At 68.2% G+C, this 111,821-nt stretch carries 113 protein-coding genes and 2 tRNA genes (2 of these 115 running past the window's edge); 39 read left to right on the top strand and 76 right to left on the bottom strand.

Features of this window, described 5'->3' with window-relative positions; genetic code table 11:
- Positions 1-329, bottom strand: partial view of a glutamate 5-kinase gene (gene proB, locus PYV00_RS01610; protein WP_275226494.1) — the beginning only. It extends 802 nt beyond the left edge of the window; the window shows 329 of its 1,131 coding nt (coding positions 1-329); the start codon lies at positions 327-329; its stop codon lies off the left edge, out of view.
- Between the two features lie 249 nt (positions 330-578).
- On the opposite strand from proB, the gene PYV00_RS01605 reads away from it, so the two are divergent.
- Entirely contained in the window at positions 579-977 is a 399-nt protein-coding gene (locus PYV00_RS01605; protein ID WP_275226493.1) for a hypothetical protein, read from the top strand.
- Positions 978-1,010: 33 nt separating this feature from the next.
- On the opposite strand, the gene obgE is transcribed toward PYV00_RS01605, so the two are convergent.
- The 27 genes from obgE to PYV00_RS01470 form a co-directional block, all read right to left on the bottom strand.
- Complete coding sequence (gene obgE / locus PYV00_RS01600; protein WP_275226492.1) at positions 1,011-2,066, bottom strand: GTPase ObgE; 1,056 nt, start codon at positions 2,064-2,066, stop codon at positions 1,011-1,013.
- Between the two features lie 206 nt (positions 2,067-2,272).
- Positions 2,273-2,348: transfer RNA gene (locus PYV00_RS01595), tRNA-Ala, on the bottom strand.
- Between the two features lie 116 nt (positions 2,349-2,464).
- Entirely contained in the window at positions 2,465-3,172 is a 708-nt protein-coding gene (locus tag PYV00_RS01590) for a hypothetical protein (RefSeq protein WP_275226491.1), read from the bottom strand.
- A gap of 113 nt (positions 3,173-3,285) precedes the next feature.
- A complete protein-coding gene (locus PYV00_RS01585) occupies positions 3,286-4,023 on the bottom strand; it encodes a Bax inhibitor-1/YccA family protein (RefSeq protein ID WP_275226490.1) in 738 nt (245 codons plus the stop codon).
- Positions 4,024-4,138: 115 nt separating this feature from the next.
- Positions 4,139-4,945: a pyrroline-5-carboxylate reductase family protein gene (locus PYV00_RS01580; protein WP_275226488.1), complete on the bottom strand. Its 807-nt coding sequence runs from the start codon at positions 4,943-4,945 to the stop codon at positions 4,139-4,141.
- A 24-nt stretch (positions 4,946-4,969) separates the two neighbouring features.
- A complete protein-coding gene (locus tag PYV00_RS01575) occupies positions 4,970-5,476 on the bottom strand; it encodes a YbjN domain-containing protein (protein ID WP_275226487.1) in 507 nt (168 codons plus the stop codon).
- A 145-nt stretch (positions 5,477-5,621) separates the two neighbouring features.
- On the bottom strand, positions 5,622-7,622 hold the full coding sequence (locus PYV00_RS01570; protein ID WP_275226486.1) for a tetratricopeptide repeat protein: 2,001 nt from the start codon (positions 7,620-7,622) through the stop codon (positions 5,622-5,624).
- 157 nt (positions 7,623-7,779) lie between these two features.
- Positions 7,780-9,432, bottom strand: a complete 1,653-nt coding sequence (gene ftsZ / locus PYV00_RS01565) for a cell division protein FtsZ (protein WP_275226485.1) — start codon at positions 9,430-9,432, stop codon at positions 7,780-7,782.
- Positions 9,433-9,589: 157 nt separating this feature from the next.
- On the bottom strand, positions 9,590-10,870 hold the full coding sequence (ftsA, locus tag PYV00_RS01560) for a cell division protein FtsA (RefSeq protein WP_275226484.1): 1,281 nt from the start codon (positions 10,868-10,870) through the stop codon (positions 9,590-9,592).
- Positions 10,870-11,805, bottom strand: coding sequence for a cell division protein FtsQ/DivIB (locus PYV00_RS01555; RefSeq protein WP_275226483.1), 936 nt, complete (start codon positions 11,803-11,805; stop codon positions 10,870-10,872). The genes ftsA and PYV00_RS01555 overlap by 1 nt, the downstream gene beginning before the upstream one ends.
- A complete protein-coding gene (locus tag PYV00_RS01550) occupies positions 11,802-12,767 on the bottom strand; it encodes a D-alanine--D-alanine ligase (protein WP_275226482.1) in 966 nt (321 codons plus the stop codon). The genes PYV00_RS01555 and PYV00_RS01550 overlap by 4 nt, the downstream gene beginning before the upstream one ends.
- A 136-nt stretch (positions 12,768-12,903) precedes the next feature.
- Positions 12,904-13,794 (bottom strand): UDP-N-acetylmuramate dehydrogenase, encoded by an 891-nt coding sequence (gene murB / locus PYV00_RS01545; protein ID WP_275226481.1) that lies wholly within the window; start codon positions 13,792-13,794, stop codon positions 12,904-12,906.
- Positions 13,794-15,218, bottom strand: a complete 1,425-nt coding sequence (gene murC, locus PYV00_RS01540) for a UDP-N-acetylmuramate--L-alanine ligase (protein ID WP_275226480.1) — start codon at positions 15,216-15,218, stop codon at positions 13,794-13,796. The genes murB and murC overlap by 1 nt, the downstream gene beginning before the upstream one ends.
- Positions 15,215-16,396: an undecaprenyldiphospho-muramoylpentapeptide beta-N-acetylglucosaminyltransferase gene (gene murG / locus PYV00_RS01535; RefSeq protein ID WP_275226479.1), complete on the bottom strand. Its 1,182-nt coding sequence runs from the start codon at positions 16,394-16,396 to the stop codon at positions 15,215-15,217. Before murG ends, murC begins: the two co-directional genes overlap by 4 nt.
- Positions 16,393-17,610: an FtsW/RodA/SpoVE family cell cycle protein gene (locus tag PYV00_RS01530; protein WP_275226478.1), complete on the bottom strand. Its 1,218-nt coding sequence runs from the start codon at positions 17,608-17,610 to the stop codon at positions 16,393-16,395. Before PYV00_RS01530 ends, murG begins: the two co-directional genes overlap by 4 nt.
- Entirely contained in the window at positions 17,610-18,950 is a 1,341-nt protein-coding gene (gene murD / locus PYV00_RS01525) for a UDP-N-acetylmuramoyl-L-alanine--D-glutamate ligase (protein WP_275226477.1), read from the bottom strand. The genes PYV00_RS01530 and murD overlap by 1 nt, the downstream gene beginning before the upstream one ends.
- Positions 18,951-18,958: 8 nt before the next feature.
- Positions 18,959-20,029 (bottom strand): phospho-N-acetylmuramoyl-pentapeptide-transferase, encoded by a 1,071-nt coding sequence (gene mraY, locus PYV00_RS01520; RefSeq protein ID WP_275226476.1) that lies wholly within the window; start codon positions 20,027-20,029, stop codon positions 18,959-18,961.
- Positions 20,030-20,053: 24 nt separating this feature from the next.
- On the bottom strand, positions 20,054-21,502 hold the full coding sequence (locus PYV00_RS01515) for a UDP-N-acetylmuramoyl-tripeptide--D-alanyl-D-alanine ligase (protein ID WP_275226578.1): 1,449 nt from the start codon (positions 21,500-21,502) through the stop codon (positions 20,054-20,056).
- A 2-nt stretch (positions 21,503-21,504) separates the two neighbouring features.
- Positions 21,505-22,968: a UDP-N-acetylmuramoyl-L-alanyl-D-glutamate--2,6-diaminopimelate ligase gene (locus PYV00_RS01510; protein ID WP_275226475.1), complete on the bottom strand. Its 1,464-nt coding sequence runs from the start codon at positions 22,966-22,968 to the stop codon at positions 21,505-21,507.
- Positions 22,965-24,686, bottom strand: a complete 1,722-nt coding sequence (locus PYV00_RS01505) for a peptidoglycan D,D-transpeptidase FtsI family protein (protein WP_275226474.1) — start codon at positions 24,684-24,686, stop codon at positions 22,965-22,967. Before PYV00_RS01505 ends, PYV00_RS01510 begins: the two co-directional genes overlap by 4 nt.
- Positions 24,683-25,243, bottom strand: a complete 561-nt coding sequence (locus PYV00_RS01500) for a hypothetical protein (protein WP_275226473.1) — start codon at positions 25,241-25,243, stop codon at positions 24,683-24,685. Before PYV00_RS01500 ends, PYV00_RS01505 begins: the two co-directional genes overlap by 4 nt.
- A complete protein-coding gene (gene rsmH, locus PYV00_RS01495) occupies positions 25,240-26,199 on the bottom strand; it encodes a 16S rRNA (cytosine(1402)-N(4))-methyltransferase RsmH (RefSeq protein WP_275226472.1) in 960 nt (319 codons plus the stop codon). Before rsmH ends, PYV00_RS01500 begins: the two co-directional genes overlap by 4 nt.
- A complete protein-coding gene (locus PYV00_RS01490) occupies positions 26,196-26,693 on the bottom strand; it encodes a division/cell wall cluster transcriptional repressor MraZ (RefSeq protein ID WP_275226471.1) in 498 nt (165 codons plus the stop codon). Before PYV00_RS01490 ends, rsmH begins: the two co-directional genes overlap by 4 nt.
- Positions 26,694-27,022: 329 nt before the next feature.
- Entirely contained in the window at positions 27,023-27,802 is a 780-nt protein-coding gene (locus tag PYV00_RS01485; protein WP_275226470.1) for a DUF4350 domain-containing protein, read from the bottom strand.
- The gene (locus PYV00_RS01480) at positions 27,768-28,112 is read right to left on the bottom strand and encodes a hypothetical protein (RefSeq protein ID WP_275226469.1); all 345 of its coding nucleotides are present in this window, start codon (positions 28,110-28,112) and stop codon (positions 27,768-27,770) included. The genes PYV00_RS01485 and PYV00_RS01480 overlap by 35 nt, the downstream gene beginning before the upstream one ends.
- Positions 28,113-28,127: 15 nt before the next feature.
- The gene (locus tag PYV00_RS01475) at positions 28,128-29,126 is read right to left on the bottom strand and encodes a cysteine synthase A (protein ID WP_275226468.1); all 999 of its coding nucleotides are present in this window, start codon (positions 29,124-29,126) and stop codon (positions 28,128-28,130) included.
- A 118-nt stretch (positions 29,127-29,244) separates the two neighbouring features.
- Positions 29,245-29,562 (bottom strand): 2Fe-2S iron-sulfur cluster-binding protein, encoded by a 318-nt coding sequence (locus PYV00_RS01470; RefSeq protein ID WP_275226467.1) that lies wholly within the window; start codon positions 29,560-29,562, stop codon positions 29,245-29,247.
- Positions 29,563-29,652: 90 nt separating this feature from the next.
- On the opposite strand from PYV00_RS01470, the gene PYV00_RS01465 reads away from it, so the two are divergent.
- A complete protein-coding gene (locus PYV00_RS01465) occupies positions 29,653-30,270 on the top strand; it encodes a DNA-3-methyladenine glycosylase family protein (RefSeq protein WP_275226466.1) in 618 nt (205 codons plus the stop codon).
- A gap of 94 nt (positions 30,271-30,364) precedes the next feature.
- On the opposite strand, the gene tatC is transcribed toward PYV00_RS01465, so the two are convergent.
- The 8 genes from tatC to argS all read right to left on the bottom strand — a co-directional run bounded on the left by tatC (position 30,365) and on the right by argS (position 37,015).
- Entirely contained in the window at positions 30,365-31,174 is an 810-nt protein-coding gene (gene tatC, locus PYV00_RS01460) for a twin-arginine translocase subunit TatC (protein ID WP_275226465.1), read from the bottom strand.
- 32 nt (positions 31,175-31,206) lie between these two features.
- Entirely contained in the window at positions 31,207-31,560 is a 354-nt protein-coding gene (gene tatB, locus PYV00_RS01455) for a Sec-independent protein translocase protein TatB (RefSeq protein WP_275226464.1), read from the bottom strand.
- 20 nt (positions 31,561-31,580) lie between these two features.
- A complete protein-coding gene (locus tag PYV00_RS01450) occupies positions 31,581-31,826 on the bottom strand; it encodes a twin-arginine translocase TatA/TatE family subunit (RefSeq protein ID WP_275226463.1) in 246 nt (81 codons plus the stop codon).
- Positions 31,827-31,883: 57 nt separating this feature from the next.
- A complete protein-coding gene (gene scpB / locus PYV00_RS01445; RefSeq protein WP_275226462.1) occupies positions 31,884-32,552 on the bottom strand; it encodes an SMC-Scp complex subunit ScpB in 669 nt (222 codons plus the stop codon).
- Entirely contained in the window at positions 32,549-33,358 is an 810-nt protein-coding gene (locus tag PYV00_RS01440; RefSeq protein WP_275226461.1) for a segregation and condensation protein A, read from the bottom strand. The genes scpB and PYV00_RS01440 overlap by 4 nt, the downstream gene beginning before the upstream one ends.
- Positions 33,355-34,386, bottom strand: coding sequence for a beta-N-acetylhexosaminidase (nagZ, locus tag PYV00_RS01435; protein WP_275226460.1), 1,032 nt, complete (start codon positions 34,384-34,386; stop codon positions 33,355-33,357). Before nagZ ends, PYV00_RS01440 begins: the two co-directional genes overlap by 4 nt.
- Before the next feature lie 92 nt (positions 34,387-34,478).
- Positions 34,479-35,264: an SPOR domain-containing protein gene (locus tag PYV00_RS01430; RefSeq protein WP_275226459.1), complete on the bottom strand. Its 786-nt coding sequence runs from the start codon at positions 35,262-35,264 to the stop codon at positions 34,479-34,481.
- A gap of 2 nt (positions 35,265-35,266) precedes the next feature.
- Positions 35,267-37,015 carry an arginine--tRNA ligase gene (gene argS / locus PYV00_RS01425; protein WP_275226458.1) on the bottom strand — a complete coding sequence of 583 codons (1,749 nt, stop codon included), beginning with the start codon at positions 37,013-37,015 and terminating at the stop codon, positions 35,267-35,269.
- 161 nt (positions 37,016-37,176) lie between these two features.
- Here argS and miaB point away from each other — a divergent pair, with 161 nt between their 5' ends.
- From miaB to PYV00_RS01395, 6 genes are all read left to right on the top strand, one after another.
- Complete coding sequence (miaB, locus tag PYV00_RS01420; RefSeq protein WP_275226457.1) at positions 37,177-38,526, top strand: tRNA (N6-isopentenyl adenosine(37)-C2)-methylthiotransferase MiaB; 1,350 nt, start codon at positions 37,177-37,179, stop codon at positions 38,524-38,526.
- A 97-nt stretch (positions 38,527-38,623) separates the two neighbouring features.
- On the top strand, positions 38,624-39,643 hold the full coding sequence (locus tag PYV00_RS01415; RefSeq protein ID WP_275226456.1) for a PhoH family protein: 1,020 nt from the start codon (positions 38,624-38,626) through the stop codon (positions 39,641-39,643).
- A gap of 20 nt (positions 39,644-39,663) precedes the next feature.
- Positions 39,664-40,155 carry an rRNA maturation RNase YbeY gene (gene ybeY, locus PYV00_RS01410; RefSeq protein WP_275226455.1) on the top strand — a complete coding sequence of 164 codons (492 nt, stop codon included), beginning with the start codon at positions 39,664-39,666 and terminating at the stop codon, positions 40,153-40,155.
- Positions 40,156-40,177: 22 nt separating this feature from the next.
- On the top strand, positions 40,178-41,101 hold the full coding sequence (locus PYV00_RS01405) for a hemolysin family protein (protein ID WP_275226454.1): 924 nt from the start codon (positions 40,178-40,180) through the stop codon (positions 41,099-41,101).
- A 48-nt stretch (positions 41,102-41,149) separates the two neighbouring features.
- On the top strand, positions 41,150-42,034 hold the full coding sequence (locus PYV00_RS01400) for a LysR substrate-binding domain-containing protein (protein ID WP_275226453.1): 885 nt from the start codon (positions 41,150-41,152) through the stop codon (positions 42,032-42,034).
- 25 nt (positions 42,035-42,059) lie between these two features.
- A complete protein-coding gene (locus tag PYV00_RS01395) occupies positions 42,060-42,776 on the top strand; it encodes a DUF2059 domain-containing protein (protein ID WP_275226452.1) in 717 nt (238 codons plus the stop codon).
- Here PYV00_RS01395 and PYV00_RS01390 read toward each other — a convergent pair.
- Both PYV00_RS01390 and PYV00_RS01385 read right to left on the bottom strand, forming a co-directional pair.
- On the bottom strand, positions 42,773-43,729 hold the full coding sequence (locus PYV00_RS01390) for a hypothetical protein (RefSeq protein ID WP_275226451.1): 957 nt from the start codon (positions 43,727-43,729) through the stop codon (positions 42,773-42,775). The two genes, PYV00_RS01395 and PYV00_RS01390, sit on opposite strands and share 4 nt — an antisense overlap.
- 30 nt (positions 43,730-43,759) lie before the next feature.
- On the bottom strand, positions 43,760-44,227 hold the full coding sequence (locus PYV00_RS01385; protein WP_275226450.1) for a peptidylprolyl isomerase: 468 nt from the start codon (positions 44,225-44,227) through the stop codon (positions 43,760-43,762).
- A 109-nt stretch (positions 44,228-44,336) separates the two neighbouring features.
- On the opposite strand from PYV00_RS01385, the gene mgtE reads away from it, so the two are divergent.
- The 3 genes from mgtE to PYV00_RS01370 are packed head-to-tail and all read left to right on the top strand — an operon-like array spanning position 44,337 to position 46,673.
- Positions 44,337-45,767 carry a magnesium transporter gene (gene mgtE / locus PYV00_RS01380; RefSeq protein ID WP_275226449.1) on the top strand — a complete coding sequence of 477 codons (1,431 nt, stop codon included), beginning with the start codon at positions 44,337-44,339 and terminating at the stop codon, positions 45,765-45,767.
- 24 nt (positions 45,768-45,791) lie between these two features.
- Positions 45,792-46,202: a DUF1489 family protein gene (locus PYV00_RS01375; protein WP_275226448.1), complete on the top strand. Its 411-nt coding sequence runs from the start codon at positions 45,792-45,794 to the stop codon at positions 46,200-46,202.
- Between the two features lie 57 nt (positions 46,203-46,259).
- Positions 46,260-46,673 carry a GFA family protein gene (locus tag PYV00_RS01370; protein WP_275226447.1) on the top strand — a complete coding sequence of 138 codons (414 nt, stop codon included), beginning with the start codon at positions 46,260-46,262 and terminating at the stop codon, positions 46,671-46,673.
- 190 nt (positions 46,674-46,863) lie between these two features.
- Here PYV00_RS01370 and PYV00_RS01365 read toward each other — a convergent pair whose 3' ends face one another.
- Genes PYV00_RS01365 through PYV00_RS01350 form a run of 4 tightly spaced genes read right to left on the bottom strand, consistent with a single transcriptional unit; the run spans position 46,864 to position 50,814 of the window.
- Complete coding sequence (locus PYV00_RS01365) at positions 46,864-47,550, bottom strand: DsbA family oxidoreductase (protein WP_275226446.1); 687 nt, start codon at positions 47,548-47,550, stop codon at positions 46,864-46,866.
- On the bottom strand, positions 47,547-48,443 hold the full coding sequence (gene nudC, locus PYV00_RS01360; protein ID WP_275226445.1) for an NAD(+) diphosphatase: 897 nt from the start codon (positions 48,441-48,443) through the stop codon (positions 47,547-47,549). Before nudC ends, PYV00_RS01365 begins: the two co-directional genes overlap by 4 nt.
- Positions 48,444-48,445: 2 nt before the next feature.
- Entirely contained in the window at positions 48,446-49,759 is a 1,314-nt protein-coding gene (locus PYV00_RS01355) for a serine hydrolase domain-containing protein (protein ID WP_275226444.1), read from the bottom strand.
- On the bottom strand, positions 49,756-50,814 hold the full coding sequence (locus PYV00_RS01350) for an A/G-specific adenine glycosylase (protein WP_275226443.1): 1,059 nt from the start codon (positions 50,812-50,814) through the stop codon (positions 49,756-49,758). Before PYV00_RS01350 ends, PYV00_RS01355 begins: the two co-directional genes overlap by 4 nt.
- A gap of 29 nt (positions 50,815-50,843) precedes the next feature.
- Here PYV00_RS01350 and PYV00_RS01345 point away from each other — a divergent pair, with 29 nt between their 5' ends.
- From PYV00_RS01345 to smc, 4 genes are all read left to right on the top strand, one after another.
- Positions 50,844-51,383 carry a DUF721 domain-containing protein gene (locus PYV00_RS01345; protein ID WP_275226442.1) on the top strand — a complete coding sequence of 180 codons (540 nt, stop codon included), beginning with the start codon at positions 50,844-50,846 and terminating at the stop codon, positions 51,381-51,383.
- Positions 51,380-52,060, top strand: coding sequence for a DsbA family protein (locus tag PYV00_RS01340; protein WP_275226441.1), 681 nt, complete (start codon positions 51,380-51,382; stop codon positions 52,058-52,060). The genes PYV00_RS01345 and PYV00_RS01340 overlap by 4 nt, the downstream gene beginning before the upstream one ends.
- Before the next feature lie 116 nt (positions 52,061-52,176).
- On the top strand, positions 52,177-52,932 hold the full coding sequence (locus PYV00_RS01335; RefSeq protein WP_275226440.1) for a thioredoxin domain-containing protein: 756 nt from the start codon (positions 52,177-52,179) through the stop codon (positions 52,930-52,932).
- Between the two features lie 33 nt (positions 52,933-52,965).
- Positions 52,966-56,406 carry a chromosome segregation protein SMC gene (gene smc / locus PYV00_RS01330; protein ID WP_275226438.1) on the top strand — a complete coding sequence of 1,147 codons (3,441 nt, stop codon included), beginning with the start codon at positions 52,966-52,968 and terminating at the stop codon, positions 56,404-56,406.
- A gap of 2 nt (positions 56,407-56,408) precedes the next feature.
- Here the strand turns inward: smc and soxR are convergent, their stop codons facing one another.
- The 5 genes from soxR to argH form a co-directional block, all read right to left on the bottom strand.
- The gene (soxR, locus tag PYV00_RS01325) at positions 56,409-56,852 is read right to left on the bottom strand and encodes a redox-sensitive transcriptional activator SoxR (protein WP_275226437.1); all 444 of its coding nucleotides are present in this window, start codon (positions 56,850-56,852) and stop codon (positions 56,409-56,411) included.
- Between the two features lie 149 nt (positions 56,853-57,001).
- Positions 57,002-57,946, bottom strand: a complete 945-nt coding sequence (gene ubiA / locus PYV00_RS01320; RefSeq protein WP_275226436.1) for a 4-hydroxybenzoate octaprenyltransferase — start codon at positions 57,944-57,946, stop codon at positions 57,002-57,004.
- A complete protein-coding gene (gene lysA, locus PYV00_RS01315) occupies positions 57,924-59,183 on the bottom strand; it encodes a diaminopimelate decarboxylase (RefSeq protein ID WP_275226435.1) in 1,260 nt (419 codons plus the stop codon). Before lysA ends, ubiA begins: the two co-directional genes overlap by 23 nt.
- A gap of 16 nt (positions 59,184-59,199) precedes the next feature.
- A complete protein-coding gene (locus PYV00_RS01310) occupies positions 59,200-59,439 on the bottom strand; it encodes a hypothetical protein (RefSeq protein WP_275226434.1) in 240 nt (79 codons plus the stop codon).
- A 5-nt stretch (positions 59,440-59,444) separates the two neighbouring features.
- Positions 59,445-60,818 carry an argininosuccinate lyase gene (gene argH, locus PYV00_RS01305; RefSeq protein WP_275226577.1) on the bottom strand — a complete coding sequence of 458 codons (1,374 nt, stop codon included), beginning with the start codon at positions 60,816-60,818 and terminating at the stop codon, positions 59,445-59,447.
- Positions 60,819-60,837: 19 nt separating this feature from the next.
- Here argH and PYV00_RS01300 point away from each other — a divergent pair, with 19 nt between their 5' ends.
- Entirely contained in the window at positions 60,838-61,413 is a 576-nt protein-coding gene (locus PYV00_RS01300; protein ID WP_275226433.1) for a TlpA family protein disulfide reductase, read from the top strand.
- A gap of 92 nt (positions 61,414-61,505) precedes the next feature.
- Here PYV00_RS01300 and PYV00_RS01295 read toward each other — a convergent pair whose 3' ends face one another.
- Both PYV00_RS01295 and PYV00_RS01290 read right to left on the bottom strand, forming a co-directional pair.
- Positions 61,506-62,450, bottom strand: coding sequence for a glyoxalase (locus tag PYV00_RS01295; protein WP_275226432.1), 945 nt, complete (start codon positions 62,448-62,450; stop codon positions 61,506-61,508).
- Positions 62,451-62,507: 57 nt separating this feature from the next.
- The gene (locus PYV00_RS01290; protein ID WP_275226431.1) at positions 62,508-63,866 is read right to left on the bottom strand and encodes an aromatic ring-hydroxylating oxygenase subunit alpha; all 1,359 of its coding nucleotides are present in this window, start codon (positions 63,864-63,866) and stop codon (positions 62,508-62,510) included.
- Here PYV00_RS01290 and PYV00_RS01285 point away from each other — a divergent pair.
- Both PYV00_RS01285 and PYV00_RS01280 read left to right on the top strand, forming a co-directional pair.
- Complete coding sequence (locus tag PYV00_RS01285; RefSeq protein ID WP_275226430.1) at positions 63,865-64,062, top strand: hypothetical protein; 198 nt, start codon at positions 63,865-63,867, stop codon at positions 64,060-64,062. The genes PYV00_RS01290 and PYV00_RS01285 overlap by 2 nt on opposite strands.
- Positions 64,059-64,574 (top strand): nitroreductase/quinone reductase family protein, encoded by a 516-nt coding sequence (locus PYV00_RS01280; RefSeq protein WP_275226429.1) that lies wholly within the window; start codon positions 64,059-64,061, stop codon positions 64,572-64,574. The genes PYV00_RS01285 and PYV00_RS01280 overlap by 4 nt, the downstream gene beginning before the upstream one ends.
- Before the next feature lie 21 nt (positions 64,575-64,595).
- On the opposite strand, the gene PYV00_RS01275 is transcribed toward PYV00_RS01280, so the two are convergent.
- From PYV00_RS01275 to PYV00_RS01265, 3 genes are read right to left on the bottom strand one after another with little or no spacing between them, the layout of a single operon-like run.
- Positions 64,596-65,849: an MFS transporter gene (locus tag PYV00_RS01275; protein ID WP_275226428.1), complete on the bottom strand. Its 1,254-nt coding sequence runs from the start codon at positions 65,847-65,849 to the stop codon at positions 64,596-64,598.
- A gap of 25 nt (positions 65,850-65,874) precedes the next feature.
- On the bottom strand, positions 65,875-66,291 hold the full coding sequence (locus tag PYV00_RS01270) for an EthD domain-containing protein (protein ID WP_275226427.1): 417 nt from the start codon (positions 66,289-66,291) through the stop codon (positions 65,875-65,877).
- A gap of 14 nt (positions 66,292-66,305) precedes the next feature.
- On the bottom strand, positions 66,306-67,901 hold the full coding sequence (locus PYV00_RS01265) for a gluconolaconase (RefSeq protein ID WP_275226426.1): 1,596 nt from the start codon (positions 67,899-67,901) through the stop codon (positions 66,306-66,308).
- 248 nt (positions 67,902-68,149) lie between these two features.
- Here PYV00_RS01265 and PYV00_RS01260 point away from each other — a divergent pair, with 248 nt between their 5' ends.
- Together PYV00_RS01260 and PYV00_RS01255 are read left to right on the top strand one after the other, a co-directional pair.
- Complete coding sequence (locus PYV00_RS01260; RefSeq protein WP_275226425.1) at positions 68,150-69,076, top strand: SDR family NAD(P)-dependent oxidoreductase; 927 nt, start codon at positions 68,150-68,152, stop codon at positions 69,074-69,076.
- A gap of 98 nt (positions 69,077-69,174) precedes the next feature.
- Positions 69,175-71,007: a flavin-containing monooxygenase gene (locus PYV00_RS01255; RefSeq protein WP_275226424.1), complete on the top strand. Its 1,833-nt coding sequence runs from the start codon at positions 69,175-69,177 to the stop codon at positions 71,005-71,007.
- Positions 71,008-71,020: 13 nt separating this feature from the next.
- Here PYV00_RS01255 and PYV00_RS01250 read toward each other — a convergent pair whose 3' ends face one another.
- Positions 71,021-71,407, bottom strand: a complete 387-nt coding sequence (locus PYV00_RS01250; RefSeq protein ID WP_275226423.1) for a Fur family transcriptional regulator — start codon at positions 71,405-71,407, stop codon at positions 71,021-71,023.
- A gap of 69 nt (positions 71,408-71,476) precedes the next feature.
- Complete coding sequence (locus PYV00_RS01245; protein WP_275226422.1) at positions 71,477-73,630, bottom strand: TonB-dependent receptor; 2,154 nt, start codon at positions 73,628-73,630, stop codon at positions 71,477-71,479.
- A gap of 254 nt (positions 73,631-73,884) precedes the next feature.
- Here PYV00_RS01245 and PYV00_RS01240 point away from each other — a divergent pair, with 254 nt between their 5' ends.
- Positions 73,885-75,102, top strand: a complete 1,218-nt coding sequence (locus PYV00_RS01240) for a toxic anion resistance protein (protein WP_275226421.1) — start codon at positions 73,885-73,887, stop codon at positions 75,100-75,102.
- A 10-nt stretch (positions 75,103-75,112) separates the two neighbouring features.
- Positions 75,113-75,817 carry a hypothetical protein gene (locus tag PYV00_RS01235; protein WP_275226419.1) on the top strand — a complete coding sequence of 235 codons (705 nt, stop codon included), beginning with the start codon at positions 75,113-75,115 and terminating at the stop codon, positions 75,815-75,817.
- Here PYV00_RS01235 and trmD read toward each other — a convergent pair.
- From trmD to PYV00_RS01195, 8 genes are all read right to left on the bottom strand, one after another.
- Positions 75,814-76,518 carry a tRNA (guanosine(37)-N1)-methyltransferase TrmD gene (gene trmD / locus PYV00_RS01230; RefSeq protein WP_275226418.1) on the bottom strand — a complete coding sequence of 235 codons (705 nt, stop codon included), beginning with the start codon at positions 76,516-76,518 and terminating at the stop codon, positions 75,814-75,816. The two genes, PYV00_RS01235 and trmD, sit on opposite strands and share 4 nt — an antisense overlap.
- 45 nt (positions 76,519-76,563) lie before the next feature.
- On the bottom strand, positions 76,564-77,385 hold the full coding sequence (locus PYV00_RS01225) for a TIGR04222 domain-containing membrane protein (RefSeq protein WP_275226417.1): 822 nt from the start codon (positions 77,383-77,385) through the stop codon (positions 76,564-76,566).
- Positions 77,379-77,960, bottom strand: coding sequence for a glycine-rich domain-containing protein (locus PYV00_RS01220; RefSeq protein ID WP_275226416.1), 582 nt, complete (start codon positions 77,958-77,960; stop codon positions 77,379-77,381). Before PYV00_RS01220 ends, PYV00_RS01225 begins: the two co-directional genes overlap by 7 nt.
- A gap of 18 nt (positions 77,961-77,978) precedes the next feature.
- Entirely contained in the window at positions 77,979-78,482 is a 504-nt protein-coding gene (gene rimM, locus PYV00_RS01215) for a ribosome maturation factor RimM (RefSeq protein ID WP_275226415.1), read from the bottom strand.
- Positions 78,483-78,485: 3 nt separating this feature from the next.
- Entirely contained in the window at positions 78,486-78,932 is a 447-nt protein-coding gene (gene rpsP / locus PYV00_RS01210; RefSeq protein ID WP_275226414.1) for a 30S ribosomal protein S16, read from the bottom strand.
- A 31-nt stretch (positions 78,933-78,963) separates the two neighbouring features.
- Positions 78,964-80,403 carry a signal recognition particle protein gene (ffh, locus tag PYV00_RS01205; RefSeq protein ID WP_275226413.1) on the bottom strand — a complete coding sequence of 480 codons (1,440 nt, stop codon included), beginning with the start codon at positions 80,401-80,403 and terminating at the stop codon, positions 78,964-78,966.
- 167 nt (positions 80,404-80,570) lie between these two features.
- Positions 80,571-80,646: transfer RNA gene (locus tag PYV00_RS01200), tRNA-Ala, on the bottom strand.
- 263 nt (positions 80,647-80,909) lie between these two features.
- Entirely contained in the window at positions 80,910-81,230 is a 321-nt protein-coding gene (locus tag PYV00_RS01195; RefSeq protein WP_275226412.1) for a TIGR02300 family protein, read from the bottom strand.
- Between the two features lie 205 nt (positions 81,231-81,435).
- Between PYV00_RS01195 and aroA the strand changes: the two genes are divergently transcribed.
- From aroA to gloB, 4 genes are all read left to right on the top strand, one after another.
- A complete protein-coding gene (gene aroA / locus PYV00_RS01190; protein WP_275226576.1) occupies positions 81,436-82,752 on the top strand; it encodes a 3-phosphoshikimate 1-carboxyvinyltransferase in 1,317 nt (438 codons plus the stop codon).
- Entirely contained in the window at positions 82,749-83,369 is a 621-nt protein-coding gene (locus tag PYV00_RS01185) for a (d)CMP kinase (RefSeq protein ID WP_275226411.1), read from the top strand. Before aroA ends, PYV00_RS01185 begins: the two co-directional genes overlap by 4 nt.
- 424 nt (positions 83,370-83,793) lie before the next feature.
- Positions 83,794-85,512, top strand: coding sequence for a 30S ribosomal protein S1 (gene rpsA / locus PYV00_RS01180; protein ID WP_275226410.1), 1,719 nt, complete (start codon positions 83,794-83,796; stop codon positions 85,510-85,512).
- A gap of 126 nt (positions 85,513-85,638) precedes the next feature.
- The gene (gloB, locus tag PYV00_RS01175) at positions 85,639-86,397 is read left to right on the top strand and encodes a hydroxyacylglutathione hydrolase (protein ID WP_275226409.1); all 759 of its coding nucleotides are present in this window, start codon (positions 85,639-85,641) and stop codon (positions 86,395-86,397) included.
- Here the strand turns inward: gloB and PYV00_RS01170 are convergent, their stop codons facing one another.
- From PYV00_RS01170 to PYV00_RS01140, 7 genes are all read right to left on the bottom strand, one after another.
- Entirely contained in the window at positions 86,398-88,425 is a 2,028-nt protein-coding gene (locus tag PYV00_RS01170) for a tetratricopeptide repeat protein (RefSeq protein ID WP_275226408.1), read from the bottom strand.
- Between the two features lie 122 nt (positions 88,426-88,547).
- The gene (locus PYV00_RS01165) at positions 88,548-89,147 is read right to left on the bottom strand and encodes a hypothetical protein (protein ID WP_275226407.1); all 600 of its coding nucleotides are present in this window, start codon (positions 89,145-89,147) and stop codon (positions 88,548-88,550) included.
- Positions 89,140-89,634: an ATPase gene (locus PYV00_RS01160; protein WP_275226406.1), complete on the bottom strand. Its 495-nt coding sequence runs from the start codon at positions 89,632-89,634 to the stop codon at positions 89,140-89,142. The genes PYV00_RS01165 and PYV00_RS01160 overlap by 8 nt, the downstream gene beginning before the upstream one ends.
- A gap of 79 nt (positions 89,635-89,713) precedes the next feature.
- Entirely contained in the window at positions 89,714-89,941 is a 228-nt protein-coding gene (locus PYV00_RS01155) for a F0F1 ATP synthase subunit C (RefSeq protein ID WP_067538277.1), read from the bottom strand.
- Positions 89,942-89,987: 46 nt separating this feature from the next.
- Positions 89,988-90,779, bottom strand: coding sequence for a F0F1 ATP synthase subunit A (locus tag PYV00_RS01150; RefSeq protein ID WP_275226405.1), 792 nt, complete (start codon positions 90,777-90,779; stop codon positions 89,988-89,990).
- Positions 90,780-90,845: 66 nt separating this feature from the next.
- Complete coding sequence (locus PYV00_RS01145; RefSeq protein WP_275226404.1) at positions 90,846-91,166, bottom strand: AtpZ/AtpI family protein; 321 nt, start codon at positions 91,164-91,166, stop codon at positions 90,846-90,848.
- 291 nt (positions 91,167-91,457) lie between these two features.
- Positions 91,458-92,315: a PhzF family phenazine biosynthesis protein gene (locus tag PYV00_RS01140; RefSeq protein WP_275226403.1), complete on the bottom strand. Its 858-nt coding sequence runs from the start codon at positions 92,313-92,315 to the stop codon at positions 91,458-91,460.
- Between the two features lie 168 nt (positions 92,316-92,483).
- Between PYV00_RS01140 and PYV00_RS01135 the strand changes: the two genes are divergently transcribed.
- From PYV00_RS01135 to PYV00_RS01100, 8 genes are all read left to right on the top strand, one after another.
- Positions 92,484-92,852 carry a glycine zipper 2TM domain-containing protein gene (locus tag PYV00_RS01135; protein WP_275226402.1) on the top strand — a complete coding sequence of 123 codons (369 nt, stop codon included), beginning with the start codon at positions 92,484-92,486 and terminating at the stop codon, positions 92,850-92,852.
- A gap of 289 nt (positions 92,853-93,141) precedes the next feature.
- Positions 93,142-94,668 (top strand): methyl-accepting chemotaxis protein, encoded by a 1,527-nt coding sequence (locus tag PYV00_RS01130; protein ID WP_275226401.1) that lies wholly within the window; start codon positions 93,142-93,144, stop codon positions 94,666-94,668.
- A 136-nt stretch (positions 94,669-94,804) separates the two neighbouring features.
- The gene (locus PYV00_RS01125) at positions 94,805-95,560 is read left to right on the top strand and encodes an SDR family oxidoreductase (RefSeq protein WP_275226400.1); all 756 of its coding nucleotides are present in this window, start codon (positions 94,805-94,807) and stop codon (positions 95,558-95,560) included.
- Positions 95,560-96,129 carry a TMEM165/GDT1 family protein gene (locus PYV00_RS01120; protein WP_275226575.1) on the top strand — a complete coding sequence of 190 codons (570 nt, stop codon included), beginning with the start codon at positions 95,560-95,562 and terminating at the stop codon, positions 96,127-96,129. Before PYV00_RS01125 ends, PYV00_RS01120 begins: the two co-directional genes overlap by 1 nt.
- 214 nt (positions 96,130-96,343) lie before the next feature.
- Entirely contained in the window at positions 96,344-97,633 is a 1,290-nt protein-coding gene (locus PYV00_RS01115; RefSeq protein ID WP_275226399.1) for an SAM-dependent methyltransferase, read from the top strand.
- Between the two features lie 133 nt (positions 97,634-97,766).
- Positions 97,767-99,014 carry an SAM-dependent methyltransferase gene (locus PYV00_RS01110; protein WP_275226398.1) on the top strand — a complete coding sequence of 416 codons (1,248 nt, stop codon included), beginning with the start codon at positions 97,767-97,769 and terminating at the stop codon, positions 99,012-99,014.
- Between the two features lie 81 nt (positions 99,015-99,095).
- Positions 99,096-100,310 carry an argininosuccinate synthase gene (locus PYV00_RS01105; protein WP_275226397.1) on the top strand — a complete coding sequence of 405 codons (1,215 nt, stop codon included), beginning with the start codon at positions 99,096-99,098 and terminating at the stop codon, positions 100,308-100,310.
- Between the two features lie 242 nt (positions 100,311-100,552).
- Positions 100,553-101,152, top strand: coding sequence for a septal ring lytic transglycosylase RlpA family protein (locus PYV00_RS01100; protein ID WP_275226396.1), 600 nt, complete (start codon positions 100,553-100,555; stop codon positions 101,150-101,152).
- 69 nt (positions 101,153-101,221) lie between these two features.
- Here PYV00_RS01100 and PYV00_RS01095 read toward each other — a convergent pair whose 3' ends face one another.
- A complete protein-coding gene (locus PYV00_RS01095; RefSeq protein ID WP_275226395.1) occupies positions 101,222-101,653 on the bottom strand; it encodes a CHRD domain-containing protein in 432 nt (143 codons plus the stop codon).
- Between the two features lie 360 nt (positions 101,654-102,013).
- On the opposite strand from PYV00_RS01095, the gene PYV00_RS01090 reads away from it, so the two are divergent.
- Complete coding sequence (locus PYV00_RS01090; RefSeq protein ID WP_275226394.1) at positions 102,014-102,454, top strand: hemerythrin family protein; 441 nt, start codon at positions 102,014-102,016, stop codon at positions 102,452-102,454.
- Here the strand turns inward: PYV00_RS01090 and uvrA are convergent.
- Positions 102,432-105,344, bottom strand: coding sequence for an excinuclease ABC subunit UvrA (gene uvrA, locus PYV00_RS01085; RefSeq protein ID WP_275226393.1), 2,913 nt, complete (start codon positions 105,342-105,344; stop codon positions 102,432-102,434). The genes PYV00_RS01090 and uvrA overlap by 23 nt on opposite strands.
- A 515-nt stretch (positions 105,345-105,859) precedes the next feature.
- Here uvrA and PYV00_RS01080 point away from each other — a divergent pair.
- A complete protein-coding gene (locus tag PYV00_RS01080; protein WP_275226392.1) occupies positions 105,860-106,093 on the top strand; it encodes a hypothetical protein in 234 nt (77 codons plus the stop codon).
- A 90-nt stretch (positions 106,094-106,183) separates the two neighbouring features.
- Positions 106,184-106,336: a hypothetical protein gene (locus PYV00_RS01075; RefSeq protein ID WP_275226391.1), complete on the top strand. Its 153-nt coding sequence runs from the start codon at positions 106,184-106,186 to the stop codon at positions 106,334-106,336.
- Positions 106,337-106,347: 11 nt separating this feature from the next.
- Here PYV00_RS01075 and PYV00_RS01070 read toward each other — a convergent pair whose 3' ends face one another.
- The 3 genes from PYV00_RS01070 to PYV00_RS01060 all read right to left on the bottom strand — a co-directional run bounded on the left by PYV00_RS01070 (position 106,348) and on the right by PYV00_RS01060 (position 108,164).
- Positions 106,348-106,797 carry a cytidine deaminase gene (locus PYV00_RS01070; protein WP_275226390.1) on the bottom strand — a complete coding sequence of 150 codons (450 nt, stop codon included), beginning with the start codon at positions 106,795-106,797 and terminating at the stop codon, positions 106,348-106,350.
- Positions 106,794-107,492 carry a glycoside hydrolase family 25 protein gene (locus tag PYV00_RS01065; protein WP_275226389.1) on the bottom strand — a complete coding sequence of 233 codons (699 nt, stop codon included), beginning with the start codon at positions 107,490-107,492 and terminating at the stop codon, positions 106,794-106,796. The genes PYV00_RS01070 and PYV00_RS01065 overlap by 4 nt, the downstream gene beginning before the upstream one ends.
- A 189-nt stretch (positions 107,493-107,681) precedes the next feature.
- Positions 107,682-108,164: a UPF0262 family protein gene (locus PYV00_RS01060; protein WP_275226387.1), complete on the bottom strand. Its 483-nt coding sequence runs from the start codon at positions 108,162-108,164 to the stop codon at positions 107,682-107,684.
- Positions 108,165-108,294: 130 nt separating this feature from the next.
- On the opposite strand from PYV00_RS01060, the gene PYV00_RS01055 reads away from it, so the two are divergent.
- Together PYV00_RS01055 and PYV00_RS01050 are read left to right on the top strand one after the other, a co-directional pair.
- Positions 108,295-109,809: a replicative DNA helicase gene (locus PYV00_RS01055; RefSeq protein WP_275226386.1), complete on the top strand. Its 1,515-nt coding sequence runs from the start codon at positions 108,295-108,297 to the stop codon at positions 109,807-109,809.
- Entirely contained in the window at positions 109,802-110,542 is a 741-nt protein-coding gene (locus tag PYV00_RS01050; RefSeq protein WP_275226385.1) for an SDR family oxidoreductase, read from the top strand. Before PYV00_RS01055 ends, PYV00_RS01050 begins: the two co-directional genes overlap by 8 nt.
- A 42-nt stretch (positions 110,543-110,584) precedes the next feature.
- Here PYV00_RS01050 and PYV00_RS01045 read toward each other — a convergent pair whose 3' ends face one another.
- On the bottom strand, positions 110,585-111,595 hold the full coding sequence (locus PYV00_RS01045) for an aKG-HExxH-type peptide beta-hydroxylase (protein WP_275226384.1): 1,011 nt from the start codon (positions 111,593-111,595) through the stop codon (positions 110,585-110,587).
- A gap of 65 nt (positions 111,596-111,660) precedes the next feature.
- Positions 111,661-111,821, bottom strand: partial view of a hypothetical protein gene (locus PYV00_RS01040; RefSeq protein WP_275226383.1) — the 3' portion only. Its footprint extends 31 nt past the window's final position; only the last 161 of its 192 coding nucleotides appear in the window; its start codon lies off the right edge, out of view; it ends in the stop codon at positions 111,661-111,663.

The following is a 111,821-nucleotide window of genomic DNA, read 5'->3' as shown; positions in this document are numbered from 1 at the left end:
GCGGCGGGATAGCCCTGCGTGCCGAAGAATTCAGCCCAGAGGCTCGACAGCGCGATCTGCCCGACGGCGGCGGCGGCCTGCGCATCGGCCAGGCTGCCGCGCCCGCCCTTTTCCAGCCCGAGCCGCGCCGCGCCCAGCGCGATCGCGCCCGAGGACACCACGATCACATCCTGCCCGCGCGCGCGCGCGGCAGCCAGTTCCTCGACCAGTTCACCCAGCCAGCTTCGCCGCACCCCTTCGGGCCCGACCAGCAGCGACGAGCCGACCTTGACCACGAGACGCGGACAGGCAGCCTTGTCGGCCAGATCGGAAAGGCGGGTGATGGACATGGGCGGGAAACTGACGGTCCGTTTGAAAAGGCGCGGAAAGAGCGCATTTCGCCGCGGCGGCAGGCGCATTTCCAAACGCGCCCTTAGGCGAAGTTGCCCGGCAGGAAAACCGCATCGTGCGGATCGGCCTGTGGAGAGTACGCCCCGCCCCGTCCGTCCGCCTTGCGGGCTTCCGGGCAAATGCGGCTTCACGGCGCCGCCCGACGGGCGTATCCTGACTTGGTTCATCGGCAAACGGAGTCTGGCCCCATGCCTTCAACCTTGCGGAACATCGGCCGACTGGCGCTGACCGGCATAGCCTTGACGGTGTTTGCCGTCCCCGCCAGTGCCCAGATCGCGCCCCGGGCCCCGCCGGGGAGCGAAAGTTCGCCCGATATCTTCGATGTGGGGCCGCACGATGCGGCCATCCCGCTCGACCGCAAGCTCGACGATGCCCGCGACAGCATCCATCGGGGCCGCAAGAACGGGGAGCTTTCGAAGGCCGAAGCGCGGGCCTTGCGCAAGGACGCGCGGCTCACCGGCACGCTGGCCGACCGTTACGGGCAGGACGGCACCTCCGATGCCGAGCGGCGCGAACTCGATACGCGCGTCCAGGTGCTGCAAAGCATGACCAACGCCCAGCGCTTCCAGACCCGCCAGAAGCCCTGAAAGGCCGGTATCGCGCCGGGCCGGCTCAGCGGCTCACAGCGGCGACCACGGCGTCTCGTCGTCCTCTTCGCGCTCGCCATCGGGCCGTTCGGTCACGGTGGCGGCCGGCAGGTAGCTGATCACCGCATCGAGCAGCGCGTCCATGCCCTGCCCCGTCGCACCGGAGATGGGGAACACCGCGTCGGCGCCCGCATCCTTCAGTTCCTCGGCGAAATCGGCGGCAAGCTCGGCATCGGCCAGGTCGATCTTGTTGAGCGCGATCAGCCGGGGCTTGTCTTCCAGACCGGCGCCATAGGCTTCCAGCTCTTCCTCGATCACTTGCATCGCCTCGGCCGGATCGGTCCCGGCGATGTCGATCAGGTGGATCAGCACGCGGCAGCGCTCTATGTGCCCGAGGAAACGATCACCGATGCCCGCGCCGTCGGCGGCGCCGGCGATCAGGCCGGGAATGTCGGCCAGCACGAATTCGCGCGCCTTGTGCCGCACCACGCCAAGCTGGGGGTGGAGGGTGGTGAAAGGATAGTCGCCGACTTTGGCCTTGGTGTTGGTCAGCTTGTTGATGAAAGTGGACTTGCCGGCGTTGGGCAGGCCGACAAGGCCGACATCGGCCAGCAGCTTCAGCCGCAGCCACACCCACATTTCCTGCGCGGGCATCCCCGGCTGGTGCTGGCGCGGGGCGCGGTTGGTCGAGGTCTTGTAGCTGGCGTTGCCGCGCCCGCCCATCCCGCCTTCCAGCAGGACCACGCGCTGGCCGGCATCGACCAGATCGGCCAGCACCGTTTCGCGATCCTCGTCATCGATGATCTGGGTGCCGACCGGCACCTTGATGACCAGCGACTGGCCGGCCGCGCCATTGCGGTCCTTGCCCATGCCGTGGCCGCCGCGCGGCGCCTTGAAGTGCTGGGTATAGCGAAAGTCGATCAGGGTGTTGAGCCCGGCCACCGCCTCGAACACGATATCGCCGCCGCGCCCGCCGTTGCCGCCATCGGGGCCGCCATATTCGATGTATTTCTCGCGCCGGAAACTCACGGCCCCCGGCCCGCCCGCGCCGGAGCGGATATAGATCTTGGCCTGGTCGAGGAAGTGCATTGGCTTGTTATCCGGCGGTCTTGAGAACTTGTCGAGTCGAGCGAGCGCGCGGCGAGCGACTGCGGGCCCGCCCATGCGGCGGTGGCTCATGTCCTCATCCGGCCTCCCCTTCGGGGCACGCGGGCGGGAAGGTCGGGTGGGGGCGTGGGCCGGCTTGCCGCGCGAGGCCGCACGTCAGTGCGGCCGGTCAACGCAAAATCAATTACTGGTGGAGCCGAGGGGGATCGAACCCCTGACCTCGTCATTGCGAACGACGCGCTCTCCCAGCTGAGCTACGGCCCCGTTCCAGCAATCGCGCGAAGCGGCAGCCCCGCGTCGCGAGCGGCCCCCTTAGCGGAGACCTTCCGCGCTTGAAAGAGCAAAATTCTCTTGCCGGCGCTTTGTTTATCGCAAGCGGCTTACTGCGAAAGACCCTGCACGCCCAGCACTGCGGGGGCGACCCCGACCGGCTGCGCGCCATAGCGGGCTTCCCATGCGGCCAGATCGGCGCGGTACTGATCGAAGCTGTTGAAGAACTCACGGAACGGCGTGTCCACCCGCGACAGCCCGAGCATCGTATAGCCTTCAAGCTGGCCGGCCGGAATCGCCTGCACTTCGTTCGACATGGCCAGCGCCGCGTTGCAGAAGGCCGGCATCACCGGCGGCAGCGCGAAATAGTTGTACACCTGCGTCTGGTAGGTTTCCCGCTCGCGGATGTAGCTTTTCGCGCCGTAGTTCTGCTTGAAGGTCTTATCCAGTTCCTTGTTCACCGCCGTCAGCGTCTTGGCGTGGGTCTTGAGGAAATGGCTGTAGCCCGCCAGGATCGGCGCATATTGCGGATCGAGGCAATTGAGCGCCGCGACGTTATAGGCCGAACGCAGGTTCCACAGCGCCTGCGCCGCCGAAACGCCGCGATTGACCGTGATGCGGGTGCCATCGGGCGCCAGCGGCGGCACCGTCAGCCCGGCCGGAGCACCCAGCGGCGGGTTGGGCCGGGGCGGGATCACTACCACGACAGGCGCGGGCGGTGGCGGGGGCGCCGGCTTGGGCGCGCAGGCGGCCAGCGCGGCGATCGTCGCGACAATCGCGCTGCCGGCGAAAAATCGTTTGGATAGAACGTGCTTCACCGAAACCACTCCATGCATCATGGCGATGGTCTAGCGCCGCTTGCCGGCAAAGGAAATGCCCGGCGCGACGACAATCGCACCGGGCATGTAGATTAATGTGGATGTATGCGCGATTAGTTGCGGTTGCCCATGAAGTTCAGCAGGAACTGGAACATGTTGATGAAGTCCAGATAGAGGCTGAGCGCACCCATGACGACGGCCTTGCCCGCGAACGGCGTGCCCGCGACCATATAGTATTCCTGCTTCAGCCGCTGCGTATCCCAGGCGGTGAGACCGGCGAAAATCAGCACGCCCAGCACCGAGATGGCGAGTTGCAGAACGGTCGAATGCAGGAAGATGTTGATCAGCATCGCAATCAGGATGCCGAACAGCCCCATGACCATGAACGAGCCCATCGCCGACAGGTTCTTCTTCGTCGTGTAGCCCACCAGGCTGAGGCCCGCGAAGGCCGCGGCCGTCGCGAAGAAGGTGGTCGCGATCGACTGCGCGGTGAAGACGAGGAAGATCGTCGAGAGCGAGAGGCCCATGACAACGCAGAAGCCCCAGAACAGCGCCTGGAGCGTCGCGGTCTGCATACGGTTCGCGCCGAAGCTCATGCCGAACACGAAGCCGAGCGGCGCCAGCGCGACCAGCCACCACAGCGGCGTGCCGATGATCTGCGCGGCCATGCCCGAACGTGCGAACAATAGCGCGACAATACCCGAAAGCAGCACGCCCGAGGCCATGTAGTTATAGATGGACAGCATGTGCTTGCGCAGGCCGGCATCATAGACAGTGCCAGCCGCGCGCCCATCCAGGCTCGGAGACGCACCGAAGCCCGGACGGGGCTGGGGGTCGTTCCAATTGGCCATTTCAAACTCCCTTTACCCGGCAAATGCGCCCAACGCGCGCCGGATAGACGCAATATCGCGTTGCGACCTTAAGTTTTCAAGAAAAACACGGTCCGATGCCGTGTGTCAAAGTGTATCACTGCGCCCGCGCCGCTTGCGCCATCTCGGCGCTGCGGTCATGCGCGGCCCGCATCGCGGCGGCGACCAGGCCCGCCAGCGCCTCGTCCCGGTCCAGCACGTCAAGCCCGGCCTGGGTCGAACCGCCGGGGCTCGCGACGCGGCGCGCCAGTTCGCCCGGCGCGTGCTCCGACCGTGCGGCCAAGAGCGCGGCGCCTTCGACCATGGCCAGCGCCAGCCGCTGCGACTGGCCCGCCGACAGCCCGAGCGCGACCGCGCCTGCCGCCAGCGAATCGATGAAGCGATAGACGAAGGCAGGGCCGCAGCCGGCCAGCGCGGTCAGCGCATCGAACAGCGCTTCGCTCTCCAGCCATTCGGGCGTGCCGAGGGGCGCCATCAGCGCCACCACATCGGCGCGCGCGGCCGCGTCCAGCCCGCGCGCCGCCAGCGCGATCGGCGACTTGCCGATGGCGGCGGCCAGGTTGGGCATGATCCGCACGATGCCGGCCGCGGCCGGGAAGCGCGCGGCCAGGCTGTCCATCTCGCCCCCCGCCAGGATCGAGAGCAGCACGGTGGCGCCGCCCACCAGCGGGGCGAGCGAGGGCGCCACGGCGTCCAGCGCTTGCGGCTTGACCCCCAGCAGCACCGCATCGAACGGCCCGGCCGGCAATTCGCGCAGCAGCGTCACGCCGGACGGCGCCTCGGCCATGTAGGGATCGACCACGGTGAAACGCGCGGGCGAAAGGCCACCCGCCAGCCAGCCGGCCAGCATCGCGCCGCCCATGTTGCCGCAGCCGACGATCAGGATCTTGCCAAAACGGTCCAATTCCAACTCCTTGCGCGAACCGGGTTACGCTTCGCCGGCCGCATCCACCAGCGCCGCCGCCAGCGCCTCGGCCGGCGTCTTGTCGCCCCAGAGGATGAACTGGAACACCGGGTAGAACCGATCGCATTCCTCGATCGCGGCCTCGACGATCATCTGCGCCTGCGAGGGGCCGAGCAGCCCGTCGTCGCCCAGCATCAGGCCGTGCCGGTACAGGATCACGCCGCCGTTCGACCAGACATCGAAATGGCCCAGCCAGAGCTGTTCGTTGATCAGCGCCAGCGCTTCGTAAAGCGCGGTGCGCTTGGGCTCGGTCACGCGGATCTCGGGCAGGCACAGCAATTGCAGCACGCGATCCTCGGGCCGCCAGATCGCCTGGAACTGGTATGTCGTCCAGCTCCCTTTCACTTCGGCGGAGATCTCGTCCTCGCCGATATATTCGTAAGGCCAGTCGCGCGCCTCGAACAGCGATGCCAGCATCTCAACCGGAGCCGCATCGTCGTCCTGTCCGATATCGTCCTGCACAGTTCTCATCGTTCCCGACATCCGTCCTCCTGGGTCGCCGCTTGGATGCTTCGGCAAGGGGGCGATGCACAATGCGGCCGGCCATAAGGCCTGCGCAAAACTCGATAACCCTGTTTACAGGATGTGGATAAAACTTTTCACCATGTTCCCGCGCTCATTTGGCGGGCAGCGCATCGACGACTTGCCCGGCGGGGCTGGTCCAGATGTGAGACCCGTCGATCCCGGCCTTGTCCAGCTGGGCGATGAAGGCGGTGGCGGCCTTGTTGCTTTCGAACGGGCCGGCCAGGATGCGGTTGGTCCGCCCCATGTCGCTGACATAGGCGGACTTGCCCTTGAACAGCGTTGGCGCCTGCTTGCTCCATTTGCGCCAGTCATAGGCGATCGCCGCCTTGTCGCGCCCGACGCCAAGCTGCACCCAGATTCGGCTGGGGTGGCTGGGCGGCGCGGGCTTGGCCGGCTTCTTGGCCGCCGCCTTCTTGTCGGCGGCGGCGGCGGTCTTGTCGGCCGCTTTCTTGTCGGCGGTTTTCTTGTCTTCGGGCGGTGTGGCGTCGGCCGGCCTGGCTTCGGGTTTCGGCTCGGGCCTGGCGGGTTCGATCTTGCGAATGTCCACCGCGCCCGAAATCGGCGCGGCCTGGGCCGAAGGGGTGCCGAGATCGGCGAAAGCCTCGGCAAGCGAAAGCCGCTCCCGCTCGGCCCGCGCGGATTCGGCAAGACCGGGCGTCGGCAGACCGGCAGCCACGGCGGCGGCGCGCGAGGCGGTTCCGGCCGGCGTCGCCGCTTCGAGGATATCGGCGGGCGACCGCTCGGCGGGCGGGGCCGTGCCGCCTTGCGAACTCGGCAGTGCGGAAAGATCGAAGCCGGCGTTGGGTGCGGCCCCCGGCGTCGAGGATGCCGGCGCGGGCGTCGGCACCGACGCTGGCGTGCTGGACGCGGGGGCCGGCAGCGAGGTCGCCGGTGATGGCGCCGCCGGCCTGGGCGCGGCGTCGGCCACGGCGACTCGCTGGGCCGCGACCGACGGTGGCGGGGCCGGCGTGGGCGCCGCGGCCGGTGTGGGAGCCGAAATGGGCGTCGGCGTCGCGTTGGCGAGGACCGGCGGCAATTCGCCGTCGCTGTCGCGCTCGATCGCGGGCTTGGGATCGGGCGGAGCGACGCGGACGGTATCGGCCCTGGCCAGCCGGGTCGCCTTGGCGGCGGCCTCGCGCGTGCTCGCGCGCGCCGCGCTCGCCTTGGTGCCGGACGCGGCCGCACCGTCCTTGCCCAGCGGCTTGCCTTGCGGGATCAGCGCGGCATCGGCGGCGGCAACGGTCGGCCGCGCGCCGAGCCTGGGGGCATAGGCGGCGATGCGCGGGTCGTCGTGGCCGATCTCGGAGGCGCGCGGGAACTTGCCGAGATTGGCCGCCGCCGCCTGCTGGGCCGGCGTCAGCCGGGGCATGTAGCGCAAGTAGGGCGCGATGCTCTGGGCAAGCTGGCCGGGCAGGATGGTCTCGGCGATCTGCACCGCCTGCTTGGTGTCGCCCGCGATCGCCAGCGTGAAGGCGCGCGTGCGCCAGGCCGGCTTGTCCTGCTTGCGCAGCAGCGGCATCAGCGTCGCTTCAGAACCCTTGGCATCGCCGGCAATGGCCTGGCTCAGCGCCAGGCGCATACGCACTGCGTCATCGTCCTTGCGGCTCAAGGCATCGGTGTAGAATTTCTGCGCGGTCGCGTTGTCGCCCACCAGATCATAGGCCAGGCCCCGGTCCGCGCCGATATCGGTCGGCGTGGCGCCGGCTTTTTCCGCCTGCTCGAACAGCGGGATCGCATCGACCGGATTGCCGCTGAGCACCATCGCGCCGGCCAGCCCGGCCTTGACCTTGGGATTGCCGGCTGCGATCTGGTCGGCCCGCTTGAAGAAGCCGGCCGCCGCCTCGACATCGCCCATCGCGTTGGCCGCCTCGCCCGCCTCGATCAGCGCATCGACATCGCGCGGATCGCGGCCCAGCCGCGACAGCGCGGCATTGAGGCGCAGGGCATCGCGCCCCGGCAAGGGCTGGACCACCGCGCGCGACACGGTGGGCACCGCGCCCTGCGTCTGCGCGATGCCGCACGCGGGAAAGCCCAGCGCCGCCGCCACGGCGGCGTTCGCGAGATAGCCCGCAAGCCTTCGATCGAACCTCAAACCGGCAACCACCTTCCTTGCAAACGGCAAGAGGCGCCGTGCCCGAGCATCGCTGCCCGGACAAGCCCGTTGCGGCAGGCAAGCTGAACCCAGCGCGAACGGGCCGGCACGGGCGAAAGGCGCGGCCGGAACCGGCCCCGCCTCGCCCAGCCGGGGCTTACTGGTTGTTCTGGCGCCCGAGGAAACGCGGAATGCTGATCGAACCGCCATCATCGTCCGATTCGCCGCTGTCCTCGCCCGCCGCCTTCGAACTGCGCGACAGGTTGGCCATGCGTTCGAACAGCGTGCTGCCAGAAGCCGCCGCGGCCCGGCCGGGCGCGGCCGGCGCCGCCGGTTCCTCGGCGGCGGCAGCCCGGCGCTTGACCGAAAGCGGGGTGATCGGTTCGTCCTGCCCGGCCAGCCGGTCGGCATCGGCCAGCAGATCGTCCTGCCGCTGGGCCGGCGCTTCCTCCGGCTGGCTTTCGAGCTGGTCGAAGCCGAGATCGAGCGGTTCGCCGCGCGTCGGGCGCACCCCGGTCAGGCTGGCATAGGCGCTTGCCGGCTTGCCGGCATCGGCATCCTCGATCTCTTCGCTGGCGCCCAGTTCCAGTTCGCCGGGCATGTCGTCCGGCTCCTGGCCAGCGGCTTCCTCGCCAGCGAAAGCGTCAAGCTCCAGCGGCGCGGCCTCGGGTGCGGGCGGCGGCGCGAAGGCGGGCGCGGCAGGCGCTTGCGGAGCGGGAGCGGTGCCGCGAGGGCCGCGCTCGAACAAGGGCTGCGCCTCGCCTTGCGCCGGAACGGCGGGCCGCACCGGACCGCGCGACATGCCCAGGTTGAGCGGGCGCGAGGCCTCTTCGGCCTGCTGCGCGGTCTGCTCGATGCCGGTGGCCACCACCGAGACGCGGATCTTGCCTTGCAGGTCCGGGTTGAAGGCCGAGCCCCAGATGATGTTGGCGTCCTGATCGACCAGTTCGCGGATGTGGTTGGCCGCCTCGTCGACTTCGAGCAGCTTCATGTCGTCGCCGCCGATGATCGAGATGATCACGCCCTTGGCGCCCTGCATCGACACGCCATCCAGCAGCGGATTGGCGATGGCGCGTTCGGCCGCTTCCAGCGCGCGGTTCGGGCCTTCGCCCTCGCCAGTGCCCATCATCGCCTTGCCCATCTCGCCCATCACCGAGCGGACGTCGGCGAAATCGAGGTTGATGAGGCCGGGCATGACCATGAGGTCGGTGATCGAGCGCACGCCCTGCTGCAGCACTTCGTCGGCCAGCGAGAACGCTTCCTTGAAGGTGGTTTCCGCCTTGGCGACCAGGAACAGGTTCTGGTTGGGAATGACGATCAGCGTATCGACGTGCTTCTGCAGTTCCTCGATGCCCGATTCGGCCGCGCGCATCCGGCGCGTGCCTTCGAACAGGAACGGCTTGGTGACGACGCCCACGGTCAGCACGCCCTTTTCGCGCGCGGCCTTGGCGATGATCGGCGCGGCGCCGGTGCCGGTGCCGCCGCCCATGCCGGCGGCGATGAAGCACATGTGCACGCCATCCAGCACGCGGTCGATCTCCGCGATGGTCTCTTCGGCGGCGGCGCGGCCGACTTCGGGCCGCGATCCGGCGCCCAGGCCCTGCGTGATATCGGGGCCAAGCTGGATGCGGCTTTCGGCGACGGCGTTGTTCAGCGCCTGCGCGTCCGTATTGGCGACGACGAAGTCCACCCCTTCGATCTGCGCCTGGATCATGTTGGCAATGGCGTTGCCGCCCGCGCCGCCCACGCCGATCACGACGATCCGCGGGCGCAACTCTTCGATGGCCGGCGGTCCGATATTAATGCTCATCTTGCTCTCCTGGCAGACACGCTCGGATTAATCCCTTGACCTTGTTTGATGGCATACTTCGACTCACCGAAGCAAAGCATCGCAAATCTTTGTCCACAACCCGCATTGCGAATTCCGCCCGATTCGCATCCGTATCGGGCACTTTCGCCACGGGACATCAGAAATATTCCTTCAGCGCGCGATAGACCCGGCTGACCATGCCCATGCCGCCATAGCGGATCGCCATCTGGTGCCGCGATCCCAGCGAGCGGATGTCGATCGGATCTGCGGCGGCATACAGCACCAGCCCGGCCAGCGTCGCGAAACCGGGCTTGAGGTGGGTTTCGGCAAGCCCGGTCAGATGCGGCACGCGGCCGATGCGCACCGGCTTGCCCAGCGCCGCCTGCGCGTAATCGGCCAGGCCGACCAGTTCCGCGCCGCCGCCGGTGAAGACCACCTGCTTGCCGCGCTGCTCATTGAAATGCAGCGCTTTCAGCGCCTTGTTCACTTCATCGAGCAATATGCCAAGCTGCCCGGTGATGACCGCGACCAGTTCGGCGCGCGGAATGCGGTTCTTGTCGTCGGCGTGGCGCGCGACCGGGCCGATCTCGCCATCGCCCGGCGCGTTGACCGGGATCATCTCGCGGTGATCGGCGGGGCTGGCGATGGCCGAGCCGTTGACGCATTTGAGCCGCTCGGCCTGGAAACGGCGGATACCGAAGGCCGAGGCGATCGCATCGGTGATGTCGGCCGATCCCATCGCGATCGAAGCCAGCCCCTTGAGCAGCCCTTGCGAATAGACCGCGACATTGGTGACTTCGGCGCCGAATTCGACCAGCGCCACGCCCAGGTCGCGCTCTTCGGGCGAAAGACAGGCCTGGCCCGAGGCGATCGGCGAGCCCACCACCGCCTCGACATCGAGATGGGCGGACTGCACCGCTTCGGTCAGGTTGCGGATCGGCGCGCCATCGGCCAGCATGACATGGATGTTGACGCCCAGCCGCTCGGCATGGAGGCCGCAGGGGTTGCCCACGCCATGCGCGCCGTCGAGCCGGTATTGCGCGGGCTGCGCGTGCAGCACCATGCGGCCGTCGGGCCGGATCGCGTCGCGCGCGGAATAAAGCAGCTGGTCGATATCCTCCTGCTCGATCCGCCGCCCGCCCATGTCGGTATCGACTTCGACCACCTGGCTGGCGAGCCCGGCGCCCGAACAGCCGATCCACACGCTCTGCACGCTGGTGTCGGCCATCTTCTCGGCCCGGTCGATCGCGTCGCGGATCGCGTAAGTCGCGGCGGACATGTCGGTGACATAGCCGCGCTTGATCCCCTGCGAGGCGCGGTGCCCCGATCCGAGCACGACCAGATCGCCCATTTCCGAAATCCCCGCGACGATCGCCGAGATACGGAACGAGCCCATGTTGACCGCGCCGAACACGCGGGTGATGCGGGGACCGGCCATTATTCGATCTCCTCCGGGGGTTTGCGCACGGCGCCGGCGTTCACCACCGCTTCCTCGTCTTCCCGGCCGGGAATGCGCAAGTAGATGCGATCCCGCGCGCGCATGTCGAACGCGGCGACCTTGCCGCCCAGCAGGCGGTTGGTGCCGTCCAGCCGCGCGAACGAGACGAGCGCGCCTGCCGATTCGCGCGCGCCTTCGGGCAGCGCCAGCACTTGCCCGGTCTGGAACGTCAGGTTCCAGCGGCGATTGCCGATCCATTCGGCCTCGCGCACGCGCGGCTGCAGCGCCGGCGCGGCTTCGAGCAGGCTGGCGAGCCCCACCACCTGCTGGCCCGCGCCGGGGCCGGACACGATGAGTCGCCCTTCGGCCGCCTTGCGGCTGATCGGCTCAAGCTCGTGGCCGGTCTCGTCGATCAGCACGAAGCGGTCCGCCTTGCGCAGTACCGCGTGCGGCTCGCGCTCGACGATGTCGATCACCAGCGTATCGGGCAACTGGCGCGAGACGCGCGCGTCCTTGACCCACGAGAGTTCCAGCAGCTCGTTGCGCAGCGCTTGCAGATCGACCAGCGGCATCGCCCGGTTCCGCTCGGCCAGCGCACGTTCGTAGACTTTCAGCTCGTTGAGGTTCTTCACCCCGCGCACTTCGACATGGACCACCTGGAAGCCGGCGTCGCCCGCGATCAGCGCAAGCTGCTGCTGCGCCATCGCCGGCACGCCCGCCATCGAGGCGACCACCCAGGCCAGCACCGCCGCGCCGCCCAGCATCGCCGCCAGGAACACGCGTTGAAGCTGGTCTTCTGAGAACGGCAGCCAGGCCATCACCGCGTCGAGCACGCTGCCGGTCGTCGCCTTGGCCTGCTTGACCTTGCGTTTCTTGCCTTGCGCCGAAGCGACCTTGCGCGCGCTCGTCGCCTTGCGACGGATCGTCTGGCTCATGCCGCCCCCTCCCGCGTCTTCGCACCCGCTTTCGCGTCATCCAGCGCTTCGGCGATGATCGCCTCGACCAGATCGGGATAGTCCATGCCGCAGGCCCTGGCCTGCTCGGGCACCAGGCTGAGCGGGGTCATGCCCGGCTGGGTGTTGACTTCGAGCAGGAACAGCCCTGCCACGCCCTGGCTGTCGTCCCAGCGGAAGTCCGACCGGCTGGTGCCCCGGCAGCCGAGCAGGCGATGCGCGCGCAAGGCGATGTCCTTGCAGGCTTCGGTGATGGCCTCGGGAAGCTCGGCCGGGCAGACATGCTCGGTCATGCCGTCGGTATACTTGGCGTCGAAATCGTAGAAGCCGGACTTGGGCTTCAGCTCGGTGACGAGCAGCGCCCGATCACCGATCACGGCGGTGGTCAGCTCGCGGCCGCGAATGAACGGCTCGGCCAGCAAGTGGCCGAATTCCTGCCACGGGCCCTTGGCCTCGCGGCTGATCGGATTGCCGTAATTGCCCGTCTCGGTGACGATCGCGACGCCGACCGACGAGCCTTCGTTGACCGGCTTCAGGACATAGGGCCGGGGCAAGGGATCGCGCTCATAGATCTCCTCGCTGTCGACGATACGCCCGCCGGGCATCGGGATACCGTGCGGCACCAGTGCCTGCTTGGTCAGTTCCTTGTCGATGGCGATCACCGAAGTGACGAGGCCCGAATGCGTGTAGGTGAGGCCCATCAGGTCCATCATGCCCTGCACCGTCCCATCCTCGCCCGGCGCGCCGTGGAGCGCGTTGAACACGACGTCGGGCTTGGCTTCGGCCAGCTTCACGGCCACATCGCGGCCCATGTCGATGCGCGTGACCTGGTGCCCGCGCGATTCCAGCGCCTTGGCCACGCCTTCGCCGCTCATCAGCGAGACCGGCCGTTCGTTCGACCAGCCGCCCATCAGGACCGCGACGTGGAGGTGAGGCAAGGCCATGCTCAAATCCTCCCCTGCAAGGGGCGGTGGCGGCGGCGCGGCCGCTCACGGAGGGGTGTCACGTCCAGCGGGGATACCCCTCCACCACCTGCGGCGGCCCCCCTCCCCTTGCGCGGGAGGATCTTACGACAAATGCTCACGGCCGCCCCACTCGCTGAATTTCCCATTCCAGTTCCACGCCCGAGGCGTCTTTCACCCGCCGGCGCACTTCCTCGCCCAGCGCCTCGATCTCGGCGCTCGTCGCATCGCCCGTGTTGATGAGGAAATTGGTGTGCTTTTCCGAAACCTGCGCGCCGCCGACCTGCAGGCCCCGGCAGCCGGCCTTGTCGACCAGTTCCCACGCCTTGTGCCCATCCGGGTTCTTGAAAGTGGAGCCGCCGGTCTTGCTGCGCAGCGGCTGCGACGCCTCGCGGCTGGCCGAAATGCGGTCCATCTCCGCCTGGATCGCCGCCGGCTCGCCCGGCCGCCCGCGAAACCGCGCGGCAACGACGATCGCGCCAGCGGGCAATTCGGAATGGCGATAGGTGTAATGCAGGTCGGCGACCGGCAGCGTCACCGTTTCGCCCGAGCGCAGGACCACGTCGCAATCGACGAGGATATCCTTGACCTCGCCGCCATAGGCGCCGCCGTTCATCCGCACGAAACCGCCGACCGTGCCGGGGATCGAGCGCAGGAACTCCACCCCGGCAATGCCATGGTCGCGCGCGGTGGAGGAGACGAGGATGCCGCTCGCCCCCCCGCCGCAATCGAGCGTGACCTCGTCGATACGCGTCACTTTGGCGAAAGCCTTGCCCAGCCGCACCACCACGCCCGGCACGCCGCCGTCGCGCACGATCATGTTGGAACCCAGCCCCAGCGCCATCACCGGCACCGCCGGATCGAGATCGCGCAGAAAGCCTTGCAGGTCCGCCAGGTCGCGCGGCTCGAACAGCCAGTCGGCCTTGCCGCCGGACTTGAACCAGACGAGCGGCGCCAGCGGCGCGTCGGGCGTCAGCTTGCCGGCGACTTGCGGGAGCGTATCAGCCATCACGCCGCCACTCTCCGCGCCGCGATGCCATCGGCCAGGCCCGCCGCCCACCTGGTGATGTCGCCCGCGCCAAGGCAGACGATCATGTCGCCGGCCGCGATCGTCCTGGCCAGCGCGGCGGCCAGATCGTCCGGCCCGGCGACGACATGCGCCTCGCGGTGGCCGCGCGCCTTCAGCCCGGAGACCAGCGCTTCCGCATCGACGCCTGCGATCGGCGCTTCGCCCGCCGGATAGACCGGCGCGACGTAAACCGCGTCGGCATCGTTGAACGCGGTCTGGAACTCGGCCATCAGGTCGCGCAGGCGGGTGAAGCGATGCGGCTGGACCACGGCGATCACCCGGCCCTGCACGCCTTCGCGCGCGGCGGCGAGCACGGCGCGGATCTCGACCGGGTGATGGCCGTAATCGTCGATCACGGTGGCGACGCCGGCACCGACCGGAATCTCGCCGACCTTGGTGAAACGCCGCTTGACCCCGCCGAACTTGGCGAAGCCGGAGGAGATGACGTTCTCCGCACAGCCCATCTCGATCGCCACGGCCACGGCGGCAAGCGCGTTCTGCACGTTGTGCCGGCCCGGCATGGGCAGTTCGATGCCCTCGATCCGCCGCGTCGAGCCGTCGCGCCCGCGAATGGAAACGTCGAAGCGGTTGCCGCCGGGAAACGGCGTCACGTTCTCGCCGCGCACATCGGCCTGCGCGGAAAAGCCGTACGTGATCACGCGCCGGTCGCGCACCTTAGAGATCACCGCCTGCACTTCGGGATGATCGACACAGAGCACCGCCGCGCCATAGAACGGCACGTTCTCGATGAATTCGACGAAAGCGTCCTTCACCTTGTCGAAGCTGCCGTAGTGATCGAGATGCTCGGGATCGATGTTGGTGACGACCGCGATCGTGCCGTCGAGCCGCAGGAAGCTGCCGTCGCTTTCGTCGGCTTCCACCACCATCCAGTCGCTGGCGCCCAACCGCGCGTTCGAGCCGTAGGAATTGATGATGCCGCCATTGATCACGGTGGGATCGACCCCGCCGGCCTCCAGCAGGCAGGCGACCATCGAAGTTGTCGTCGTCTTGCCGTGGGTGCCGGCCACCGCGACGGTGTTCTTCAGCCGCATCAGTTCGGCCAGCATCTCGGCGCGGCGCACCACCGGGATGCGCGCTTCCAGCGCGGCGACCACTTCGGGATTGTCGCGCTTCACCGCCGTGGAGGTGACGACCACCGCGCAGCCCGCGACGTTCTGCGCCGCATGGCCGATCATCACGGTGATGCCGCGCTTCCTCAGCCCTTCAACCACATAGCTTTCGGCGATGTCGGATCCTTGCACCGCATAGCCCAGGTTGTGCATCACTTCGGCGATGCCGGACATGCCGATCCCGCCGATGCCGACGAAATGGATGGTCCCGATATCGGTGGCGACGCCTTTCATTCCGATCTCTCCAGCGCGAAAGCCTCCGCCCCTTTCGCCGAATGCTGGCCGCCCATGCGGATCACGTCCATCAGCGGCGCGCCGCCGAAGCTTTCGACCAGATCGGCCAGATCGGCGGCGGCATTGGGATAGCCGCAGTTCCACGCGGCGTGCGCGGCATTGGCCAAGGTTTCGGGATGCTGCGCCATGGCCTGGATCTGCTTGGCCAGTTCGGTAGCGGTGAACTTGTCCTGCCGGATCGCGCGTGCGCCGCCGGCGGCGACGATCTCGCGCGTGTTGGCGGCCTGGTGATCGTCCGTGGCGATCGGCAGCGGGATCAGGATGGCCGGGCGGCCCACGGCGGTCAGCTCGGCAATGGTGGAGGCGCCCGCGCGGCCGATGAACAGGTGCGCGTCGGCCAGCCGCTCGGCCATGTCCTCGAAATAGGTCGCCAGCTCGGCCGGAATGCCGTGCTGGGCATAGCGTTCGCGCACCGTCTCGATATCCTCGGGCCGGCATTGCTGGATCACCTGCAAGCGCGAGCGCAGCGCCGGGGGCAGCATGGCAAGGCCATCGGGCACCACTTCGGACAGCACCCGCGCGCCCTGGCTGCCGCCGGTGACGAGGATGCGCAGCAGCCCGTCGGCGGTGAACGGCGGAAACGGCTGCTCGCGCAGCGCCAGCACTTCATCGCGCACCGGATTGCCGACCAGCGTGACCTTGTGCGCATACCTGGGCGAAAGCCGGTCAACCTCGCCGAAGCCGGTGGCGATGGCATCGACGCGGCCGGCCATGAAGCGGTTGACCCGGCCCAGCACCGCGTTCTGTTCATGGATCAGCGCGGGAAGCCGGGCCGATCGCGCCGCCAGCAGCGCGGGCAGCGCGGGGTAGCCGCCGAAGCCGACCACGGCCGAGGGCTGGAAGCTTTCAAACAGGCGCAGCGCCATGCGCCGCCCTTCCATGATGCCGCGCGCGCCCTTGATCCAGCCGATCGGGTTCATCCCCTCCACGCGCCCGGCGGGCAGGACATGCGCCGGCAGGGAAGCGGGCTTGCCGGGGATCGCCGCGCCCCGCGTGTCGGTGATCAAGGCGACGTGGTGGCCGCGCCGCTCCAGCTCGGTGGCCAGCGCGAAGGCGGGGATCAGATGCCCCCCGGTCCCGCCCGCGGCAAGCACGTAGTGGCGGCTGACGGCCGTCATGTCATCTCTCCAAGTTCGCTGAGCGAAAAGGGCTCGCGCCGGATAAACGGATTCCTGCGCGTGATCGCCAGCAGCAATCCGATGCACAGGCACATGGCCACGGTGGACGAGCCGCCATAGCTGATCAGCGGCAGCGTCATCCCCTTGGACGGAAAGAGCTGGAGATTGACCAGGATGTTGATGAAGGCCTGCCCGCCGAACTGCGCCACCAGCCCGGTGCCGGCCAGCACGGTGAACAGGTCTTCCTCGCGCACCAGCCGCACCAGCACGCGCAGCAGGATCGCAAGGTAAAGCGCGATGATGACCGTGCAGGTCAGGAGGCCGAATTCCTCGCCGATCACCGAGAAGATGTAGTCGGTATGCGCTTCGGGCAGCGACAGCTTGCGCGCGCCCATCCAGAAGCCGGTGCCCGTCCACCCCCCTGCCAGCAGCGTGCGCTGCGCCAGATCGACCTGATCGAACGCGCTGCCGCCGCCCAGGAAAGCGTCGATGCGGTGGCGGGCGTTGTCATAGAGGAAATAGGCCGCCGTCACGCCGACCAGCCCGGCCACTCCGGCCGCGACAATGCGGCGCACGTCGATGCCCGACAGCAGGATCAGCACGAACCAGGTGCCGGTGAACAGCATGGTCGATCCGAAATCGGGTTGCAGCATCAGCAGCACCGCGATCAGCCCCATCAGCCCCACGCTCATCGGCACGACCGGCAGGCCCGGATCGCGCACCCGCCACGAGAGGATCCAGGCGAGCATGATGGGAAAGCCGCACTTGAGGAATTCGGAAGGCTGGAACGAGGCGCCCAGATTGATCCAGCGCCGCGCGCCGTTCACCTCGAAGCCGATCACCGGCACCAGCGCGAGCGCCACCAGCATCGCCGCGCCGATCAGAATGCCGGCGCGGCGGGCCAGATCCTTGCTGAGCGCGGAGGCCGCGAACATCGCTGCCAGGCCGGCAAGCTGCCAGCGGATATGCAGGTAGAAGAAGTGCAGATCGCCCAGCCCCGCGTCGCTGGTCGACAAGCGACGGGAACTGGCGGGGGACGCGGCGGCGACCGCGACCGTGCCGATCGCCATCAGCACCAGCACCAGCACCAGCAGGCCGCGATCGATCTCCTGCCACCAGATGGCGAAATCGCCCCGGCGGCGGCTGCGATAACGCGTGACCGAGGTGCCCACGGAGCCAAGGCCGCGTGGCGGCAGGGGGGCCTGCGTCGCCATCAGTCGCGGCTCTCCGCCACCGGCTCGGCCTCGATCAGCGCTTCGACGATCTGGCGGAAGGCATTGCCGCGCGCCTCGAAATCGCGGAACTGGTCAAAACTGGCGCAAGCGGGCGAAAGCATCACCACGTCGCCGGGTCTGGCATCGGCCATGGCCTGGCGGATCGCCTCGGCCATCATCTCGCTGCGATGGACCTCGGTATAGGGCGCGAGCAGATCGGCGAACAGCGGCCCGGCATCGCCGATGGTATAGGCCGATGCAACATTGCCGAAATAGGGCGCGCATTCTCCCAGATCCTCGCCCTTGGGCAGCCCGCCCAGAATCCAGCGGATACGCGGGTTGGGATTGGGCGGAAACGCGGCCAGCGCCGGCGCGGCCGAAGCCGGGTTGGTCGCCTTGCTGTCGTTGATATAGAGCACGCCGCGCGCCTCGGCGACACGCTCCATGCGGTGCGGCAGCCCGCGAAAGGTGCGCAGCGCCGGGCGCCATTGCGATTGCCTGAGGCCCAGCGCCTCGACGATGGCCACCGCGACGGCGGCGTTCTGCAGGTTGTGCGGCCCTTGCAGCGAGGGCCAGTCCTTCTGCAGCTCGGCCAGCTCGGCGCCATCGACCTGGCGCACGCGGCCCGGCACGCGGCGCGCGGCCTGGATGCCGGCAATCGCGGCGGTTTCATCGTCGCCGACGCCGAACACCGCCTGATGCTCACGGTCCTGCATCGCGAAAAGCCGGGCTTTGGACGCGACATAAGCGGCAAAACCATCATAGCGGTCAAGATGATCGGGCGTGATGTTGAGCAGCGCGGCCACGTCGCAATCGAGGCTGCGTGTCAGGTCGATCTGGTAGCTCGACAGTTCGAGCACATAGACGCCGCCCGCCGGCAATTGCTCCTGCCCCAGGATCGGCAGGCCGATGTTGCCGCCGATGCGCACCGGCATGGCCGCGCTCTTGAGCAGGTGCTGGACCAGCGAGGTGGTGGTGGACTTGCCGTTGGTGCCGGTGATGCCGACCACGCGGTGCGGCGGCAGGGCCGGCCGGGCCAGCGCGAACAGCTCGATATCGCCGATCACCGGCACGCCCGCCTGCGCCGCCGCCTCCGCGATGGGATGGCGATTGAGCGGGATGCCGGGCGAGACGACGACGCCATCGTAACCGGTGATGTCCGCCGTCACCGGATCGGCCAGTTCCACCCGGCCGATCAGCGCCTGGCGCGGCTCCTCACGATTGTCCCACGCCATGACGCGCGCGCCGCTTGCCACCAGCGTTTCGACCGCAGCCAGCCCCGAGCGGGCAAGACCAAGGACCGCGTATCGTTTTCCGGCAAAGGCGGGCGAGACGATCATGCCTGTCGCTACCTCAGCTTCAAAGTAGACAGGCCAATCACGGCGAGCACAAGCGATATGATCCAGAAGCGGATCACGACGGTGGATTCGGCCCAGCCGAGCTGTTCGAAATGGTGGTGGATCGGCGCCATGCGAAACACGCGCCGCCCGGTCCGCTTGAAGAAGAACACCTGGATGATGACCGAGACCGCTTCGAGCACGAACAGGCCGCCGACCACCGCCAGCACGATCTCATGATGCGCCGAAACCGCGATCGCGCCCAGCGCGCCGCCCAGCGCCAGGCTGCCGGTATCGCCCATGAACACCGCCGCGGGCGGCGCGTTGAACCACAGGAACGCCAGCCCTGCCCCCATGATCGCGGCGCACAGGATCGCCAGCTCGCCCGCGCGCGGCACATGCGGGATGCCAAGATACGTGGCGAAGTCGGCGCGGCCGGCCAGGTAGGCGATGATCGCGAACGTGGCCGCCGCGACGATCACCGGGAAGGTCGCCAGGCCGTCCAGCCCGTCGGTCAGGTTCACGGCATTGCCCGCGCCCACGATCACGAAGGCGGCGAAGACATAGTAGAACGGCCCCAGCGGAATGAACCGGCCGCTGAGGAACGGGATATAGAGATTGGTGTTGAGCTGGCTGACGATGATGAATGCGGCGATCCCGGCCACCGCGAATTCCAGCAGCAGCCGCACCCGGCCCGAAACGCCCTTGTGGCTGCGCTTCGTCACCTTGTCGTAATCATCGAGGAAGCCGATCAGGCCAAAGCCGATGGTGACGGCCAGGCAAGCCCAGACGAAGGGATTGGTCAGGTCCATCCAGAACAGCATCGACAGGACCAGCGCGGTCAGGATCATCAGCCCGCCCATCGTCGGCGTGCCGCGCTTGGCCAGGTGCGTCTTGGGTCCGTCCTCGCGGATCGGCTGCCCCTTGCCCTGGCGCACCCGCAACATGCTGATGAAGCGCGGCCCGATGATGAGGCCGATGGTGAGCGCGGTCATCAGGGCGGCACCCGAACGGAACGTCTGGTAACGGAAGAGGTTGGCAAGCCCCTCGAAGTGAAACCATTCTGCTATGAGATAAAGCATCTGAGGGGGCGGAACCCGACCTTCCTATTTGCTGAGAGCCGATACGAGGGAAGCCAGGCCCACCGAATTCGAGCCTTTCACGAGGATCGCATCGTCCCGCTCCAGGCCCCATTTCCGCAAGGTATCCACAGCTTCCTCCACGGTTGCGCAATGCGCGAAGGTCAAGCTTTTGCCAAGCGGATTGGCCGGCGATTTCCCCAGTTCCTGGGCCAATGCCGCCATTTCGGGACCAACCAGCACGGCCCGGTCGACATGCGCCTCGCGCAGCGGCCCGGCCAGCGCGGCATGGAAGCCGGGCGCATGGCTGCCCAGTTCCTTCATCGCGCCCAGCACGGCGATGCGCCGGTGCGCCGGGGTGCGGCCAAGCTGCGCCAGCGTGGCGCGCATCGAGGCGGGATTGGCGTTGTAGCTTTCATCGATCAGCAGCGCCTTGCCGCCCGGCACGTCGATCTCGATCCGCGCGCCGCGCCCGGCCAGCCCTTCCATCTCGGCCAGCGCCACCCCGGCCGCGCCGAGGTCGCCCTTGACCGCGCGCACCGCGGCCATCACCGCCAGCGAATTGATCACCCAGTGCTCGCCGGGCGCCGCCACGGTGTAGCAGATGCGCCGGTCGCCCATGTCGGCGGTGACCAGCGACCCGCCGCCCAGCGCCGGCACGGTATCGAGCAGGCGGACATCGGCGTGGGCGGACTTGCCGAAGCCGATCACTTGCCCGGCGTGTTCCAGCGCGGCGGCGCGCAGCCGCTCGTAATGCGGGCTGTCGGCGGGGATGATGGCGACGCCGCCCGGTTCGAGCCCGGCGAAGATCTCCGCCTTGGCATCGGCGATCGCTTCCTCGGAGCCCAGCATCTCGATATGGGCCGGCGCGATCGTGGTGATGACGGCGACGTGCGGGCGCACTTGCCGGGTCAGCGCGGCGATCTCGCCCGCGTGGTTCATGCCCATCTCGAACACGCCGAACTGCGCCCGCGCCGGCATCCGCGCGAGGCTGAGCGGCACGCCGACGTGGTTGTTGTAGCTCTTCACCGAACGGTGCGCATCGCCCCGGCTGGCGCGATCGAGCGCGGCGAACAGCGATTCCTTCACGCCCGTCTTGCCGACCGATCCGGTCACGCCGATGATCTGTCCGCGTCCGCGCGCGCGGGCCGCCGCGCCCAGCCGCTCCAGCGCTTCGCCGGTATCGCGCACCAGCACGTGCGGCCCGCTGACCGGGCGATCGACCACGACCGCCGCCGCGCCCCTGGCAAAGGCCATCTCGACGAAGCGGTGGCCATCGGTGCTCTCACCCTTCAGCGCGAAGAACAGGTCGCCGGGCTGGACATCGCGCGAATCGATCTCGACCCCCGAGGCCAGGAAATCGGCATTGGCCGTGCCCCGAACCGCGCGCGCGACCGAAATCGCGTCCCACAGCGCGAGTGGGTTCTCATCGGTGTGCTCGGCAGGCCAGTCCAGGATACGCACTGCGGCATTCATCGTCATCGGTCTCCTCTCGCGCCAGACATTTCCCTGGCCACGGTTACGTCGTCGAATGGCAGCACGCGCGCGCCGGCGCCGCTGCCGATGATCTGCCCCTGTTCGTGCCCCTTGCCCGCGATCAGCACGATATCGCCGGGCCCGGCCGCCGCGATCGCCGCGCCGATCGCCTCGCGCCGGTCGCCGATCTCGGTCGCGCCGGGGCAGCCGGCCATGACCATGGCGCGGATCGCCCCCGCATCCTCGCCGCGCGGATTGTCGTCGGTGACGATCGCCAGATCGGCGCCCGCCGCCGCCACCCTGCCCATTTCCGGGCGCTTGCCCTGGTCGCGGTCCCCGCCCGCGCCGAACACGACGATCAGCCGGCCCTTCACATGCGGGCGCAAGGCCGCGATCGCCGCCTCCAGCGCGTCGGGCGTATGCGCGTAATCGACATAGACGGGCGCGCCCCTGGCCGAAACCGCCGCGCGTTCCAGCCGGCCGCGCACCGTCTGCAGGCGCTTCATCGCATCGAACGTGGCCGCGGCATCCCCGCCCGTCGCCAGCACCAGCCCGGCGGCGACCAGCGCGTTGGCGGCCTGGTAGGCGCCGATCAACGGCAGGTCGATGACGCGCACCTTGCCGGCATGTTCAATCTCCAGCTTCTGGCCCAGCTCGCCCGGCGTGCGCGACAGGAGGCGGATGTCGCGCCCTTCGGTGCCGACGGTGAACAGGCGCAGGTCGCGGCGCATCGCGTGCTCGATCGCGCGGACCGACCATTCGTCGTCCGCCCAGACCACCGCCGTGCCGCCATCGGCGACGACTTCGTCGAACAGGCGCATCTTGGCCGCGAAGTAATCGTCCATATCGGCATGGTAATCGAGGTGATCGCGGCTGAGATTGGTGAAGGCGCCGGCGGCCACTTCGGGCCCTTCGTTGCGGAACTGCGAGAGGCCGTGGCTCGATGCCTCGTAAGCGACATGCGTCACCCCTTCGCGCGCCAGGCCGGTGAGATTGGCCAGGAACGTGACGATATCGGGGGTGGTGAGCCCGGTGGACACGCTCTCGTCGCTGGTGGTGACGCCCAGCGTGCCGATCGAGGCGGCGCGGATGCCGGCCATGCGCCAGAGCTGGCGCGTCAATTCGACCGTGGAGGTCTTGCCGTTGGTGCCCGTCACCGCGACCAGCGTGGCCGGCACGGGCGTGAAGAAGCGCGCCGCCAGCCGGGCGAAAGCGCGGCGCGGCTCGGAATCGGCGAAGTGGATCGCGCCTGCCACTTTCGCGCCGGGCCGCGCGACCACCGCCACCGCGCCGGCCGCGATCGCCGCCGGGATGAAATCCTCGCCATTGAAGCGCGTGCCGGGAAAGGCACCGAACACGCAGCCGGGCGCGACCTTGCGGTGATCGATGGCGAAGCCGGTGACTTGCGCCTCTCCGCCCATCGCCAGCGGCATTCCCGCCGCTTCGGCCAGCGCTCCCAGTTTCATTCGCGCGACGCTCCCGGAATCAGCGGCTTGAGATCGGTGATGTCGATATCGCGCGTCTCGTCGGGCATGACGCCCAGCAAGGGGCCGATGCGCGGCACCACGCGGCTGACGACAGGCGCGGCGTTCCACGCGGCGGTGCGCTGGAACGAGGTTGCCTCGGTGCCTTGCGGCTCATCGAGCATGGCGATGACGACATAGCGCGGGTGGTCCATCGGGAAGGCCGAGGCGAAAGTAGAGACCAGCGAGCTCTTGCGGTAGCCCCCGACCCCCGGCTTTTCCGCCGATCCGGTCTTGCCGCCGATGCGGAAGCCGGGCGCATCGGCCTTGCGGCCCGTGCCATAGACCACGATCATGCGCAGAAGCTGGCGGATGCGCGCGCTGGTCGATGCCTTGAACACGCGCCGGCCGGCCGGAACCTGGCTGGGCTCCAGCTTGCGCAGCGTCGCCGGGCGCCAGATGCCGCCATTGACCAGCGCCGCATAGGCCGAGGCGAGGTGGAGCGGCGTCACCGCGATGCCGTGGCCATAGGACACCGTCATCGTGCGCAGGCGCGGCCATTCGCCCGAAGGCCAGATCGGAAAGCCGCGCTCGGGCAGCTCGATATAAGGGCGCTCGTTCATGCCGAGCGTTTCCATCGTCCGCTTCAGCCGCACCCCGCCCAGCTCGTCGGCGATCTGCGCGGTGACGACGTTCGAGGAATGGATCAGCGTTTCGGGCACGTTGAGCGAGGCGCCCATCGCGTGGCTGTCCTTGATGGTGAAGCCCGCGACATGCAGCGGCGCGGCCGGCCAGCGGCGGCCGAGATCGGTGACGGTGCCGGCGTCGAGCGCGGCGGCCACGGCGATCGGCTTGAACGTGGACCCCAGTTCATAGACCTGGTTGGTCACGCGGTTGAAGATGTTGGGCGTGCTGGCCTGATCGATCTTGTTGGGATCGAACGCGGGCAGCGAGGCCAGCGCCAGGACTTCGCCGGTATCGACATCGAGCACGATGCCGGCCGCGCCCTTGGCGTTCGATTCGAACATGCCGCGGCCCAGCTCGTCTTCCAATGCGCCCTGCACGCGCACGTCGATCGACAGGACCGATCGCGCGGTGCGCCCGGCCTGCGACAGGAGCTGCTCGTCAAGGTGCTTTTCCATGCCGAACTTGCCGTGCCCTTCGGCATCGATGAAGCCCAGCACGTGCGCCGCCATGGACCCCTGCGGATAGAAACGCTCGGTCTCGCGCGGGTATTGCAGCGCCGGCTCGCCAAGCTGGTGCACGCGGTTGGCCTGTTCGGGCAGGATGCTGCGGCGTAGATAACCGGGCTGGCCCGAAGCCAGCTTCGCCTCGGTCTCGGCCACGTCCAGGTCGGGGAAGATCGCGCCCAGCCGTTCGGCGATCTCGCGCGGGCTGTGCACCAGCGGCGGGCCGGCGGCCATCGCCTTGGGATTGAACCACAGCGAATAAGTGCGGAAATCGCGCGCCAGCGGCTGGCCATTGCGATCGACGATGGCGCCGCGCGCGGGCACCAGGCTGTCGAACAGGCCGCCCTGCTCGCGCACGTCGCCGGTCAGCCCCAGGAAGGCGACGCGCACCAGCGCCAGCGCGCCGATCCCCACGAACAGGCCCAGCACCCACAGCGCGCGCAGCTTCGCCACAAGCAACGAACGCTGGCGAACGTTGATCAGCTTGTGGCGGCCGGTCGTGACCGTGGTCGAGATCGCGACTGCGGTCATTCGGTGCCGGCTCTCGCCACCTTGATGCGGGCCAGGCGATTGCCCAGCTCGGCCGCATCGCGCACCAGCGTCCGCGCCTCGGCCCGGCCGGAGCCCTCCTCGCCCGAATCGCTCTTCACCGCCCCGCGCGCTTCGGCCGCGTTGGCCGGCGTGCCGGTGATCGGCGAGACCATGGCGATCACGGGATTGCTCGCGGCCGGTTCCGCCGCCGCGCCGTCGCCATGGGCCATGCGGATCGGCTCGGGCGCGCCGGGGCCGCGCGGCAGGCCCAGCGCGGCAAGCTGGCGTTCGCCTTCGATGTACTGCTCGGCGCGCGGCGCCTGATAGCCGAAATCGATGTCGTTGATCGCCTTGAGCTGCTGCTGGTTGGACCGCGTCTGGAACTCGGTCTGCAACTGGTCGATATCCTGCCGCAGCGCGACGATGTGCCTTTCGGTATCGTGGACCTGGCTTTTCACCGCGTTGACCCTGAGGCCAAGCCCCAGCGTCAGCGCGCCGAACAGCAGCAGCACGGTGAACCAGCCGATCGACTGGACGCGGTCACGGGTGAGGTTCATGCGGCGATCCTTTCGCGGGCGGGGGCATCGGTACGCACGGCGCTGCGCAATGTGGCGGAGCGGGCACGGGGATTGGCGGCAAGTTCGTCCTCGCCGGGGCGAATGGCCTTGGCCACCTGGGCGAATGTCGGCGCCGGGCCGCCGGTGCTCTGGGGCAAGTGGCGCGAGGTGGCGGTGGCCGCGCCGCTCGCCTCGCGCAGGAAGCGCTTGACGATGCGGTCCTCCAGGCTGTGGAAGCTGACCACGGCCAGCCGGCCGCCGGCGCGCAGCAGCGTCTCGGCGGCGGCAAGGCCCGCTTCCAGTTCGTCCAGCTCGCCGTTCACGTGAATGCGGATCGCCTGGAAGCTGCGCGTCGCCGGGTCTTTGGGCGCGCCGGGGCGATGGCCCAGCGCCTTGCGCACCACGCGCGCCAGATCGCCGGTGGTGGAAAGAGGACGGGCAGCCACGATCGCACGGGCCAGGCGCCGTGACTGCCTCTCCTCGCCGTAACGGAACAGCACGTCGGCTATGTCCGCTTCGGGCGCGGTGTTGACGAAATCGGCCGCGGTCGGCCCTTCCTGCGCCATGCGCATGTCGAGCGGGCCATCGCTGGCGAAAGCGAAGCCCCGCTCGGGCTGGTCGAGCTGCATGGACGAGACGCCGATGTCCATGGCCACGCCGTCGACGCGGGCGATGCCCGCCTCGGCCATGCTGGCGACCATTTCGGAAAAGCGCCGGGGATGGAGCACGAGGCGCGGCGGGGCGGTCCGCGCCTCGGGCCAATATGCCGGATTGTCGCGCGCCGCCGCGATCGCATAGGGGTCACGATCGAAGGCGTGCACGGTGGCACCGGCATCGAGCAGGCGGCGGGTATAGCCGCCCGCTCCGAACGTCGCGTCGACGATCAGCGTGCCGGGCCCGGGGCGGAGCGCGGCGATCACTTCATCGAGCAGGACGGGGATGTGCGGCGCGCTCATTTCTTGCGCGCCTTTGCGATTTCCTTGGCCGCCAGGTTGCGGCAGGCGGTCTGCGCGACGGCCCAGCTCTGGTCGAGCGCGTAGAGCTTTTCCGGGTTCCACACGGTGAAGAACCGGCCGGCGCCCTGGAAATAGAGCTGATCCCCGATATCGGCGAGCGCAAACAGATCCTCGGGCATGACGAAGCGGCCGCTGCCGTCGAACGGCACTTCATAGAAGCTGTGCAGGTCGAACGCGCGCTTGTCGGCATCGTATTCCTTGCCGGACTGGATGGCGATCGCCTGCTCCTCGCGGATCTGCTGGTCGAAATCCTCCACGCGCGAGAGGCCGAAGCCGGTCAGGCAGTCCCAGCGGTCATGCTTGCCCAGGCACAGCACGGCCTTGCCGCTCGATTCGCGCACCGTGCCGCGAAACTGGTTGGGCAGCACGAAGCGGTTCTTGTCGCGTAGCAGCGAAAAGCCCTGACCGCTGTAGATGTATGGCTGCCCCGCCATGCCGACCCGTTGACCCCCCGAGGTATTCCTCAACCGCAACAGACCTTCCCCCTGCCGCCGCGCGTGAACGCGACCGGCTCCGCACCCGCACGAGGCACGGCGAGGATCAGCCTTTCCGATGGAATGCCTACATATCGCGGGAATATTGGGGATTAAAGGAAAATCTGGGGATCAGCCGGAATCAAAAATTATTTCCTTATAGAATAGTGATTTAAATCATCGAGCGAATGGCACGATTTGGCGAATCCGCCACCGAATCGCCGCATTTGCGCGCACGAGGGCGCAATCGGCAGGGCCGATCCCCGTTCATCCCCATTTCTGACCGGATTTTAGTGCGCGCGCGGCTCGGCCAGGCGTGCCAGCAAGGTGTCGAGCGCGGCGCGGCGCGCGGCAAGGTTTGGCGAATCGCCGGATTCGAACAGCGCCGCGTCGGCGACGGCGATCACTCGCCCGGCACCGATGCGGCATATGGCGAGCAGGCCGCCAGCTTCCGGGACGCAATCGGGCGAGCCAGCTCGAAAGCGGCCCGGCAGATTCACGGGCAAAGCGCCCCGCGCCAGTGGCACCGTGCGCTCGCCCGCCGCCTGGGTCTCGTCGAATTGCAGCTCCAGCCCCCAGCGCGCGAGGATCGGCGAGAGCAGCGCCACGTCCTGCGGACGGCGCGGATCACCCAGCGGGTGGATCGAAGGCGCGGTCAGCATCGGATCGGCGAACAGCAGCACGCGCCCGCCCGCCCGCACCCAGTCATCCAGCGCGACGTTCTCGCGGGGGGACAGCGGCCGCGGCTGGGCCAGGATCAGCAGCGCGTGCGGCGGCAACGGCAGCTTGCCGTCGGGCCCGTCGAGCGTATCGAGCGGGCGCAACGCGCCATGCCGCCCGATCGTGGCAAGCGCCCAGTGCGGCTCACCCGCGCGATCGAGCAAGTCGGACAGGCGCGCGCTCTCGTGCCAGGCGATCGGCAAGCTGGTATAGAGCCCGATTGGCCGCGTGACCGGCTGGCGCGCTTCCTGCGCGCGGCCGCAGCCGGCCAGCGCGGCGAGCGCGATCAGCGCGCACAGCGCGGGGCGCGAGCGCCTATCGCTTCTTGAGCAGCGCGCCGGACTCCGCATCGGCGGTCTCGCTCGGCGAGGGATCGGCCGAAGGCACCACGCCGATATCGGCCAGCGGATCGCTGGCGGCCTTCTTCGGCGCGGCGTCCACCGCGACGACATCCTTGATCGGGTCCTGCACGTCGGCCAGCCGCGCGCGGTCCATGATGATATTGGCCAGCCCGACGATCAGCAGCATCGCACACAGGCCGAACAGCCCCACTTGCAGACGGTGCACGGCCTGCGAACGCAGTTCCCGCGCGGTGGGCGGCGTATAGTGCTGCGGTGCCCGGATCGTTTCCACCAGCCGGGTTGGGGCGTTGTCTGCCATCGACGAAATGATAGCCTACTGCGCGAGCCAGGGGAAGACGGGCAAACCCTTGGTTTTGAGCCAATCGGCATTGTAGAGCGTGGAGAGATAGCGAAAGCCCGTGTCGCACAGGATCGTCGCCACGCGCGTGCCCGTGCCCAGCTTGCGCCCCAGCGCCACCGCGCCTGCGACATTGATGCCCGAGGACAGGCCCAGGCACAGCCCTTCCTCGGCCAGCAGCCGCGCGACCCATTCCAGCCCTTCCTCATCGGAAATGCGGAACTGCGTGTCGATCGGCGCGCCATCGAGGTTGGCGGTGATGCGCCCCTGCCCGATCCCTTCGGCCACCGAGGAGCCTTCGGCCTTGAGCTCGCCGCAGGCATAGTAGTTGTAAAGCGCCGCGCCGTGCGGATCGGTCAGCGCGATCGTCACGCTCGGATCGAATTCCTTGAGGCCAAGGCCCACGCCGGCGATCGTGCCGCCAGTGCCGGCGGCGCAAGTGAAGCCATCGATCCGGCCTTCCATCTGCTCCCAGATCTCGGGCGCGGTGCTTTCGATATGGGCCTTGCGGTTGGCGATGTTGTCGAACTGGTTCGCCCAGACCGCGCCGGGCGTCTCTTCGGCAAGCCGGCGCGAGGTGTGGACGAAATGGCCGGGATTGGAAAAGGGCGCCGCCGGCACCAGCACCAGTTCGGCGCCAAGCGCGCGCAGCGTGTCCATCTTCTCGCGCGACTGCGTCTCGGGCATGACGATCACCGTCTTGTAGCCCAGCGCGTTGGCGACAAGGGCCAGGCCGATGCCGGTGTTGCCCGCCGTCCCTTCCACGATCGTGCCGCCGGGCAGCAGGGTGCCGCGCGCCTCGGCATCGCGCACGATCCACAGTGCCGCCCGGTCCTTCACCGAAGCGCCGGGATTGGCGAATTCGCACTTGCCCCAGATCTCGCAGCCCGCCGCCGCGCTCGGCCCCCTGAGCAGGACGAGCGGCGTGTTGCCGATAAGGTCGAGAGTGTCGCGCCGGGGCTCAGGTGCAGTCATGCGGCGAGAAGTAGGAACTCGAACGGGCCGGCGCAAACGATTCGCGCCGGCCGGGTGAAAAGCCGCCCCGTGGGCGCGGCCTTCTCAATCGTCCCGCACGCTCAATCTTCCTGCGCGCTCAATCTTCCTGCGCGATCGTCACCTTGCAGCCTTCGAGCACCCCGGTCACGGGAACCTGGCAGGACAGGCGCGAGAATTCGTTGCGGTGGTCCGAGCTGTCGAGCAAGTCGTTCTCGTCCTCGCTCATCGCCGGCAGCTTGTCGATATAGGCCGGGTCGATGTGGACGTGGCACGTCGCGCAACTGCAGCAGCCGCCGCACAGCGCCAGCAGCTCGTCGAAGCCGTTGTCCCGGATGACTTCCATCAGCGTCCGGCCCTCGGCGGCATCGACGCTCGATTCCTCACCCGACTGATTGACCACGATGATCTGCGGCATATTGGCTCTATCCCCTTTTGAGACACCCTGTATCGGTGTTTGGCCGAGGCTGCTAAAGGCTGACGCCGGTTTTGGCAAGGCAGAGGGTGCATGGGTCTTACGGCAGAAGCATTGCGCGAAGGTCTGGATACGATCGCCGCGCGCGATCCGCGCATGGACCGCGCCCTGGCGATCGCCGGCTATCCCGAGCCGCGCATCCGGCCTACCGGCTATGCCACGCTGCTGCGCACGATCGTAGGCCAGCAAGTCAGCGTGGCCGCCGCCGCCTCGGTCTGGGCCCGGCTGGAAGCGTTGCTGGGCGAAGGGCTGCCGCCCGAAGACCTGCTTGCCGCCGAGTTCGACGCGCTGCGCGGCTGCGGCCTGTCACGCCAGAAGCAGGGCTACGCCCGCTCGCTGTGCGAACTGGTCGTGGCCGGGACGCTCGATCTGGAGAACTTGCCCGAGGACGACGAGGCGGCGATCGCGCAACTGGTGCGGATCAAGGGCATCGGGCGCTGGTCGGCCGAGATCTACCTGCTGTTCGCCGAGGGCCGTCCCGATATCTGGCCGGCCGGAGACCTGGCGGTGCAGGCCGGCCTCCACAGGATCCTGGAGCTGGGCGAGCGGCCGGGCGAAAAGGATACCCGCGCACTGGCCGAAGCCTGGCGCCCGCATCGCGGCGCGGCGGCGATCTTCACCTGGCACTGCTACAACAATCCGGCGTTGTAAGCTGCGCCTGTGGGCGTGAGCTGGGGCGGCAACGAAAAGCGCTCTTCCACGTATTTCCCAGCAGATTCCCCACGGGTCTTGCGGGAAAGCGCCGCTACTCCGCCGGCGCGGATGTCTGCCCGGCGACCGCTTCGGCCGCCTTTTCGCGCGCGTCGCGCCGTTCGGTGAACCACATCAGCACCATCGTGCCTTCGAACAGCAGCAGCAGCGGCACGGCGAGCAGGAGCTGCGAGACCACGTCGGGCGGCGTCGCCACGGCGGCGATGATGAAGATGCCGACGATCGCATAGCGCCGCGCCGAGGCAAGCTGCGCGCGGCTGACAATGCCCGCGCGGTTCAGCAGCATCAGCAGCACCGGCAGCAGGAAGCTGATCCCGAAGGCCAGGATGAACTGCATGACGAGCGCGAGGTAATCGCTGGTGCCCGGCAACGCTTCCAGCTTGAGCCCGCCCTTCTGCCCCTCGAAGCCCAGGAACCAGTGGAAGGCCGTGGGCATGACGACGAAATAGGCCAGCGCGGCGCCCATCGTGAACAGGATCGGCGTCGCCACCAGGAACGGGAAGAAGGCCCGCTTTTCCTTGGCATAGAGCCCCGGTGCGACGAAGGCCCAGAGCTGGTTGGCGATGATCGGGAAGCTGAGGAAGAACGCCGCGAACAGCGCCACTTTCACTTCGACGAAGAACGCTTCGTAAAGCTTGGTGTAGATCAGCCTGCCCTGACCGGGGGGGAACGCCCCGGTCAGCGGGCGGACGAGGAAGCCGAAGATGGCCCCGGAATAATAGAAGCAGACGGCAAAGGCGATGCCGAACGCGAACAGCGAACGCATCAGCCGCGTGCGCAGCTCGATCAGGTGATCGAGCAGCGGCGCCTGGGTATCGTCGATATCCGAATGGCGAAGGACCATGGCCTAGCGCTCCCCGATTGCAGGCGGCGCGATCATGGCGGCGGCAGCGGCAAGAGCGGTTCGGCCGCCGGCCGGGCCGAAGCGTCGGGCGATGGCGTGGCATCCGCCGCGGCGGCGATCGGCGGCTGCATCGCTTCGGCATCGGGCAGCACGGGATGGGCCTTCATGATCGCGTCGTTCTGCTCACGCCACTTGCGCTCCATGTCCTCCAGCTCGGCATCGCGCACCATGGCGTCGATGCCGGCGCGGAAGTGGCCGGACAGGCGGCGCATCTTGCCGATCCAGCGCCCGGCCGTGCGCAGCGCCATCGGCATGTCCTTTGGCCCGATGACGACGACCGCCACGATGACGATCATCAACAGTTCCGAGGCGCCGACGTCGAACATTCAGCTTGCGCCCGTAAGGATCAGGACTGGCCGGTCTTGGTCTCGCTCGGCGTCGGGGCGCCAGCGCCTTCGGCCGACGGCGAGGCGATCTGCGCCGGCGGCGTGGCGGGCGCGGAGCGGTTCGCCGTCTCCTCGTTCACGCCTTCCTTGAAGCTCTTGATGCCCTTGCCGAAGTCACCCATGATTTCCGAGATGCGGCCACGGCCGAACAGAATCAGGACCACGAGCAGCACTATGATCCAGTGCCAAAGCGATAGGCCACCCATAAGAATCTCACTCCGAAATTTCGTGTTCGTCCGGGGCTCGTCCCGACGGGGGCCTATCTAGCCACTTTGCCCCGGACTTGCGAGTCCGATGGGCAATTCCGCTTCGGCGGAATCTTCGTCCCATGCGGCGGTTGTCACGCCCGTGTCATCCGGCTTGCCCAGCGCCAGCTCGATCTGCGCGTCATCGACCGGATCGAGCAGGCCGGCGGCGCGCAATTCGTCAATTCCGGGCAGTTCGCGCAGCGAGGCAAGGCCGAAGTGGGTCAGGAAATCGGGCGTCGTCGCATAGATCACCGGGCGGCCGGGCACCTCGCGCCGGCCGACGATCCGCACCCAGCCCGCTTCCATCAGCACGTCGAGCGTGCCCTTGGCGGTCTGCACGCCGCGAATCGCCTCGATCTCGGCGCGGCTCACCGGCTCGTGATAGGCGACGATCGCCAGCACCTCGGTGGCCGCGCGGCTGAGGCGCTTCACCTCCTCGCGCTCGCGCCGCAGCAGGTGCGCCAGATCGGGCGCGGTCTCGAAGTGCCAGCGCTTGCCCCGCTCCACCAGATGCACGCCGCGCCGCGCATAGTGCCGCTGCAATTCGGCCAGCGCCTCGCCCACGTCCGCGCCGCCCAGGTGGGTCGAGATCGCCTCGGCGGTCATCGGCTGGCCGGCGGCGAACAGCGTCGCCTCGACCGCGCGGACCAGTTCGTCGGGCCTTTGCGGTTCGGGCGCGCTCACCCGCGCACGGCCTTGAGGCGCAGCGGCCCGAAGATCTCGTCCTGCGCCAGCTGCGCCTGGCCCGTGCGCGCCAGTTCCAGCGCGGCCACGAAGCTGGAGGCCAGCGCCGAGCGGCGCAGGCGCGGATCGGCCCATTCGCCTTCGCGCGGCGGCGGCAGGAACTCGCGCAGCTCCATCCAGTCCAGCGCCACGCCGAGCATCGCCGAAACCCGCGACAGCGCGCTGTCCAGCGTCATCACCATGCGTTCGCGCACCATGTGGACCACCGGCTCGGCCCGGACCTTCACGTCGCCATAGGCGCGCACCAGATCGAACCATTCGCATTGCCAGCGGTTGCGGCGATCGACGCGCAGCCCCTCGGGCGCGCCGCGCGCGAAGACGTCGCGGCCCAGCCGGTCCCGCGCGATCAGCCGCGCCGCCGCCTCGCGCATCGCCCCCAGCCGCTGCAGGCGCAATTGCAGGCGCAGCGCCAGTTCCTCGGGGCTGGGATCTTCCTGCTCCTCGCGCGGGAGCAGCAGCGCCGACTTGAGATAAGCCAGCCAGGCCGCCATCACCAGATAGTCGGCCGCCAGTTCCAGCCGCAGCGCCTCGGCCCGCTCGATATAGGTCAGGTACTGGTCCACCAGATCGAGGATCGAGATGCGCCGCAGATCCACTTTCTGCCGCCGTGCCAGATCGAGCAGCAGGTCCAGCGGGCCTTCCCAGCCGTCCAGCTCCAGATAGAGCGCCGCGTTGGCCGTGCCGGCGCTGGCGACGCCGTCCCATTCGTCCCCGGGCGGCGCACCCGGTGACAGGTCCGTCGTCACGTCCGTTCCTCGGTAAAGGCCAGCAGCGTGTCACGCCGGGCGATCAGCTCGGCCTGCCGCCCGGCCCGGCTTTCCGCCGCGATCGGGCCTTTCGCCGAGGCGAGCGCGCGGTGCAGGCGCCGCGCGCTCGCCTCGGCCATCACCGGCAGGCGCTGCGCGATGCCCACCATGTCGGCCATTTCCGCCCAACAGTTGAGCGCGATGTCGCAGCCCGCCGCGATCGCCCGCTCGGCCCGCTCGGGCACCTCGCCGGAAAGCGCGTCCATGTCGAGATCGTCGGTCATCAGCAGGCCGGCAAAGCCGATGCGCTTGCGGATCACCTCGCCGATCACGAAAGGCGAAAGCGTGGCCGGATTGGCCGCGTCCCACGCGGTGTAGCGGACATGCGCGGTCATTCCCACGGGCACGTCGGCCAGCGCACGGAACGGATGGAGATCGGCCTCCAACTCAGCCTCGCCGGCGGTGATGGTGGGCAGTTCCTTGTGGCTGTCGGCCAGGGCGCGGCCATGGCCCGGCATGTGCTTGACGCAGCCGACGATCCCCGCCCGGCCCAGCCCGGACAGCGTCGCCCGGCCCAGCGCGGCCACCCGCATCGGGTCCGCCCCGAAAGCGCGATCGCCGATCACGTCGGTCGCGCCGGGCTGGCGGATGTCGAGCGAGGGATGGCAATCCACCGTCACGCCCACTTCGGCCAGGTCGATGCCCATCGCCTCGGCGCTGCTGCGCGCCGCCTCGATCGCGCTGGCGGGGGCGACATCGTAAAGCCGGTCGAACGCCTCGGCGGGCGGATAGGCGGGCCATTCGGGCGGCTTCAGCCGGGCGACCCGGCCGCCTTCCTGATCGATGCAGATGAACAGCCGTTCCCGCCCGTGGAGCGCGCGCAGATCGTCGGTCAGCGCGCGAAGCTGATCGCGGTTGGCGATGTTGCGACCGAAAAGAATGTAGCCGGCCGGATCGCAATCGCGAAAGAACGCACGTTCCTCATCGGCAATCGTCAGCCCGGCCAGACCGAATATCGCAGGGACCATGCCGGATGATTTTCAGGAATCGGCGATTCCCGCAAGTCCGCGCGAAGCCGGGGATGTGCAAAACGCCGCGCGGCGATGGCGGGAAGGTCCGCTCAGGGCTTGACCTGGCAACTGATGTTCGCGGCCTTGAGGTTGCGGCACAGGGCATCGGCGGCGGCCCGGTCATTCGCCACGGCCTGCAGCCGGTAGACGGTGCCGATATCGGCCTGCCCCTGCAGGATGCGATGGCGCACGCCGCTGAGGCTGGCGGACTGCTGCGCCAGCCGCGCCCAGCCCTTCTCCGCCGCGTCGCGCGTGGAATAGGCGCCCACCTGCACGCCGATGCCCGAGGTGTCGGCGCCGGCGGCACCACTGGCCGAAGGCGCGGGCGAAGGGGTGCCCGAAGGCGCGCCCGATGCCGAAGCGGCCGGCTTGGCCACGCCATCGAAGCCCGGCCTGGGCGCGGGCGCGCTTTCGTCGATCTGCACCGGCCGGCTCTGCCCCTCGGCCACGGCGAAGCGCGTGTCGCCCGTGCCGCTGACGACTTCGCCGCCGGGATTGTCGGGCTTGACCTTGTAGGGGCCGCTGGGCGCGGTGATCGTGCCGCCATCGGCGACAAGCTGCTCGTCGGGCCGGTCGCGCGTGGCCCACCAGATGCCGCCGACCAGCAGGCCCAGCGCTGCCAGGCCCAGCAGGACCAGCGCGATCACCTGGCCAGTGCCGTATCCGGCATATTCCTCTTCATCATCATCGCCTTCCAGCCAGGGCAGGCGGGTATCGTCATCGCCCAGGTCAAGCTGCGCGGGCTCGTTGCCGAACGGCGCGCCTTCGTCGTTCTCCGCGAAGGGATCGAAAGGCTGTTCGCGATCGTTCTCGGGCAGGTTGTCCGCAGCCGCCATGGTCACATTTCCTCCACCGCCTCGACGCCGAGCAGCGCCAGGCCGTTCCTGACCAATTGCCCCATCTGCGCGGCCAGGAAAAGCCTTGCGTCGGTAAGGGCCGCATCCTGTGTCAGGATGAAGCGCTTTTCCGGCCGATCGTTGCCAAGGTTCCAGTAGCCGTGGAACGCGGCGGCAAGGTCATGCAGGAAGAAAGCGATGCGGTGCGGCTCGCGCGCGGCGGCGGCGGCTTCGACCAGGCGCGGGAACTGCGCGGCAAGCTTGACCAGCTCCAGTTCCTCCTCGCCCAGCAGCTCGATCGCGCCGGCCTGCGGCGCGCGTCCCTCGGCGTCGGCCTTGCGCAGCGTCGAGCGGACGCGGGCGTGGCAATACTGGACGTAGAACACCGGATTGTCCTTCGATGCTTCCACCACCTTGGCGAAATCGAAGTCCATCTGCGCCTCGGGCTTCCTGGTCAGCATGGTGAAGCGCACCACGTCCTTGCCCACTTCGCGCACCACGTCGGCCAGCGTGACGAACGTGCCCGCCCGCTTCGACATCTTCACCGGCTCGCCATTGCGCAAGAGCTGGACCATCTGCACCAGCTTGATCTCGAACGGCGTGGGCACGCCATCGGCCCCGGTCATCGCCGCGACCGCCGCCTTGATCCGCTTGACCGTGCCGGCATGGTCCGCGCCCCAGATATCGACCATCGCGTCGGCGGTCTGCGCCTTCTGGAAATGATAGGCGAGGTCGGCGCCGAAATAGGTCCACGACCCGTCGGACTTCCTGATCGGCCGGTCCTGATCGTCACCGAACCGGGTAGAGCGGAACAGCGGCAGCTCCACCGGCTCCCAGTCCTCGGGCGTCTTGCCCTTGGGCGCTTCGAGCACGCCGTCATAGACCAGATCGCGCGCGCGCAGCCAGGCCTCGGCCTCGGCCGGCTTGCCGGCGGCCTGGAGTTCCGCCTCGGACGAGAACAGGTCATGATGGATGCCCAGCAAGGCCAGATCGGCCTTGATCATCACGATCATCGCGGCGACCGCGCGCTCGCGGAACAGGACGAGCCATTCGCTGTCGGGCGCGGCGGCGTAGCGATCGCCGAATTCGCCGGCCAGCGCCTTGCCCAGCGGCACCAGGTAGTCGCCGGGATAGAACCCCTCGGGAATCTCGCCGATATCCTCGCCCAGCGCCTCGCGGTAGCGCAAGTGCACCGAGCGGGCGAGCACGTCGACTTGCGCGCCGGCATCGTTGACATAGTATTCGCGGATCACCTTGTGCCCGGCGAATTCGAGCAGCGTGGCCAGCGCATCGCCCACCACCGCGCCCCGGCAATGGCCCATGTGCATCGGCCCGGTCGGGTTGGCCGAGACGTATTCGACGTTGACCGTGGTGCCCCCGCCCATGGTGGACCGGCCATAGTCCGGCCCCAGCGCCGCGATCACGCGCAGCTCCGCCAGCCAGGCGGCGGGGGCAAGACGCAAGTTGATGAAGCCGGGCCCGGCGATCTCGGCACTGGTGACTTGCGGCAGCTTCACCAGTTCGGCCACCAGCGCCTCGGCCAGATCGCGCGGCTTCAGGCCGGCCGGCTTGGCCAGCACCATCGCCGCATTGGTGGCCAGATCGCCGTGCGCCGGATCGCGCGGCGGCTCTACCGTGATCGCGCCTCGCTTCAGCCCGCCGGGCAAGGTGCCCGCCCCTTCCAGCGCATCGAGCGCGGCGGAAAGGTGGCCCGAAAAGGCGGCGTAAAGGGTCTGCGTTTCTGTGCTCATGGGGCGCGCGGTTAGCCGGTTTGGCGGCGTAAGTGAACCTCAAGCTTGGCCAGGCGGGATCGCGGGGCGGCGCATTCGCTCCCCCTCGCGCGGCCCCGCCTGCATCCCTTGCGCACGGCGAACCTTCAAAACCCTTCCGTTTTCGCGTATCGGCCCGGTCCATGCCCCAAATCCCCGCCCCGAAGACCTACCGGGTCAAGAGCTTCGGCTGCCAGATGAACGTCTATGACGGCGATCGCATGGCCGAGCTGCTGGCCGAGCAGGGCCTCTCCGCCGCCGCCGAGGGCGACGAGGCCGATCTGGTCGTGCTCAACACCTGCCACATCCGCGAGAAGGCCGCCGAGAAGGTCTATTCCGACATCGGCCGCCTGCGCCGCGAGGATGGCACTAGCCCGCTGATCGCCGTCGCCGGCTGCGTCGCGCAGGCCGAGGGGGAGGAGATCATGGCGCGCGCGCCTTCCGTGCGCATGGTCGTGGGCCCGCAGGCCTACCATCGGCTGCCGGCGATGCTGGCCGAAGCCGCCGCCGGCCAGCGCGTGACCGACACCGACATGCCGGCCGAGACCAAGTTCGCCGCCCTGCCTCCCCGGGGCCAGGGCGACCGCCGGGTGGGGCCGACCGCGTTCCTCACCGTGCAGGAAGGCTGCGACAAGTTCTGCACCTATTGCGTCGTGCCCTATACGCGCGGCGCCGAAGTCTCGCGGCCTTTCGCGGACCTGATCGACGAGGCGCACCGGCTGGTCGATGCCGGCGCGCGCGAGATCACGCTGCTCGGCCAGAACGTCAACGCCTGGGCCGGCGAGGACGGCAAGGGCCGCGCGATCGGGCTTGACGGGCTCATCCGCGAACTGGCCGCCCTGCCCGCCCTGGCGCGCATCCGCTATACCACCAGCCACCCCAACGACATGGCCGAGGGGCTGATCGCCGCGCATGGCGAGATCGCCAAGCTGATGCCGTTCCTCCACCTGCCGGTGCAGGCGGGCAGCGACCGGGTGCTCAAGGCGATGAACCGCAGCCACACCGTGGCCAGCTACCTCGCGATCCTCGACCGGGTGCGCGCGGCCCGGCCCGACATCGCGCTGTCAGGCGATTTCATCGTCGGCTTCCCGGGCGAGACCGAGGCGGAGTTCGCCGAGACGCTCGCGCTGGTCGATGCGGTCGGTTATGCCCAGTGCTTCAGCTTCAAGTATTCGCCGCGCCCCGGCACACCCGCCGCGACGATGGCGGGCCAGATCGCGCCCGAGGTGATGGACGAGCGGCTGCAGCGCCTCCAAGCCGCGCTCAACCGCGACCAGCTTGCCTTCAACCGTGCCTCGCTCGGCCGGACCTGCGAGGTGCTGGTGGAGCGCAAGGGCAAGCATCCCGGCCAGTGGCTCGGCAAGTCGCCCTGGCTGCAATCGGTGCATTTCGCCGGCGAGGCGGCGATCGGCGAGATGGTGCGCGTGGAGCTGGCCGAGGCCGGGCCCAACTCGCTCCATGCACGGCTCGTCGAGAACGTGGCGCTTGCCTGAGCGTTTTCCCCAGCGCCGCCGCACCGTCACGCTTGCGCTGCACAGGCGCGGCACTATCGTTGCGAATCGAAGCTGATCCTTCCCTCGAAAGGAGTGCATGGCCCGAAAGACCGCCCGCGCCGATACCCTGGCGGCGCTTCGCCCGGAAACACCTCGCCGCGCAAGGATCGAGGTGCAGTTCGATGAGCCTACGCTGCTCGGCGCGCTTTTCGGCCAGTTCGATGCCAATCTCGTGCAGATCGAGAACCGGCTGGGTGTCTATATCGCCGCACGCGGCAACCGCATCCAGATCGAAGGCCCCGAAGACGCCGTCGCCCGCGCGCGCGATACGCTTACCGGCATGTACCACCGGCTCGAACAGGGGCAGGATCTGGATGCCGGCGCGGTGGAATCGCTGATCTCGATGTCGGCCGAACCCACGCTCGAAGGCATCATCGCCGGCGACGAAGGCGCGCCGCCGATCATGATCCGCACGCGCAAGAAAACGATCGTGCCGCGATCGGCCACGCAGATCGAATATATGCGCGCGCTGGCCCGGTCGGACATCATCTTCGCGCTCGGCCCGGCGGGCACCGGCAAGACCTACCTCGCGGTCGCGCAGGCGGTCAGCCAGCTGATGACCGGATCGGTCCAGCGCCTGATCCTGTCGCGTCCGGCGGTCGAGGCGGGCGAACGGCTGGGCTTCCTGCCCGGCGACATGAAGGAAAAGGTCGATCCCTACCTGCGCCCGCTCTACGACGCGCTCTATGACTGTATGCCGCCCGAGCAGGTGGAGCGGCGCATCGCCAGCGGCGAGATCGAGATCGCGCCGATCGCCTTCATGCGCGGCCGCACGCTGGGCGATGCCTTCGTCATTCTCGACGAGGCGCAGAACACCACGCCCGCGCAGATGAAGATGTTCCTCACCCGCTTCGGCCAGAACAGCCGCATGGTGATCTGCGGCGACCCGCGCCAGGTCGACATCCCCGGCGGCGACGCGATGAGCGGGCTGGCCGACGCGGTCGGCCGGCTCGAACGGGTGGACGGCATCGACGTGGTCCGCTTCAGCAGCGCCGACGTGGTACGCCACCCGATCGTCGGACGGATCGTGGAAGCCTACGAAGGCAAGGATTCCTGAGGCCTAGCGCCTGTCAGGCCATGGAACTCGATATCGCCATCGAAGCCGCCTGGCCGGACGCGACCGACTGGGAAGCACTGGCCGAAGCGGCCGCCGGAGCGCTCGCCACCAGCGCGCCCGAACTGGCGAACCCGCGCCTTGCCGCCAGCCTGCTGTTCACCGACGACGCCGAGGTCCACGAACTCAACCGCGAATGGCGCGGCAAGGACAAGCCGACCAACGTGCTCTCTTTCCCGATGGTGGAACGCGCCGAACTGCTGGCCCTGCCCGCCGGCGGCCCGCCAGTGCTCTTGGGCGACATCGCGCTGGCGCTGGAAACCTGCGCGCGCGAGGCGGCTGAAAAAGGCGTTTCGATCGAAGCCCACGCAGCGCACCTGATCGTCCACGGGCTGCTGCATCTGGCCGGGCATGACCACGAAACCTCCGACGCCGATGCATCCGCGATGGAGCGGCTCGAAACAAAGACTCTTGCTCTTTTGGCCATCGCGGACCCATATGGCGATGGAACTTAGGCTTTAGGGGCAAGCAATCGAAATGGCCGAAAATGGCCGCCACACCGAGTCCGGCGCGGGAGACCCGGACAGTAGTGGCTCGCTTTGGCGAGTCATCCGGCGATTATTCGTATCCGATGTCGATCAGTCGCTGCGCGCGCAGATCGAGGAAGTCATCAACGAGCACGAGGGCGAGAGCGATGCCGACGGCAAGGCCAACGGCGATCTCTCGCAGCTTGAGCGGCAGATGCTGCGCAACCTGCTCCACTTCAGCGAGCACGATGCCGACGATGTCGCGGTGCCGCGGGGGGAGATCATCGCCATTGCCGCTTCGGCCAGCTGGGACGAGGTGGTCGCCGCCTTTGCCGAGCACGGCCACAGCCGGATGCCGGTCTATGGGGAATCGCTCGACGAGATCGTGGGGATGCTCCACATCAAGGACGTGTTCACCATCCTGGCGCGCGGCGAGGCCCCGCCCCGGGACTGGTCGGCCCTGCTGCGCCAGCCGCTGTTCGTGCCGCAGGCGCGCGGCGCGCTCGACGTGCTGGCCGACATGCGCGCGCGCCGCATCCACCTGGCGGTGGTGATCGACGAGTATTCGGGCACCGACGGGATCATCACCATCGAAGATCTGGTCGAGGAAATCGTCGGCGATATCGAAGACGAACACGATGACGCGCCAGAAGAACTGCTGGTGCCGCTGGAACATGGCATGTGGGATGCCGATGCGCGCGTCGAACTGGAAGATCTCGCGGAGAAACTTGATCCGCGTCTTGCCGAAGTCGAAGAAGCCGTGGATACTCTTGGGGGGTTGGCCTTCGTTCTTGCCGGACGGGTTCCAGAAGTTGGGACCATTCTCGATCATGAGAGCGGCTGGCGGATCGAAGTCACCGGGGGTAACGAACGCCACGTCACGCGGCTGAGATTGCACCCGCCCGCCGATGAACACGAGGAAGAACCCGAATAGGCCGCGCGGGCAAGGCACCGGCGGCGCCAGCGGAAGAAAAGACCAGCATTGCCAGTACGCCGCCTTCCTCCCCTTCGCGCTCTTGAGGCTTTCGTGCGCGTCGTCCGTCTGGGTTCCGCCAAGGCGGCGGCGAACGAGCTTGCACTTTCGCCTTCGGCCCTCTCGCGCCGGGTCGCCGCGCTGGAGGACTTTACCGGCAAGCGCCTGTTCACGCGCCAGCACCAGGCCATGAAGCTGACCGACGAGGGGCTGGCCTTCTACAACGTGGTCGGCCCCAAGCTGGAAGAGCTGGCCGAGGCGGTGGAATCGCAGATCGACCGGGGCCAGGTGCTGCGCCTGCATCTGGGCGTGCCATCGCTGTTCGGCGGCCAGCGGCTGTTCCCGCGCCTGCCCGAGCTGCGCAAGCTGCACCCGCGCCTGCACATCGACATCGACACCGGGCCCCAGCTCGATTCGCGCGTGGGCGACAGCATCGACGCGGCGATCGTGCTGTCCAAGGAACCCGATCCGACGCTGTACAAAGTGCAGCTGGAACAGAACAAGGTCTATGCCATCGTCTCGAAGGAGATGGCCGCCGAGCTGGGCGACGTGCCCGACCGGGCCAAGCTGTCCCGCCAGACCTTCCTGATCCACAACGACTTGCCCGACAGCCTGGATGCCTGGAAAGCCGCGATCGGCATGGCCGATCTGGAACCGGCTTCGGTCGATCGCTTCGATTCGGGCCAGCTCGTGCTCGAAGCCGCCGCGCAGGGGCTGGGCATCGCCATCATGCATGACGACCATTTCCGCCGCGCGCACGATGACCGGCTGGCCCGCCTCTATGACATCGATGTGCCCAGCCCCTATCGCTACTGGTTCGTCTGCCGCCAGAAGGATCTGGAATCGCGGCCAGTGAAGATCTTCCACGAATGGATGCTGCAAGCCGGCCTCTGACCGGCCGAACCGACAAGGTGAACCGATGAGACCCCTGCTTCGTCTGGCCAGCGCCGCGCTGGCCCTGTGCGCCACGCCAGCTATCGCCCAGGAAACCCCCGCGCCCGATCCGGCGCGCGTGCAACTGGCTGAAAAGACGGTCGATTATGTCTTTCCATCAGGCACTTACGCCAAGATCATGAACAAGTCGATGGACGCGCTGATGGACAACATCATGCAGTCGGTCACGGCCATGCCGATGCGCGATCTGGCCGCGATGGGCGGGATCGACAAGGAACGGCTCGACAAGATGGGCCCGGCCACGATGCAGGAAGTGATGCTGATCCTCGATCCCGTGTTCGAGCAGCGCATGAAGCTGACCACGCGCGCGATGATGGGCGAGATGTCGGGCCTGATGACCCGGTTCGAACCGGACATCCGCGAAGGGCTGGCGCAGGCCTATGCCAGCCGGTTCGATGCCCGCCAGCTCGCCGAACTCAACGCCTTCTTCGCCACGCCCACCGGCGCGGCCTATGCCGAGCAGTCGATGCTGATCTTCACCGATCAGGCGGTGATGACGCGGATGCAGGCTTTCATGCCCGAAATGATGAAGCAGATGCCGGCGATCATGGAAAAGGTCAAAGCCGCCACCGCCGGCCTGCCCGAACCGAGGAAGCCGCAGGATCTGGACAAGGCCGAGCGCGCCAGGCTGGCCCACATCCTGGGCATTCCCGAAGACAAGCTGGACAAGCCCGGCGGCTAGCGGATCAGCGTTCCGGGTTCGGGCGGCAAGCCCCATTTCAGGTTCTCGGCCTCGCCCGCCGGCGGATCGGTGACGTGGTTGGCCTTGCGCGAGGCTTCGGCGCGCGGGCTGGCCCGGGCGGCGATCCAGGTCAAGCATTCGGCCAGATTGCGGATCTTGTGCGCCCGCACCGTATTGGCCTGCGGCGCGCAATTGATCACCAGCATGTCCTGCCGCACCGGCATTTGCCGCTGGCGCAGGTTGCCCACGATATCGCCGCGTTCGGAGATCGCCACCCGGCGGTTGGCGTTGACCGGCCCGGTCAGGTCATAGCGCGGCGAGGTGTTGAACACATAGGCCGCCACGCCTTCGACGTCCTGCGAGACCTGCAGCGCGATCGCCCCGCCCAGCGAATGGCCCGTCACGACGATCGGCACGGCGGCAAGACCCGCCTCGTCCAGCTTGCGGCGCTGCTCGCGATAGAGCGCAAGACCCAGTTCGCGCTGGGCACCGCCGATATTGCCGTGGAACCAGTCGGCCGCCTGCCGCACGTCGGTGCCGCGAAACGCGATGATCCGCCGTTTCGGCCGCGCCCCGCCCTCGACCAGATCGTAGACCGCATAGGCAAAGCCATAAGTCTTGCGATCCTGCGGCGGCGCCAGCTTGAGCGCGGCGCGCGCGGCCGGATCGCCATGCGCGGCCCGCCGTTCCAGCGCGCATGTCCCGCCGTCCGGCCCGCGCTCCACTTCGCGGAAGCGCCCGCCCAGATCGAACGGCTCGATATCGTCGCAATAGGTGTTGGTTGAAAGCTGGGCATATTCCCAGCTCTCCTCGGCCAGCGCGCGGGTAAAGCCGCACCAGCCGCCCGGCTCGCCGGTGCAGGGGCCATGGGCCTGGGTGAGATCGGGCAGGCTGCCGACGCAGCCCCCCAGCATGGCAAGCGGCGCCAGCGCCAGCGCCGCCCGCCAGATCATGCCGGAAAGGCCCGCCCGCCTCTCGCCGCCTCAGCCCTCGCTGATCGTCGCCTTGACGATCTTGCCCGGATGGCGCGGCGGCTCGCCCTTGGGCAGCGCGTCGACATGTTCCATGCCTTCCACGACCTGCCCCCAGACGGTGTACTGCTTGTCGAGGAACGTCGCGTCATCGAAAACGATGAAGAACTGGCTGTTGGCCGAATGCGGATAGCTGGCCCGCGCCATCGAGCAGACGCCGCGCACATGCGGTTCGGCGCTGAATTCGGCCTGCAGGTCGGGCTTGTCCGAACCGCCCATGCCGGTGCCGTCGGGGCAGCCGCCCTGCGCCATGAAATCCTCGATCACGCGGTGGAACGTGACGCCGTCATAGAATCCCTCGCCGACCAGCTCCTTGATCCGCGCGACATGGCCCGGCGCCAGGTCCGGGCGCAGCTTGATCTTGACGTCGCCGCCCCCGTTGCCGGTATCGAGCGTAAGCGTGAGGTATTCGTCGGCCATGGCAAATCTCCTGTGAATTTTCGCTCCCTATAGGGACTGGTGTCACAAAGTCATCAGCGGCGGCCATCGGCGGTTGCTTTTCATCCCCGCGCCCTTAGACCCCTCGCCCATGACTCCCGAGCAACTCGACGATACCGGCGTGGCGGAGGCTGAAGCGGCCCCCGAAACCTCGCCGGAAAGCGCGAGCCACGACGGGGAAAACCGCCTCAAGCCCGAATTCTGCCGCAGCGTGCAGGAAGCCCTGCGCGACGAAGACTATGACCGGGTCTATGACCTGGTCGAGCCGCTGCACCCCGCCGACATCGCCGACCTGTTCGAGCTGACCGACGACGACCTGCGGCCCGAGCTGGCCATCGCCATCCGCGACCTGATGGGCGTGGAAGTGATCGCCGAGCTGAACGACTGGGTGCGCGAGGCGCTGGTCGAGCGCCTGCCCGCCGATGTCGTCGCCGAGATCGCCGAGCAGCTCGAGACCGACGACGCGGTCGCGATGATCGAGGATCTCGATCGCGAGGACCAGCGCGCGATCCTGGCCGAGCTGGACCCCGAAGACCGCGCCGCGATCGAGGCCGCGCTCGCCTACCCGGACGAATCCGCCGGCCGCCTGATGAGCCGCGATTTCGTCGCGGTGCCCGAGCACATGACCGTGGGCGACCTGATCGATTTCCTGCGCGACAACCGGGAATTGCCCACCGAGTTCTGGGAAGTGTTCATCGTAGATCCCCGGCACCGGCCGATCGGCACTTGCGCGCTCTCGTGGATCCTGCGCACGCCGCGATCGATCAAGCTGACCGACGTGATGATGCGCGACCAGTCGCTGATCCCGGTCGGGATGGACCAGGAAGAAGTGGCGCTGCGCTTCCAGAAGTACGCGCTGATCTCGGCGGCCGTGGTGGACGAGGCGGGCCGGCTGGTCGGCCAGATCACGGTCGACGATATCGTCCACATCATCCAGGAAGAAGCCGGCGAGGACGTGCTGCTGCTGTCCGGCGCGGGCGAAGGCGACATCTACGAACCGATCCGCGATGCCTATTCGGCGCGCGTACGCTGGCTGATCGCCAACCTGGGCACCGCGATGATCGCCAGCTTCATCATCGCCTTCTTCGACGCGGCGATCGAAAAGCTGGTCGCGCTGGCCATCCTGATGCCCATCGTCGCTTCGATCGGCGGCAACGCGGGCACGCAGACGATGGCCGTCTCGGTCCGCGCCATCGCGATGAACCAGCTGACCCGCGCGAACACGCGGCGCATCCTCTGGCGCGAAATCCGCGTGGCGATGCTCAACGGCGGCACCGTCGCGCTGCTGATCGGCATGGGAACCGCGGTGATCTTCTCGCCGATGCTGGGCGCGGTGATCGCCAGCGCGGTGATCATCAACATCATGACGGCGGGGCTGGCCGGCGTGCTGGTGCCGGTGCTGTTCGACCGGCTGGAGCAGGACCCGGCAGTGGCCAGTTCGGTCTTCGTGACGATGATCACCGATTCGATGGGCTTCTTCGCCTTCCTGGGCCTTGCGGTGGTGTGCGGGCTGGCGGGCTAGGCGCGCGCGGCCTATCTTCGTCCCATGCCGCTCCACATGACCAAGATCGCCTATAGCGCCGAAAGCCCGGCGAGCCTGAAGGCATGGCTGGAAAGCCACGCCGGCGCGCAAGGGGGCGGCGAAGCGCTGCTGACCACCCGCTACCTGCCCAAGCGGCACGCGGAGATGGCCGGCGGCTCGCTCTACTGGATCTTCGAGCACGCCCTGATCGGCCGATCGCCGATCCTGGGCTTTGCCCAGCGCGACGACGGCCGCTGGCACATCCGCCTTGCCCCCGTGCTGATCCCGGTCCAGACCCGGCCCCGGCGCGCCCACCAGGGCTGGCGCTACCTCGACGAGAAGGATGCTCCCGCCGACCTTGGCGCCGGCGAGGCGCAAGGCGATGCCATGCCGCCACGGCTGATCGGCGAACTGGCGAGGCTGGGGCTGGTCTAGCATCAGGACGCGAAATGGCGGCTATCGGCCCGACGGCCCGGCTGATAGAGCGGGGCCATGCTGACGCTCTCCTGCCACTGTGGCCAGATCCGCATCGAAATCACCCGGCAACCGGACTACATCAACGAGTGCAATTGCACCCTATGCAGCAAGGCGGGTGCTCGCTGGGCCTATTTTCATCCCTCGGACGTGAACGTGACGGGAGCGACCACCGGATATTGCCGGGAAGACAAGGCCGATCCGGCCGCGGAAATCCGGTTCTGTGCCCATTGCGGCTCCACGACGCATTTCGTCCTGACCGCGAGCGCCGCATCGAAGTTCGGCAATACCATGATGGGCGTCAACATGCGGCTGGCGGATGAAAGCGATCTTGCCGGAATGGAGCTGCGCTACCCGGATGGGCAAGCCTGGTCGGGCGAAGGCGAGTTCGGCTATGTGCGCGAAGCCCATCGCATCGGCCAGCCTGCCTAGGCGGCGTGGACAGGTTCGCCGCAGGCGGACCGTCGGCGGGGATGCCTTCCGCTTTTTTCCGTATTCCCCTTCCCGTCACCCGGCCTTGAGCCGGAGTGGCGAGCGAATATGATCGACTACCATTCGCCGCATTTGGTGGCAGCCGAATGTGGCCACGCCGCCCGGGGTCAGGATCTGTTCGCCGCGTGCCTCAGCCGGCCGCGCCCACCAGCCTTGCCGCCACCTTGCGCAAGCTGGCCACGTAGACTTCGGGCTCCTGCGCGCCGGGGATCATGAAGCGGCGTTCGATGAGCATCAGCGGCACGCTGGTGATGCCCATGTCGAGCGCTTCGGCTTCCTCCGCCTCGATCCGCGCCGCCAGCGCCGCGCTGTCGAGCGCCGCTTCGGCTTCCTCGCGGCCCAATCCCACGCTCTCGGCGATCGCGAGCAGGACCGCGCGGTTCGACACGTCGCGCCGCCGCTGGAAATAGGCATCGAACAGCGCGAGCTTGAGCCGGGTCTGCACCGCAGGCCCATGGGCATCGAGCGCGTGGTGGAGCAGCTGGTGCGCGGCGCGCGTGTTCCACAGCCGCCGCTCGGGCTCGGGCGCTTCGCCCAGATAGCGCATGTCATAGCCCGCGCGCGCGGCGATCTCGCGCATCCGCGCCATGGCCGCCGGGCTCGGCTCCTGCCCGTACTTGCGCCGCATGTGCGAGGCCATGTCCTCGCCTTCGGGCGGCATGGCGGGATTGAGCTCGAACGGGCGCCAGCGCACCTCGGCCTCGATCTCGCCCGCCAGTTGCGCGAGCGCCTGTTGCAGCTGGTGCCAGCCGATCACGCACCACGGGCACATGACATCGGACCAGATGTCGATCGACAGGCGGACCGGCGCGCTCATGCCCGGTCCAGCCACCAGCGCAGCAGCACATGCGCCACCGCCGTGCGCGGCGGCGCGCCGAAGGCCTGGCCGTTCTCCCCGCGCCCGACCGCCTCGACCGCGTCGGCCACGTCGGCGCGGGAGAACCAGCGCGCGTCCTCCAGCTCGGTCATGTCGACGATGATCGCCGGATCGTCCGCATAAGCATGGCAGCCGATCATCAGCGAGGACGGGAAGGGCCAGGGCTGGCTGGCCACGTACGTCACGTCGCGCACGCGCACCCCGGCTTCCTCCTGCACTTCGCGCGCCACGGCTTCCTCGATCGCTTCGCCGGGCTCGACAAAGCCCGCCAGCGCCGAATAGCGCCCCGCCGGAAAGCGCGGCTGGCGGCCCAGCAGGACATTGCCGTCATGCTCTACCAGCATGATCGTCACCGGATCGACGCGCGGGAAATGCTCGGCGCGGCAGTCCGCATTGGCGCAGTTGCGCTGCCAGCCGCCCTTGGCGATGTGCGTGGGCGCGCCGCAGACCGCGCAGAAGCGGTGCCGCGCGTGCCAGCCGACCAGCGAGCGCGCGCCGCCATACGTCGCCAGTTCGTCGCCCGCGAGCACCGCCATCGCCTGCCAGCTGCGCGGGCCGGCAACGGTGGCCTCACGCGGGAACCGGGCCGGGACTTCGGCGAAGCAGCCGCGATCGCCATCGAGGCCGAGGAAGACCAGTTCGCTGTCCGGCCCCGCGTCGGCCAGCGTCCCCCAGTCGAGCGTGCCTTCGGGCGTGATCACCGGGTCCAGCCCTTCGAGCCGCAGCAGCCGCGCGCGCCAGTCCCTGAGCGCGGCGAGCGCGGCGGGATCGGAACGGACATGATCGGCACGATCGAGCCGCGAGCCGGAAAAGGCGATGGTATTCATGGTCATGATCAGGAGTGCACCGTCAAAAGCGCCATGACATCGGTCCTGAGCGCGGTCTGGAACTGGGGTAGCATATCCAGCGCCTCGGGCGGCATGAGCTGGATGAAGATCTGCGAGCGCAAGGCGCGGGCCATGTCGACCATGCCGACCGTGCCCGCCGCCCCCGCCCAGCCGAAAATGCCGGCTTCGGGGCCAAGCCCGACGCGCCCGCCCGCGCCGAAATCGCTGCGCGGCGAGAACAGCGCCGGCCCCGCCACGCCCGGCGGCAGCAGGTTCGCGGTGCCTTGCCGCACCGCCGCCTCGGCCAGCACGCGCTTCCCGTCGATCTCGCCGAACTGCGCCAGCAGGCGCAGGAAGCGATCGTAATCGCGCGGGGTGGAGACCAGCCCCGCGCCGCCGAAGGGGAACGGCGGCTGGTCGAGATAGATCGAATCCTCGCCGCGATCGATCGGCACCAGGATCTCGCCCAGCGCCGCGTAGTTCGTCGTCAGCCGGTGCGCCTCGTGCGGGGCCACGCGGAAGCTGGTGCTGGCAATCCCGGCGGGATCGAAGATGGTTTCCTTGAGATAGACGTCGAACGCCTTGCCCGAGACCACCTCGATCACCCGGCCGAGCAGGTCGAGCCCCATGGAATAGCTCCAACGGGTGCCCGGATCATAGACCAGCGGCACTTCTGCCAGCCGGTCGGCGAAATGCTCCAGCCCGTGCACCGGCGTGCCGTGCGTCAGGGCGGGGATGGCCAGCCGGGTGATCTGCCCGGCGATCAGCCCGCGCCGTTCCATCAGATCCTTGATCGGCCCGGTCTGGACGATGGTGTAGCCGATGCCCGCCGAATGGGTCAGCAACTGGCGGATCGTGATCGGCGATTTCGCCGGGTGCAGCGCGGTGATCGAACCGTCGTACCGATCCTGCACCTGCATGTGCCGATACTTCGGCAGCACATCGTAAAGCGGCTGGTCGAGGCCGAGCTTGCCTTGCGCGACAAGCTGCATCGTCGCCATGCCGGTGATCGGCTTGGTCATCGAATAGACGCGGAACAGGCTGTCGGGCGTGACCGGATCGGGATCGCTGAAGCCTTCGGCGCCCTTGACGACGAATTGCGGCTCCTGCCCCGGCAGCCCCAGCGAGGCGACCGCGCCCGGCAGCTTGCCGGGGCCGACCCAGCGTTCCACCACCTGGCGGACATGAGGCAGCAGATCGGGCTGGGCGATCGCCCAGGCAAGCCGGGGCAGCAGCGCCGCGCCCAGACCGGCCAGCGCGCCCAGCCGCAGGAGGCAGCGGCGATCCAGCTCCACCTCGATGGCCGTGCGCCGGTCGCTCAATCACCGTCTCCCGTTCCGGCGAGCGCCAGCCGCGCCGCCTTGGCGAACAAGGTGGGCAGCCCCGCCTCGTCAAGCCGGGCGAGCGGCCACCATTCGCCCACGCCGGCCGGCAGACTAGCCCAATCGCGCCCAAGATAAACCGACAAGTGCAGGTCCAGCCCGAAATGCGTGAAGCCGTGCGTCACCGTGCCCGCGCTGTCCCACGGCCCGGCCAGCGGCGGCGGGCCCGCGCCATCGCCGCGCGCGCTCCAGCCGTCGTCGGGCAGCGCGCGCATCCCGCCCAGCATCCCGCGCCCGGCCCGGCGCACCAGCCAGACCGCCTCGTCCCGCTCGATCCAGAAGGCGCGGCCCACCCGCTGCGGCCGGGGTTTCTTCGCCGCCTTGACCGGATAGCGCTCGGGCTCGCCCCCGGCCCGCGCGGCGCAGGGGCCGGAAAGCGGGCACAGCAGGCAGCGCGGCGCGCGCGCGGTGCAGATCGTGGCGCCAAGGTCCATCATCGCCTGCGCGAAATCGCCCGCGCGCCGATCGGGCGTGATCGCCTCTGCGGCGACGCGGATCGCCGGCCGCGCGCCCGGCAAGGCATCGCCGATCGCGAAAAGCCGCGCGACCACGCGCTCGACATTGGCATCCACCACCACCGCGCGCCGCCCGAAGGCGATCGCGGCGACCGCCGCGGCCGTATAGGCGCCCAGCCCCGGCAGCACGCGCAGTTCCGCCTCGCTATCGGGAAAGGCCCCGCCGCGCGCCGCCACTTCGCGCGCGCAGGCCAGCAGGTTGCGCGCGCGGGCATAATATCCCAGCCCCGCCCAGGCGGCCATGACTTCGGCCTCGTCGGCGGCCGCCAGCGCGGTGACGGTGGGCCAGCGGCGGGTGAACGCGGCGAAATAGCCCTTCACCGCCGCGACCGTGGTCTGCTGCAGCATGACTTCGGACAGCCACACCCGGTAGGGATCGGGCGGCGGTGCCCCCGGCGGCGCACGCCAGGGCAGCACGCGGGCGCAAGCGTCATACCAGCCGAGCAAGGCGGGCGCGATCTGATCCGAACTGGCGTCCATGCCAGCGCTATGGCATTGGGGCAGCCGCAATGGAACGGGACAAGAAAAGCAGCGAGCCGCAGGGCCTGCGCCGCTATGAGCGGCCACGGGGCGGACAGGCGCGCGCGATTTCCGAGCTGATGCCCGAAGTGGGCCGCACCGCATTCCGCCGCTTCGGCTTCGTCCAGTCCAGCGTGGTCTCGCGCTGGCCGGAGATCGTCGGCCCGCGCCATGCCCGCGTATGCAGCCCCGAATCGATCCGCTTTCCGCCCGGCGAGAAGCGCGACGGCATTCTCCAGCTCGTGGTCGTGCCGGCGCACGCGCCGATCATCCAGCACGTGATCCCCGAGATCATCGAGCGGGTGAACCGCTTCTTCGGCTACAACGCGATCGCCCGGGTGAAGCTGCGGCAAGGCGCGGTCAAGGCGCCGGCCGCCACCAAGCCCAAGGCCGCATCGCCCTCGCTGCGGCCCGTGCCGATGGAACTGGGCGAATCGCTGCGCGACATCGGCGATCCCGAACTGCGCGCCGTGCTCGAATCGCTCGCCCGCAGCCTGGGCGCCAGACAGGAACCCGAGGAACAGCCATGAACCGCATCCTTCGCATCGCCGCCGTGGCCGCCTGCGCCATGCTCAGCCTGGCCGCCAGCCCGCCGCATCCCGACTGGAACGCGACGATCGCGCAGCGGCCGAACGGCAGCCACACGCTGGGCAACCCCGATGCCGCGGTGAAAGTGACCGAATACGTCAGCTACACCTGCCCGCATTGCGCCCGCTTCAACCAGGAAGCCGACGCGCCGCTGCGGCTGGCCTATGTGGCGCCGGGCAAGGTTTCGGTGACGGTGCAGCACCTGATCCGCGATCCCATCGACCTGACCGTGGCGATGCTGGCCAATTGCGGCGACCAGAAGCTGTTCTTCCGCCGCCACAACGCCTTCATGGCGACGCAGGACAAGTGGATGGGCAAGCTCGATTCGTTCACCCCGGCGCAGCAGGCGCGCTGGAGCACGGGGGCGATCTCGGCCCGGCTGAAAGCCATCGCCGACGATTTCGGCTTCTATGCGACCATGCAGCAATGGGGTTTTGACCGGCCGGCGGTGGACCGCTGCCTGGCCGATCCGGCCATGGCCAAGACCATCCTCGACCAGACGCACGAGGCATCCGAGCTGGGCGTCGATTCCACCCCCAGCTTTGCGATCAACGGCACCCTGCTGGCCGACACGCACACCTGGTCCGCGCTCGACACCCAGATCAAGGCGCGTATGTAGCGCGCGCCGGCGAAAGGCGGGGGTAACTTGTGGATGATGCCCGCCCCGCGTCCCGCCGCGCCTTGAACGCCGTTTCGCTTGCGCTAGCTTTATATCCCCACGGAGGTTCGACCCGCATGACTCCTTCCACCATTCGCCGGATCGCGCTTGGCCTGATCGCCGCCCCGCTCGCGCTGGGCCTTGCCGCCTGCGGCGACAAGACCGGGCAAGCGCCGACTTCGGGCGAGCCGATCGCCAAGATCGCGCCGCCCGCCGGCCAGAACTGGGCCGACATCATCGAAAAGACGCCCGAGGGCGGCTATCGCATGGGCAACCCGGACGCGCCGATCAAGCTGATCGAATTCGGCGCGCTGAGCTGCTCGCACTGCGCCGAATTCGCCAAGGAAAGCTTCACCCCCTTGCGCGACAACTACGTCGCCAGCGGCCGGGTGAGCTATGAGCTGCGCCTGTTCATGCTCAACGCGCTCGACATTCCCGCCGCGCTGCTGGCCACTTGCGGCGCTAAGGAAGCGGTGATCCCGCTGAGCGAGCAGTTCTGGGCCTGGCAGCCCGAGATGTTCGCCAAGCTGCAGACAGTGGGCGATGCCCAGTTGCAGGCGGCAAGCGCGCTGCCGCCGCAGCAGCGCTTCCAGGCGCTGGCCGACGCGGCCGGGATGACCGAATTCTTCGCCTCGCGCGGGATCGCCCGGGATCAGGCCGCCGCCTGCCTGGCCGACACCGCCAAGGCGACCGCTTTCGCCAACGAGACGCAGGAAGCCTCGGCCAAGTACAAGGTCGAAGGCACGCCGACGTTCTATATCAACGGCTCATCGGCCGGCACCGCGAGCTGGGACGTGCTGGAACCCAAGCTGCAGCAGGCCGGCGCCCGCTGATGCCCCGGCGGCGCGGCGGGTAAGGGCGCGCGGATGCGCATCAGGCGGCTCAAGCTCAGCGGGTTCAAAAGCTTCGTCGAGCCGTCCGAACTGCGCATCGAGCCGGGCCTGACCGGGGTGGTCGGCCCCAACGGCTGCGGCAAGTCCAACCTGCTCGAAGCGATCCGCTGGGTCATGGGCGAAAGCTCGGCCAAGTCGATGCGCGGCGGCGGCATGGAAGACGTGATCTTCGCCGGCACCGCGAACCGCCCGCCGCGCGCGTTCGCCGAAGTGGTGCTCAGCGCCGAGACCGCCGCCGGCGCGGACGGATCGCGCGAGGATCTGGAAGTCGTCCGCCGGATCGAGCGCGGCGCCGGCAGTGCCTATCGCATCAACGGCCGCGACGCGCGCGCCAAGGACGTGGCGCTGGTCTTCGCCGATGCCGCCACGGGCGCGCATTCGCCCGCGCTCGTCAGCCAGGGCCGGATCGCTGCCGTGATCGCCGCCCGGCCGGCCGAGCGCCGGCTGATGCTGGAAGAAGCGGCGGGGATCGCGGGCCTGCACGTCCGCCGCAAGGACGCCGAGCAGAAGCTGCGCGCGACCGAGACCAACCTGGCCCGGTTGGAAGACATCATGGCCGGGCTCGACAAGCAGATCGGCGCGCTGCGGCGGCAGGCGCGCGCGGCCGAGCGCTACAAGGCCTTGTCCGACCAGATCAAGCTGGCCGAAGCGCGGCTGGTCTTCGCCCGCTGGCGCGACGCGGCAACGGCGGCCGATGCCGCGCGCGCCGAGGCGCAAGCGGCGGAAGGCCGCGTCGGCGCGGCGCAGAGCGCGGCGAAAGCGGCGCAGGACGGGCAGGCCGCCGCCGCGAAAGCCTTGGCCGAGGCGCGCGATGAACTCGCCGACCGGCGCGACGATGCCAGCGCCCACGGGCACCGCATGGCTACGCTGACCAGTCAGCTCGAAGCCGCCGAGGAGCGCCTGGCCGATCTCGATCGGCAGCGCGACCGGCTGGAACGCGATTCGCGCGAGGCGGACCGGCTGACGCGCGACGCGGCCGACGCCCTCGCCCGGCTCGAACGCGATCTGGCCGAAGGACAGGCGCGGCTCGCCGCCGACGAAGCGGAACGCCCCGGGCTCGCCGTCGCGCTGGAACGCGCTGGGCAAGCCGCGCGCGCGGCCGAGCTGGATCTGGCGCAAGCGACAGCGGCGCAAGCCGGAGTCGAGGCCGAATGGCGCATCGCCGAAGCCGAACGCGCGCAGGCCCGTTCCCGGCTCGACCGGCTGGCGCAGGAAGCGGCACGGCATCAGGCGCAGTTCGCCGGGCTGGCCGAAGCGCACGATCTCGACGCGGCCGTGGCGGCGGCGATCGCGCGGCGCGATGGCGCGGTGGCGGCGCTGGCCGAAGCGCGCGCGGCGCTGGAAGCGCGGCAAGCCAGCAAGGCAGGCCTGCAAGCCGCGCGCGACGCCGCCGCCAGCGCGCTCGCCGGCGCCCGGGCCGACCTGACCGGCATCGAACGCGAGCATTCCGCCCTGCTGCGCGACCGCGAGGCGCGCGCGAAAGGCGCCAAAGGCGCGCAGGGCCTGCCCATCGCGATCGATCGCGTGCGCGCCGCCCCCGGTTACGAACGGGCCCTGGCCGCCGTGCTCGGCCGCGATGCCAGGGCGGTGCTGGGCTCGCCCGAAGCGGAGCGGGACGGCCGCTTCTGGACCGGCGCCGCCGCGCCCGCGCCCGTGGCCCGGACATTGGCGGCTTTCGTCACGCAGTGCCCGCCCGAACTGGCCGCGCGCCTCGCGCTGGTCCATGTCGCGGACGATGATGACGGATGCGCGCTCGCCCCCGGCGAATGGCTCGTGACGCGATCGGGGCTGCTGCGCCGCTGGGACGGCTTCGTCGCGCGCGGCGAAGGCGCGGCCGAGGCGGCGCGGCTGGAAGCCGAAAACCGCTTCGCCGAACTCGATGGCGAGTTGCCCGCGCGGCGCGCGCGCCTTGCCGAATGCGAGGCGGAGCAGGCCCGCGTCCAGCGGGAACTCGCGCTTGTCCAGGCCGCCGCCGTCGCCGCCGAACGCGCGATCGCCGCCGCTTCGGAGGAAGAGCGGCTGTCGCTGCGCGCCGTCGATCAGGCCGAGGATGCCCGCGCGCGCATGGCCGCGCGCCGCGCCGAACTGGAAGCGGCGGCCAGCGATCTTGCCGGGCAGCGGCTGGCGGCCGAAGCCGATCTCGCGGCAGCCGAGGCCCGCCGCGCCGCGCTGCCCGATCCCGCGGCCGGGCGCGCCGCGCTCGATGCCGCCCGCGCGCGGCACGACGCGGCGCGGCAGGCGCTGCAAACCAGCACCGCCGCGCTTTCCGCGCGCGATCAGGCGCTGGCCGTGGCGCGCGAACGCACGGCGGCGCAAGCCTCCGACATCCGCAACTGGCAAGCGCGCGCGGGCGATGCGGCCAGCCGGCTGGCCGAAATGGGCCGCCGCGCCGAGGAAATCGCCAGCGAACGCGCCGTCTTCGCCGCCAAGCCGGCCGCGTTGCTGGCGCAGATCGAGGCGGGCGACGCGGTGCGCGACAGGCTAGGTGCCGAACTGGCGCAAGCCGAAGCCGCGCTGGTGCAAGCCAGCGAGGCCGCGCGCGCCGCCGACGCCGCGCTGGCCGCCGCGCAGGAGGAGCTCGCCAGCGCGCGCGAGGCCCGGGCCGGCGCCGCCGCCCGCGCCGAGAACGAGGAGGCGCGCCGCGCTGAGATGGCCCGCCTTGCCGGCGAACGCTTCCAGTGCCCGCCGCCGCTGCTGCCCGAGCGGATCGGCTTCGCTTCCGCCGAAGTTGCCGCCGCGCAGGAGGAATCGGCGACGATGGACCGCCTCGTGACCGACCGCGAACGGCTCGGCCCGGTCAACCTCGTCGCCGCCGACGAACTCGCCGCGGCCGAGGCGCAGCACGGCGAGAGCCTGACCGAACAGGCCGAGCTGACCGAGGCGGTCCATCGCCTGCGCGGCTCGATCGGCAATCTCAACCGCGAGGGGCGCGAGCGGTTGCGCCATGCCTTCGAAGCGGTGGACACGCATTTCCGCCGCCTGTTCACCCGGTTGTTCCAGGGCGGACAGGCGCATCTGGCGCTGGTCGATTCGGACGATCCGCTGGAAGCCGGGCTGGAGATCTACGCCCAGCCGCCAGGCAAGCGGCTGCAATCGCTGACGCTGCTGTCGGGCGGCGAGCAGGCGCTCACCGCCGTCGCGCTGATCTTCGCGCTGTTCCTGACCAATCCCGCGCCGATCTGCGTGCTCGATGAAGTCGACGCCCCGCTCGATGACGCCAATATCGAGCGCTTCTGCGACCTGCTGGATGCCATGGTGGCCGAAACCGACACCCGCTACCTGATCGTCACCCACAATGCCGTGACGATGAGCCGGATGCACCGCCTGTTCGGCGTGACCATGGTCGAAAAAGGCGTCTCGCGCCTCGTCAGCGTGGATCTTGGCGGCGCCGAGGAACTGCTGGCGGCAGAGTAAGCCTAGCTATCCAGCACATAGCGCGGGCCCGGCCCGGTGATGCGGGCGCGATCGTCGCGGTTGTGGCGCTGGCAGCGTTCCAGGCTCATGCAGCCGCAGCCGATGCATTCATCCAGCTTGGTGCGCGTGCGCATCAGCAGCGCGATCCGCGCGTCGATCTCCTCGCGCAGCGATCGGCTGATGCGTTGCCAGTCGCTGAGGGTCGGCGTGCGGTCCTGCGGCAGCTTGGCCATGGCGATCTCGATCTCCGCCAGGCCCAGGCCCAGGCGCTGCGCGATCATGATGAAGCTGAGGCGGCGGATGTCGGACCGGCGGAAGCGCCGCTGGTTGCCCTCGGTCCGCATCGCGGTGATGAGGCCCTTGTCCTCATAGAACCGGATCGCCGAAACCGCGATGCCGGTTCGATCGGAGAGCGTGCCGATCGGAATCAGATCGTTCTTGTCCATGTTTGCGGGGCTCTCCCCTCTCCCGTCGAAAAGCTGAAGCTCGATCGAGATTCGGCTTGTTCGCCCTTCATGCCGGCTTGTGCACAGTTTTGTCCACAGGGAATCCGTGGGGGAGCGGGCTGGTGCCGCAATGCGCCGCAGACACCCTCTCAGGCGTTGCCCACCACCCAGCACGCCAGCGCCATCAGCAGCCCGGCGAAGCGGTTGGCGCGGAAGCGCGACAGCGCGTTGTCGCCATTGTCGGGCACCAGCGTCAGCACTTGCGCGGCCAGGTGCAGCGCCATCGGCACCAGCGCGACCAGCCCGAGCCAGTCGCCCCGCGCCCACCAGAACGCCAGCGTCCAGAGCATCAGCGCCGCCGCATAGAACAGCCCGACGCCCAGCCGCACCCGCCCGCCCATGCGCAAGGCCGAGGAGCGGATGCCGACGAGCGCGTCATCCTCGCGGTCCTGCAAGGCATAGATCGTGTCATAGCCGATGACCCAGGCGATGCAGCCCGCGTAAAGCGCGGCGAGCGCTTCCAGGTGATCGCCCCGGACTTCCACCCAGCCGACCAGCGCGCCCCAGCTGAACACCAGCCCCAGCCATGCCTGCGGCCACCAGGTGATCCGCTTCATGAACGGATAAGCCGCCACCGGCAGCACGCTGGCGAGCGCGACCGCCTGCGCCTGCCAGCGCAGTTGCAGCAGCACGGCAAGCCCGACCAGGCACAGCGCCAGCAGCCAGGCCCAGGCCGCCTTGCGGCTGACCGCGCCGCTCGCCACCGGGCGCGCGGCGGTACGCGCGACCTTGCGATCGAGATCGGCATCGACGATGTCGTTATAGACGCAGCCCGCCCCGCGCATCGCGATCGCGCCCGCCAGCAGCCACAGGATCAGATCCCAGCGGGCCGCGCCGCCGGCCAGCAGCACGCCCCAGGCGCAAGGCCAGAACAGCAGCCACCAGCCGATCGGCCGATCGAACCGCGCCAGCAGCGCCAGATCGCGCAAGCGCGGCGGCAAGGCGCCGACAAGGCCGCGATGCTCGCTGTCGGGGACGATCGGCGGCGATGAGGCGGTGTCACTCACGGCCCTAGTCCAGCCACTCCGGGACATGCTCGGCGGCAAGGATCGTCGCCGGCTCGATCCGGTTGGCGACCACGGCCCACCTGTCGCCGTCCACCATGACTTCGGGCACCAGCGCGCGGCTGTTGTAGGTGTTCGCCATCGTCGCGCCATAGGCGCCGGCGGTGCGGAACACGGCCAGGTCGCCCGCCTTCACCGCGTCGATCTCGCGCCCCATGGCGAACGTGTCGGAGCTTTCGCAGATCGGGCCGACGATGTTGGCGATCATCCGCTCGCCGCTGGGACGCACCGCGACGAAATCGTGCCAGGCATCGTAGAGCGCCGGGCGGGCGAGATCGTTCATCGCCGCATCGACCACCACGAAGGGATTGATCGCGCCCGGCTTCACCCGGATCACTTGCGTGATGAGCACGCCCGAATTGCCGGTGATGACGCGGCCGGGCTCGAACATCACGGTGGCGTTCCAGCCCTGCGTCACTTCGGCGACCATCGCGCCGTAATCCTCCGGCCCCGGCAGCACGTCGCTCGCCTTGTACGGCACGCCGAGCCCGCCGCCGAGGTCCATGTGGGTGACGGTGAGCCCTTGCCCGCGCAGTACCCGCATCAGCGCGCCCATGCGGGTGAACGCCTGCCGCGAGGGTTCCAGATCGGTGATCTGGCTGCCGATGTGCACGGCCAGCCCGCGCATGGCGAGCCCCGGCAGCGCCGCCAGCCGCGCATAGATTTCCGCGGCGCGGTCATAAGCGACGCCGAACTTGTTCTCGGCCTTGCCGGTGGAGATCTTGGCGTGGGTCCTGGCATCGACATCGGGATTGACGCGCAGCGTCGCCACCGCCGTCTGCCCGCGCGCCGCCGCCAGCGCGGCCAGTTCCACGCCCTCTTCCTCGCTTTCGAGGTTGAACTGGCCCAGTCCGGCATCGAGCGCCTCGGCCATTTCGCGCGGCGTCTTGCCGACGCCGGAAAACACGATGTCCGCCCCCGGCATCCCCGCCGCCAGCGCGCGGTGCATCTCGCCCGCCGAGACGACGTCGGCGCCATAGCCTTCTTTCGCCAGGAGCCGCAGCACCGCCAGATTGGGGTTAGATTTCACCGCGAAGGCGATATGCACGCTGGGCAGCGCGGCCAGCGCCTCGCGGAACACGCGGGCATGGCGCGTCAGCGTGGCGCGCGAATAGACGTAGACAGGCGTGCCCACCGCCGCCGCGATCGCGGCAAGGGGCACGTCCTCGGCGTGAAGCTCGCCGTTCCTGAGTTCGAAATAGTCCATGAAAAAGTGTGCGGCCTTATTCCTGCGGGGGCAGATCGAACGCGTCATCCTCGCGCCGTTCGGAACGGGTGCGCAGCTCCACGCTGCGTTCGGGAATCGCCTGGGTCGGCGTTTCGAGCAGTTCGTTCGCGCCCGGTTTCTGCTCCTGCCCGTAAGGCGCGGGCGGCAGGGTCTGGCCCGGCCGCAGTTCCAGCGCCTGCTTCTCGCCGCAGGCGGCAAGGGCCAGCAGCAGCACGATCGCGACGGTCTTGCGCATGTCCTTCACTCCAGCCCGAGCACCGCGCGCGCCTCGGCGACGCGTTCGCGCACCTGATCGGGCGCGGTGCCGCCGTGGCTCTTGCGCGCGGCAACCGAAGCCTCGACCGACAGGGCGGAGAATACGCGCGCGTCGATGCGGCTGTCGATGGACTTCAGGTCCGCAAGCGGCAACTGGTCAAGCGGCACGCCACGGCTCTCGGCCAGCTTCACCGCCGCGCCGGTGATATGGTGCGCCTCGCGGAAGGGAATGTCGCCCTCGCGCACCAGCCAGTCGGCCAGGTCGGTGGCGGTGGCATAGCCCAGCTCGGCGGCGGCGCGCATCCGTTCGGTGCGGAACGCGGTATCGGCGATCATGCCGGTCATCGCCGCGATCGACAGCGCGAGCAGGCCCGCCGCCTCGAACACCGGCGGCTTGTCGTCCTGCATGTCCTTCGAATAGGCGAGCGGCAGGCCCTTCATCGTCATCATCAGCGCGACGAGGCAGCCGGTGATCCGCCCGGCATGGCCGCGCACCAGTTCGGCCGCGTCGGGGTTCTTCTTCTGCGGCATGATCGAGCTGCCGGTGGAAAGCGCGTCGGGCAGCGCGACGAAGCCGAACGGCTGGCTCGCCCAGATGATGAATTCCTCGGCGAGTCGCGAGAGGTGCAGCGCGCACTGGCTCGCGGCCATCAGGTAATCGAGCGCGAAATCGCGGTCGGAGACCGAATCGAGGCTGTTCGCGGTCGGCGCGGCGAAGCCCAGCGCCTGCGCGGTCATCTCACGGTCGATCGGAAACCCGGTGCCGGCGAGCGCGGCCGCGCCCAGCGGGCACTTGTTGAGCCGCACGCGGGCATCGGCGAAGCGCGAACGATCGCGCGCGGTCATCTCGTAATAGGCCATCAGGTGATGGCCCAGCGTCACCGGCTGCGCGGTCTGCAAATGGGTGAAGCCGGGCATGATGCTGCCGGCATGTTCGCCCGCGCGCGTGACCAGCGCCTTCTGCAGCGCTTCCAGACCGGCGTCGGCCTCGTCGATCGCATCGCGCACCCAGAGACGAAAGTCGGTCGCCACCTGGTCGTTGCGGCTGCGCGCGGTGTGCAGGCGCCCGGCGACAGGCCCGATCAGCGCGGCTAGCCGGCTCTCGGTGGTCATGTGGATGTCTTCCAGATCCCAGTCCTCGGGCACGCCGGAGGCCGCATATTCGGCGGCGACGGCATCGAGACCGTCGCGGATCGCGATCGCATCGCCATCCGCAACGATGCCCATCGCGCCCAGCATCGCGACATGGGCCTTGCTGGCGGCGATGTCCTGCCGCCACAGCGCCTTGTCGAAGGGGATCGAGGCATTTATCTCGCGCATGATCGCCGACGGCCCGCCTTCGAACCGTCCGCCCCACATCGTGTTGGAGCCCTTGCCCTTGCCCATATCGCGTTCGCTCAAGCTTGCCGTCCTCGGTCTGGCCCTCGTGGCCGGCGGCTGCGATAGGCAAAGCGGCGGGGAGGCGCAACCGCAGCCTTCCGACAGCGCCGCAGCGGCCAAGGCGGATTCGCTCACCAAGCTGGACCGTTCGCACAAGGGCGAGCCGATTCCCGACGTGACGCTGAAGGATGCAGAAGGCGTCGAATGGAAGCTCGCCACGCTCACCGGCAAGCCGCTGCTGGTCAACCTGTGGGCGACATGGTGCGCGCCTTGCGTCACCGAGCTGCCGACGCTCAATGCCATCGCCAATCGTGCCGACCTGAACTTGCGCGTCGTCACTGTCTCGCAGGACATGGACGCGCCGGACAAGGTGCGGGCCTTCCTCGACCAGCGCGGCTTCGCGCAGCTGCCCTCGGTGCTCGATCCCAACAGCGACCTTGCCGCGCGCTACAAGGCCGTGACGCTGCCCACGACCGTGCTTTACGATGCGCAAGGCAAGGAAGTGTGGCGCTATTCGGGTGGCAACGAATGGACCAGCGAAGCGGCGCTGAAACTGCTCGCGCAAGCGCGGTAACGGGCGTGCGCCTCAAAGGCTGACGAGCGCCCGGAGGTCGTGGGCGGGTTGCGACGCGATGGCAAACCCGCCGCTGCCACGGCACGCCTTCCTCAGCCCACCACCGCCGGAAACCGCGCCGGTTCGCGCATATTGGAGCCGACCGGCGGATAGCCCACCGGCGTCCTGCCGGTGAACCAGATCAGCCGGCCATGCGCCTGTTCGGGCGCGATGGCGAAGCGATCGGCCACATCCCCGATCAGGTCGAGCCCCTTGCCGCGCAGGTATTCGGCGGCGGCGGACGCGTCCCTGACCTTGAAGACCAGGTTATGGATGCCCTTGGTCTCACGCGCGTGGACCGCGACGGGGGATGCCTCGACGCGGCCCCGCATCGCTTCCAGCACGGTATCGCCCATGGCGAAAGCCACGCAGTCCGCGTCCGCCTCGGGCAAAGCGCGCGTGCCGATCTCGGGCCAGTCGAACTGGCCGGCGAACACCGCGCGCGCTTCCTCCAGCGAGGGCGCGGACAGGCCGATGGCCTGCAGGCCCTCGATCGCCAGCGGATGCACCTCGCGCCATTTCGCCGGGGTCCAGGCGGGATCGCGGCGCGGATCGTTGGGCAGGTCCTGCGCCAGCACTTCGATGCGCATACCCAGCGCCTGCCCCCGGCCGATCAGGAAGTAATGCGCTTCCATGCCGGGATCGTAGTGGAGCTTGAACCCCTTGGCGGAAAACCACGCGTCGGCCGCCTTGAGGTCCGCCACCTTGAGCGCCACGCCCAGCCAGCGCATGGGCGCGGCCGAGCGCCGCAGCATCTCACCGATCGGCGCGCCCGGCTCCGCCCCCTTGCCGGCCGGCGCGATGGGGACGATCATGGTGTCGCCCACCATCATCAGGCTTTCCTCGCGGTCCAGCCCCATCGCCTGGGCCTCGGGCGTCATCAGCATTTCATAGGCGATCTCGGCGCCGAACACGTCCTGGAAGAACGCGTCGCAAGGCTTGCGATCCGCATTGTCGGCGATCGCCCAGCTTACGTGGGCAAGCGGCATCCCTGGCATGGTCCGGTCTCTCTCCCCGCTTCGATCGGCCGATCCTGCCGGATCGCGCCGGCGCGCTCAATAGGTGTGGGGTGAACCCGTGCCCATGTAGCGGGCAAGGTTCATGTGCAGGCTGGCGACGGAGCGCTCCATATAAGGGTTGGGCTGCGCGCCCCGGAAGCCGACGTTCTTCATGCCCTGCTGCACGGCGGCCATGTTGGCGAAATCCTGTTGCAGCACCGGCGGCCAGTCACCCGGCTCGGTATATTCCCACTCGGTCGCGGGCGCCTCGCCTTCGGGATAGAGTTCGTAGACGGCGGCCTCGAAGATGCACATGTCCGGGTCCGCCTTCCACGGCCGCGCCTGATAGCACAGCATGTTGTTGACCGCGTGGCCGATCTGGAAGTTCGGGAAGATCTGCCAGGCGGTGCCTGCCCGCGCGGTGTGCTGCGGATCGACCACCGGCCAGACCACGCCGCGCGCCGCGTCTTCCTCGCGCGCGGTCCTGATCCAGTATTGCGAGACTTCGGCCGCCGGGGTGCCTTCGGGCAATTCGTCCTTCAGCCGGTTGGCCACCGAGACCAGCGTCATCGTGGTGTTGGTATTGGCGTTTTCCCAAGTGAAGTTCTGCATGTCCGCCGTGGTCAGGCGCGGGTCTTCGCCCGCGCCCAGGCGCAGTTTGCCCGCGTCTTCCTCCTGCCCCTTGGGCGCGTCATAGCCGATGTTCGAATGCAGCCCCTGATTGCGCGCCCAGCCCCGGAACTGGCCGAATTCCATGAATTCCGGGTGAGTAGTGGCAACGTGGTAGGTTTCGGAGAAAGCCTCCATCGCGACTTTCCAGTTGCAGTTGAACACCACCCACTTGCGCCAGCGCGGGCGCATGTTGTGCAACTGGTAAGGTTCGAGCAGGCCGGCGGCGGGATCGAGGTATTCGGCCAGCGGCATCGCCTCGGGATCGAGGTTGATCCAGATCCAGCCGCCCCAGGTATCGACCTTGACCGTGCCCATGTCGGCCAGCCCGTCGCACAAGTGGCCTTGCCAGTCGTCCGGGTGCTCCATGAACGTGTTGCGGCCTTCCAGATCGAAGGTCCAGCCGTGGTAGCCGCAGATGAAGTTCGGCCGGGTGCCGCGCGCGTTGCGCTTGCCTTCGGGCACGTCCACCAGCTTGCGGCCGCGATGCGGGCAGACATTGTGCAGCGCGCGGATCTCGCCGGGCGAGGAGCGCACGATGATCACCGAATCGTCAAGGATATCGTAAGTGATGTAGTTGCCGACCTCGGGGATATCCTCCAGCCGCCCGGCCTGGAGCCAGACCCGGCGCCACAGCCGGTCACGCTCGGCCCGGGCATAGTCGGGCGAAACATAGGCTTCGGCCGGAATGTTGACGGGAACGGTGAGATCGTCGGCGGCCTGCACGATGTTGCCAACTTCGCCCATGGGTATCCTCGCTGCTCGAACTGTTCCGATTTTCGTGCGTTATTTCATTATTCGCACGCAAGTGCAAATCGCCCCGGCGGCCATTTGCCGCCATCCGGCCCTTGGCCTTGCCGCCGAAATAGGCGAAAGTCATCAGCGGACAAAAGCCGGCGCGGCGCGCGATACGCCCCCGGCGACGACGAGAGGACAGCCATGAGCGACGACAGTTCCGCAGCCATCCGCGACCAGCGCAAGGACTGGGCGACCGAGCACCGGGAGATGTATCTGGGCTCCGGCGGCGCCAAGGGCCACATCATGGACATCACCGCCGTGGGCGGGCGGGCCTTCGCGACGCATTGCATGGTCAAGTACACCGGCCGCAAGAGCGGCAAGGTGTTCATCACGCCGCTGTGCTATGGCGATATCGGCGGCGAAGTGGTGATCGTCGCTTCCAAGGGCGGGGCGGACCACCACCCGGCCTGGTACCTCAACATCCGCGAGCAGGCGGAAGTGGAATTCCAGGTCGCCACCCAGGCATTCCGCGCCACCTGGCGCGAGCCCGCAGGCGCCGAGCGCGAGAAGGTGTGGGCCTTCATGGTCGACAACTTCCCCTTCTATGCCGATTACCAGAAGGCGACCGACCGGATCATTCCACTGGTGATGATGCAGGCGATCGCCGAGATCCCGGTGTTCAGGCCCGAGGATGCGACCGGCATCCGCCAGTTCTGAACAGGCCCCTGCCGGCGCCGCTCAATGCGCCGGCAGGCTGTCGCTCCAGACGGGGGTGCGGCGCGGGACCGTGCCGATGGCCAGGCTGGCCGAAGCCATGAAGCCCAGCGTCAGCCAGAGGAACGGCGTGTAGCTGCCATAGCGGTCGAACACCGCGGCGGCGGCGAGCGGCCCGCAGGCGGTGCCGACCGAGAGCGCGGCCAGCAGCCCGCCATAGAGCCCGCCGAAATTGCGCAGCCCGAAGTGCCGGCTGCTGATGTAGACGACGACGTCGATCTCCGCGCCCAGCGTCACGCCGATCAGCGCCGCCGCCAGCCCGAGCGCGGCGAGCGACGTGCCGGAAAACAGCAGCAGCAGGCACCCGCCCACCGGCAGCATGAACATCACCGCGCCCACCAGCGGCGCCGGGAAGCGATCGAGCATGACGCCGGTGCCCAGCCGCCCGGCCATCGAGAACAGGCCGACCAGCGAGGCGATGCCCGCCGCCGCCAGCGGATCGGCGCCGCGATCGGTCAGGATCGGCACGAAGTGGACGACGAGCGCGATGATGGTGAAAGTGAACAGCAGGCAGGCGATCATCAGCCGGTGATAGACCGAGGAGCGCAGTCCCTCGCGCAGCGAGACGCCGGGCAAGTCGCGCGTGTTGCCGCGCGGCTTGTCCGCCTTGCCGGTCGGCCGGTCGAACGCGCCGCGAAAGAACAGGAAGATCACCGGCAGCGCCAGCGCCAGCCAGATCCCCGCCTGCGTCGGCAAGGCCGCGCGCCAGCCCAGCTCGCGGATCAGCCAGCTTCCCATGACCGGGAAGACCGAGGCGGCGACGGATGCGCCGCACAAGGTCACGGCAAAGGCCAGCCCGCGCGAGAAATGGAAACGCGAGGCGACCGCGCTGGTCCAGACTGAGGCCTGCACCGGCAGCGCCGCCAGCGCGATCAGGCCCCAGAGCAGGTACCAGTTGAGCAAGCTGCCCGTCGCGGTGCCGAGCAGCGCGAACGTGCCCAGCAGCAGCAAGAGGCCGATCACGCCGAAGCGGCGCGGCCCGAACCGGTCCACCGCCAGGCCGATGGCGATGCCGCCCACCGCCTGCACCAGCGTGGCCACGGTGAGCCCGGCCGTCACTTGCGTGCGCGACCAGCCGAACTGCTCGCTCACCGGGGCGATGAACGGCCCCAGCCCATAGATGTGGATCACGCTGGTGGCGTATCCGATCGCCGCCGCGATCGGCAGCATGAAGTGCGCGCGCCATTCCGCCCTGGCGCCGGAGGTAGCCCCCTCCATCAGGCGGAACCGGACCGGCCGGCCATCAATCCTCGTACCGCAAGTCGAGGTGCGTGCGCTCGCCATGGGGGCCCATCGGCGAATCGTATTCCTCGATGATCGAGACGACCGGATTGTCGTGGCTGGCGAACAGGTTCATCTCGTCTTCCCGGACGAAGTCGATCCGCTCCGGGCTGGCGATGATCGCTTGCGACCGCTCGAAATCCTCGCGGCTGTCCCACCAGATCTCCATCAGGCAGTCATAGCCCGGATCGATCACCTGGCCCGTCACCGGGTTCTTCTCGGGCTTGAGGTAGCGCCGCACATAGCGCCGCGCGTTGGGGATCGAGGGTGCCCGGCCTTGCCGCTTGGAAAGCTGCGCGTGCTGGTTTTCGTAATAGTCCATGAATTGCTCCATGGTCATGTCCGGGCGCTTCCTGAAGAAGCAGATCTGCTTGAACATGGCTTCGCCTCCCCTCAGGCCGGACGCAGCGCCAGGACGCTGCCTTCGGCATCGGCCGACAGGTAGATCGTGCCGTCGCTTCCGGCGGCCAGGCCGACGAAGGTGTACATCGGGCCGCACATGTCGCCCACGCCGCCCAGCGGCCGCACCGTGACGCCCTCGGGCGCGCCGACCGGCAGATCGCTGGCCAGGATCTCGCGCGCGCCGCCGGACAGGTCGCTCATGACAAGCTGCTTGCTGACCGGGTCCACCACGAAGAGCCGGCCGCCGTGGCAGGCCACGCCTTCGGGGCGGGCCAGCCCGTCGATCACCGTCTCGGCCTTGCCACCGGCCAGCTTCACCACGCGGCCCGCGCCCGATTCGGCGACATAGACCGTCCCGTCATCGCCGATCGCCACGCCCATCGGCCGATCGAGCCCGCGCGCGAGTTCCTCCACCTTGCCGCCGTCCAGCGCGAGCACGCGGCCCGTCGGCCATTCGGCGAAGACCACCGCGCCGCCCGGCGCGCGGGCGACCCCCATCAGCCGGTCGTAGCCGCTGGCCAGCACCTCGCTTTCGGCCGCCGCCGGGTTCCAGCGGGCGACCTCGCCATTGGCGGTAGTGACGATCCATTCGTCCGCGCCCGCCGGGGTGACATCGCGAATCCAGCCGGGGAAACCGGGCGAGAACAACATGCCGGCAAGCTGCAACTCCTCACCGGCGCGCAGGATGTAGCAGAAGCCGCCATCGGCGACGAACACCTCGCCTTTGCTTCCCACCGCCAGGCCGAGCGGCCATTGCAGGCCCTTTTCCACCAGTGGCCGGGTCTTGCCCGGCTCCAGGATCTCGGTGATCGAGCCGTTGATGTGCGAAACGAAGGTACGGCCATGGACGAAGGCCACGTTGTCGAGCCCCGGCCCGATATCGGCCAGCACGCTTTTCTCGCCAGTGCGCGGGTCGATCCTGAGCACCTGGCCCGAATAGACCTGGGTAGAGACGATGTAGCCGTCGGGATGGAACTTGACCGAATCGGGCACGCCCAAATCCCTCGCCACCACTTCGGGCTCGCCGCCGTCGAGGCTGATGCGCCAGATCTCGTTCGCGCCTTGCGCGGGGAAATAGAGCTTTCCGTCCGGCCCCACTTCGAACGCGTTCACCATCGGGCACTTGTCATAGATCACGCGCGGCGCGCCGCCATCGCGATCAAGCTCGACGATCCGGCCGCCCATGCGCAGTTCGCCGGCGATCAGGTGGCCCTGGTGGAACGTGATCGGGTTCGCCACCGGCATGTCGTCGGCGATCACCTTGTAAGTGCCGTCGGGCGCCATCATCGACACGCGCCCTTCGGTGATCTCGGTGCAGAACAGGTTGCCGCGATCGTCGAACACCAGGTCGTCCGGGCCGACGATGCCGCCACCCATCGGGCTGATCGTCTCGACCGCGCCGGTATCGGGATCGACCGCGCTGACCTGGCTGCCGGCGACTTGCGCGACGTAGATGCGCCCGTCGGCGCCGGTGCGGATGCCGTTGGCACCGTTGAGGCGGCTGGCCCGGGTCATGCGGTGCAGCATCCAGCCTTCGGCCGGCTTCGCCGTCAGGCCGTGCCTGTTACGTCCACTTGGTTCCAGCATGTATACATCCTCTCGCCCGACGGAATCCCGAGTCCCGGCAGGTTCCTATAGGGGCGCGGGAAACAGCGCAACGCATCGCCCGCGAAACCGGCGGCGCGATCACGCGCGAAGTCCATGGCGCGATCACGCGCGAGGTGCCCGGCCCGGCAAAGGCCGGTTGCCACTCGCCAGCCGTGCGAATATGCGAATGCCGACCGTATAGGCGGCGGCCATAAACCGGCCGGCACGCCCGATCGAGAGGATGGACGATGACCGAGATGCGCTTCGATGGCCGCGTGGCCGTGATCACCGGCGCGGGCCGGGGCCTGGGCCGGGCCTATGCGCTGCTGCTGGCGGCGCGCGGCGCCAGAGTGGTGGTCAACGACCTGGGTGGCGCGATCCGGGGCGACGGCCCCGATGCCGACGTGGCGCAAGGCGTGGCGGACGAGATCGTCGCGGCCGGGGGCGAGGCCATCGCCAACACCGATTCGGTCGCCACGCCCGAAGGCGGCAAGGCGATCATCCAGGCCGCGCTCGACACCTGGGGCCGGATCGACGTGCTGATCCACAACGCGGGCAACGTACGCTACGGCTCGATCCGCGACATCAGCTACGAGGATTTCCGCGCGGTGGTGGACGTGCACCTGCTGGGCGCGTTCCATGTCGTCCAGGCCGCGTTTCCGCACATGTGCGACGCGAACTATGGCCGCATCGTGCTCACCTCGTCGATCGGCGGGATCTATGGCAACGCCCGCTGCGTGAACTACGGCGTGGCCAAGTCCGGCATGATCGGGCTGAACGCCGTGGCGGCGCTGGAAGGCGAGGCGTGCAACGTCAGGTCCAACGTCATCGTGCCCAGCGCGGTCACGCGCATGGCCGAAGGGCTGGACATCACGCAATATCCGCCGATGCAGCCCGAACTGGTCGCGCCCGTCGTCGCCTGGCTGGCGCATGAGGACTGCACCGTCACCGGCGAGATGATCGCCTCGATCGCCGGGCGCGTCTCGCGCGTATTCATCGCCGAGACGAAAGGTGTCTATCGGCCCGAATGGACCATCGAGGAGGTTGCGCAAGCGGCCGAAGCGTTCCACGACAAGCGCGATGTGCTCGACTTTGGGCTGCACGGCCATGTCGGGCACATCGGATACAGTTTCGCGATGGCGCGCGGCCAGGATCAGCCGGACGGTTCGGATTAATGAACAACACTGTTGACAGCTAAGCACGCCACAATATTCACCCCAGGCGCAGGGCGGCCACCGATCAGAGTCGCCCGATGGAAGAAGTGGGACCGGACATGGACTGCCTGAAGACGAACGTACCCGCGCCCGAGGACGTCGATATCCCGGCGCTGAAGGAAAAGTACCGGCAAGAGCGTGACAAGCGCATCCGGCGCGAGGCCGGCGGGCAATATGCCGCGCCCGAGGACCACCTCGTCCACGACACGCGCGAGCACGATCCGTTCACCCCGGTGGTGCCACGCGACGCCATCGTCGAGGATCTCGACGTGGCGATCCTGGGCGCCGGCTGGACCGGCATCCTGGCCGGTTTCCACCTGACGCGCGCGGGTGTGACCAACTTCCGCCATATCGAGCACGCCGGCGGCTTCGGCGGCACCTGGTACTGGAACCGCTATCCGGGCATCCAGTGCGACAACGATGCCTATTGCTACCTGCCGCTGCTGGAAGAGATGGGCACGCTGCCCTCCAAGAAGTTCGCCGACGGCAAGGAAATCTACGACTACATCCAGACTATCGTCGACAAGTTCGCATTCCGCGACAAGGCCCTGCTCCATACCGAGATCACCGCGCTCCAGTGGGACGAGGGGATCAAGCGCTGGCGCGTCTCGACCAATCGCGGCGACGACATCCGCGCCCGCTTCGTCATCATGTGCGGCGGCACGCTGTCGACGCCGAAGTTCCCTTCGGTGCCCGGCATCCACAAGTTCCGCGGCAAGATGTTCCACACCAGCCGCTGGGACTACGATTACACCGGCGGATCGTGGGAAGCGCCGGTGCTCGACAAGCTGGCCGACAAGACGGTGGCGATCCTGGGCACGGGGGCGACCTCGATCCAGGCGGTGCCTTACCTGGGCCAGTACGCCAAGCAGGTCTACGTGATCCAGCGCACGCCCTCCAGCGTGGACGAGCGGCCCAACCCGCCGACCGATCCTGCATGGGCCGCCTCGCTCCAGCCCGGCTGGCAGGCCGAGCGGCAGGCCAACTTCCTGCGCGCCGCCAACGAGATCATCCCGCCGGGTGACCCGGACCTGATCTGCGACATCTGGACCGAGATCAACCGCAACCTCAACGCCGAGCTGGAAGCCGAGGGCTGGCCGCAGATCTCGATGGAAGAATTCTTCGCCCGGCGCGAGATGATGGACTTCCGCGTGATGGAACGCCTGCGCAAGCGCGTGGAAACGATCGTCAACGACCCGGCCACCGCCGAGGCGCTGAAGCCCTATTACCGCTTCATGTGCAAGCGGCCGCTGTCGAACAACGACTATTACGAGACGTTCAATCGCCCCAACGTCACGCTGATCGACGTTTCGGCGACGGCCGGGCTCGAAGCGATGAGCGAGAACGGCTTCATCCACCAGGGCACCGACTATCCGATCGACTGCATGGTCTTCGCGTCGGGCTTCGAAGTGACCAGCGAACTGAAGCGCCGCTGGGGCATCGGCACCGTCACGGGGCGCGAGGGCGTGTCGATCTACGATCACTGGGCCGATGGCCCGCTGACGCTGCACGGCACGATGACGCACCATTTCCCGAACATGTTCTTCACCGGCTATGTCCAGGGCGGGCTCAACGGCAACACCACGCTGCAGTTCGGCAGCCAGGGCCAGCACGCCAGCCATATCATCGCGCAGGCGCTCAGCCGCGGGATCAAGGCGGTGGAACCCACGCAGGAAGCGCAGGACGCCTATGTGAAGGAGTTCCGCGAAAAGGAGCTGGACCTGTCGGTGATCCTCAACGAGTGCACGCCGTCCTACTTCACCAACGAAGGCGAGAAGGAGGCCAAATGGTTCCTGTTCCGTGGCTGGGGACCGGGCTGGAACGACTTCCAGGCTAAGGTCCAGGCATGGCGCGACGACGGCACGATGCCGGGTATGCGGCTGGATAGCTGATGACCGGGAGAAACTAGCCGGGGCAGTCGGCGCAGCGGCCGACCGCCTCGATCACCAGCGCGCGCACGGTAAAGCCATTGTCGCCGATCGCGCGCGCGACCTGGCTGACGGGCGCGCCCAGCGCATGAGGCTGCACGCGCCCGCACGCCTCGCACACCGCGATCGCGTCGATCCCGGCGCCGCGCAGCATATAGGCCTTGCTGGTTTCGATACGGTGGACTTGCCCGGTGGCGATCAGCCGCTCCATCGCCCGATAGATCTGCGCGGGAAACAGCCGCGCGCCGGCCTGGGCCGCGCGGCTCTGCACGTCATAGGCGGTGAGCGGGCGATCCTCGCCTGCCAAGGCCGCGAGAATGATCGCCTCGCAATCCTGCGTCTTGCGATTGGTCCGCCGTGCCATTGCGCTGCCCCCAGGCGCGGATCGGCAGGGGCCTGCGGCTGAAAGCCACGCCCGCCTGCCGGCCCCCCGTTAGAAATTCACCCGCGCGCTCACGCGGATGTCGCGGCCGGCCAGCGGCGCATAGTCCTTGAGGAAGCTGGCGTGGCGGCGCGCGTCGACATCGAGGATGTTGTTCGCCGACAGCGCGAAGCTGAGCGGCCGCTCATTCCCCCAGGGGCGGAAATTCACTTCCGCGTTGACCATGGTGTAGCCATTGGTCGGCGCCTCGAACGCCGAGATGCGCGTCTGGTCGTCCACCCATTCCACTTCGCCGCGCACGTCGATCTTGCGCGAATTCACGCCCAGCCCGCCCAGCAGGCGCAGCGGCGGGATGCGCGGCGCCGGGCCGGCGCCGTCGATCCGCGCATGGGTGTAATCGGCCAGGCCATCGGCGACGAGGTCCAGATCGCCGATCCTGGCCAGCGTCAGCGAGCCTTGCAGCTCGAACCCGTAATAGCGCGCGCCGGCCTGGCGGAACAGGTAGACGGGCAGCCCGTCCTCATCCTCGCCGGTCCGGTCCTCGTAGATGAAGTTCGAGAACCAGGTGTGATAGACCGAGGCTTCCAGCGTGTAGCCCGGACCATGCCCGCGCAGGATCGCTTCCACGCTCCACGCCTTTTCCAGCTGGAAATCGGGATTGCCCACCTCGAACGCCTCGGTCCCGGCGTGCGGGCCATTGGCGAAAAGCTCCTCGCCCGCCGGCGCGCGCTCGGTGCGCGAGACATTGAGGCCCAGCCGCCAGCCGTCGCCAAAGCCATAGGACGCGCCCAGCGAGCCCGAGAAGGCATCGAAGCCGCGCTTGCCGGAAAAGAACTGCGGCTGGTCGCCGGTCGGCGAGGAACTGAGGCTGGTGTGCTCGAAACGCGCGCCCGCCTCAAGCTTCAGCGCCCCGTAATCGAGCTGCTGCAACGTGAACAGGCCCCACTGCTCGGTGCTGTTCTTGGGCAGGAACGCCTCTTCGCCCACCACATTGAAATCGCGGACGTAGAATTGCCCGCCCGTGGCGCCCGACCACGCGCCGCGCTTCGCCTGGGTCAGCTCGATCCGGCCTTCCATGCCCTTGTTGTAGAACGCGGTGCCGACCGCGCCGTCTTCCTCCAGCTCGAAATGCCGGTAATTGGCATAGCCCAGCCGCATCCGCACGCTCTGCAGCACGCCGCCGCCGGTATCGACTTCGGCGCGCGCATCGAGGCGGTTCTGCAGCAGGCTGAGGCGCGGCCCTTCCTGTTCCTGCCCCGGCTCGGTGGCAAAGCGGATCGGCACGCCATAAAGGCTGTCGTAATGGCTGTAGGCCAGGCCCAGGCTGCCGCCATCGGCGATATAGGCAATGCCCGCGCCGGCGGTCCAGGTCTTGCTGGCGGTATTGGGCAGTTTGCCCTTCACCGCCGCGTTGGCGGCAAAGTCGATCGGCTCTTCCTCTTCGGGATCGGGCGGCACCAGCGACGAGGCGAGCGCCTGCGCGCGCAGGGCCGGCGTCAGCGCATGGCCGCCGATGCGGATATCGTCGGACTTGAGGTAGCTGCCATCGGCATGGATCACCCAGTGGCTGGCCAGCGGCACGTCAAGCGATCCCGCCGCCGAACGCTCGTTCGCCGCCGAGCCGTATGTGGCGATCGCGCCGAGGTGGAACGGCTCGTCGGGAACCGCGGTGGGAATGCGCTTGTCCAGCACGTTGACCACGCCGCCGATCGCGGACGAGCCGTAGAGCAGCGACTGGGGCCCGCGCAGCACCTCGATCCGTTCGGCCAGCAGCGGGTTCACCACCGTGGCATGATCGACCGAGGTGTTCGACACGTCGATCGAACCGATCCCGTCGGTCAGCACACGCACACGCTCGCCCTGAAGGCCGCGCAGCACCGGGCGCGAAGCGCTGGGGCCGAACGAGGTGGCCGAAACGCCGGCGGTGCGCGACAGCGTCTCGCCGATCGAGGGGCGCAGCTTCTGCGTCAGTTCCGCGCCCTGCAGGATCGCGACGCCCGAGAGCATGTCCTGCCGCTCGGTCGGCAGCACGCCGGTGACGACGATCTCGCGGCCAGGCTCGCGGTGATAGCTGTCGCCCGGCCGGTCGCTGGCGCTGGCGGCATCGCCCGGCGCGGGTGACGGCGCCGCCTGGGCCCAGGCACCGTTCGCGCCGGCCAGCACCCCGATCACGGCGCAGCTTGCACGCAGAGCAATGGATCGCATCTGTCTTCCTCTATTGTGATAATATAACATAACGTATCTGGATTCCGCAGGTGCGAAATGCCGGCCATGGTTAGACCGGCCGGAGCAATGTAACAATATCACATAACGTCAACTCGTCGCCGCACAGGCGCGCTTCGTCGCGCGGGCGGCGGCGGGCATCGCGTGACAATCGGCGGCCGGTGCTTGTGCCGGAGAGCCGGGGAACCTAAGTCTGCATCCGTATCGCGCGACCGTGCACGAGGGGTTTTGCTGACATGGCTTCTGAAACGACGACCGCTACGGCCGGGGACCTGAAACTGACGCCGCCCGATCCGGTGCCCGTGGTGCAGGCGGAAAAGGCCGCCGGGCTCGTGCCGGTGAGCGACGAGGCGAAGTCCAGGCTGGAACAGCGGGTCGAGGAATTCGTCGACGATCTCGTCGCGCAGGATGCCAATTCGCCCGAATTCGGCAAGCGCGTCGACCAGATCACCAACATGGGCCGGCGCGAGATCGCCGAGGCCGCCGGCCAGTCCAACCGCTTTCTCGACCGGCCGATCCGGGCGATGGACGAAACCAGCGGCGTCGGTGCCGATCTGGCCCAATTGCGCCGCACGGTCGAAGACCTCGATCCCTCGCGCAAGGGCAACCTGCTGGCCCCGCGCAAGATCCTGGGTGTGATCCCCTTCGGCAACAAGCTGAAGAACTATTTCGACAGCTATACCAGCGCGCAAGGCCACATCAGCGCGATCCTCGCCCGCCTGCAGGGCGGCAAGGACGAGCTGCTGATGGACAATGCCGCGATCGACGTGGAGCGGCAGAACCTGTGGGCCGCGCTGGGCAAGCTGGAACAGATGATCCACATGTCCAAGGCGCTCGACACCGCGCTGGAACAGAAGGCGGCCGACCTCGATGCGACCGATCCGGCCAAGGCCAAGACGATCCGCGAGACCGCGCTGTTCTATGTCCGCCAGCGCACGCAGGACCTGCTGACGCAGATGGCGGTGAGCGTGCAGGGCTACCTCGCGCTCGACCTCGTCAAGAAGAACAACGTGGAACTGGTCAAGGGCGTCGATCGCGCCTCGACCACGACGGTCAGCGCGCTGCGCACCGCCGTCACCGTGGCGCAGGCGATGACCAGCCAGAAGCTGGTGCTCGACCAGATCACCGCGCTCAACACCACCACCGCCAACATCATCGATGCCACCGGCCAGATGCTGAAGGACAATACCGCGCGCATCCACCAGCAGGCGGCCAGCGCGACGATCCCGCTGGAAACGCTGAGCCGCGCGTTCCAGAACATCTATGACACGATGGATTCTATCGACACCTTCAAGCTCAAGGCGCTCGATTCGATGAAGCAGACGGTGACGTCGCTCGAAGGCGAGATCGGCAAGTCCAGGGCTTATATCGCCCGCGCCCAGGGCCAGGCCGAAGCCATCGCCGACGCGCGCGGCACGCCCGCCGGCAAGAGCCTGCTGGACTCGCTGGAGTAGCCACGAACCCATGAACGGCGAGCGCAGCCCGGTCCAGATCGCGATCCTGCGGGAAGCGCGCCGCCAGCGCGCGTGGCGGCTGCGGCGCGCCAAGCAGGAACGCTGGCGCTTCCGCCTGCGCCGGCTGCGCCGCGCCTTCCTCAGCCTTGCCGCGTTCCTCGTCGCCACGATCGGCGCGAGCTTCGCCCTCAACGGCTTGCCCGACGGCACGTATCTTTCCATCATGGCGCTGTCGCTGGTCGTGTTCTTCGTGCTGGCACTCTATCCTTCCACCCCGCGCCCGCGCGCCGAGGATCTGGCCGAGGCGAGCTTGCCGGAACTGGCCGGATCGGCCGAACTGTGGCTGGAAACGCGCCGCCGCGCCTTGCCCAGCCCCGCGCTCGACGCGATCGACCTGATCGGCGCGCGGCTCGAACAACTCGCCCCGCAGCTCGAAACGCTGGGCGAGAACGAGCCGGCCGCGCGCGAAGTGCGCAAGCTGCTGACCGAGCATCTGCCCGGACTGGTCAACAGCTATACCCGCATCCCCAGCTCGCTGCGCGGCAAGCCCCACGCCGGATCGACGCCCGAAGCGCAACTGGTCGATGGCCTGCAAGTGATCGCCAGCGAGATCGAGACGATGTCCGAGCATCTGGCCCGCAACGAGCTCGATGCCCTGGCCGTGCGCGGCCGCTTCCTCGAAACCCGCTACATCACCACCGCGCGCGACGATTAAGGCCGGTCGCCCTTCAGGCGCGCCGCCCACAGATCGGGCCGGCGCGCCCGGGTATCCTCTTCCGCCCGCGCGCGGCGCCAGGCGGCGATCCTGGCGTGATCGCCCGAGCGCAGCACTTCGGGAATCGCACGCCCTTCCCATTCGACCGGCCGGGTATATTGCGGATATTCGAGCAGGCCGTTCTCGAACGATTCCTCGGTGCCGCTGGCCGCCGCGCCCATCACGCCGGGCAGCAGCCGCACGCAGGCATCGAGCAGCAGCAGCGCCGCCGGCTCCCCGCCCGAGAGCACGACATCGCCCACCGCGATCTCCTCGACATCGCGGCCGGCGAAGATGCGCTCGTCAAAGCCTTCGAAACGGCCGCACAGGATGGTCACGCCCGGCCCCGCCGCCAGCGCCCGCACCCGCGCCTGCGTCAACGGCGCGCCGCGCGGGGTCATCGCCAGCACCGGGCAAGCCGGCCGGGCCGCGCGCGCATGGTCGATCGCGGCGGCCAGCACATCGGCCTTGAGCACCATGCCCGCGCCGCCGCCCGCGGGCGTATCGTCCACGGTGCGGTGCCGGTCCGTGGCGAAATCGCGGATATGCACGGTGTCGAGCGACCATGTCCCGTCCGCCAGCGCGCGCCCGGCCAGCGAGATGCCGAGCGGGCCGGGAAACATGTCAGGGTAGAGCGTCAGGACCGTGGCGGCGAAAGTCATCCCCCAGCGCTTACGCGCGCCGGCGCGATTGGCAAGGCCGCGCGCCTAGTCTCCACCGCCACCGCAACCCCCGCAGCCACCGCCGCCGCCGCCACTGCACCCGCTGCCGCCACTGTCGCCCGACGAGGAACCGGGCGCGCGCAACGCATGGAAATCGGCCATGGGAGAGCCGGCCAGCACAGTGGTGCCGAACAGTGCGACGGCCATGCCCGTCTCCTCACGCACGGGCGCGCGGCGCATACGATCGTATTCCAGCGCCATGCCCTTGATCGCCCGCGCGCCGGCGCTGGTCCGCGCATCGAGCGTGAACCAGCGGATCACGCCGAGAAACGCCGTGACGATCACCAGAGAAACCAGGATGCCGACAGGCTTGCCGCGTGCCAGCCCAACCTCGATCTTCGCCAGACCGATCACGACGAGCACGGCATAAGGCGCGGTCTGCACCGCGCGCGTGCGCAGGCGCGCGGCAGCATCCTTGAGCAGGCCGGACCGCACCAGCCGATCCCGTATCCGCGCCGCCTCGGGCGCGATCGCCCGGCGCACCTGGTTCCAGCCGGACCGATCGGGCAAGCGCAGGATGGCGCGCTCCACCTCAGAGCGCGCGACGGCCGTGCGATTCATGGCGAAGCGCTGGCCATCGACCACCAGAGCCCTGGCCGACAGCAGGCGCGCCACCGCCGATTCGGCCAGACGATCGGCACCGCCGGCAAGATAGGCCGCTTCTTCCGCCCCGGCAGGTGCTGCCATCGCGCCCGCCGGCCGCACCAGCCGGGGCAGGATCGCCCCCAGCAGGATCGCCAGCGCCAGGAGAGCGGCATAAAGCGCCAGGAATTCCGGCCCGCGCAGATCGAAGATATCCGTCACCATCCGGCGTGCATCCCCACCACCCAGGCACCGAGCACCATGAGCGACAATAGCCCCAGAGCCACAAGCCGATAAGCGATTTTGCGGGGGACGATGAACACCGCGTCGCGATGGACCCGGCGCGCCGTGAGCTCACGCGCGAACCTGCGGGCGGCCACCGGCCAGATATCCTCGGGCGGCGGACCGAAGCGCCGTTCATAGCTGCGCAGCGTCAGCGCGTATTGCGTGAAGTGCTTTTCCTGCTCGGCCATGCCGCCGCGCGTCGGGCCGTGGTGCAGCGGCCGGCCCAGCACTTGCGGGCAGAACCGTTCCCAGTAATCGCGGCTGTAGAGCAAATGAAGATGCCAGGCCTGATCGACATCCTCCGACGGGGTGACGACATGGTCCGCCCGCACGCACAGCCAGCAGAAGCGGCGATATTCCTCTATCACCCGATCCGCATGGGCAGCGCTCCAGCCGTTCTCGCGCGCGAGGCGATCGGCAAAGCCCCGCGCCGCGTCCCCGGGGCCAATGGCATAGCCGCACAGCGCTTGCCAAAGCGGATCGTCGTCCGGCAGCAGAGGCGCGGTTCCGGCCATGCCCTCCCGCCCTCGCCGCTAGTCCACGTAGGCGGTGCTGATCACCATGCGCTCATGGTCCCATTCGGGCACGGCCTCGATCCGCATGGGCACCATGAAGCGCTTGCCGCGCTTGCCCTCGACCGGAGGGCGCTCGATCTCCAGCACATCGCCCGCGCCGAAGTTCTCGACCGCGATGCAGGTGCCCAGCGCTTCGCCCGTGGTGGAAACGGCGGGAAGGCCGATCAGGTCGGCGTGGTAGTATTCGCCCTCGCCCAGCGCGGGCAGGGCGGCGCGCGGCACGGCCAGCGCGGTGCCGCGCAGCGCCTCGGCCGCGTTGCGATCGGCCACTTCGGCAAAGCGCGCGATCGCCCCGCCCTTGCCATCGTCGCGCAGCTTGACCAGCGACAGCGTGGCATCGTTGAACGCGCGATAGCGCCCCAATTCCGCCACGCCTTCACCGAACAGCTTCAGCCGGACCTCTCCCGTCACGCCATGCGCGCCGGTGATGACGGCAAGCGTGACGGGCCGATCAGCCGCCAAGGCTTAACCCTCGGCCTGTTCCTCGCTGGCGGCTTCCTCGGCGGGAGCTTCCTCGGCAGCGACTTCTTCCTCGGCCGGAGCCTCGGCGGCGGCCTTCGCGGCTTCCTCGGCCTCGCGCAGCTTCTCGGCCCGCTCCTCGGCGCGCTCCTTGGCCTTCTTGCCCGGCTCGCCCTTGTTCGGGTTGACCGTCGCGGCGCGCTCCTTGATGCCGGCCTTGTCGAGCAGGCGGGCAACGCGATCGGTCGGCTGCGCGCCGACGCCCAGCCAGTAGCGGGTGCGATCCTCGTTGAGCTTCACGCGCTCCGGGTCGTCCTTGGCCAGCACCGGGTTATAAGTGCCGATCTGCTCAAGGTACTTGCCGTCACGCGGCGAACGCGAGTTCGACACGACCACCCGGTAATAGGGCCGCTTCTTCGCGCCACCGCGCGACAGACGGATTGCAACTGACATGGTTTCTTACCTTTCTTCCAAACGCTGATACTTACTTCTTGAGAAATTTCGAGAGATCGGGCTGGCCGCCGCCCATGCCGGGAAAGCCGCCGCCAGGCCCGCCCAGACCCGGCATCGCGGCATCGATCCCGCCCTTGCCGAACAGCGCGCCCAGGCCCTTGAGCCCGCCCATCTTCTTGATCTGCTTCATCGCCTTGGCCATTTCCATGTGCATTTTCAGCAGCTTGTTAACGTCCTGCACTTGCGTGCCGGAACCGTTGGCGACGCGGATCTTGCGCCGGGCGTTGAGCAGCGCGGGATTGGCACGTTCCTTCGGCGTCATCGAGCCGATGATCGCATCCATGCGCAGCAGCACCCGATCGTCCATGCCCGAGGCCTGCATCGCCGCCTTGGCCTTCTTCATGCCCGGCATCATGCCGGCAAGCACGCCCAGGCCGCCCATCTTCTGCATCTGGCGAAGCTGGCCGCGCAGGTCGTTCATGTCGAACTTGCCTTGCGCCATGCGCTCGGCCATGCGCTCGGCATCCTCGGCCTCGACCGTCGCCGCCGCCTTTTCGACGATCGAGACGATGTCGCCCATGCCCAGGATGCGATTGGCGACGCGGCTGGGGTGGAACACCTCGATCGCGTCGAGCTTCTCGCCCGTGCCGGCGAACTTGATCGGCTTGCCGGTGACGGCGCGCATCGACAGGGCCGCGCCGCCGCGCGCATCGCCATCCATGCGGGTGAGGATCACGCCCGTCAGGTCCACCTGGCCCGAGAAGCTCTGCGCCACGTTGACCGCGTCCTGGCCGGTGAGCGAATCGACCACCAGCAGCGTTTCGCGCGGGGCCGAGATCGCGGCGACCGCCTTCATCTCGTCCATCAGCTGCTGATCGACATGGAGGCGGCCGGCCGTATCGAGCAGCAGCACGTCCACCGCCTGCAACCGGGCGGCCTGCAGCGCGCGCGTGGCGATCTCGGTGGGCTGCTGGCCGGGGATGATCGGCAGCGTGGCGACGCCGACCTGCTCGCCCAGCACCTTGAGCTGTTCCTGCGCGGCCGGGCGGTTGACGTCGAGCGACGCCATCATCGCCTTCTTGCCTTCCTTCTCCTTCAGCAGCCGGGCCAGCTTGGCGGTGCTGGTGGTCTTGCCCGAACCCTGGAGGCCCACCATCATGATGACCACCGGCGGCGCGGCATTGAGATCGAGGCCCGGCGTGTCTTCGCCGCCCAGCATCTCGACCAGCGCGTCATTGACGATCTTGACGACCTGCTGCCCCGGCGTGACCGAGCGCAGCACCGACTGGCCGACGGCCTTTTCCGTCACCTGATCGACGAAGCGGCGCACCACCGGCAGCGCGACATCGGCTTCCAGGAGCGCGATGCGCACTTCGCGCATGGCATCGCGGACGTCCTGCTCCTTGAGCGCGCCGCGCCCGCGCAGCTTGTCGAATACGCCGCCGAGACGATCGGAAAGACTGTCGAACATGTCCTCGCGCACTCCTGCCGGCGTAAATGCCAAAAACGCCGGCGGACGAAACCTCGTCAGCCAGCGTGTCGCTCAAGTCATTCGACCACGTCCGGGACGTGGCGGAAATCGGTTCAGGGCGAGGCTTTTGCAGCCCGTCATGGGCCGAATTTACGCCGCGTCCCGAATGGTGGAGCCGAGGGGGATCGAACCCCTGACCTCTACAATGCCATTGTAGCGCTCTCCCAGCTGAGCTACGGCCCCGTTCCATTCTGTCGATGCGGGTCCTGGGGGACTCGCATCCCCGGCCTTCGGATTTCTCCTGGAGCCGGGACGCCGCCCTCTAGTGACGGCTCATCCGGTTGGCAAGGACAAATTTGGTCCGGGTCATGACCGATCTGTCCGTTGGCCGGCCCGCTCCTCCGCCCGGCCACCCGCGCAAGTATCCTGATGGGAGGCCGGGTGGGGGAGCGGGCCGGTGCCGCAAGGAAATGCGCTCTTTCGCGCATTTCCCATATTTTTAAGACTCAGCTATCGGTGTCGTCGTCGTCACCGGCGCCGTGCACGCCCAGATCGTCGTCACCGCCAAGGTCGACATCGTTGTCGGGCGAATCGCCGTCATCGTCGATGTCCAGATCCTCCTCGGCCAGATCGACGTCCTCGGTCTCCTCGACTTCCTTCTTCTGCACTTCCTCGAACGGAATCGGCTGCTTCGATTTCAGCACCGGCTCGGGGTTCCAGGTATGGCCGCACTCGATGCAGGTGACCGGGTCATCCTTGCCCATGTCGTAAAAGCGAGTGCCGCATTTCGGGCAGCCGTGCTTGGCGCCCCATTCAGGCTTGGCCATGAACTATCCTCATTATGCGTCTGTCCGGCAGGGCAGCGCGAAAAAAAGCAAGTGATGGTCATGCGCCCCGGAGAAATCAAGGCCGGGGCACGCATCAGGGCGGGCGCCTTGCCATAGGCGCCACGCGCTGTCAAAAGCCGCGCGCCTTTCGCACCCTCGGCCTGTCAGGAAAGCCCGCCCCGTGAGCCACGATCCCGCCTCCGCGATGCAGCCGCGCCGATTCCGCCCCAGCGGGCCGCTCAAGGGCCGGATCCGCGTGCCGGGCGACAAGTCGATCAGCCACCGCGCGATCATGCTGTCCGCGCTGGCGGTGGGCGAAAGCCGGATCTCGGGCCTGCTCGAAGGCGAGGACGTGCTGGCCACGGCCGCCGCGATGCGCGCCATGGGCGCTTCGGTGGAGCGCATCGACGAAGGCCAATGGCGCGTCCACGGGGTTGGCGCCGGCGCGCTGCTGCAACCGCGCGGCCCGCTCGACATGGGCAATTCGGGCACGTCCACGCGGCTGCTCATGGGCCTGGTCGCCAGCCATCCGATCAGCGCCAGCTTCGTGGGCGATGCCAGCCTGTCGCAGCGGCCGATGGGCCGGGTGATCGAACCGCTGACGCGGATGGGCGCGCAAGTCTCCGCCAGCGAAGGCGGCCGGCTGCCGCTGATCCTGCGCGGCGCCTCGCCCGCCGTGCCGATCACCTATCGCCTGCCGGTCGCCTCGGCCCAGGTGAAAAGCGCGGTGCTGCTGGCCGGGCTCAACACGCCGGGGATCACCACGGTGATCGAGCCGGTGCCGACCCGCGACCATTCCGAGCGCATGTTGAAAGGCTTCGGCGCCGATCTCGACGTGACGGTCGAGGCCGACGGCACGCGCGTGATCGCCATCCGGGGCGAGGCGGAGCTGCGCCCGCAAGCGATCGACGTGCCGGGCGATCCCTCGTCGGCCGCGTTCTTCCTGGTCGCCGCGCTGCTGGTGCCGGGCAGCGACATCGTGATCGAGAACGTGGGCCTCAACCCCACTCGCGCCGGCCTGGTCACGGCGCTGCGCCAGATGGGTGGCGCGATCGAGGCGCAGAACCCGCGCGAGGTGGGCGGCGAGCCGGTGGCGGACTTGCGCGTGCGCCATTCCGCGCTGACCGGGATCGACGTCGATCCGGCGATCGCCCCCAGCATGATCGACGAGTTCCCCGCGCTCTTCGTCGCCGCCGCGCTGGCGAGCGGCACCACCACCACGTCCGGCCTCGATGAGCTGCGCGTCAAGGAATCGGATCGCCTCGCGGTCATGGCCACCGCGCTCGCTGCCGCCGGCGCGCGAATCGACGAGCGCGAGGATGGCCTCGTCATCGAAGGCACGGGCGGCGATCCGCTGCCGGGCACGCCGGACGCCATCGCCACCCACCTCGATCACCGCATCGCCATGTCGATGGCGATTGCCGGCCTCGCCAGCCGCCAGGGCATCGAAGTGGACGACACGCGCCCCATCGCCACCAGCTTCCCGGTGTTCGAGGCGATGCTCGACGGGCTCGTCGCATGATCGTCGCGGTGGATGGCCCCACCGCTTCGGGCAAGGGCACGATCGCCCAGGCGCTGGCGGCGCATTACGGGCTGCCGCATCTCGATACCGGGCTGCTCTACCGCGCCGTGGGCCGGCAAGTGGCGCTGGCCGGCGGCGATCCCGACCGCGAGGCCGATGCGCTGGCCGCCTGCGATTTTCCCGCCGACCTGCTGACCGATCCCGAGCTGCGCTCCGAAGCGAGCGGTGGGCTGGCCAGCCGGGTCTCGGTGCATCCGGCGGTACGCCAGGCGCTGTATCAGCGCCAGCGCCGCTTTGCCCTGCAGCCGGGCGGCGCGGTGCTCGACGGACGCGACATCGGCACCGTCATCGCGCCCGAGGCCGAAGTGAAGCTGTTCGTCACCGCCTCGATCCCCGCGCGGGCCGAGCGGCGCTTCCTCGAAATGCGCGCGCAAGGCCGCGCTGCCGACCGCGAAGAGATCGCCGCCGACCTCGCCCGGCGCGACGAGCGCGACCGCACCCGCGCCGCCGCCCCGCTGCGCCCGGCCGAGGACGCGATCGTGCTCGACACCTCCGGGCTGGACCGCGACGCGGCGGTCGCGGCGGCAATCGCGCTGGTGGAAGCGCGGCGGGGATAGGGGGCAAGCGCGACCCGTGCGATGCGCTGATGAGTGCCCTCCCCGCTCCCTCGCCTACCCCCGTCATGCAGAACGTGTTTCAGCATCCATCGCACCGCACTCACCGATGGTTCGCGGGGAGCGCAGTGCGCGGGCAACCCGCTTCACCGATCGCCCCGACGGCTCCGCAAACCGCCCGCCCGCCGCGCGCGCTCGTCCCATTTTCCTTGCTTTCCGACCCTATCTCCCCTAAGCGCCCGCCCGTCCAACAGGCAGTTTCCTTTGGGTGACGCGGCGCGGGGATGCCTTCTCGCGCCCTTTTCGCTTTTGGGGAGCGCGCCTTGCGGACGCCGCGATCGGCGTTCGGCTCTCGCGGCGGTTCGGCCACAAGACCGGCGGAAAAACCGCCTGGCCGGCAAAATCGACTGAAACAGGACTCAACTGAATGGCCTCTTCGGCAAACCCCACGCGCGATGATTTCGCGAAACTCCTTGACGAACAGCTCGGCGGCGTCGCCGATGACGGCTTTGAAGGCCGCGTCGTCAAGGGCACCGTCACCGCCATCGAAAACGACAAGGCCGTCATCGACGTCGGCCTCAAGAGCGAAGGCCGCGTGTCCCTGCGCGAATTCGCGCGCGGTGATGAAGACCACGGCCTCAAGGTCGGTGACGAAGTCGAAGTCTTCGTCGACCGGGTCGAGAATTCCGACGGCGAAGCGATGCTCAGCCGTGACCGTGCCCGCCGCGAAGCCGCGTGGGACAAGCTCGAAAGCGAATTCGGCGAAGGCAAGCGCGTCGAGGGTGTGATCTTCGGCCGCGTCAAGGGCGGCTTCACGGTCGATCTTGACGGCGCCGTGGCCTTCCTGCCCGGCTCGCAGGTCGATATCCGCCCGGTGCGCGACGTGCAGCCGCTGATGGACGTGCCCCAGCCCTTCCAGATCCTCAAGATGGATCGCCGCCGCGGCAACATCGTCGTCTCGCGCCGCGCCGTGCTGGAAGAGACCCGCGCCGAGCAGCGCAGCGAGCTGATCGACAAGCTGACCGAAGGCCAGGTGATCGAAGGCGTGGTGAAGAACATCACCGATTACGGCGCCTTCGTCGATCTGGGCGGCATCGACGGCCTGCTCCATGTCACCGACATGAGCTACAAGCGGGTCAACCACCCGAGCGAAGTGATCGCCATCGGCGATACCGTGCGCGTCCAGATCATCCGCATCAACCAGGATACGCAGCGCATCTCGCTGGGCATGAAGCAGCTTGAAAGCGATCCGTGGGAAGGCGCGGCGGCCAAGTATCCGGTCGGCGCCAAGCTGACCGGCACGGTCACCAACATCACCGAATACGGCGCCTTCGTGGAGCTGGAACCGGGCATCGAAGGCCTGGTCCACGTTTCGGAAATGAGCTGGACCAAGAAGAACGTCCACCCCGGCAAGATCGTTTCGACCTCGCAGGAAGTCGAAGTCATGGTGCTGGAAGTGGATTCGGAAAAGCGCCGCATCAGCCTGGGTCTCAAGCAGGCCCAGCGCAATCCGTGGGAAGAATTCGCCGAGAAGCACCCGGTCGGCTCGACCGTGGAAGGCGAAGTCAAGAACGCAACCGAGTTCGGCCTGTTCATCGGCCTCGACGGCGATGTCGACGGCATGGTCCACATGTCGGACATCGCCTGGGGCATCTCGGGCGAGGACGCGCTGGCGCTGCACCGCAAGGGCGAGCAGGTCTCGGCCGTGGTGCTCGACGTCGATGTCGAGAAGGAACGCATCAGCCTGGGCATGAAGCAGCTTGAGCGTGGCGCTCCGGCGGCGGGCGGCGTGGCTGCGAGCGGCGGCACCGGCGGCAGCTCGCTCAAGCGCGGCGAAGTCGTCACCGTCACGGTCCTCGAAGTGCGCGATGGCGGCCTCGAGGTGCAGGCCGGCGACGATGGCGCCACCGGCTTCATCAAGCGTTCGGACCTGGGTCGCGATCGCGACGAGCAGCGCCCGGATCGCTTCCAGGTCGGCCAGAAGGTCGATGCCCTGGTCATCGGCTTCGACCGTTCGAAGAAGCCCAACTTCTCGATCAAGGCCCGCCAGCTGGCCGAAGAGAAGGAAGCGGTCGAACAGTACGGTTCGTCGGACTCGGGTGCCTCGCTGGGCGACATCCTCGGCGAAGCGCTGAAGAACCGCTAAGCTTCGCGCCGCCGGCTCCGGCCGGCCGCAAGCCGATCCCGAAAAGCCCGTCCGGTTTCACGACCGGGCGGGCTTTCGTTTTGCCCTGACGATACGCTAGACAGCGGGCAAAGGAGCCTTGCGATCATGCTCGAAGTCCACCAGTTCCCCTGCCTGTCCGACAACTACGGCTTCCTGCTGCACGATCCGGCCAGCGGCGAGACCGCCTGCATCGACACACCCGATGCCGATGCCTGTCTGCGCGAGGCGAAGGCGAAGGGCTGGCGCATCACGCAGATCTGGAACACGCACTGGCATCCCGATCACGCCGGCGGGAACGCGGCGATCAAGGCGGCCACAGGCTGCACGGTGATCGCGCCCGCAGTCGATGCCCCGCGCATCGCCGCCATCGACCGGACCGTGCGGCAGGACGACATGGTCATGCTCGGTGCCTTCGCGGCGCATGTGATCGACGTGGGCGGCCACACCCTGGGCCACATCGCCTATCATCTGCCCGAGGCGGGCATCGTCTTCGTGGGCGATTCGCTGTTCGCGCTGGGCTGCGGGCGCATGTTCGAAGGCACGCCGCCGCAATTCTGGGCAAGCCTGTCGCGGCTCAAGGCCCTGCCGGCCGACACGCTGGTCTATTGCGCACACGAATATACCGCGTCCAACGCGCGCTTCGCGCTCCACGCCGATCCCGACAATGCCGCGCTGGGCGCCTATGCCAAGGACATCGCCCGGCGCCGCGCGGAAGACTTGCCGACCGTGCCCACGCGGCTCGACCGCGAACTGGCGACGAACCCGTTCCTGCGGGCGGATGATCCCGCGCTTCAGGCCCGCTGGGGCGGGGGCGACGCGGTGGCGACGTTCGCGGCGCTGCGCGCGGCCAAGGACGGGTTCTGATCAGGCGGCGGCGGGCACCGATCGCTCGTAGACCAGCGTGAGCGCCTGCTCGAAATCCCGGGTATAGCGCGCGGTATCGAACAGCGCCGATGTCGCGCGATGGGCCAGCAGCTTCTTCCTGACGGCGGCAAGCCTGGCCGGGCTTGTCGCAAGCGCGAGAATCACGGCTTCGTATTCGTCCTCGCCGTGGGTGATCAGTTCGGGCATGTCGGCGGCGCGCAGCACGCTGGCGGCGACGCGCGCGGCGAACTGCCGCCCTGCCAGCGTGACCACCGGCAAGCCGGCCCACAAGGCATCCGCCGCGGTGGTGTGCGCGTTGACATGGAACGTATCAATGAACAGGTCGGCATGGCGGTGCCGATCGAGATGGCGATCGCTCGCCATGCGATCGGCGAATATCAGCCGCGCGCCATCGATGCCGCGTTCCGCCGCTTCGCGCCGCAGATTGGCCTCGGCCCATTCATTGGACCGCAGCAGCCACAGGACGCTGCCTTCCACTTTACCGAGCAGGCGCATCCAGATGGCGAATTCGCGCGGCGTGATCTTGAACGGCTGGTTGAAGCAGCAGAACACGAAGCCGCTTGCCGGCAGGCCGAAGTCGGCACGCGCGCTCGGCGTTTCGGCGATGGCCAAGCGGTTGTCGGTCGGCAGGTAGCTGTTGGGCAGATAGATGACGCGTTCGCTGTAGGCCGCCCTTTCGGCCGGCGGAATGACCACGGGGTCGGCCACGATATAGTCCATGAAATCGGCGCCCATCGTGCCCGGGTAGCCCAGGAAATTGATCTGGACCGGCGCCAGGTGCAGCGCGAACAGGCGCGAGCGCGAGCTGGACGTGTAGCCGTTGAGATCGATGGCGATATCGAGCTGGAGCTGGCGCGCCAAAGCGGCGACGTCCTTGTCCGATCGCCCCTCGATCTCGATGAAGCGATCGACATGGCGGATCAGCTCGTCCCTTGCGCCCCCGGAGCGCGGCGGGCCGTAGCCGAACGCGACAATCTCGAACCGCGTCCGGTCATGCTCGCGAAACAGGCCGGACATCAGGTGCATCAGCGCGGTGTCGCCGAATTCGGAAGCGAAATATCCCACCCGGATCCGGCCGCGCCGGGGCCAGGGACCGGGTCGCGCGGCCGGCGTTTCGGGAAGCATGTTCCGCGCGGCATGGTTGGCCGAACGCGCCTTCTGCCGCATCGGATCGTCCTCGAACGCCAGCATCGTCCAGGGACTTACCGCATCGTTCGGCTCCACGCCGAGGCGGGCCTTCACCGTCGCGAACTCGCTGAACGCGCGCCAGTCGCACATCTGCGCCTGACAGTGCAGCTTGTCGCCAAGCGCCCACCCGCGATCGGGATCGGCTTCAAGCACTCGCGCCAGATGATCGACCGCTTCGGGGTAACGGCCCAGCCGGCGCAGGATCATGCCCAGCTGGAAATGCGCATCGGCATGGGCGGGATCATGCTCCACGATCCGCCGAAAGCACGACAAGGCATCGTTCAGCCTGCGGAGCGCCTTGAACACCCGGCCCAGACTGGCGAGCGTCGCGATATTCGCCGGCTCCAGTTCCACCGCCCGTTCGAACGCCGTGACTGCCGCTTCGCGCCGCCCCAGCTCGACCAGGCTTTCGCCCAGCAGCACATGGGCCTGCGCGAACGTGGGATGGAGCGCTACCGCCTTGCCCAGCGCGTCGATCGCGCCGGTGGCATCGTTCAGGAATTTCCGGCTCGATCCCAGCAGGAACCACAGTTCATGCGACTGCGGAAACTGCGAAAGGAGCGCTTCGCACTTTACGGCGACAGGGGCGAAGGCGTTGTTCTGGAACGCGGTGAGAAGCGCCTGGAGTTCCGCGATCGGCACCGCGGCCGGGCTGGCGGCGGCGCCACCCTGCAATGCGCCCAGCGCTTGCCGGGCGCGGGCATTGTTGGGCTGGACGCGCAGGATCTGCGCATAGATGGCTTTCGCTTCCTCTACCGCCCCCTTGCGCTGCGCGGTCACGGCGCGCCGCAACGCGCGATCGATGGACATCTGGCTCATGCGCCCATCCTAGAATCCGATCCGCCGACGGGGAAGCGGCACGGGCCCCGGCGGGCCGTTGCCACCAACAAAAAACCCCCGCGCGCGGCGGGGGTTCTTGTGTGTTCGAAACTGGCGGGCGATCAGATCGAGCCGATCACTTCGTCCACCAGCGCCTTGTCGGCATCGGCCGAGTGGTTGGCCTTGATCAGGCTTTTCGCGGCCGTGGCGGCGGCGCTGGCGGCCTTGGCGCGCAAGTCGGCGATCGCGGCGCGTTCGGCGGCGGCGATCTTGTCCTCGGCCATCTTCTCGCGGCGGGCGATCACATCGGTGGTATCGGCCTCGGCCTTGGCGACGATCGCCTCGGCCTCATGCCGGGCATGTTCGATCATCGCCGCCGCGTCCTTTTCGGCATTGGCGATCTTGTCGGCGTATTCCTTGCGCAACGCCTCGGCCTCGGCGCGCAGGGTCTTGGCCTCGTCGAGCTGTTTCCTGATCTCGGCGATCGAGCTGTCGAGCCCCTTGGTCAACATGCCGGGAACCTTCTTCCACAGCGCGACGACCAGCAGGACGATAACCGCAAGCGCGACCCAGCCGCCCGGCCCGAAGCCCAGGGCCTCCGGTTCGGGCACATGCACCGCGTGCTCGCCATCGGCCAGCGTCTCGGTCTTGATCGGGCTTTCGCCGCCGTGAGCGGCCTCGGCCGCGGTCTCGTGGTTCATCGCATCGGCACTCTCAGCCATGGGCCAGCACATCCTTGACGGCGGCGCGGGTGGCGGCTTCGTCCACAGTGACGCCGGCGATCCGCGCGACGATGTCGCCCGCGGCCTCGCTCGCCACCGTTTCGATCTCGGCCATGGCGCCGTCGCGCGCGGCGGCGATGCGTGCCTCGGCCTCGGCGAGATGCGCATCGAGCCGGGCGTGGACCGCGACCAGACGGCTTTCGGACGCCTTGGCCGCCTCGCCCTTGGCGCTGGCGATGATCGCCTGCGCCCGCGCGCGGTTCTCGTTCTCACGCTTGCGCCAGGCTTCTTCCTCGGCATCCGCCGCCTTGCGCGCGGCTTCCGCCGCCATGAGATCATCCGCGATCTGCTTGTCGCGCGCTTCGACCGTCTGCATCACCTTGGGGACCATGCCCCGGCCGATGACGAAGAAGATGAAGCCGAAGACCAGCAGGACCCAGAAGATCTGGCTGGCATATGTCGCAGATAGCTGGGCTATTTGAGGCATGGCGGAATCCGGAGCTTTCAGCCCGGCCGGAACGCGCGCGTCAGGCGCATCTCCGGCCGGAATCAGTGGGGCAATGCGTTCAGGCGACGAAGATGAGGATCATCGCGACGACGAACGAGAGCAGGCCGAGAAGTTCGGCGGCGGCGAAGCCGATGAACAGGCGGCCCTGCTGGCCGTCGGCCGCGCCGGGGTTGCGCAGCGCGCTCTCAAGGAACGAACCGAAGACGTTACCCACGCCGATGGCGGCCATACCCGCACCGATGGCGGCAAGACCGGCGCCGACCAGCTTGGCTGCTTCCTGATCCATTTGAAAAACTCCTTCCTGGAAAAACGTGACTGTTGTTGAGTTGGGCTTAGTGAAGATTCTCGGCGTCGTTGAGATAGAGCGACGTCAGCAGCGCGAAAACATAAGCCTGGATCGCGGCGACCAGGACTTCGAGCGCGACGATCGCGATCATCAGAACGAAGCTGAGCAGGCTGACCACGGGGCCGATGCCCAAGCCTGCGTTCAGGCCGCTGATGACGAAGCCCGACAGCACCTCAAGCAGTACGTGGCCGGCCATCATCGCGACGAACAGTCGCAGGCCAAGGCTGAACGGGCGCACCAGGAACGAAACCAGCTCGATCATGAAGATCAGCGGGATCATCGGGAGCGGCGTCCCGTGCGGCACGAACAGCGAGAAGAAATGAAGCTTGTGCTTCCAGAAGCCGACGATCAGCACGATCGCGAACGACATGATCGCGAGCACGCCGGTGGCGCTGAAATGGCTGGTGAAAGTGAACGGATGCGCGCCCGGGATGACGCCCAGCGGCAGCATTCCCAGCACGTTGGCGAAAAGGATGAACATGAACAGCGAGAAGATATAGGGCACGTACTTCTTGCCCGCCGGGCCGACATTGGCCGCGAGCATACCGTCGATGAAGCCGGTGAAGCTTTCCACCGCCATCTGCCAGCGGCCGGGCACCAGCTCGCGTTTCATGCCGCCCGCGACGAAGATCAGCAGGGCCAGCGCCGTGATCACCATCCACAAGGCGGAATTGGTGAAGGGAATGTTGTACCCCGCCACCTGCCAGCCATCGGTCCCGAACAGGGGCTCGATGGTGAACTGGTGCATCGGATCGACTTTGCCCGCTTCGGCTGCCACGTCTAAGCCTCTTCGACTACCTTACATGCGCGACAGCGCCCCTTGTGGTCCCCTTCGCTTCAGGGATCAGTCAGGGCGCCGGTTCGACATCCGGATGATGTTCCTGAAGGAGACGAATATTCCAAGGAACAACATCACCAACAGACCCCAGGGCGAAGTGCCGGCGAAGTGATCGATCACCCAGCCAATGAACGCGCCGCCCACGATTCCCCCGATGAGATCGGCCAGGACACGGTTTCCGGCACGATAATTCTCGTCCGTTTCCGCGCCCGCGGCCGGTTTCCACCGCTTCTCCTCACGCGCCCGCACGGCCTTCAGCCGCTCGTCCAGCGTGTCGATCCGCTTGTCCTCACCGACAGGGTCCCGAGCGTCCGGCTCATCGTTCATGCCATGCTCCCGTTCGATCGAACGACTGACACAAAACAACGGCCGCCCGCCGAGGCGCCGCCCCCTTAGGGTGAGGGGTATCCCGAGTCAACCGTGGGCCGTCTTGCACCGCGGGATTATCCTGAACGCGGGCCGAACGCCGGCTCCGCGCCTTTGCCGGCCCTGCGGCGCGCGCCGCGAGATCGCCGCGATTCGATGGCGCGCGCGCAAGCACCGGCCAGGGATCAGTCGCCATCGGCAACCGGCATCGCGGCAGCGTTTTTGGCCGCGCCCGGTCCGGGCGGAGCAGCATCATGCCCCGACCGCCGCGAAGGCCGGCAGCGCCGCCCCCGCCGCGATCGTATCGCAGCGGCCGCCGATCCAGACCGAACCGTCGGCATCGCGGCGCACGCGCACCCGGCCATCGGCGCCGGTCATGCGGCCCTGCGCGGCAGTGTAGCCGTCCCGGGCCAGGCCGTGGGCGAACAAGTGCAGCGCCACGCCCGCGTTGAAGCTGCCCGTCACCGGGTCTTCGACGATCGCGCCGTGCTGGTTGGCGAAGAAGGCCCGCAGCTCCCAGTCGGCCTCGCCGCCTTCGCCGCAAGGCCCGGCAAGGCCGATGTCGGTGCCCACCGGGGCCCGCGCCACCGGGCGGGCGGCCAGTACCTCTTCGGCCGAGCGCAGGCGCAACAATTGCCAGCGCGGCCCGTTGACCACGTGGACCGCCTCGATCACCGCCGCTTCGGGCACGCCGGCCACGCGGATCGCTTCAGCCCGTTCGGCCGCGTCGAGCGGACCGTCCTTGATCAGCGGGGGCGCGGCGAAGCTGAGCAGGTCGTCCTCCTGCCGCACTTCGATCAGGCCAATGCCGCATTGCTGCACGATCCGTCCCGGCACCCTGGGCCGCCCGCCCGCGTTCAGCCAGGCGTGGCAGGTGCCGAGCGTCGGATGCCCGGCGAATGGCAATTCGCCCGCTGGATAGAAGATCCGCGCGCGGTAATCGGCCGCGGGATCGGCGGGCGGCAGCAGGAACGTCGTCTCGGAAAAGCCGAGCCATTGCGTCAGCCTGAGCATGGCCGCCGGGTCCAGCGCGGCGGCGCCATGCACCACGGCCAGCGGATTGCCCGACAAGGCGCGGGTGCCGAACACGTCGATCAGATCAAGCTTCATGGCGAATCTCCCCCGGAGCATGGCAATGGCGCGGTTCATCGCAGCCAGCGCCCGGCTTGTCTTCCCCCCGCCCAGGCGATCGGCGCGGTTCATCGGGGGTTGGGGAGCAAAGCGGCACTTCGCAAGTTACCGTTGTGGAAAACTGGTTTACGCAAAAGGATGCGAACGATGAAGAAGATCCTGCTGGCTGTCACTCTGGCCGCGGTCGCGCTCCCCGTCACGCCCGCCCTGGCCGATCGGCCGCACCGGTCATACGCCAATCGCCATCACAACACCCATGTCTACGATTCGCGCGGCCGCTATAGCGAGCCGCGCCGCGTGACCCGCAACGACCACGTCTGGCGCGGGCGCGACGGGCGCTATTACTGCCGCCGCGACAACGGCACGACCGGGCTTCTCATCGGTGCCGGCGTGGGGGCGCTGGCCGGGCACGAGATCGCGGGCAATGGCGATCGCACGCTGGGCGCGGTCCTCGGCGGGGTTGCCGGTGGCCTGCTGGGGCGCGAGATCGATCGCGGCGACCTGAAGTGCCGCTGACCGCCTGAGCCGCCGCGCGGCCGATCCCAGGGCGCGCCGCCGGGCCGGGCGGCGCGCCCTTTTTCGCGCCCCGGGAAAACGCCGGCCATCCCTTCCGATATTCTCACCGACATGCCGGGAACGTTCCCTAATTCCGGTCTGGGCGGAGCATTAACCACTTCTGCCTAGCTTTCGCTCACGCTTTGCAAGGGGGCGCCACGCGGTCTCCATTCATCTCGAAATCTCCCGGCCCCCAGTCCGGGAGACCAGAGGCAGGCACGCATCGAGTGGCATTGGAGACAGACCCGGCATGATCGACGAGACCCCAGCAAACCCCGCCGCAAATCCCGCCGCAGGCCCCGCGCGCGAGCGCCATGCCAGCATCGCCCCACTCGCCGGCGAGCATTACCGCCACTTCCCCCGCCTGCGCCGCGCGATCGAGAAGCACGCCCCCGCCGCGCTCAGGGCGCTTTACGCGCGGATCGAGGCGACGCCGGCGCTGCGGCAACTGCTGCCGACACGGGAAATGCGCGACAGGGCCCGGTCGGCGCAGCTCTCGCACTGGCTCAAGCTGTTTTCCGGGCCGTTCGATCGGCACGCGGCCGAGCGATCGGAAAAGATCGGGCTGGTCCACGCGCGCGTCGGCCTGACGCCCGATTACTATGTCACCAGCTATGCCTTCGTGCTCGAAGAGGTCATCACCGCGCTGATGGCGCGCCGGCTGGTGACGCCGTTCAACAGCCGGTCCACCGGGCGGATGATCGCCGCGCTGGTCAAGACCGCGCTGCATGACATGAGCCACGCGCTCGATGCCTATTTCATCGCGGAATCCGAAGCGCGCAGCCGGGCGCTCGATTCGATGAGCCATGCGCTGGCCGAACTGGCCAAGGGCAACCTGCAGACCCAGCTCGAAAACCTGCCGGACGCTTACGGGCAGCTCGCCCGGGATTTCCACGCCATGCGCCACCAGATCAGCGCGATGGTCCTGGAGATCACCCATTCGGCCGAGAACGTGAAGATCAGCGCGCAGGAAATCAGCATGGCGGCCAACGATCTGGCGCTGCGCACCGAGGAACAGGCCGCGACGATCGGGCGCGTTGCCGAGGGTGTCCGCCAGGTGACCGCGACGATCGGCACCACGGCGGAAAGCGCGGGCCATGTCGACCAGAGCGTGGGCGAAGTCTCCCGCAATGCCGGCCACGGCGGGCAGGTGATGGGCGCGGCGGTGGTGGCCATGGACAAGATCAAGCAATCCTCGGCCGAGATCGCCAGCATCATCGACGTGATCGACGGGATCGCGTTCCAGACCAACCTGCTGGCGCTCAACGCCGGGGTCGAGGCCGCTCGCGCGGGCGAGGCGGGCAAGGGCTTCGCCGTGGTTGCCAGCGAAGTGCGCGCACTGGCCCATCGCACCACCGAATCGGCCCACGACATCAAGCAGCTCATCACCAAATCGTCGCACGACGTGCACGAAGGCGTCAGCCTGGTCGGCCAGACCCGCAGCGCGCTGGAAGAGATCATCGCCCGGCTGGGCGAGACCACGCTGCTGGCCGACGAGATTTCCCGTCATTCGACCGGGCAGGCGCAAAGTATGCGCGCGCTCAGCGGCGATATCCAGCAGCTTGACCTCAACACGCAGCACAACGCCGCCATGGTCGAGCAATCCAACGCCGCCGCCCGCGCGCTGTCCGATCAGGCGGCCTCGATGGCCCGCGTCGTCGGTCAGTTCAAGTTCGAGCGGCGCACCACGCTGCGCAACGAAAAGGACCGCGACCACCACGGCGAGCCGGCCCGGACGGACAGCACCGGATATCGCAAGGTGGTGGGCTTCGGCTGAAGCTGGCGCGCTTCGCGGACGCGATCACACCGGCGGCGGTGCTTTCCCGCGCGGCGGGGCTGTGCTTCAATGCCGGCATGACCCGCCCCGCTCCCTCGCGAATCCCGCGTCACCCCGGCTCGCGATCCGGTTCCCGATGGTGAGCCGGCCGGCGGTTCTCGTCACTGGCGCCGCGCGGCGGATCGGCGCGGCGATCGCCCGGCGTTTCGGCGAGGCGGGCTGGCACGTGGTGATCCATTATGGCCACTCCGCGCGGGAGGCCGAGGCGCTGGCCGCCACCCTGCCCTCGGCCGAGACGGTGGGCTGCGACCTGGCCGACCAGCCGGCGCTGGTGGCGATGGTCGACGCGCTGGCGGCGCGGCTGGAGGACTGGCGAGTCCTGGTCAATTGCGCCGCCATCTTTCCGCTCGACGATGCCCGCGCGCTCGATCCGGCAACCTTCGATGCCGCGATGCGGATCAACGCCGCCGCGCCCGCCCGCATGGCGCAGCGCTTCCTGCAAGCCGCCCGCGCGCGCGGCGGGCGCCGCGTCATCGCGCTTACCGACCAGAAGATCGCCAACCCCAACCCCGATTTCTTCTCCTACACGATGAGCAAGCACGCCCTGGCCGCGAGCGTGACGATGCTGTCGATGGCGCTCGACGATCCGGCGGACCGCGTCTATGCGATCGCACCCGGCGCCATTCTCGCCAGCCACGACCAGACCGAAGCCGAAACCGAACGCTCGCACCGCATGAACCTGCTCCACCGCAAGACCGGCGCCGACGAGATCGCCTCGGCCGCCCTGTTCCTCGCCGAAGGCTGGCTGGCCAGCGGCGAGACGCTGTTCGTCGATTCGGGACAGCACCTGCTTTCCCAGCCGCGCGACGTCCTGTTCCTGGCGCGCCGGTGATCGAGGCGTTCCTGGCCTCGACCGCCGTGGTCGCGCTGGCCGAGATCGGCGACAAGACGATGCTGCTGGCGATCGTGCTGGCCGCGCGGCTGCGCGCGCCCTGGCAGATCCTGGCCGGCATCTTCTGCGCGACGATCGCCAATCACGCGCTGGCCGCACTGGTCGGGCGCGAAGTGGCCGGGCTGGTGGATGCGCCGTGGTTCCGCGTCGCGGTGGCGCTGGGCTTCATCGCCATGGCAGCCTGGACGCTCGTTCCCGACAAGCTTGACGATGACGAGGGTTTCAAACAGCGCGGCGGCGCCTTCCTGACGACGCTCGTGGCCTTCTTCCTCGTGGAGATGGGCGACAAGACGCAAGTCGCCACGATCGCGCTGGGCGCCAAGTACCACAGCGTGCTGGTCGTCGCGGCGGGAACCACGCTGGGCATGATGCTGGCGAACGGGCCGGCGGTTTTCCTGGGCGAGGAACTGGTCAAGCGCGTCTCGCTGCGCGCCACGCGGATCGCCGCCGCCCTGCTGTTCCTGGTGCTGGGCCTGTGGCAGCTCGCGCAATCGACCGGGGTGTTATAGGCGTTTGTTGGGAAATGCGCCTTTTGGCGCAAGGCGTCACCGGCCCACGCCCCCACCCGACCTCCCATCAAGTATACTTCCGTGGGAGGTCGGGTGGGGGCGTGGGCCGGTGACGCTCTGAAATGTGCTCTTCCGCGCATTTCCCGACAAACACTCCAACACCGGGCCGGATTGCCCCTTGCGCGGCGGGGTGAGGCAGCTAGTCTCCGGCCGCATGTGGCTATTGGACAAGATGCTCGGCAAGCTCATCCGCACTGGCCGGATGGAAGTGATCGACTACGATGGCCGATCGTACAGCTATGGGCCAGGATCGGAAGCGCCGATCCGCATCCGCCTGACTTCGCCCAAGGCATCGCGCCATATCGCCCGCTATCCGCAGATCGGCGCGGGCGAGGCCTATATGTGGGGCTGGCTGGTGGTGGAGCCGCCGCACGATATCCGCGATCTGGTGCTGTTCGTCACCGCCAACGGCAAGGGCAGCGACGAGGCCAGCTTCCGCGCCAAGGGGCCGATGCGCAAGCTGGCCAATTTCGCCGCATCCAGGATCGACAGCTACAACAACCGCCACGCCGCGCGCGCCAATGCCGAGCATACCTATAACCTGACGCGCCGCCTCTACGAGCTGTTCCTCGATGAGGACCGGCAATATACCATGGCCTATTACCGCGATCCGGCGAACAGCCTGGAACAGGCCCAGCTCGACAAGAAGGCGCATATCGCCGGCAAGCTCTATATGCAGCCGGGCAAGACGGCGGGTATGCGCGTGCTCGATATCGGCTGCGGCTGGGGCGGCCTGGCGCTCTATCTGCACAAGCATTACGATGTTGACGTGCTGGGCGTCGCGCTGGCGCCCGACCAGATCGAATTCTGCCGCGAACGCGCGGCGCGCGCCGGCGTGGCCGATCGCGTGAAGTTCGAGCTGATGGATTACCGCGACGTGCGCGGCGAGTTCGACCGGATCACCTCGGTCGGCCTGCTGGAACATGTCGGCACGCCGCAGTATCCCGATTTCTTCCGCCACACCTACACGCTGCTCAAGCCCGACGGCGTGATGTTCTCGCACTGCTGCGGCCGCGCGCGCGGGCCCGGCTTCACCGATGCCTGGACGCGCAAGTACATCTTTCCCGGCGGCTATATCCCCGCCTTGTCCGAGCTTGTCAGCGAAAGCGAGAAGGCGGGCTTCCAGATCATGGACGTGGAAGGGATGCGCTTCCACTATTCGCACACGCTGGAGGAATGGTATCGCCGCACCCGGTTGCACCGGGAAGAGATCGTCGAGATGTATGACGAGACGTTCTACCGCATGTGGGAATTCTACCTTTGCGGCGCCGAGCAGGCGTTCCGCAACGGCGGTATGCTCAACTGGCAGCTCCAGTACGTCAAGCGGCGCGACGCGATCCCGATGACGCGCGACTACATGGAGCTGGAAAGCGCCCGCCTGCGCGCCAGCGACACCGCGCCGCAATGGCACCTGGACCCGGCGCTGCGGGTCGCCGCCGAATGATCTGGCGCCAGCCCGCCCCTGCCGCAGCCCGCAAGGCGGAACCCGCCGCCGGACACGGCGTTTAGGCTCCAGCCCCTCCTCACGCCAGACCCCTCGCCCCAGCCCCGTCACCCGTATCGAGACCCCGTCACAGATGCCCGCAAGGATGTTGGATCGCTTCCTCGGCAAGACCGTCCGCCGAGGCGTGCTGGAAGTCGCCCGCCCCGATGGCGGCGTCACCCGTTTCGGCGATCCCGCGCCGGGCTATCCCGAAGTGCGCATCGGCCTTGCAAGCCAGGCCGCCGAACGGCGCATCCTGCTCGATCCGCGCCTGGGCGCGGCCGAGGCCTTCATGGACGGCGACCTGACGATCGAGCGCGGCGACATCATGGAGCTGATCCAGCTGCTGCGCGCCAATCGCCCGTGGGATCGCGGCGGCACGTTCGGCGAGCCGGGCCGCCTTGGGCAATGGCGCGGCCGCCTCGTCACCTGGCTTGACGGGCGCAACCAGTCCGCCCGCGCCAAGGCCAATGTCGCGCACCACTATGACATCGGCAACCGGCTCTACGAACTGTTCCTCGATGCCGATCACATGCAATACAGCTGCGCCTACTGGCCGCGCGAGGACATGACGCTGGAACAGGCGCAGGAGGCCAAGCTGGCGCATATCGCCGCGAAGCTGGCGCTGCGCCCCGGCCAGCGCGTGCTCGATATCGGCTGCGGCTGGGGCGGCATGGCGATCTACCTGGCGCGTCACGCCGGCGTGACGGTGCATGGCATCACGCTGAGCGAGGAGCAGCTCGCGCTTGCCGGCGAGCGGGCCGCGCGCGCCGGCGTGGCCGATCGCGTCCGCTTCGAGCTGATCGACTACCGCGATCTTGCCGCGCGGGGCGAACGGTTCGACCGCATCGTCTCGGTCGGCATGTTCGAACATGTCGGCCGCGCCCAGTTCGACCGTTTCTTCCGCGATTGCGCGAACATGCTCAGCGACGATGGCGTCATGCTGCTGCACACGATCGGGCGCATGGGCGGGCCGGGCACCACCGATGCTTTCACCCGCAAGTACATCTTCCCCGGCGGCTATATCCCGGCGCTGAGCGAGACGCTGGCCGCCAGCGAGCGCTACCGCCTGATCGCCAGCGACATCGAGACGCTGCGCCTGCACTATGCCCGGACGCTACGCGCCTGGTACGCGCGCTGCATGGCCCACCGCGATGCCATCGTCGCCCTGTTCGACGAGCGTTTCTTCCGCATGTGGACTTTCTACCTCGCCGGCGCGACCGCCGCCTTCGAAAGCGGCGGCATGTGCAATTACCAGATCCAGTACGCGCGCAGCCGCCATGCCTTGCCGCTTTCGCGCGACTATATCGCCAGTGACGAGGCCGGCCTGCTGGCCGGCTGACGGTTTCGCGCGCGCCCGGCATTGCGAAGCCGGGTTCCCCCTGTTACCCGCCCGATCCGAATCCAGCGGAGCAGATGCGACATGTCCGACATCAAGAAGGTTGTCCTCGCCTACTCGGGCGGCCTCGATACCAGCGTCATCCTCAAGTGGCTGCAAGTGAACTACGGCTGCGAGGTCGTGACCTTCACCGCCGATCTCGGCCAGGGCGAGGAGCTGGAGCCCGCGCGCGCCAAGGCGCAGCTGATGGGCGTGCCGGACAAGCACATCTATATCGACGATCTGCGCGAGGAATTCGTGCGCGATTTCGTCTTCCCGATGATGCGCGCCAATGCCCGCTACGAAGGCGACTATCTGCTCGGCACGTCGATCGCCCGCCCGCTGATCTCCAAGCGCCTGATCGAGATCGCGCACGAGACCGGCGCCGACGCGGTCGCGCACGGCGCCACCGGCAAGGGCAACGACCAGGTGCGCTTCGAACTCTCCGCCTACGCGCTCGATCCCGCCATCAAGGTGATCGCCCCGTGGCGCGAATGGGATCTCACCAGCCGCACCGCGCTGATCGCCTGGGCCGAGGCGCACCAGATCCCGGTGCCCAGGGACAAGCGCGGCGAAAGCCCCTTCTCCACCGACGCGAACCTGCTGCACACCTCGTCCGAAGGCAAGGTGCTGGAAGATCCGTGGGAAGAGACGCCCGACTATGTCTATTCGCGCACGGTCAATCCCGAGGACGCGCCCGACGCGCCCGAATACATCACGATCGACTTCGCGAAGGGCGACGGCGTGGCGCTGAACGGCAAGGCGATGAGCCCGGCCACGCTGCTGACCGCGCTCAACGAACTGGGCCGCAAGCACGGCATCGGCCGGCTCGACCTGGTCGAGAACCGCTTCGTCGGCATGAAGAGCCGGGGCATGTACGAGACGCCGGGCGGCACGATCTATGCGATCGCGCACCGGGGCATCGAGCAGATCACGCTCGATCGCGGCGCGGCGCACCTCAAGGACGAGCTGATGCCCAAGTACGCGGAGCTGATCTACAACGGCTTCTGGTTCGCGCCCGAGCGCGAGATGCTGCAAGCCGCGATCGACCATTCGCAAGCGCGGGTGAACGGCACCGTGCGGCTCAAGCTCTACAAGGGGCTCGCCCAGGTGGTCGGCCGCAAGTCGCCGGATTCGCTCTATTCCGAACGGCACGTCACGTTCGAGGACGATGCTGGCGCTTACGACCAGAAGGACGCGGCCGGCTTCATCAAGCTCAACGCCCTGCGCCTGCGCCTGCTGGCCCAGCGGGATCGCTGACGCCTCACGATCGCATCGTTCGCGCAAGGACTGCTTTCCCCGATCCTCCCTCGGGAAGGGGAGGGGGACCGCCGCTACGCGTTGCCGCGCCCCCGACGGATCGGCGGCACCGACGGCCGCTGATCCGGCACGCTCCGGGGCGAGGTGTTGCAGTTTCGCGACGACTTGCCCGCCAGGGGGTGCCCAGCCCGCTCCCGAGCGTGTACCCGCTCTTTCGCACTTGCGGTATGGAGTGGGACCAGATGGGAATTCGCCCCCAGGAGCGGCGCCGGGGCTTTGGCCCGATGCTGACATTGGCGGCAACGCTGCCGCTGGCCGGTATGCTGATCGCGGCCGCCAGCCCGGCGCTGGCCGACGAGGGGCTGGAGAGCACGTCCCATGGCACGTTCGACCGGGCCTTTTCCGGCCTTGCCACGCCGGCGCGGACAACGCCTTCGCCTGCCGATCTGCTCGACATGGCAACCAATCGCCCCGTCGCCGGCATCGCCGCGCTGCGCGGCGTGGCTGGCGATGACCAGCCCGCATCCGCCCCGGTCGATGCCCGCCCCATCGACGCCGGCATCGCCAGCTATTACGGCGCGCAATTCACCGGCCGCCGTACCGCCAGCGGCGATGTCTTCGATCCGGGCGAGCTCACCGCCGCGCACCGCAGCCTGCCCTTCGGCAGCCTGGTGCGCGTGACCAACACCAGCACCGGCGCTTCGGTGGTGGTGCGGATCAACGATCGCGGCCCCTATCACGGCAATCGCGTGATCGACCTCAGCCGCGCGGCGGCAAGCGAGATCGGCCTGATCGGCCCCGGCAGCGGCCGGGTGGAACTGACGCTCGTTTCCGCGGGCTGACGCCCCGGATCAGCGCGCGCAAGCCCGCGCGCAAGCCCGCCTGGCCACCGTTACCGCCGGAAAGAAAGCCTACTTGCCCGGCCCGAGTTGGCCGCGCACCGCGCCCTTGGGAAATTCGGCGCTGTGGACGTTGACATAATAGCTCGCCGGGGCCGCCACGATCTCCTTGAGCAGCGCGGGTTCGGCCGCGATGCATTCATCGCCGTCGTTGCCCGTCACCGAAATCGTCGCCACCGGATCGCCATCGGCGCCGGCCGCGCCCTTGTGGATATGCGCCGCGATCGGTGCGCCGATCTTCGCCACCGTCAGCGTGAAGCAGACATCGCCGGTCTCGGTATCGACTTCGGCGGCGAAAGCACCCGTGCCGTCGGGATCGCCGCCGGCGGTTTCATTGGTGCCCGCCAGGGTGGCGGCAAGCTTCGCCGGAGCGGCCAGCGCGGCACCCGGCAGGGCGGCGGCGGCGAGCGTGCAAGCGGCGAGCGTGAACATGGATCTGGTCATAGCATCTTCCTCTGCCCGGCCGCCGGCCCCCACGCCGAACGGCCCGTGCGAGTCGTATGCTAGGCCCGAGCAGGACCGCGCGAAAGCGGATTTCGCAACCGTAACAAAGCCAATGACGATGGGCAGGCCGACGCGGCGGGTGGTGGGGTGGAGGGTGGACCACGCCGACCTGCCCTTGCGACAACCCGCCCAGCGCCAAAGCGTTCCGCGCCCCTGCCACGGCCTCGCGGCGGATCGTGCGCGAAGGACGATGGGGCGCGCGGTCTCGCATTTCTGCCTAGGCCGTCGCAAGGCGTGGGTTAGCGATCTCCTGCCATGATTGCTTCACCCGCGCGACGGGCCGGGGCAAAGGAGATCGCCATGCCGCTTATGGATTGGGACGCGACGCTCGATATCGGCGTCGAGGAAATGAACCGCGAACACCGTGAAATCCTGGCCGCGATCAACGCGATCTATGACGGCGCCCACGCCGGCCAGTTCGGCGAGCCGATGATCGCGCGGATCGCCCGGCTGGCCGATATCACCGTGCGCCACTTCGCCGACGAGGAGCGGCTGATGGCGCGCGAGGGCTTTGCCCAGCTCGAAACGCACAAGGCCATCCACCGCAAGCTGCTGACCGATTTTTCCGCGCACCAGGATGCCATCGCCGCGATGGGCGGAGTGCCGACCAACGCGTTCTTCTCGTTCCTGCGTCTCTGGCTGTCCGCGCACATCAAGTGCATCGATCGCAAGTACGCCGAGCACATGCAGGCCGGGTCCGCCGCCGCTGGCCCGCGGATCAGCGCTCCAGCAGGGGCTTGAGGTATCGGCCGGTGAAGCTGGCCTTGCTGGCGGCCACGGCCTCCGGCGTGCCTTCGGCGACGATCTCTCCGCCGCGCACGCCGCCTTCGGGGCCAAGGTCGATGATCCAGTCGGCCACCTTGATGACATCGAGGTTGTGCTCGATCACCACCACGCTGTTGCCCTGGTCGACCAGCCGCTGCAGCACTTCGAGCAGCTTGCGCACATCCTCGAAATGCAGGCCGGTGGTCGGCTCGTCGAGGATGTAGAGCGTCTGCCCGGTGGAACGGCGCGAGAGTTCCTTGGCCAGCTTGACCCGCTGCGCCTCGCCGCCCGACAGCGTCGTCGCCTGCTGACCCACCTTGACATAGCCCAGGCCCACCTCGTTCAGCATGTGCATCTTGTCGCGGATCGGCGGCACCGCCTTGAAGAATTCCTCGGCGTCCTCGATCGTCATGTCGAGGACATCGGCGATCGAGTGCCCCTTGAACTTCACTTCCAGCGTCTCGCGATTGTAGCGCCGGCCGTGGCATTCCTCGCAAGTGACGTAGACGTCGGGCAGGAAGTGCATCTCGATCTTGATCAGGCCGTCGCCCTGGCACGCCTCGCAACGGCCGCCCTTGACGTTGAAGCTGAAGCGCCCCGCCTTGTAGCCGCGCGCCAGCGATTCCGGCAGCCCGGCGAACCAGTCGCGGATCTGGGTGAACGCGCCGGTATAAGTCGCCGGGTTGGAGCGCGGGGTGCGGCCGATCGGCGACTGGTCGATCTCGATCACCTTGTCGCACATCTCCAGCCCGGTGATCCGGTCATGCGGCCCGGCGATCATCCGCGCGCCGTTGAGCACGCGCGCCGCGCCGGCCTGCAAGGTGTCGATGGTCAGCGAGGACTTGCCTGAGCCCGACACGCCGGTGACGCATGTGAACGTGCCCAGCGGGAACTTCGCCGTCACGCCCTTGAGGTTGTTCGCCCGCGCGTTCTCCACCGTGACGAAGTGCCCGTTGCCCTTGCGGCGCACCTCGGGCACCTCGATCCGCCGCGTGCCGTTGAGATAGGCGGCGGTGAGGCTGTCCTTGCTCCTGAGCACTTGCTTGAGCGTGCCTTCGGCGACGATCCGGCCCCCGTGCGCCCCCGCGCCGGGGCCGAGATCGACCACGTGGTCCGCCGCGCGGATCGCATCCTCGTCATGCTCGACCACGATCACCGTATTGCCCAGGTCGCGCAGGCGTTTCAGCGTCACCAGCAGCATGTCGTTGTCGCGCTGGTGCAGGCCGATCGAGGGCTCGTCGAGCACGTAGAGCACGCCCGACAGCCCTGAGCCGATCTGGCTGGCGAGCCGGATGCGCTGGCTCTCGCCGCCGGAAAGCGTACCTGAAGTCCGGTCGAGGTTCAGGTAATCGAGCCCGACATTGTTGAGAAAACCGAGCCTTTCGTTGATTTCCTTGAGGATGGCCTTGGCGATCTGCTTCTGCTGGTCGGTCAGCTTCCCTTCCAGCGCGCCGAACCAGACGAAGGCATCGGCCACCGAAAGCCGCGTGGCATCGGCGATATCGCTGCCGGCGATCTTCACCGAAAGCGCCTCGGGCTTGAGCCGCTTGCCCTCGCATACCTCGCAGGGCTGCGCGGTCTGGAACTTGCCCAGCTCCTCGCGCATCCAGGCGCTGTCGGTCTGGAGCAGGCGGCGATTGAGATTGCCGATCACGCCTTCGAACGGCTTGTTGACGGTATATTCCTTGCGCCCGTCCTTGAAGGTCAGCGGCACGGCCTTGCCGGCGGTGCCGTGCAGGATGACGATCCGCGCCTCCGCCGGCAGATCCTGCCACGGCGTGGTCAGGGCAAAGCCGAAATGCGCGGCGAGGCTGGCCAGCACCTGCATGTAGTAGGGCGAAGGCGGGTTGGACTTGGCCCAGGGCACCACCGCGCCCTGCTTCAGGCTGAGCGCCTCGTTCGGCACCACCAGCTGCGGATCGAACAGCAGCTTCTCGCCCAGCCCGTCGCAAGCCGGGCAGGCCCCCTGCGGCGCGTTGAAGCTGAACAGCCGCGGCTCGATCTCCTCGATGGTGAAGCCGGAGACCGGACAGGCGAACTTCTCGCTGAACACGATGCGGTTGGGCGGCAGACCGGCGCCTTTGAGGTTCTTCCCCTGCCCTTCCTCCTCGCGGCCGGGCACGTTGCCCTCCGCCAGATCGACATAGGCCAGCCCCTCGGCCAGCTTCAGCGCGGTCTCGAACGAATCGGCCAGCCGCGTCTCGATCCCGCTCCTGTCTTCGGAACTGGCGCGCACGGCGAGGCGATCCACCACCACTTCGATGTCATGCTTGTACTTCTTGTCGAGCGCGGGGGCGCTTTCGATCTCGTGGAATTCGCCGTCGATGCGCACGCGGGTGAAGCCGGCCTTCTGCCATTCGGCCAGTTCCTTGCGGTATTCGCCCTTGCGGCCGCGCACCACCGGGGCCAGCAGGTAAAGCCGCGTGCCTTCGGGCAGCGCCATGACCCGATCGACCATGTTGGACACGGTCTGCGCCTCGATCGGCAAGCCAGTGGCGGGCGAATAGGGCACGCCCACGCGCGCCCACAGCAGGCGCATGTAATCGTAGATCTCCGTCACCGTGGCGACGGTCGAGCGCGGGTTGCGGCTGGTGGTCTTCTGCTCGATCGAGATCGCCGGGCTCAGCCCGTCGATATGCTCGACATCGGGCTTCTGCATCATTTCGAGGAACTGGCGGGCATAGGCACTCAGCGATTCGACATAGCGCCGCTGCCCTTCGGCATAGATCGTATCGAACGCCAGGCTGCTTTTCCCCGAGCCCGAGAGCCCGGTGATGACGATCAGCTTCTCACGCGGCAATTCGACGTCGAAGCCCTTGAGATTATGCTCGCGCGCGCCGCGCACGGTGATGTGGGTAAGACTCATCGCCCGTCGATGTTCCAGATTTGTTCGCTAAGTGCAAGTGCCGAAAACAGCCTGCGGAAAGTGGGGGCGCCGCGCGCGAATGCAACCGTCGCGCCGCGCCGGCACACCGGCCCCACGCGCACAGGCCAAAAGCGCGCGCGGCGAAGGATCATCCGGTTTGGAGTATATTCGGTGCAAAAATGGCTTGAAACAGCAATCGCTGCCGTGCGATTTTCTTTACTATACTATCTCATGGAATATTACTCTCGTTCATTGGAACTTGTTTTTGTGTTGATGTATAAAATCGGTCACGTTCCAACCTCGTCAACGTGTGGATGGAACCATGTTCTGCCCCGATATTGGCCGTATTTGGCGGTCATCGCCCAATGAGTTAGCAAAAATCGACACATGAGACACCATCCTGCCCCTTATGACCGTCGGAAATCGCCGGTTCCGGGGCGCAAGGACCACGGCGCCGGCCCGCCCGCCCCAGGGCGAGGACTGGCCGGCGCACGATCAAACCCGAGGGATAAGTCATGGCGATCTTTCTTCGCGCGTTCACCAGGGAAGCGGACGCGAAGGAGTTCTTCGAGAACAAGGTGGTCGAAAACAGCACGGTGGTGGGCGTCCTTGCCTCCCATGCCGACGACATCTGGTTCCGCAAGGACAGCGACGGCACCGAACGGCTGAGCGGCGGCGAACGGCTGTTCCTGGTGATCACCTATCCGGCCGGCGCCGAAATCAGAATAGACGCCAGACCGGCGGATTGACGCGACTTGCGGGAACTTTCCGGCGATTCGCGCGTTCACCGTTTGCTGTCCTGTCCCAACCTGGCGGAACACGCGAAAGGAGTAATCGCCATGGCCACCATCGGAGATGAAATCCCGTTCCGCCGCAGCCGGATCGACAGCCGGACCGGATCGCTGGTGCTCGACCGCCATCTTGACGAAACGCTGCGCAAGGATGAGCCCGAGGCGCCGGCCAGGGCCAGGCGCGAACGCAAGGGCCGGTAAGCCCCTGCCGGTCAGGCGAGGTTCGCCGGACCGAACGCGTGCGGCAGCAGGTCCGACAAGCGTAGCATCAGCACGTGCGCGCCGCCGCCGCACCAGATCACCGGATCGGTGCCGCCAAGCTGGGCGATCTCGCTCAGAACCTGGCGGCAGCGGCCGCATGGAGTGACGGTGCCGGCCTCCTCGCCTTCGGGTCCGCCACTGATCGCCACCGCGACCAGCCCGCCGCGCCGCCCCTCGTTCATCGCGCGCGAAACCGCGACCGTCTCGGCGCAAAGCGAGAGGCCATAGCTGGCATTCTCGACATTGGCGCCGCTGACCACGCCGCCATCGGCGAACAGCAGCGCCGCGCCGACGTGGAAGCGCGAATAGGGCGCATAAGCCGCTGCGGCCGCCGCCCGGGCGGCGGCGAGCAGGCTGTCACGGGTGTCCTCGGTAATCGGGGCGGTGTCGGCGACGCTCATGGCTGCACCACTACCCAACGCAGCCCATCGTCGGCAATCTCGTTCGCGAGCCGGCTGTTGGCGGTCCACAGCGTCCAGGGCCGGCCCGCATAGTCGGGCTGGAAGCGATCGCGCACAAGCCACAAGTTGCGATCGATCCGGTTGGCGATGGCATAGCGCGCCTCGAACTGCTGGCTGATCTTCAGGATCACCGGCTTGCCGGTATGCGTCTCCACCTGGTTGAGGAACGTCATCAGCTCGCTTTCGACCATGGCGTCGCCCACTTTCACCGGGCATTCGTCGGCCAGCATGTCCAGCTCCACCACGGGCGGCAGCAGCGCCTTGTCGCGCGGCACGGTGGTGACGAAGTTGGCCGCCTGGCGGTCGGCCGGCTGGCACGGATCATAGCGGTGCACCGCCCCGGCCTGCAGCCCGGCCGCGCGCGCTTGCGCGAAATTGCGCACGAACCGCGGATCGCGCGCGAAAGCGCTGGCGCTGGCATCGACATAGGCGAAATCGGCGCCGATGCCTTTCACCGTGTGCCAGTCGATCTCGCCGTCCGCGGCGCCGATCTCCACCCCCTGCACCGGGAACCGGGCGCGATCGGGCAGCCAGTGGTGCATGTCCCACCAGGCCCAGCCGCCGCCGATCAGCGCCACCAGCAGCAGGGCGGCGAACAGGCGCAGGTAGGTGCGGCTGCTCCGCTTGCGTGCCATGATTTGCCGAAATCCCCCGAAATGCGCGCGCAAGCGCCGATCGCGCCAGGGCAGATCGACATTCAGATGATGACGTGCCGAAAATGGGGGTTTTTCGTGACCCGGAGCGCAGCGTACTAACAGTACGTGAGCACCGGAAGCACGGAAAATCGCCATTTGCAGGCCGTCAGGGCTGAATGTCGATCGGCCCTAGCCCCTGATATGCAGCACGCAGATCAGAGTAAAGAGCCGCCGTGCCGTGGCGAAATCGGTTTCGACCTTGCCGTCGAGCCGTTCCAGCAGCAATTCGGCCGCCTCGTTGTGGATGCCGCGCCGGGCCATGTCGATCGTCTCGATCTCCTGCGCGGTCGCCTTGCGGATCGCCTGGTAATAGCTTTCGCAAATGGCGAAATATTCGCGGATCGGCCGGCGGAACCGGCCAAGGCCCAGCACCAGCGATTCCAGCTCGCTTCCCGCCTCGTCGGCCACGCGCAGCGCCAGCCGCCCGTCCTGCACCGCCAGCCGAAGGTGGTAGGGCCCCTGGTGGCCGGCGGCGAAAGACCGCACGGGTTTGAAGGTATTGTCCTCGATCAGATCGAAGATGGCGATGCGCCGTTCCTGTTCGATATCGGCGTTGCGCCACAGGATGGTCGCCTCGTCGAGTTCGATATGCGAGATTCGCGGGTCCGCCATGATGGGGTGCCGCTTTACGCGGTCGCAGCATGAACCGGCAAGCCCAAGGCGACCGTCCACATGCTGTGGATTAAATTCGGGCACGGCAACGGTTGCCCAAGGGCAACACTCGGAGCATGTTCGCGCGCTTATGGCTCACGAAGATCTTCTCATCCGCGCCGCCGATCCGGCTCCCCGCGCCCTGCCCGCCAACGTCGAGGCCGAGGCCGCGTTCCTGGGCGCCGTGCTGATCGACAACCGCGTGATCGAGGAGTTGCAGACCCAGCTCGCGCCCTTGCATTTCTTCGAGCCGGTGCACGCGCGGATCTACGAACGCATCCTGCAGTTGCTCGATCGCAAGGCGGTGGTGACGCCGGTGACGCTGCGTCCCTATTTCGAATCGGACGAGGCGCTGAAGGAACTGGGCGGCGTCGCCTATCTCGCGCGGCTGACCGCGGACGGCCAGGGCCTGCTCGCCCCGCGCGAGCTGGCCGAGCAGATCTATGACCTGGCGCTGCTGCGCGAGCTGGTCTCGGTGGGCCGCAACCTGATCGAAGGGGCGATGGACACCTCCGAATCGGTCGAGCCGATGCAGCAGGTCGAACAGGCCGAAGCCGCGCTTTACAAAGTGGCCGAAGGCGCGGCGAGCGGGAACGAGGCGCAGAGCTTCGGCACCGCCACCCACACCGCGATCAAGGCGATCGAGAAGGCGTTCAATTCGGGCGGCCACATCTCTGGCAAGACCACCGGCCTCACCTCGATCAACGAGAAGATCGGCGGGCTGCACGATTCGGATCTCATCATCCTGGCCGGGCGCCCCGGCATGGGCAAGACGTCGCTGGCCACCAACATCGCCTTCAACGCCGCCGACCGCCTGCAGCGCGATCTGGCCGACGGGATCGAGCCGGAAAAGTCGGTGGGCGCGGCCACCGCCTTCTTCAGCCTGGAAATGAGCGCGGACCAGCTCGCCACGCGTATCCTGGCCGAACAGTCGGGCATCAGTTCCGAAGCGCTGCGCATGGGCAAGATCAGCCGCGAGGACTTCCAGCAGCTCTCCTTCGCCAGCCAGCGGCTGGCCGAGCTGCCGCTTTACATCGACGATACCCCGGCCCTGTCGATCGTGGCGCTGCGCACCCGCGCGCGGCGGCTGAAGCGGCGGCACGACATCGGCCTGATCGTGGTCGATTACCTGCAGCTCCTGCAAGGCACCGGCCGCGCCAACGACAACCGGGTGAACGAGATTTCCGAGATCAGCCGCGGCCTCAAGACGCTGGCCAAGGAGCTGCAAGTGCCGGTGATCGCGCTGTCGCAGCTGTCCCGCGCGGTGGAGCAGCGCGACGACAAGCGGCCGATGCTTTCGGATCTGCGCGAATCGGGCTCGATCGAGCAGGACGCGGACATGGTCTGGTTCGTCTATCGCGAGGACTATTATCACAAGGCGTCCGAGCCCAAGTATCCCACCGATACCGATCCGCCCGAAGTCGTCGCCAAGTTCGAAACCTGGCGCGAGAAGATGGAACAGATCATGGGCCTGTCCGAACTGATCATCGCCAAGCAGCGCCACGGCGCCACCGGCAAGGTGCGGATGAAGTTCGAGGCGCGGATCACGCGCTTCTCCGATCTCGCGCCCGAGGATATGCGCAGCGCGATGTATGGGGATGATTGACCGGAAGGTCATGCTGATCGCCGGGGGTAGCGGGTCGATCGGCGGCGCCATCGTGCGCGAGGCGATGATCCACGGCTGGCAGGTGGCGGTCCACGGCCGCAACGAGGACAAGGTCCACGCGCTGGTCGCCGGGCTGGCCGAGGAAGGGATCGCCGAAGGCTTCGTCTGCGATATCCGCGAGGATGATGCGGCCGAAGTGCTGGTCGCCGATGTCGCCGAGCAGTTCGGCCGGATCGACGCGGTGATCGATTGCACCGCGACGGGCCCCGAGGGCATCACCGGCCTGTTCGCCGATACCGATCCGGCCGCTTACGCCGAATTCCTCGGCCTCTCGGTCGGCTGGCTGCAACGCCTGGCCCATGCCGCCTATCCGTTCCTGGAGCTGGAGGGCGGCACGCTGATCGCCTTCGTCTCGGACGCGGGCATCCATGCCGCGCCGCGCCAGACGCTGATCGGCGCTGCCCGCGCGGGCAGCATCGGCTTCATCCGCAACTTCGCCATGGAAGCGGCGCGCGACGGCATTCGCGCCCACGCCATATCGCCCAGCTTCGTCAAAGGCAGCGACAGCGCGCGGCGCATGGGATCGGAACGCATGGCCAAGGCGGCGAAACGCGCCGGCCTGGGCCTGCCGACCGCGGGGGACATCGCCCCGCTCGCCGTGTTCCTGTGCGGCGATGGCGCGCGCAAGATCACCGGGCAAGTCATCAGCGTGAACGGCGGGCTGAACGCGTAAGGCGCGGGCCCGTCCGGCCGAGCACGATCCGCGCGCAGGCGTTCAGCAGGGCTCCACGGCGAAATTGGCCGTCATATAGGCTTCGCAATCGGCCAGGATCGCCTGGCCCAGCTCGGTCAGCCGCGCCTCGGCGCGCAAGGTCTCGATGCAGTCCCAGAAGGCCAGGACGCTGAGTTCCAGCAAGTCCGCGAAGACGCCGGCGTCATCGTCGGAAAGGCAGCCCACGTCCTCGTGCCGGCACAGCAGCAGGTCGAAAGCCAGCGCCTCGCGCGCCGAGACGAAGGCGGCATGGAAGATGCCGTCCATCGGCCGCGCGTCGGCGCGGATCGGGGATGGCCGGCGCTCGGCCGGATTGTCCATGACCAGCGGCTGCTCGCGCGCCATGCCGAACAGCAGGTTGTGGCCGGTCTCGTGGACGATCTGGCGATAGAGTTGGGCCCATTCGCGCTGGGTTTCGGCATTGATCGTCACCGCGCCCCACAGCGCGAAGGACGAGGCGCCGCCATAGTTGATCAGGTTGGTGCCATCGGGCCGCGAAAAGACGATGTCGAGCACGATGGTTTCGACCTCGCCGTGCAGTTCGGGCGCGGCATCGCGCAGATGCGCCATGGCGATCGCGGCCTGCTCGCACGCACGGGCGAATTCGTCATCGGTGGCCCGCGTGATCGCCATGCGGTTGGCCGGCTCGGTATCCCACCAGCGGCGCATCCGCTCCATCTGGTCGGCGCTATAGGTTTCGGCCGAGAAATTGGTCACGCGCGGCGGCGCGGTGCGCGGCTCCAGATCGTCCGCCAGCGCCAGCCGGCCCAGCAAGTGGCGCGTGGCCGAAGCCCTCGCCCCGGCGGGAACTTCCGCTTCGGCCGGCGGCACCAGCGTCAGGTCGAAATAGGCGCCGTAATCGAGCAGGTCGGTCGGCCCGGTGATGGCCGGGTCCGAAGCAGGCGCACCAGCCTCGCCGTCAGCCAGAAGCTGCCGGACGCTGGACCATAAGGCCTCATCCATCGCCCTGCGGCACTCGCGCGCGCGCGCGACCGACGGCTCGAAGTAATTCACGTCTGGCAAGGCCGGTGCGGCTCACGCCGGCCGGGCACGCCCTGTTGCGCACCCGGCCGGGCGATTCAGCCCCGTGCGTTGTGGCGCACGACGCGGCGCGTCATGCGCGCGGCATCGATGCCCGGCTGGCCGACTTTCGCGGCGAGTTCGGGCGAAGGCATACGTTCGGCCAGGCTGTGCGGCGTCTTGGACTTGCCGACCTTGGCCACGGCATGGGCATTTTCGG

This window comes from Novosphingobium album (ex Liu et al. 2023), assembly GCF_029076845.1.
Classification (GTDB): domain Bacteria; phylum Pseudomonadota; class Alphaproteobacteria; order Sphingomonadales; family Sphingomonadaceae; genus Novosphingobium.
Note: the sequence above shows the minus strand (reverse complement) of the source record. Positions and strands in the feature narration are given on the sequence as shown.

Coding starts and splice junctions, on each gene's coding strand:
- PYV00_RS01605 (WP_275226493.1), top strand. CDS start 579: ATGCCTTCAACCTTGCGGAACATCGGCCGACTGGCGCTGACCGGCATA.
- obgE (WP_275226492.1), bottom strand. CDS start 2,066: ATGCACTTCCTCGACCAGGCCAAGATCTATATCCGCTCCGGCGCGGGC.
- PYV00_RS01585 (WP_275226490.1), bottom strand. CDS start 4,023: ATGGCCAATTGGAACGACCCCCAGCCCCGTCCGGGCTTCGGTGCGTCT.
- PYV00_RS01575 (WP_275226487.1), bottom strand. CDS start 5,476: ATGAGAACTGTGCAGGACGATATCGGACAGGACGACGATGCGGCTCCG.
- ftsZ (WP_275226485.1), bottom strand. CDS start 9,432: ATGAGCATTAATATCGGACCGCCGGCCATCGAAGAGTTGCGCCCGCGG.
- ftsA (WP_275226484.1), bottom strand. CDS start 10,870: ATGGCCGGTCCCCGCATCACCCGCGTGTTCGGCGCGGTCAACATGGGC.
- PYV00_RS01555 (WP_275226483.1), bottom strand. CDS start 11,805: ATGAGCCAGACGATCCGTCGCAAGGCGACGAGCGCGCGCAAGGTCGCT.
- PYV00_RS01550 (WP_275226482.1), bottom strand. CDS start 12,767: ATGGCCTTGCCTCACCTCCACGTCGCGGTCCTGATGGGCGGCTGGTCG.
- murB (WP_275226481.1), bottom strand. CDS start 13,794: ATGGCTGATACGCTCCCGCAAGTCGCCGGCAAGCTGACGCCCGACGCG.
- murC (WP_275226480.1), bottom strand. CDS start 15,218: ATGAAAGGCGTCGCCACCGATATCGGGACCATCCATTTCGTCGGCATC.
- murG (WP_275226479.1), bottom strand. CDS start 16,396: ATGACGGCCGTCAGCCGCCACTACGTGCTTGCCGCGGGCGGGACCGGG.
- PYV00_RS01530 (WP_275226478.1), bottom strand. CDS start 17,610: ATGGCGACGCAGGCCCCCCTGCCGCCACGCGGCCTTGGCTCCGTGGGC.
- murD (WP_275226477.1), bottom strand. CDS start 18,950: ATGATCGTCTCGCCCGCCTTTGCCGGAAAACGATACGCGGTCCTTGGT.
- mraY (WP_275226476.1), bottom strand. CDS start 20,029: ATGCTTTATCTCATAGCAGAATGGTTTCACTTCGAGGGGCTTGCCAAC.
- PYV00_RS01515 (WP_275226578.1), bottom strand. CDS start 21,502: ATGAATGCCGCAGTGCGTATCCTGGACTGGCCTGCCGAGCACACCGAT.
- PYV00_RS01510 (WP_275226475.1), bottom strand. CDS start 22,968: ATGAAACTGGGAGCGCTGGCCGAAGCGGCGGGAATGCCGCTGGCGATG.
- PYV00_RS01505 (WP_275226474.1), bottom strand. CDS start 24,686: ATGACCGCAGTCGCGATCTCGACCACGGTCACGACCGGCCGCCACAAG.
- PYV00_RS01500 (WP_275226473.1), bottom strand. CDS start 25,243: ATGAACCTCACCCGTGACCGCGTCCAGTCGATCGGCTGGTTCACCGTG.
- rsmH (WP_275226472.1), bottom strand. CDS start 26,199: ATGAGCGCGCCGCACATCCCCGTCCTGCTCGATGAAGTGATCGCCGCG.
- PYV00_RS01490 (WP_275226471.1), bottom strand. CDS start 26,693: ATGGCGGGGCAGCCATACATCTACAGCGGTCAGGGCTTTTCGCTGCTA.
- PYV00_RS01485 (WP_275226470.1), bottom strand. CDS start 27,802: ATGCGGAGTCCGGCGCGCTGCTCAAGAAGCGATAGGCGCTCGCGCCCC.
- PYV00_RS01480 (WP_275226469.1), bottom strand. CDS start 28,112: ATGGCAGACAACGCCCCAACCCGGCTGGTGGAAACGATCCGGGCACCG.
- PYV00_RS01475 (WP_275226468.1), bottom strand. CDS start 29,126: ATGACTGCACCTGAGCCCCGGCGCGACACTCTCGACCTTATCGGCAAC.
- PYV00_RS01470 (WP_275226467.1), bottom strand. CDS start 29,562: ATGCCGCAGATCATCGTGGTCAATCAGTCGGGTGAGGAATCGAGCGTC.
- PYV00_RS01465 (WP_275226466.1), top strand. CDS start 29,653: ATGGGTCTTACGGCAGAAGCATTGCGCGAAGGTCTGGATACGATCGCC.
- tatC (WP_275226465.1), bottom strand. CDS start 31,174: ATGGTCCTTCGCCATTCGGATATCGACGATACCCAGGCGCCGCTGCTC.
- tatB (WP_275226464.1), bottom strand. CDS start 31,560: ATGTTCGACGTCGGCGCCTCGGAACTGTTGATGATCGTCATCGTGGCG.
- PYV00_RS01450 (WP_275226463.1), bottom strand. CDS start 31,826: ATGGGTGGCCTATCGCTTTGGCACTGGATCATAGTGCTGCTCGTGGTC.
- nagZ (WP_275226460.1), bottom strand. CDS start 34,386: ATGGTCCCTGCGATATTCGGTCTGGCCGGGCTGACGATTGCCGATGAG.
- PYV00_RS01430 (WP_275226459.1), bottom strand. CDS start 35,264: ATGGCGGCTGCGGACAACCTGCCCGAGAACGATCGCGAACAGCCTTTC.
- argS (WP_275226458.1), bottom strand. CDS start 37,015: ATGAGCACAGAAACGCAGACCCTTTACGCCGCCTTTTCGGGCCACCTT.
- miaB (WP_275226457.1), top strand. CDS start 37,177: ATGCCCCAAATCCCCGCCCCGAAGACCTACCGGGTCAAGAGCTTCGGC.
- PYV00_RS01415 (WP_275226456.1), top strand. CDS start 38,624: ATGGCCCGAAAGACCGCCCGCGCCGATACCCTGGCGGCGCTTCGCCCG.
- ybeY (WP_275226455.1), top strand. CDS start 39,664: ATGGAACTCGATATCGCCATCGAAGCCGCCTGGCCGGACGCGACCGAC.
- PYV00_RS01405 (WP_275226454.1), top strand. CDS start 40,178: ATGGCCGAAAATGGCCGCCACACCGAGTCCGGCGCGGGAGACCCGGAC.
- PYV00_RS01395 (WP_275226452.1), top strand. CDS start 42,060: ATGAGACCCCTGCTTCGTCTGGCCAGCGCCGCGCTGGCCCTGTGCGCC.
- PYV00_RS01390 (WP_275226451.1), bottom strand. CDS start 43,729: ATGATCTGGCGGGCGGCGCTGGCGCTGGCGCCGCTTGCCATGCTGGGG.
- PYV00_RS01385 (WP_275226450.1), bottom strand. CDS start 44,227: ATGGCCGACGAATACCTCACGCTTACGCTCGATACCGGCAACGGGGGC.
- mgtE (WP_275226449.1), top strand. CDS start 44,337: ATGACTCCCGAGCAACTCGACGATACCGGCGTGGCGGAGGCTGAAGCG.
- PYV00_RS01375 (WP_275226448.1), top strand. CDS start 45,792: ATGCCGCTCCACATGACCAAGATCGCCTATAGCGCCGAAAGCCCGGCG.
- PYV00_RS01370 (WP_275226447.1), top strand. CDS start 46,260: ATGCTGACGCTCTCCTGCCACTGTGGCCAGATCCGCATCGAAATCACC.
- PYV00_RS01365 (WP_275226446.1), bottom strand. CDS start 47,550: ATGAGCGCGCCGGTCCGCCTGTCGATCGACATCTGGTCCGATGTCATG.
- nudC (WP_275226445.1), bottom strand. CDS start 48,443: ATGACCATGAATACCATCGCCTTTTCCGGCTCGCGGCTCGATCGTGCC.
- PYV00_RS01350 (WP_275226443.1), bottom strand. CDS start 50,814: ATGGACGCCAGTTCGGATCAGATCGCGCCCGCCTTGCTCGGCTGGTAT.
- PYV00_RS01345 (WP_275226442.1), top strand. CDS start 50,844: ATGGAACGGGACAAGAAAAGCAGCGAGCCGCAGGGCCTGCGCCGCTAT.
- PYV00_RS01340 (WP_275226441.1), top strand. CDS start 51,380: ATGAACCGCATCCTTCGCATCGCCGCCGTGGCCGCCTGCGCCATGCTC.
- PYV00_RS01335 (WP_275226440.1), top strand. CDS start 52,177: ATGACTCCTTCCACCATTCGCCGGATCGCGCTTGGCCTGATCGCCGCC.
- smc (WP_275226438.1), top strand. CDS start 52,966: ATGCGCATCAGGCGGCTCAAGCTCAGCGGGTTCAAAAGCTTCGTCGAG.
- soxR (WP_275226437.1), bottom strand. CDS start 56,852: ATGGACAAGAACGATCTGATTCCGATCGGCACGCTCTCCGATCGAACC.
- ubiA (WP_275226436.1), bottom strand. CDS start 57,946: ATGTCCCGGAGTGGCTGGACTAGGGCCGTGAGTGACACCGCCTCATCG.
- lysA (WP_275226435.1), bottom strand. CDS start 59,183: ATGGACTATTTCGAACTCAGGAACGGCGAGCTTCACGCCGAGGACGTG.
- PYV00_RS01310 (WP_275226434.1), bottom strand. CDS start 59,439: ATGCGCAAGACCGTCGCGATCGTGCTGCTGCTGGCCCTTGCCGCCTGC.
- argH (WP_275226577.1), bottom strand. CDS start 60,818: ATGTGGGGCGGACGGTTCGAAGGCGGGCCGTCGGCGATCATGCGCGAG.
- PYV00_RS01295 (WP_275226432.1), bottom strand. CDS start 62,450: ATGCCAGGGATGCCGCTTGCCCACGTAAGCTGGGCGATCGCCGACAAT.
- PYV00_RS01285 (WP_275226430.1), top strand. CDS start 63,865: ATGGGTATCCTCGCTGCTCGAACTGTTCCGATTTTCGTGCGTTATTTC.
- PYV00_RS01290 (WP_275226431.1), bottom strand. CDS start 63,866: ATGGGCGAAGTTGGCAACATCGTGCAGGCCGCCGACGATCTCACCGTT.
- PYV00_RS01280 (WP_275226429.1), top strand. CDS start 64,059: ATGAGCGACGACAGTTCCGCAGCCATCCGCGACCAGCGCAAGGACTGG.
- PYV00_RS01275 (WP_275226428.1), bottom strand. CDS start 65,849: ATGGAGGGGGCTACCTCCGGCGCCAGGGCGGAATGGCGCGCGCACTTC.
- PYV00_RS01270 (WP_275226427.1), bottom strand. CDS start 66,291: ATGTTCAAGCAGATCTGCTTCTTCAGGAAGCGCCCGGACATGACCATG.
- PYV00_RS01265 (WP_275226426.1), bottom strand. CDS start 67,901: ATGCTGGAACCAAGTGGACGTAACAGGCACGGCCTGACGGCGAAGCCG.
- PYV00_RS01260 (WP_275226425.1), top strand. CDS start 68,150: ATGACCGAGATGCGCTTCGATGGCCGCGTGGCCGTGATCACCGGCGCG.
- PYV00_RS01255 (WP_275226424.1), top strand. CDS start 69,175: ATGGACTGCCTGAAGACGAACGTACCCGCGCCCGAGGACGTCGATATC.
- PYV00_RS01250 (WP_275226423.1), bottom strand. CDS start 71,407: ATGGCACGGCGGACCAATCGCAAGACGCAGGATTGCGAGGCGATCATT.
- PYV00_RS01245 (WP_275226422.1), bottom strand. CDS start 73,630: ATGCGATCCATTGCTCTGCGTGCAAGCTGCGCCGTGATCGGGGTGCTG.
- PYV00_RS01240 (WP_275226421.1), top strand. CDS start 73,885: ATGGCTTCTGAAACGACGACCGCTACGGCCGGGGACCTGAAACTGACG.
- PYV00_RS01235 (WP_275226419.1), top strand. CDS start 75,113: ATGAACGGCGAGCGCAGCCCGGTCCAGATCGCGATCCTGCGGGAAGCG.
- trmD (WP_275226418.1), bottom strand. CDS start 76,518: ATGACTTTCGCCGCCACGGTCCTGACGCTCTACCCTGACATGTTTCCC.
- PYV00_RS01225 (WP_275226417.1), bottom strand. CDS start 77,385: ATGGTGACGGATATCTTCGATCTGCGCGGGCCGGAATTCCTGGCGCTT.
- PYV00_RS01220 (WP_275226416.1), bottom strand. CDS start 77,960: ATGGCCGGAACCGCGCCTCTGCTGCCGGACGACGATCCGCTTTGGCAA.
- rpsP (WP_275226414.1), bottom strand. CDS start 78,932: ATGTCAGTTGCAATCCGTCTGTCGCGCGGTGGCGCGAAGAAGCGGCCC.
- ffh (WP_275226413.1), bottom strand. CDS start 80,403: ATGTTCGACAGTCTTTCCGATCGTCTCGGCGGCGTATTCGACAAGCTG.
- PYV00_RS01195 (WP_275226412.1), bottom strand. CDS start 81,230: ATGGCCAAGCCTGAATGGGGCGCCAAGCACGGCTGCCCGAAATGCGGC.
- aroA (WP_275226576.1), top strand. CDS start 81,436: ATGCAGCCGCGCCGATTCCGCCCCAGCGGGCCGCTCAAGGGCCGGATC.
- PYV00_RS01185 (WP_275226411.1), top strand. CDS start 82,749: ATGATCGTCGCGGTGGATGGCCCCACCGCTTCGGGCAAGGGCACGATC.
- rpsA (WP_275226410.1), top strand. CDS start 83,794: ATGGCCTCTTCGGCAAACCCCACGCGCGATGATTTCGCGAAACTCCTT.
- gloB (WP_275226409.1), top strand. CDS start 85,639: ATGCTCGAAGTCCACCAGTTCCCCTGCCTGTCCGACAACTACGGCTTC.
- PYV00_RS01170 (WP_275226408.1), bottom strand. CDS start 88,425: ATGAGCCAGATGTCCATCGATCGCGCGTTGCGGCGCGCCGTGACCGCG.
- PYV00_RS01165 (WP_275226407.1), bottom strand. CDS start 89,147: ATGGCTGAGAGTGCCGATGCGATGAACCACGAGACCGCGGCCGAGGCC.
- PYV00_RS01160 (WP_275226406.1), bottom strand. CDS start 89,634: ATGCCTCAAATAGCCCAGCTATCTGCGACATATGCCAGCCAGATCTTC.
- PYV00_RS01155 (WP_067538277.1), bottom strand. CDS start 89,941: ATGGATCAGGAAGCAGCCAAGCTGGTCGGCGCCGGTCTTGCCGCCATC.
- PYV00_RS01145 (WP_275226404.1), bottom strand. CDS start 91,166: ATGAACGATGAGCCGGACGCTCGGGACCCTGTCGGTGAGGACAAGCGG.
- PYV00_RS01140 (WP_275226403.1), bottom strand. CDS start 92,315: ATGAAGCTTGATCTGATCGACGTGTTCGGCACCCGCGCCTTGTCGGGC.
- PYV00_RS01135 (WP_275226402.1), top strand. CDS start 92,484: ATGAAGAAGATCCTGCTGGCTGTCACTCTGGCCGCGGTCGCGCTCCCC.
- PYV00_RS01130 (WP_275226401.1), top strand. CDS start 93,142: ATGATCGACGAGACCCCAGCAAACCCCGCCGCAAATCCCGCCGCAGGC.
- PYV00_RS01125 (WP_275226400.1), top strand. CDS start 94,805: ATGGTGAGCCGGCCGGCGGTTCTCGTCACTGGCGCCGCGCGGCGGATC.
- PYV00_RS01115 (WP_275226399.1), top strand. CDS start 96,344: ATGTGGCTATTGGACAAGATGCTCGGCAAGCTCATCCGCACTGGCCGG.
- PYV00_RS01110 (WP_275226398.1), top strand. CDS start 97,767: ATGCCCGCAAGGATGTTGGATCGCTTCCTCGGCAAGACCGTCCGCCGA.
- PYV00_RS01105 (WP_275226397.1), top strand. CDS start 99,096: ATGTCCGACATCAAGAAGGTTGTCCTCGCCTACTCGGGCGGCCTCGAT.
- PYV00_RS01100 (WP_275226396.1), top strand. CDS start 100,553: ATGGGAATTCGCCCCCAGGAGCGGCGCCGGGGCTTTGGCCCGATGCTG.
- PYV00_RS01095 (WP_275226395.1), bottom strand. CDS start 101,653: ATGACCAGATCCATGTTCACGCTCGCCGCTTGCACGCTCGCCGCCGCC.
- PYV00_RS01090 (WP_275226394.1), top strand. CDS start 102,014: ATGCCGCTTATGGATTGGGACGCGACGCTCGATATCGGCGTCGAGGAA.
- uvrA (WP_275226393.1), bottom strand. CDS start 105,344: ATGAGTCTTACCCACATCACCGTGCGCGGCGCGCGCGAGCATAATCTC.
- PYV00_RS01080 (WP_275226392.1), top strand. CDS start 105,860: ATGGCGATCTTTCTTCGCGCGTTCACCAGGGAAGCGGACGCGAAGGAG.
- PYV00_RS01075 (WP_275226391.1), top strand. CDS start 106,184: ATGGCCACCATCGGAGATGAAATCCCGTTCCGCCGCAGCCGGATCGAC.
- PYV00_RS01070 (WP_275226390.1), bottom strand. CDS start 106,797: ATGAGCGTCGCCGACACCGCCCCGATTACCGAGGACACCCGTGACAGC.
- PYV00_RS01065 (WP_275226389.1), bottom strand. CDS start 107,492: ATGGCACGCAAGCGGAGCAGCCGCACCTACCTGCGCCTGTTCGCCGCC.
- PYV00_RS01060 (WP_275226387.1), bottom strand. CDS start 108,164: ATGGCGGACCCGCGAATCTCGCATATCGAACTCGACGAGGCGACCATC.
- PYV00_RS01055 (WP_275226386.1), top strand. CDS start 108,295: ATGGCTCACGAAGATCTTCTCATCCGCGCCGCCGATCCGGCTCCCCGC.
- PYV00_RS01050 (WP_275226385.1), top strand. CDS start 109,802: ATGATTGACCGGAAGGTCATGCTGATCGCCGGGGGTAGCGGGTCGATC.